This window comes from Pseudomonas sp. MF6394, from assembly GCF_002018845.1.
Classification (GTDB): domain Bacteria; phylum Pseudomonadota; class Gammaproteobacteria; order Pseudomonadales; family Pseudomonadaceae; genus Aquipseudomonas; species Aquipseudomonas lactis.
Map to the genome: position 1 here is coordinate 1 of NZ_MVOJ01000011.1, position 114,451 is coordinate 114,451.

Genomic DNA, 114,451 nt, shown 5'->3' on the forward strand with positions numbered 1-114,451 from the left:
CTTGCGGGTTTGCTTGCGCTTGCCAGCGTACTCGGCGTCGGCGAAGGTCATCTGCTTCATCGGGAAACTCGGTGGGTGGGGTCGCGGTATTTTGCCAAATCAGAAAGTCTTTTTCAGAGTTTCCCTAAGCATATTTATGCTTGAGCACTTTCTGAACGACTGAATATGCATAAGTCATCTAACAAAATAGCAAAATTAAGCGACCGGTAAGATAGCTCTAGATTAGCTCAAGGTGCGTCCCTGCCATCAACAAGTAAGCTCAACACCCACTGGCCCTTGGCCTATTGCTAAAGAGCGTGGCTATAAAAGAGTGAAAATGATTCGATCCCATCATTCGGCTCTTTAATGCCTGCGTTTGAGTAATGAATCACTCGAGCACCCACGCGTTGCGTGTCGCCAATCTTCAAACCTACACCTAAACGATCTTCAAAATTGAAAGCAGATCCAAACTCTCTGTCGCCTGCACTACTGCCGGAAAAAACCGAAACCCCCACTCCCAATTCTATAAAAGGCTTAATATTGGAAGAGCCGAACTCATAAACAAAAACGGGAGCAAAAGAGAGCGAGTGTCGTGCCCCGGCTTTTTTACCTGATTCCCAGTAGGTATAACCGTAATCCCAATACCCTGTCAGTTTACCTGTCGAACTTTGCAGCCAAGACTGATCCCAATTTACTCCCACGCCTGCGCGAGCAGTTAAGCCACCCTGACTGGTCGATCCAATAGCCGAAGACAACTCAATCGCTTGAGCACCAAAAGATAGAGGTAAGAGTGCAAGCGCACCCAAGATGATTTTTTTCATATGAATACCTGCTCGTAGCCAGCATTATGAGTGAGTGCTATATCAGCCCCACCTATTAGAAAATAGGGATGACTCTATAAATCGGTCTTAGGAGAGCAATGCCGCGCCATGACACTCTCCATTATTAGAACTAACAGCCTGTTCAGGTCATTCAGCTGGCGTGCTGCGCCCCTAGTTCGATTAACAACACTCCGCCGACGATGAAGATAATCCCTAACCCCATTAATTTGGTCAGTGGATCCTTGAAAAGTAGCTTTGCAACAATTGCCGTCAGTGCGACGCCGCTTGCAGACCAGACACCGTAGGCCACCCCAATACTCACCCCCTCAGCGAGGGTTAAGCTAAGCAGCGAAAAGGCAACCAAGTAGGATGCCGCAACGGGCAAAATCCAGATTTTGCGGCGAAAACCATCCGAAGCACGCATGGATAGTGTTCCGCTGACTTCAAACAAAATCGCGCCGATCAAATAGAACCAACTCATAGTGTTTGCTCCACTTTCCCATGCGCCGCACCTGCGCCCATTTCGACCAACCACACGCCGGCAATGATGCAAGCAATCCCCAGGCCCATGATCCAACTCAGGGAATCATCGAAAATAACGTGTGCCATGACCGCTGTAAGCGCAACGCCACAAGCAGCCCAAATACCGTAGGCCACGCCAATAGCCATGCCCTTACGAAGAACCATCGAGAGCGATACGAAGGCGCCCACGTACCCGCAGACGACCACAACGAACCATTGAGGGTTATCCATAGCGGCTCGAAGTGAGAGCGTCGCCACCACTTCGAGCCCTATGGCTGCAAAAAGCCAAATCCACTTTTTCATCAGGTTACCTCTTAACTCCCTAAGTATTAGTTTGCCCCAGCCAGAGCTGCTAGAGAGGCATTGGTTTGACAACCAGCATTCGAGTCCGCCATCCAATGTGTCGCCGAACCCACGATACGACTGCCGAGTTCTTTAACTATTCGTTGGTGAGCCAGCACTAAGGCCTCTATTCCAGTACCGGCGTCCTGACGCATCACTGAGCTGCAGGTCAGGCTTCGATGAGCACCATCAGTCCCGGTGCGTCTTAGGCTCCAAGCAGCCTCAATCAATGAGTACCGACCTGGAACCGACTCAAAACGACGTACGTCAACCTGGAGAGAAACATGGGGCAAGCCAGGCTCGCGTGCAAGCCCTGCTCCGTCGACGCGGCCCATTTGTAGCCTTAACTCATGCCTCAACGCCGCTCTCACTTCATCTGCCAAGGGCGCGGCCCAGCGCTCAGTTTCAAGTATCTGCATACTGCTTTCGCCTTGACGAACAACGATCTGAGGCTGATCAACCTGAACGGGAACATTGACCGTCGTAAGTGAATATTGAAATGGCACGGCGGCGTTGGCGTTGACGGAATCTGTAGCAGGAACCAAGGTGTAATAGCGCGTGGGCGCAGAACTGCAAGCAGCCAGTGCCAGAAACGCCACGGACCAACAGAAACGTATGTTCACTTGGCAGACTCCGCCGGTTGAGCTGATGAGGCAGACGTGCTCGGACGAAAGCCATCGGGTTGACCTTCCTTTACTCGGCCGCGAATCAGCGCTTCGGGGTGTCGGCTCAAGAGATCACTGAGTACCCGCACTGATCGAGCGGAGCGCTGAACCTCATCCATAACTTGGCCAAATTGCTGGCGCTGTGGAGAGTCTTCAGCAAAACTTTCATTGACTACCGACAGTGTCTTTTGAGTCTGCCCCAAAGCATCCCGCATTTGCGGCAGGACTTGCCCGTTAACTTGCTGCAAGGTCTTACGCATCTCGACCAAGTTGGCATTGAGGTTATCCGCAATGCGTTCGACTGGAATTTTGCTCAATTTTTCCACGATACGCTGCACCTGATCCTGCAACTTGTCTAAACTCCCGGGGATCGTAGGCATTTCCATAGGTCTGGCCGCAAGGTTAAAAGGTACCGATTGAGCATGAGGGACGAAATCAAAAGAGACATAAAGCTGGCCCGTCAGCAAATTTGCCGTTTTGACCTGAGCGCGCAGCCCCTCTTTGACAAAGATCGATATCAACTGGGCTGATTTCTTACCGTCTTCATCATGACCAGCATCATAGGCCGTCAGTATTTGCTCATAGGCCTGGCCCAAGCGCTGGGGATAAATGACCGCACCGACCACGACTGCAAAGTTATTAGTCGAACGGTTGAAGTCCAAATCGGTTGACACCACCTTGCCGATATTTACCCCTAGAAACTCCACAGGCGCATTTATCGCCAAGCCGCGCATTGACTGATCAAAATGCATACGAATGAAGAACGGCTCACCATCAGGCGGTGCCAAAGCTGTTGCCTGATCTTTAAAGAGTGGAAACGCGCCGCGTTCGTCTGCTGCCTTCGCATCATTCCCATAGGGCGGTTCCATAAACGCAATGCCGCCCGACACAATCGAGGCGACTGACTGAGTATCAACCTTCAGCCCATCCGCTCCAAAGGTGACGTCCACACCGCTGGCGTTCCAGAAACGAGTGCCTGTGGTGATAAAGTCATCATTGGGAGCATTCACGAAAATCTCGATTTCTACGCCCTTACCGTCGGCAGACAACTGATATGAAACGACCTGCCCAACTTCGATGCGACGGTAATAGACAGGCGAACCAACGTCCAGTGAGCCAAGGTCATCTGCACTCAATGTGTAGCGCTTGCCTTTCTGCCCATAGGTAATTGGCGGTGGACTTTCCAAACCCTTAAAAACGATTCTGGTTTCAGGGGACTCACCAGGGTCAGCTCCGATGAAGGCGCCCGAAAAAAGCGTATCCACGCCTGAAATACCTTGCGCACCGATTCGAGGGCGAACCACCCAAAAGCGTGAATCCTGAGCTGTAAAGGCCTTGGCGGCGTGCTCTAACTGGACAGTCGCCACCGCGTGGTCGCGATCATCGCTCAAGGTAATGTCGGATACTTGCCCGATGACAACGTTTTTGTATTTGACCTGTGTTTTTCCAGCGACCAAGCCTTCAGCACTGAGAAAGGTGACTTTTATTTCAGGCCCCTTTGACAGGATGCTGTGAGCCGCCATTGATAAGCCAATTAATGCCGCCACTATGGGTAGTAACCAAACCAACGAGACCCCCTTACTTCGATCCTTTACACCCGGCGCTTCAGGCTTTCGTTGAGTTTTGACATTAAACTGATCAGACATCTTCAACCTCAGCATCCCACATAAGACGGGGATCGAAACTCATAGAGGCCAGCATGGTGAAGACCACGACAAGGCCGAAAAAAACAATCCCGATTCGTGGCTCGATATTGCTCAGCAATTCAAACTGCACCAGTGCGGCAAGCACAGCGACGACCAGCACGTCAAGCATCGACCAGTAGCCAATGCGCTCTACGACGCGATAGAGACGAGCGCGCTCCAAGGTGCGCCATTGGCTACGTCGCTGGGTGCTCATCAGTAACAGGAACATAATCAGAAACTTCATACAGGGCACTACAACACTGGCTATAAAAATGAGCGCCGCGATGTCCCATGCCCCGCCCTTCCAAAGTTCGAGCACACCACTCATGATCGTACTCTCGCGGCCATTACCGACAATATCGGTGCGCATCACCGGCAATAAATTGGCGGGGAGATAAAATAGCAAGCCCGTCAGAAGAAGCGACCAGGTTCTAACAAGGCTATTGGGTTTGCGTCTATGCAATGTCGCGCCACAGCGCGAACAAATTACTGCATCACTGGAACTTGCCTTCTTACAGGTGTGACAGAGAACCAGTTGCAACTCTGAAGCAATTGGCGGACGTTGAATCGTCATACGTCCTTTGCCTCATCCCATAGCCGCTGCATACTTTTGCTGGTGACAATGATGCTGACAACGCAGAGTAATACTAATGCAACCAGCCCCATACCTGGGCGCACATCTAACAGCCCACTTAGTTTAATGATGGCGACCAAAATACCGAGTAGACATACTTCCAGCATGCTCCAGGGCTTCAACTTCACTAAAAGCCGCATACACCCCATAAACCCCGGTGCACGCCTACCCTGGTAGGCAAATCCAAGCAACCAGCACAAGAGACCAATTTGCAGCCCTGGGGCTAGTATGATGCATACACCTGCTACGAAGGCAATTGGCGTAATATCTCCTCGTGCAAGTGCCCATACGGATGACCACAATGTTGCTTGATTCCCCGCACCCTGAAAACTTATATCGATTACGGGAAAAACATTAGCAAATACGAACAAAAGCGCGCTGGCTATCGAGATTGCAAACAACTGTTCAATCGTCAGCGCTGAACCTTGCTGGAGCACACCATCGCAACGCGTGCAAATGGATGTCTGACCTGGCTTCAGCGGCAAGGATTCGAAGACTGAATCGCAGTGCTCACAGATAATCCAGTCATCACACTGATGCATAAGAGTGTTCCTAAACGTTGTTCCGGCAGTCAATTCGACTAATACGCAAACGCAGAAAGCGGACTTAGACATGCTCACTGACTTGAATAATAAGTGCACACCAACATAAACCACGCCGGCACACCAATAAGCACTCGGAACAAGGCTACACCCTGTTTTTCAATAAACGGTTTGGAAAATATCAAGATTTGATCAAGATGTTACACAGACGTTAATCGGATCCTGATTTCGCCGCTTCGAGTACGTTTGGCGGGCCAAGGACCGAGAATCCTGCTACCCGCCTTCAACGCTGTCGGGACGCATCCGAGACGTCGCGCTTACACCCGTCAAAGCCTCAACTCACTGAGCAGGAGGGTTAAGCAGTCTCAAGCTTGCAATTGGCACACTACTGTTGCTTGATTAATCGCTGATCCGAGCAGTGAGTCAACCACATGCTCAACCTCCTGAATCAGCCATAGGGAATTGACATACGAATGGCTAGCCCACCCCCTTCACGGTTGTATGCGCTGATAGAACCGCCGTGAGCGTCGCAAATAGCGGAAGCAATTGACAAGCCCAACCCAGTCCCTCCCAAAGGACGGGCGCGAGAACTTTCCGCTCGCCAAAAACGGTCGAATATACGCGTCAACTGGTCATCCTCCACCCCAGGTCCACGATCGGCAACAATCAGGTGAAGCGCACTTTCACATTGACTGGCCTTTATTTCTACGGACTTACCCGGTGCGGCGTAGCAGATCAAATTATCGATCAAAATGGAAAGGACCTGGCCAAGCCGATCTCTGTCAGCCAGCAACATTAACTCAGGCCCAACCTCGATCTGGATGACAACATTAGCCACAGCAAGCTGAGGTGCGGCCCACTCAAGTCGCTCCGACACCAATGCGTTCACCGAAAACAGACTTTTCTCCATCGCTAACTGGCCCGCCCGGGCCAAAGATAATAGATGCAGGTCACCCACCAGCCGATTCAACTGATCAAGTTGGCCCTTGACCAGCATCAACTGTTGCGGATCACTGGGGAAGACCTCATCCAACATCCCTTGCACACGCCCAGCCGCCGCATTAAGGGGTGTTCTTAACTCATGGGCAAGTACAGCACTGGATACCCGAATCTCACGCTCATATTGCTCGAGCTTGGCAGTCATTCTATTGAAGTCTTTCGCCAGCTTTATGATTTCAGCGGGGGCGCCAGGGACGCTCAGCGCACGCACCGAAAAATCGCCCTGCGCCACCTTTCGAGCGGCACGGGCCACATCCGAAAACTGCCGAGATAGCGGGCGAGAGGCCAGTAATCCGCCCAAAATAACAACGGGAATTGAAATCATGACAAATGAGGCTAGCCACAGCCAATCACGGCTCGCGATACCGGGGAGGAAGTCACGTACATCGTAATAACGCTGGAATAGCTCCCATAAGCGAGCCTCATTATGATGCGGATCTGCGCGAAGCTCTTCGAGTTCCGGTCTCACCGACGCAGGAATTTGCTGGGTCGTGTTGTAATCCCAAATTGCAAATCGCAGCCACATACCAAAGGCAATACTGAGGATGACACCAAGCGCGAGTGCACTCATCCGCAAGCAGACCCAATACCAGAGTGTAGAGCGATGTTTACGCGAAAATGGTAATTTCACTGCGTCCCCCGGAACCGGTAGCCGACGGCGCGTACGGTAACCAAAACATTGGCGATACCATTGGCCTCCAGCTTACGACGAAGATTATGGATATGCGCGTCGATGACTCGATCTAAAGCTCCGCTCTCTGGTAAGCACGCCTCCAACAGTTCACCACGGGTAAATGCTTTGAAGGGAGCTCTCAGCAACGTCGCCAATATATTAAATTCCGTAGGCGTAAGGTCCAACACAACACTGCCCTGTTCCAGACCTTCAACATGCGCGGTAAATGTTTGAAGATCCACCAACAGCGCACCATCGCGTAGCTGATCTTTTGATATAAGACGACTGGAATCTGTTCGGCGTAGTACAGCGACCACTCTGGCGACAACTTCTTTCGGATTGTAAGGCTTGACTATGTAGTCATCCGCCCCATAGCGAAGTGCGCCTAACTTATCAGGCTCATCACCGATTGCGGTCACCATAATGACCGGCGTGTCACCCAAACGGCGAATAGCGGAAAGAACTTCTGTGCCGCTCAACTTGGGCAACATGACATCCAGCAACACCAGATCCGGTTTCCAGCGTGCGTGCATTTCAACACCCCGAAGACCGTCTTCAGCAATAGCTACTTCAAAACCGTCTCGGCGAAGGTAGGCCTCAAGCGTACTTGCACTCAAGGCGTCGTCCTCAACCACCAGTATTCTTTTACCTACCATGCGAGCCTCTTAATAAAACCTTGATAATTTCCGCAACGATTCTTGAAAGTCTGCTGCCACCATCTCACTCCAAGATAACAGCGAATGGTTGAGTTGATGGCTACTTTCTTACCAACAGAGAATCAGACCGGTTTCTTCCGACGCAGTGGGACACTGGTATTCGGGGTGCTGCTCCCTGTAGTCATCAGTCTATCTGCTTGTTCACTGGCACCAACGTACCAGCGACCTGAAGCACCGATTCCAGCACGGTTTGACAGCTCGACGGTTCCCACCTCCAAGGTTCCGGAAGGAAGATCGGAACCGCTCTCTAGCCAGGAACGCCTTTTTCTTACGGCGTTTTCGACAAGCGATGATCTTGTCCCGCTCGTCGAACGTGCTTTGGCTAACAATCGTGACTTTAAAGTCGCGACGCTCCAGGTCGAACAAGCACGCGCGCTAAATCGAATTGATCGTGCACAGCAGTTACCCAGCGTGAATGCCTCAGTCCAACGCTTCCGGCAGAAATTCAATGATCCCAGCCTCGACGCTCGCTACGGGCAGAAATTGAGCGCTGCGACCATCGGCACATCGGATTTCGAGCTGGATTTCTTCGGCCGGGTTCGCAGTCTTTCCGACGCATCCAGGCATCGGTATATGGCCAGTGCTCAAGGACAACACGCGTTTCGCGGTGCTCTGATTTCAGAAGTTCTACGTGCCTATGTTATTGATCGCGCAGCTGCGGCTCAAGCGCAACAACTGCAAAACGCATATCTCGATACGCTGACCCTGCTCAATCTCGCCGAACGCCAACGAGACGTTGGGACGTTATCTGAAGATGAAGTGAACCTGCAACGCAGCGACACCGAACACTCACACGCAAGAATGCAGCAGGCTCAAACCGACGCGGCCGCCGCACGACATGCGCTGCAGTTGCTGACTGGCTACGCTGGCGCCTCCCCCGCGGGAAAGGTCGAGGAATTGGCCAACCCAAATGAGTCGCTCGACTGGCTGAATTCGTTGCCCTCTGAGGTGCTGCTGGAACGTCCCGACATCCTTCAGGCGGAGGAGCAACTACGGGCCTCAAATGCTGACATCGGTGCGGCCAGAGCCGCGTTCTTTCCATCAGTTACGTTGAGTACCTCATTGGGTACTGCCAGCGATGGTTTGGGAAACCTATTCGATGCAGGTGGCCGCGTTTGGACCTTCATTCCTCAAATCACGCTGCCCATTTTCAATCATGGCCGTAACAGCGCCAATCTCGATCTGGCACAGCTACGTAAACAGGCGGCTGTGGCCGACTACGAAAGAACCGTGCAATCAGCGTTCCGAGAAGTATCCGATGTGCTCACAGCCCGCAACGCGCTGATTGAACGAGTGCGCAGCGAGCGTGGACTGGGGATCACAGAGGATGAACGTGTTCGGCGAGCGACTGCGCGCTTCGACGCAGGATGGGAGGACCAACCGCGGCTGTTGTCGGCACGCCTGCGGCTCCACCAAACCCGCATCGACGGTATTTTCGCGCAACGGGACTTAGCCCTCAATCGTATCGCCCTTTTCCACGCCTTCTATGGCGTAAGCATGAACGCTCCAGCAACGTTAGGAAAAAAATCATGAAAAAACTTTCTGCATACGCATTACGACGCTCTGTTGCCCAAGTGTTCTACGGTTCGGTGATGTCCTTGCCCCTGGCTCTTCAGGCGCAGGCTGAAACAGCTTCAATCACCGACAGCATCTTTGGTGGCGATACTCAAGCCAGCGTCGGTGTCGGTGTTGCTGGTGGGCCCCGCTACATGGGCTCAAAGGATTACCGGAGTGTACCGGTTCCGGTTCTCTCGCTAAGCCGCGGCATTTTTTTTGTTGATACCTATCGAGGGCTAGGCTTGCAATGGCAGTCGCCTTCAGGCTTCTACATCAGTCAGTCCTTTTTCTACGACGCTGGCAGGGATGATCGCAATAACGACTTTAGACCTGGGGCTAACCGACTCTCAGGCATGGGCGAGGTCGACAGCACAGCAACTAGTATTCTGTATCTAAGTCAGCAATTGACGCCGTGGCTCTCGGTCAATGGCGAAGCCGAATTTGCGCTGGATGGCGGAGAAAGGGGCACGCGCTATCGCGCCGGACTCGAAGCGACGGTGTTGAACCAGTCAAGAGACATCATTGTGCTTGGGCTTGACGTCCGAGCTGCCGATCATCGCTACAACCAGGCCTATTTCGGCGTAACTGGTCAGCAATCTCAGCAATCGAGGTTTACCGCATTTACTCCTGGAGGCGGCCTGAATCAGTACGCTCTGAACGCGAACTGGACTCATAAATTTGACGAAAACTGGTCAACGTATGTGCTGGTAACCGCATCGGAATTGGGCGGAAAAGTTGAGGACAGCCCTCTGATCGAACGCAAAGGCGCGCTGAGCGCCGTTACCTCCATCAGTTATACGTTCTGACCCTGCTAGACGGCGGTCGCTCAACTATCAAACATCGGGAATACATGTCGTGATCCATGCCCCTCGCGCGCCTCTTGTACCGTTAATAATGATGTTAAGTCTAATTGCAGGGTGCGGCCGTTCAACGCCGCCCCCACAAACCCCGCCCCGTTCTGTGAAGGTTGAAACCGTGCGTGATAGCGAGGGCAATCGCCTTCCTATCACGGGCCGGGTCCGGATTGAACAACGCGCTGATCTGAGCTTTGAAGGTTCAGGCCGTATAGCTTCCATCGCCGTGGATGTCGGCGATACGGTTCGGCGAGGCCAAACACTCGCACGGCTGGATCCAGAGCCTGCACAACTCAAACTACAACAGGCCCGTGCGGATGTGAGCGCCGCCAAAGCGCAAAAAGCCGAACGAGATCTGAATTTTCGCCAGCAGCAAGCATTGTTTGATGATCGCGTGATCTCACCCGCGACCCTCGCCGCTGCTCGTGCAGCCTACCTGAGTGCCAACGAGCAGTTGGACAGCGCAAAGGCAACAGAAGCGCTGGCCAGTCGAGCCGTGCGCACCAGCGCCATTGTGTCGCCATTTAATGGACGCATCGTCGCTCGTTCAGTTCAACCCTTCGTAGATGTGACAGCAGGACAAAGCGTGCTTCAGATTGAGGGCGCCGAGAAGGCTGAAGTCGTCGGCATGCTTCCTGCCGCGTTGGTTACTAAACTTAAGCCAGGGGATGTCGCATCGGCCTATACAAACGCAAACCCTGCGCAAGACGTCTCCATCCGATTGGAAAGCCTGTCCAGTCGCCTGGAAAATGGCGCGCTGGTACAAGCCATCTTCCGTCCAGTCGAACCAAGCAGCGAACTTCGCAGTGGCGAGACGGTGCTAATTACGTTACCAATAGCGCAAGCGCATGCGCCTTCTGTGCCGGTTACGGCACTTATCCCACAAACACAGAGCAAACAAGCAAGTGTCTTTGTGTACGATGCAGCCACCGCCAAAGTCAGCCGTCGCGAGATCACCCCCGAAACGGTGGAAAACGGTCGAGTACTCGTACGTGACGGCCTTGCCGTCGGCGAAACCGTCGTGGTTGCAGGCGCCGCATTCCTGGTTGATGGGCAGGCGGTACGTCTGTATCAACCCGCCACACACATCGGCCGGGACAAAGCCTTATGAACCTGACTCGAAGCGCACTCGGCGCGAGCCGGCTGACCTTATTTACCGCACTCCTGATTTTGATAGGCGGGGTATTAACGTTTCTGCGGTTTCCCTCCCAAGAGGAGCCAACGATCACCATTCGTGACGCGCTCGTTGCAATTTACTTTCCGGGTATGCCGGCAGAACGCATAGAAAATTTGCTAGCCAGACCGACCGAAGAAAAGTTACGCGAACTGGCGGGCATAAAAAAGATCATCACAACCGTGCGCCCCGGAAGCGCGATGATTCAGATCACGGCATACGACCAGGTCAAAGACCTTAGTGCGCTATGGCAGCGTGTACGCGCTAAGGCGAGCGAGGCAGCGGCAGGATACCCGCAGGGCAGCCTGGGACCGTTTGTCGATGATGATTTCGGCCGCGTGGCCGTGGCATCCGTCGCAGTTACCGCGCCCGGCTTCAGCATGAGCGAAATACGCGAGCAACTTAAAAATACTCGTGAGCAGCTCTACGCGTTGCCAGGCGTTGAACGTGTCTCTATATACGGCTTGCAAGAAGAACGCATCTACCTCGAATTTGACCGCCAGCGCTTGGCTGGCCTCGGGCTGAGTCCCAACGCCGTACTGGAACAACTGCGTACTCAAAACGTTGTGACACCTGGAGGACTGCCCTCTGTTTCCGGATCGGCTTTCACCGTGATGACAACCGGTGAGATGCGAACTCTGGACGACCTGCGTCGCTTTCTAATCTCCGCACCGAGGGGCAATGACACAACAGTTGTGGCGTTGGGTGAATTGGCAGACGTTCGTTTGATGCCAGCCGATCCGCCGGAAACGGCGGCAATTTATGAGGGGCAACCGGCCGTCGTACTTGCCGTTTCGATGGCATCCGGGCAGAACATCGCAGCTTTCGGCCTCCAATTACGGCAACGATTGAACGAAATCGCCAAACAACTACCGGCCGGTTTTTCCCAACACGTCGTGACCTTCCAGGCCGACGTGGTTGAGCGTGAAATGGGCAAGATGAATAGCGTGATGGCCGAGACGGTCATTATCGTGATGGCTGTAGTGATGTTGTTTCTGGGCTGGCGCACCGGGCTTGTGGTGGGGGCAATCGTGCCGCTAACTATTCTCGGGTCATTAATTGTCATGAGCGCGCTGAAGGTCGAACTGCAAACGGTGTCCATCGCAGCGATCATCATCGCCCTGGGACTTCTGGTGGATAATGGCATTGTGATTGCCGAAGACATCGAACGACGTCTTCAGGCCGGAGAGGAACGTCGCTCTGCTTGCATAGAGGCAGGGCGGACGCTAGCGATTCCACTGTTGACTTCATCGTTGGTTATTGTGTTGGCGTTTTCACCTTTTTTCCTAGGTCAGACCAGCACAAATGAGTACTTGAGATCACTTCCGATAGTGCTCGCTGTAACGCTGCTGGGGTCGTGGGTATTGAGCCTGACGGTGACACCCTTGTTATGCCTTTACTTTGCCAAGGCGCACGCCCCAGCAGACAATAATCAGGCAGCCTACGATTCAAAACTGTATCGGGGCTATCGGCGCGTTATCCAAGCGCTCATGCTCCATAAACTGATGTTCATTGCCGTGATGCTGGTTATGCTGACTGGAGCCGTTGCGGTACTCGCGTCCCTCCCCTACAGTTTTTTGCCTGAATCAGATCGGCTGCAATTTCAGATGCCATTGACGCTAGAACCCGGTACCGATTCTCGTCAGACACTGCAGACCGTCAAGGACATCAGCAACTGGCTAGCGAATGACCAGGAAAATCCAGAAATTGTCGACAGCATCGGCTACGTCTCAGACGGTGGCCCACGCATCGTACTGGGATTAAATCCACCGCTGCCTGCGACGAACGCAGGCTACTTCACCATCAGTGTGCGCCAAGGCAGTGACATGGATGCGGTGATCGCTCGTGTGCGCAACCATATGCTTGCGGCGTACCCGCAAGTGCGTGCTGAGCCAAAGCGATTTTCCTTGGGCACCACCGAATCTGGAAAGGCGGTCTATCGCGTCAGCGGACCGGACGAGACCGTATTACGTGCAGCGGCCAATCATATAGCTAAGGCTTTGCATGGTCTGCCAGGCACGGTCAACGTGCAGGACGATTGGGATGCTCGAATCTCAGGTTACGAAGTGGTGGTTGACCAGGTACGCGCCCGACGCGCGGGCGTGACCAGCGCCGATGTCGCTCAAGCGCTGCAGACTCGATACTCAGGCGCACAGGTGTCTCAGATCCATGACGATGACACGACCGTGCCAATCATGCTGCGTGGGTCGATGACTGAGCGTGACCAAGCTGAAGACGTGGGTAGTACATTGATCTATCCGCAAGCGAACGGCTCGCCGGTTCCGCTGGCGGCTATAGCGCAGGTGACGCTCAGTTCAGAGCCCTCTGCGATTCAGCGTCGCAATTTAAACCGGACCATTACCATCTCAGGCCGCAATCCTGAGCTGACGGCGGCGACCCTAGTCGCGCAGATTGCACCTAAGGTGGCAGAGTTTAAACTTCCACCTGGATATCATATTGAAATTGGCGGGGAGATGGAGGAATCCGCAGAGGCCAATGAGTCGTTAGTGCAATATATGCCAGTTGCCGTATTGTCGATGTTGTTACTGTTCGTCTGGCAATTCAACTCGTTCCGAAAACTGCTGATCATCGTTGCCAGCATCCCTTTTGTACTGATTGGCGCCGCGCTGGCCTTGGTAGTGACCGGCTATCCATTTGGATTTATGGCCACATTTGGATTGCTGTCCTTGGCAGGGATCATTGTGAATAACGCGGTCCTGCTGCTTGAGCGAATCGAGGTGGGTGTCGCCGAAGGCCAATCCCGTCACGATGCTGTCCTGACGGCAGCAGTAGAACGGCTAAGGCCTATCTTGATGACCAAACTGACCTGCATTGTCGGACTGATCCCGTTGATGATGTTTGCCGGCCCTTTGTGGACAGGCATGGCGATCACGCTAATTGGTGGTTTGGCACTCGGCACCTTAGTTACATTAGGGTTGATCCCAGTGTTGTATGACCTGCTTTTCGCGGGCGCCATCGGGGAGCGGATCACCAACAACGAGAAAGAACAGCACGTTTAGACATGGAAGCGTCCGACTGAGGACGCCTTCCCGGCGTTGGGCGATACCGGGCGTCGGTCGCAACCATTTTTCGATGTGACCGATGTCTCGCCGACGGGCCCAGCCTTGAGCGAGAGTACGGATGATTACCATTGGAAGTAATGCTCCGACGAAACGCCGGCGCTATTGCAACCGATCGGACGCTCTTCACGCCACTTCAGCGCAGATTGAACTGCATGAGCGGCGCTAGACGAGCTTTCCCCTCTGTCGTAGCGTTGCGTTCCATTGGGCAAAGACTGTGAAGGGAGAAATCACATGAGCACCACAAGAAAATTCGTGATGGTTTTGTCTGCCGTGGGCATTTAGGGCGGATGCGCCGTAACAACTCTGACACTCTCGCTCGCAAACCCATGAGCACGCTTGAGCAGGATCGGCAATTGGTCACCATGGGGATTTTTCGGCCATCTGTTTTGGAAACTGATGCCGAATTGGAGAAGATTTCGCCTAACAGTCCTAGAGCCCTACAACCGCTGAGACAAAAGCTTGCGGCCACTCAGCAACAGCAGAACAGACTTCAAGCAGAGGAAGCCTTACACCCGCCAGCTACAGCCACTTCGCAACCGGAAGACCAACAACAGCGCATGTGTTCTTTGAATAATAGGGCCGCCGTATATTTAGTGCCTTGCTAAAGCATTCTGCGCACAGTTCCTGCGAACGCGGGTTAGAGTGACTCACGCTGGTACGCCCTGCTAAGGCCCGAAGCTTGACCAAGTAAGCGTAGAGCTTAAACAGCTACAGTGTGTCCTACCACTCCCCACATCGCTCCAGGGCTGGATCAGGCCGATGCCGATCAATTCGCGGAGTCGAGATACTGAGTGTGGATTACCCGCTGCATTCGGATCCGATGCACGTTGACTTGTCTATCTCCAACCTGATGGCGGGCCTCTGCGACAAAAAGGCCTATCCAGCGAGACCTAGGATGTTCACCTTGCCCAGAACGATGAGCTCAAAACCGGGCGCTAATCACAGATTAATCAATATCCATTGCCTTTAGGCGATCTATTACGTTGATCAACTGCTCCACCTCGACCATAAGCTTCACGGCATCATGGGGATGGCCTGAGCGTTTAAGATTGAACGCTAGCTCAGCAAGCCGCTCGGCATACAATTCAAGCTTGCTGAGGATAAGCGAGCGCTCGAACGTGGACGTTTGGGCCATCACAGCACCTTTTTTATTATCATGGCCTCTCAAATTAGGCCGAGCCCATTAATAAACGGTCGAGTTATTGTGAATTTTTCGTTAAGACGTCAATTTTTATAAAAAAATACTGTTCTCGCCAAAAAAAAACTCCAACCAATTGATTCATAATGAAATATCAAAAATAGACCGAATCAGCCGTACTACTAACTGTTGCGGCGGCATGGCGAATGGCTGCGCTGGAGCAACAGCTCTCAGGCTCAGAGAGCTGTGGATAGCCTCTACGCTATTCGAATATAGATTTCGCCTAATGAGACCGGGGTACATGCTTAAGGTCCCAGTCCGCGTCAAGCAACTAAGTGCAGACATAACGGCCAGCGATCAGTAGTCCAAGTCTTATCTGCCAAAGGGTCGCATTTGAATATCACTACAGATTGATCGACCACTCATCATCTAAGTCTCTGAATATCCGGCCATTGATAAGAAATTGATAGACTCTTCATACAATCTTGATAAATAGATGACAAGCTAGAGGCACAAGTAGTAAAAAATCCGTTTTAGCGGCCACTTGCCTAATAAATAGGAGTAATCCTATTTAAAGTCTGGTGGCCCTCCGCCATAGACATTTTCTCCTTTGGGGCTATGGCGTTTTTCTCCTGCAGCTGTCGCCTTAGGCCTGGGCTGCCAAGACCTGTCGGCAACTTTAGTGCTGGATCGTAGATTTCATGACCTAGCTAGCACCTATCAGAAGAAGGATCTTCACCTAACCCGCATTGAACGCCAGTACCGTCTACGTGCCACTCACTAGCCATGCTAGGCAGTACATCAAGCGAGCGGGTTCGTTTAAGTCAGTTGTTAGCAGGAAGCTCGTATCTTCTAAAACGAATGTGAGACCTAACGATGCATCCCCGTCTACCATCCAAAAAAAGGCCTTGGGCACGGAGATAAAGCGATGTCAGAAACGCATAGTGGTGATAGTGATACGCAGCTGCAGAACACGGCTGCGCTCTAAGCTACATAGATGGCGAGGACCGCATTATCGTCAGTTTTCCGTTCCAGGCATGTAGCAACGGGAAGGAGGTCGATTCATGTATGAGTCCCTACAAGGCATCGCCGCCATCGCGGCCGCCAACCAGTTTTTTGATGACTTGTGCCAGTTGGTGGACGATAGAGAAGAGCTGCCCCTTTTACGACCTCAGGTCGAAGCATATCGCTGGAAGGCCCTCAATCATGCGGGAGCGGGGAACACATATCATCAAATGCGAGGGTTCCTGTGTGGTCTGATGGTCTCCGAAATATTGGACGTTGAACAAGGCCGGCACCTGCATCAGCGCCTCGAAAATAGTTATGACGGTGGATGGAGTTGATTAGGGCTCCAGCCGGCAGGAGAGACAGCTGAGAGGTAAAAATAGTTGCGATATCGTGTCCATCCTTAGTTTTGTTTTGCGATGTCCTAACCGTCCTGTGAGGGGAACGGCTCGGCATTCTTAGAATAGCCACCCCTCACATACCGCCTGAAAAAACGCATCAGGACGACAGAAATTGTGACTTATCAGGGAATATAGGACAGCAACCGCATGGAAGCCTAGATCAAATGTTGGATCTTTAGACGTTACCTAGCGGGTCTGCCCTTTGATAACAGGGCTACCTCTATGTACGATCTCAATAGCTTCCGCTCAATTGAAAAGCTGTTCTATAGTCCCATCGAAGCAGCAATACGCTGGTGCGATCTTATTGCTCATGAGGCTCAGATTCTGGAGTTAACATGGGACACCCCAGGGCGAATTATCCACGGCTTTCCACAATGGCCATGCTTGCACATCAACACAGAAAAAATTCTGGATGCCATTCGAAACCACGAACTACCTTACGGAGCTCTGGGAACTACGGTTGCACCAGGTACTCCCGTCGATATTAAATTACTGACTGTCAGGCATTCGGATTTAAAGCGGTGGATGTTTCACTACCATCCAGATCAGCGCCCCACCTTCCTTTTCAGCCCAATTGCCGCCGATCAGGTTGCGATCCATTACAGCACCTACTTGATATTACAAGCAGATCGGGACGCCTTACAGGTGCAGTTAAAGGCAACCGAGAAACACCTCCAAACGCTGATCGATGAGCTCAAAGCAGCTGGGCTGGAGCGCGAGAATCTGCGCGTGCTTGCCGAAAACAAAGAGCAGGTCAGTAACCAAAGCAAAGCGAGCTACCTGAATGTCATTGGAGCGCTGGTAAATACCATACTGGGATCGTCCTCAACAGGAAGAAAGCACTCTATATTCGATAGCCAGGCTTCCATCGTCGACTCCATAACCGCGTATTACGACGGAGTACCAGGGCTGAGCAAGCGATCGTTGGATGAGAAATTTGCGGCCGCAAAACGTAGTCTCGCCCAAGCCAAAAGATGAGGGTTGCACCGCAATCACCGACGTTGCATTGCAATGACCGGCAGTGTTTTTTGGTATTGAATCCAGGTCACTTCCCACCCAACGCCATCTGGCTCTAGGAGTGACCACCATGTCCCATCAATCCTCCCCCACCGTTGCTGCGACGCCAAAACAAATCGAACGTCATATCATGCGGCGCGACGAGGTAGAGCGTAAAACCGGTTTCAAGCGTGCCCACATCTACAACTTGATGAAGGAAGGTAAATTTCCTCAGGCTAGACGCATTGGCATGCGTGCGGTCGGCTGGGACTCGCTGGAGATTGAGCAGTGGGTCGTTGAACGCTTAGATAAACTGGCCTGATGCCATGCGTGTGATTTCGGTGGTATCCACCAAAGGTGGGGTGGGCAAAACCACAATAGCCGCCAACCTTGGCGGTCTATTGGCAGATGCGGGTCTGCGCGTTCTGCTACTCGATCTGGATAGCCAACCCACCCTCTCCAGCTATTACGCCTTGAGTCAGAAGGCTGATGTGGGTGCGTACGAGTTCATCGCATTCAACTTAACAACCCCTGCGCAGTTCATTTCCAAGACAGTGATTACAGGACTTGACCTGATCCTATCCAACGATGACCAAGGCCGACTTGGCTCACTGTTAATACACGCCCCGGATGGACGGCTGCGGCTGCGCAATCTGTTAAGTATATTGCGCCCCCATTATGACCTGCTGTTGATCGACACGCAGGGTGCACGCAGCGTCCTGCTGGAGGTGGCCCTATTAGCCTCCGATCTCGCCCTTTCCCCTATCACTCCGGAAATGCTCGCGGCCCGCGAACTGCGCCGCGGTACCTTGAAGCTGCTCAGTGAGCTCGAACCGTTTAGTCACCTGGGCATTTCGCCGCCACCCTTGCGGCTATTGCTTAACCAAGTGAACGCCAATCGGGTAGACAGCCGGATGATCATCAATGGCCTGCGTGAAAGCTTCGCTAAGGTGACCAACATCTCAGTTCTAGACACCGTAGTTCCAGACCGAGTGGCTTATCTCAATGCCGCCTCCCTTGGTCTACCAGCCCACCGTATCGAGACTCGCCAGTCACGTGAACGACGCTCGTCCTCATCATTGGAAACCATGCAAGCGCTGGCTATTGAGTTGTTTCCGGAATGGCGCGAAGCGATTTCTAGGTTGAGTAGATACGCAGAGGTTCGATAAGGCGAATTCCGAAGACGGTATTTTGTTTGTTCAACCTTGAGGCCAACAGCGTTTGGCGAGGAGTCTTTGGATGTTGGATCAGTTTCCCATCATCGTTCAGCCATCCATTCGGCAAGATCATCCACCTAGTGAAGAGTACTGCACTGTGGTCTTTCGCCTGCAGCGTGGGCGCTCGGCCATGGGTAGGTTTCTCGCGAAACTGTCTCGGTATTTCGAAGGTTCGGGAACAGCCGAGATCGTTAAGTTTGAGGTCGGTGACCATTTGCGTAACCGGCGTTAACTGAGGCTGTTCAAATGAAGAAGCTCAGTCAGGAGGAGATCACCGACAAACTGCACCAGGACCATTTTCCTCGGGGTCCAGAACTGGAGCGACTATCCGATCCAGTCATCGACACCCCTATGCTGGTCACGCTGGAGCAGTTGCGGCCCTACGAGCACAACCCACGCTTCATCCGCAATCCGCTGTATGACGATATCAAAGCCTCGATCCGTGAACGTGGGCTGGATCAACCACCGCCGATTACCCGCCGCCCGGGAGAAACTTATTTCATCATCCGTAACGGCGGTAATACTCGCTTGGCGATTCTCGGCGAACTGTGGCAGGAAACCCGTGACGAACGCTTCTTTCGCATTCACTGCCTATTCCGGCCTTGGAGCAATGAAATCAGCGCCCTGCTCGGCCATCTGGCCGAAAGCGATCTGCATGGCCAGCTCACATTCATTGAGCGTGCGCTGGCCGTGGCCAAACTCAAAACCATGCTCGAACCAGATGGAGCTGTGCTCTCGCAACGTGAGCTGGCACGACGTCTCGCCGCTGGGGGTTATCCAATTTCGCAGTCGCACATCAGCCGGATGCTGGACACCCTTGAACACCTACTGCCCGCCATCCCGCAAACCCTGTACGCCGGATTGGGTAAGTCCCAGATCGAACGCCTGATCGCTCTGCGTAGCCAGGCCGAACGAACCTGGAACCGTTATCCAACCGCCACCGTTGAGTTCGCCGAGTTTTGGTTCGGTACCCTCGTCGACTTCGATGCCGACCCCGAATCCTTCGATCTTGAGCAAATCCAGGATGAACTGCTCGAACGCATGGGCCGCTTACTCGGACAGTCCTACCGCATGTTAGCCCTGGAACTGAGCGATACTCAAAGGGTCATCTCGACGCCTAGCGTTGTCGTCACCACGCCCTCAGAGAACAGCCATCTGCCGAGCGTTGATGAAGCCGCGGTAGGAACTCCCTCCTCCGAGTCCCGCCCCAAATCAACTGAGACCAGGACTCAGACCGAAACAGCGCGAGAGGAACTGCTTACACCGCCTGAAACCAATGTCGTTTCAGCGGTCAGCCCTACGTCCCGAGTTCATCAGATTCGCAAACAGATCGAGCGCGAAACTGCCACCGAAGCAGCACCGACGGACGACGGCTGCACGATCGACGACATCTGGATCATCGCACCAACACTGGATAACCCCGAACAACTACGTTTAGCTATCGCCGGACTGGCTCGGGAAATGGCGACCTACGCCGGACATCCCGAGAGCATCATCGATCAGAAGCATGGCATGGGCTTCGCCCTCAACATCGAGCGAGTTGATCTTGCAGCACCTCGCGCGACCGGCGTTCATTTAATGCTACTGGCCCTGCTGCGTGCTCAAGACGAAGTGAACTGGGAGGATCGCAAGCAACTGCCTTCAGCGCTGTTCGGGCAGCTGTTGTTGGGGGTCTATCAACTCCCGCTCACAGATCGTCCCGCCATGGATGTGGGACTGGAGCGGCTGCCCGACAGGCTGTTAATCAAACTGTATCGCCTGATCCGTTTGGCCCGTCGTCTCATCGACCTAACGCTTGCCCCTGAAGACGACTCACCGGAGAAATTGCCATGAGCCTGTCCTTCAATGTGCTCAACCAGGCCATGCTGACCCAGGTACTGCATGAGCTGCGTCTAGGTAATCTGCAACGCTGCAAGGCACTCGGGCTGAGTGAGGACGACATCTACTTATTGCAATCCTTACCGCCCACCACGCTGTCGCGCCTGGCCCATGCCACCGTGTCTTGGGTCGAGGTTAAGATCGACTCACCAGTGTTACACCGGTTGATCGAGCAGGCTGATCGCGACGAGCAGAACGAGCGCTTGATCAACCGAGCGCTCAAACTCGGCGCCAGCAGCACCATCATGTATCGGTGCTTCGGCTTGGCGCATTCGGAAACCGCCCTGCGTCGACGTCTGCTCAAGATAGAAACCCGTAAGGGCCGTCCTCAGAATTTGAGCGAAGCGCAGGAACATGCGCTCTGGCAGCGATGGTGCCAGCTACGCGCTCAGGACGGCTCCGAGGATCAGCTCGACGCCATGATGATGCTGGCGGAGGAGCAACGGATCAGCTTGACCATCGTCTGGCAGCAGATCGACCAGTACAGCAATGGAACATGAACACTACTCCTTCCAACCGCTGGCAGCGTGTCCTGCAGCAATGCACCCAGCAACTGAGTGAATGCTGGCCAGCACGCCCTACCACTGAGCAACCCTCCAACCAGGTTCTGCAGGCTAGCTTTCTGTTCAGTGGTCAATCACACGAGGTCGTACCGCGTCGGCTGCTGCTGGACAGTCGGCTGACACCGTTGGAACGTAATGCCTGGCAGGTGTTTCGGCTCATTCTGCAAGGCCGTGGCGTGGTCACGCCACGCTATGAGGATTTGCAGCCGTACTTGTCAAGCGTGCCCTACGGTGCGGCAGCCTCCCGTGAAACCATTGCTCGGGTGTTGACGATGCTCAGGTTGACGCGCTGGCTCAGTTTGGTGAGTCGCGGACGCGATCAGCTCAGCGGACGTCTTCAAGGTTCGTTGTACGTTCTGCACGATGAGCCGTTAACCCCCGCCGAAGCCATAGAACTGGATCAGGATTACCTGGAGCTAGTCGGATATGCCCTCGGTCATGCAACGAAGGCTGTGCGTATTGTCGCCCAGCACATTGTGGAGGAAATCCGCCAAGACACGAACATCGATCGGGATCGGTTACCGACGCGACTCGACAGCTGGGGCGAACTTTGGGCGCAGCAAGGATTGGATCCGGCAACCGATGCCACTCTGCACGATTCCGAACGGGGGGAAGATGCCCTCGTTCGAAATCGTGCAGGCCCTCGTTCGGAATCCGAAACAGGCGTGAACGCCAGTATTTCTGGCACCGTTCGGAATCCGAATGGCGCCTGTACTGTATTAAAAGAAAGTATAAGTACTGTACGGTGCGCGACCCCAGCGGTGGATAACCTTCACTGGCCCGAGCCGATGCACCTGAGTCCGAGCGAGCGTCAGGCCGTCACCGTGGCGCTGAATAAGCTCAAACCCTCGGATCGTCAAGCAGTACTCAACGAAGCCGGTGCACGCTGTGCGGCCGGTGGTATCCGCAAGCCAGCGGCCTATCTGATGGGACTGATACAGCGAGCACTGAAAGGCGAATTTCGTCCTTGGGTAGGTCAGGCAGAGTCGTCCCCCGTTGCAGTACCGGCCACACCGGCCCCCTCGCGCCCCTCTCGACAACCGGGCGAACCTGCATCAGCCCTCGCTCAAGCGTGCCTGAATGAGCTACGCCAACTGCGCGGCAAACGCTCTGAAGGTCAGTAGATTTGATGCCAGTGGCATCAAATCCATGAAGTTCCACTCTACGAACACATCGGACCAAACCATCAAACTTTTAAAGAAAAGCCGGGACATCTCCTCCCGTGAATGTAGACGTCAGTGGATTTGATGCCAGTGGCATCAAATCCACTGACGTCTACATAGTTAACCCTCTTAAACCAAACCGAACAGACCGCATTCAGCTTTTTGGCTGTCCTTGCCCCTCATCTGTCGCAACGTTCCTGTCCAAGCGAATGCGAGGACAACACCGTGGCCGATCACTATCAACTCAATCTGGGTTCATTGCGCAGCAGCATCACCCTGACCCTGCACACCCACCACGCCGCCCGTATCTGGCAAGGTAGGGTCGCACGTGAAGGCGTCCACTCGATCATGGGCATGGCCGGCTACATCAGTGTCACCAACCTGATCAAACAAACCGCGGCCCAGGACGATCCCTACGCCGACTGGGCCATCGTGCAACTCGAAGAAAAACTGATGCAGGCCAAGGCTGGGATGCTGGAACTGACCCAACAGCTGGACCGAATCAGACAGGACCTGCCGACACAGATCGACATGGGCGACAACCTCAACATCCACCCCGTCACCTTGCCATTGTACATCGGCAGCCAGCTGGGTTTTCTGGCGGTCTACCTGCTGACCGAATACGACACTCTGGTGCGCCGGACCCTATTGGCCCATCACACCGCCCTGATCGGCCGCATCGACATGGAAGCCTGGATCGACGACGGCGCCCATTTGCTGCGCAGCCTGTTTGGTCAGGCACAGCGCTACCGGCACGCCGGCGTCACGCGTGATGACATGGCGGCGAACAACGCCCGTGCCATTGCGGCCATCGAGAAGATGGGTTTACCCCCGATGGACATCCTGGAGGGTCATCGCCGCTCCCAGTTCGCGCCGCCAATCACTCGCCGTGGTGCGGTGGCAGTGGATGACGCCGACGCGTTGGCAGAGGACGTGGGAGCGTCGTCTGCGACAGTGAATGAGCCGGAGGACGAAGCATGAATCCGATGATCCCGGCTCATCCAATGCCCTTCGAAACATTGACACCGGATGCCTATCGACAACTCGAACACGCTGCCTACCTAAAAGGCCTTTTAAAACCTTTTAAGGGTAAGGGGGAGTTGGAGCATCTGGCGCAGGTGGCGAGGGAAATCGAGGCGCAGTTGTGCCGCCTGATGGAGGCGGTGTTGCAGCAGGCTGGACAGCCCCCTTACTCACTGTTGGATATTCGATTGGTGCTGCAGAACACCAGCGCTGGCAGCACCTTTTTGCGTTGGCGCACCCGTGATTTTGCCCGTATGGGAGTCTCGGTCTGGGAACGCCAGGTCTGCAACAAAGCCTTGCCGCAGGTCGTACGCGAGGGATTACACCGTTTCGAATGCAATCGCATCGCGCTGAACCTACAGATGAGTGTGGTGCATTCGCTCTACCGCCAGGCCACGACCTGCGCGATCAAAATGGACAGTGCCGAACGGCTGCTGCGCCAGTTCACAACCGCAGTGGAGGTATCAGGATGAGTACTTTTTTTGTCGGCGAAGGCAACATTGGCAGTACGCCAGAGTTCCAGGAGTTTTCATCAGGCAATGACGAGCCACGGCGTTTACTACGGCTGAATGTGTACTTCGACAACCCCGTGCCACGCGAGGGCAGCTATGAAGATCGGGGCGGCTATTGGGCGCCAGTTGAGCTCTGGCACCGCGAGGCAGAACACTGGAGCACGCTGTACCAGAAAGGCATGCGTGTGCTGGTCGAAGGCCGTACCGTACGCGATGAGTGGGAGGACAGCGAAGACAATGCGCGGGTGACCTTCAAGATCGAGGCCCGTCGAGTCGGCATCCTACCCCATCGGGTACACAGTGTGGTCATGCGGGAACGATCCAGTGAACCGGCCGCATCTGCGGCAGATGTTAAGCAAACTACAGACCATGCCAGGTCGTCTGCGTCAAAGTCCAAAAAGCGCAGAGAGCCGTCGTCTCCAGGTTGACGGGCATTAGGCATAAAAAATGCGCCTACGCGAAGTTTCTTGCCATTATTACTCGCTGCTCGTGAAGATCCGCCCTGCTGCCCCACGCCACACCTAGGCCCGATCTATCCATGGCTGCCTTCATCGACAAATATGAGGAACCTGTCATTCGGGTTTCTCATAGCTCGCCACTGCTGTTTCCAACAACGCTGCTCCGAACTCAACCCGGAGCAGTTCTATGCGTCTCTTTCTCTGCGAGAAACCCTCCCAAGGTCGTGACATCGCCAAGGTTCTCGGAGCCAGCCGACGTGGCGATGGTTGCTTGATCGGGCCCGAGACAACCGTCACCTGGTGTATCGGTCACCTGCTGGAACCGGCCCCACCTGAAGCCTATGGCGATCAGTACAAATCCTGGTCGTTGGATCATCTACCGATCGTTCCCGAACATTGGCAGGTCGAGGTCAAACCCAAGACTGCAGCACAGTTCAAAGTCATCAAGCGCCTGCTCAGCGAAGCTAGCACCGTCGTCATCGCGACCGATGCCGATCGCGAAGGCGAGATGATTGCCCGCGAGTTACTGGAACGCTGCAACTACCGAGGCCATGTTGAGCGCCTCTGGTTGTCCGCACTCAACGAGGCGTCAATTCACAAGGCACTGTCCTCACTGAAGTCTAGTCAGGAGACCTTCCCGCTCTATCACTCAGCCCTCGCACGCAGCCGCGCTGACTGGCTGATAGGCATGAACCTGAGTCGGTTGTTCACCCTCCTCGGACGGCGGGCAGGTTACGACGGTGTATTGTCAGTTGGGCGCGTCCAGACACCCACGTTACGTCTGGTGGTCGATCGGGATCGGGCAATTGCCAGCTTCGTCTCGGTGCCCTACTGGGACGTGGACGTGCACCTGTCCTCAATGGGGCAACCATTCATCGCGTCGTGGTTACCACCCAGTTCAGGGGCTGACGCGGCCGGCCGTTGCCTGCGGCGGGCGCTAGCCAGTAGCACCGTCCAAGCGATCTCTAGCAATGAAAGCGCCACAGTACTTTTGCTGCAGACTGAGCATTTCCGCGAAGCGCCCCCCCTGCCCTTCGACCTGAGCACACTGCAAGAAGTCTGTTCACGCAAGCTGGGACTCGGCGCTCAGGAAACCCTTAACATCGCCCAAGCCCTATATGAAACGCACAAAGCCACCAGCTATCCGCGCAGCGATTGCCGCTATTTGCCAGAGAGCATGTTCAACGAGGTAGCCGCGGTATTCGATGCCCTGCTCAGAATGGATCCTGCGTTAAGCCCAGCGCTCGCAAGCGTCGATCAATCATTGCGCTCACGAGCATGGAACGATGCCAAGATCACCGCGCACCACGCCATCATACCCACCACCGAGCCAGCGAACCTTGGGCGGATGTCCGAACAAGAACGCCAAGTCTACCAACTGATTCGTAGCCACTACCTCGCGCAATTCCTGCCGCATCACGAGTTTGATCGAACCGAGGTCGAACTGGAGTGCGGCGCCGAACGTTTGACTGCTGTTGGCAAACAGATCCTCGTCCAAGGCTGGAAAAGCTTGCTATCCGACAGAGCCGAAGGCGATGAACCCGGTCAAAAATCCCAGGTATTGCCCGTCCTACAGCAGGGTACGCGGTGCGCAGTGGACAACGTCGAACTCAAATCCATGCGCACCGCTGCTCCCAAACAGCTCACCGAGGGCGATCTTATTAAGGCAATGAAAAATGTGGCCAAGCTGGTCAACGATCCGCGCCTGAAACAGAAACTTCGGGACACCACCGGTATCGGCACCGAAGCCACGCGAGCTGGCATTATCAAAGGGTTGATTGATCGCGGTTATTTGTTGAAGAAAAAACGAGCGTTGATGGCCTCCGCAGCGGCCCATACCCTGATCGAGGCAGTGCCCGCTGCAGTCGCGGATCCGGGTATGACAGCGATCTGGGAGCAGGCTCTGGATGAAATCGAAGCGGGACGTCTGACCTTGGATGCATTCGTTGCCAAGCAGGCGCACTGGATTACACAGCTGATCGCAAACTGCGGAGCGCTCACTTTGTCGGTACCGGTCGAAGCCGGGCCGGCTTGCCCCAATTGCAATGCCTCAATGCTCAGGCGTAAGGGAAAATCAGGGCCGTTCTGGTCATGCTCCCAGTACCCGGACTGCAAAGGCACTGTGCCGATCAGCAAAGGTACGCGTCTTCAATGAGTCGCCATTGGTGTTCACATGAACCTCGGGGGGGTGTTGTCAGTGCATCATCAACGGCGCCTGACCCTTCTCCAAGTCGTCTAGCGGTCGTCCTATTTCACGGGCCAAGGCGATGCCTGTCGCGATCCATATCTGCCCCAGCTCGTTGAACGCTTTCAGGTGAGCAGGATCTTCGTTAAGCCAATGAACAAGGCTGTCGCGGTGTTCAGGGTTATCAGGGCAGTCATGGATCTTGATAAACAGCTCCAGTGTTCGAGCCCAGATCAGGTCCATGTCTTGCTCTCGCTGCTCATCCATGCTCAACCTTGCCTCCATTTGGTCCTATCAGACCGCTCAGTCTCACTGGTCACTACGCGCTCTAATTCCTGGGGGAACACATGTCACGTCGCGACAACCAGATATTTCAGTCAATATAACAACCCTATAAGTCGATACTCAACCTACAAGGATGTTCATGTCAATGGGTCTTTGCTCAACCATTCGGGTTGAATTGGAGAACTCATCACTTGGCACATAAACATCCAACCCAAGCCCAAATCGGGCGCATGATCGCGAAGCACCGAACCCAGCGTAATCTGACCCAGGAAGAGGTGGCTGAACGCCTGGGGATTGGCAGTGAAGCCATCTCGCGCCTGGAGCGGGGTGTGGTGGAGCTCTCCGTGGTCAAGCTGATGCAGTTAGCAGATATTTTTGAATGCAGGATGGATGAGCTGCTCACGGAGTCGAGCAGTCGTCCCAACGACCAAGGCCAGATGATTGCGGGTATGCTGAACGGTCTGAAAGAGAGTGACCGTGCCTTTATCCTGGCCACCGTCGAGCAATTGGCTGCTCATCTCGCCAAGAAATAGGCTCCTTCACTCGTAGTCGATCTCGAGGCGTTGAGGGTTGCCCTCAGCCTTGACGTCATCCTTCCCACTCTGCTGTAGTGCCTTCGGATCATCGCCTACGGCGACCCAAGACCGATGCGCTCCGGGTAGCTCGGTCGGACTTCTAGAGTTCGGGGCCTTCTCTTCAGTGGGATTTCATTCCTGTTTGTGCTCGACCTGATCAATGTGGCGGATGACCGCTGTTGCTTGTACCAGGCAATAGCGGTCATCCGCTTCGGCGATTGTATTCAGCCCCGGAGCCCGCCGGGGAAACACTGGGCACCCTTTGTGCGCGGATGCGTGCCAGCATGTTCCGATCCAGGCCACGACACGGGTCGGTTGGCGAATCATGGCGCAGTTAAATCAAGTTTTGCGAGGAGCTTATCGACTGCGTATGACCGTCAAAGGTGGCTTTTCTCTTCTTCGCCTGGCACCCCGCCAGGCGCACTCTTCACTTTCTTCAGTCCAGTGACTACCACTATATTCCGGCCATAAAAAATCGGGTGGCAGCGTCTTGACGCTCCCCTATGACAGGCTTATACAAAGGGCGTGGTTCGCTGTCGTTGACAGCCCAGCCCAGGTAGCCAGAACCTTCAAGGCTACGCCACGTTCGTGGTGGTTTACCCAAGTGCGATCAGCGTTCGGAAGCTCGCGCGGTTACCGCTTCAGCGGTGATGAATGCCCACTACCCTATGCTTGCGGATCACCAACGCAGATGCTCCTCTGCTGCACCGCTATTTCCCCAGACGCATCGTTCTGATCGTCATCGGCTTGCCGGTGCCGAGTCGCTCATCGCTCGCCTTCACCTTACCCACTCTGACGGGGGCTCACTTCCCCGTCAGGGACTGTGCGTCGCCGTTTTCCCTTGAAACAGGAGAACTACCATGGCCCACGCCAACCAATCCCAAGAAGTGACCACCTACTTCAACCTGCACACCGTCGGTATCGGTTACCTCAACCGTGTTCGTGAAGTCCAAGTCCGCCGCGGCCAGCCGTTCATGGCCTGCGATATCGCCGCCCTGCACGGTGCCTCCGATGCGGTCGAGTACACCCGTTTCGACTGCAAAGTCGCGGGGGGCGAAGCTGAACGCTTGATTCGACTCTATATGGACGCCGTCAACGCCGAGAAAAAGGTCTTGCTGTCGTTCCGTATCGGCGACCTGTGGATCGATCCATTTCTCTACGAGAAAGGCGAGAAACAAGGCCAACCGGGCGCCAGCCTGAAAGGTCGTTTGCTGTTCATCGACTGGATCAAGGTCAACGGCACGTTCGAATACAAAGCGCCCGCCAGGCAGCAAGTAACAGCACCTGCTGAGCCAGTGCCAAACAGTGAGCCATCCTCAGCGTCGGCAGATGCCGAAGCTGAGGAGTCCGCAAACCCAACAGAGGCTCGGGTCGAACCTGAATCTCCACCCACTCCCCGCACGGCCCGCCGTGATGCCACCCGTACCGTTCAGTCCGCCTGAACAGTCCACGATGTTCCTCATCAAGGCGCTCCGTCGAGCGCCTTTTCTTCAATCCGCACAGGAGAACCAACATGGAATCCTTCTGGCTTTGCGACGACTGCCTGTTCGCTACGGCTTACGAGGACTACAGCACGTTGTCGCTCTACTACACGACGAATGAAATCGAGAAACGCATCGCTGACATCCCTCGTGGACTGGTTCGCTTAATGCCCATCAGTGCCGACTTCGATCCCGAAACTGGCTGGGGAATAAAAGCCTTTTCCCCATTGCCCTGCGACGGTTGTGGTTCACACCTACACGGTCAACGCCACCGATTCACGCGGCTGTAAACAGCGCGCCACCTGCTAACGCCCGCGACTCCACACCCACCTCGGGGACACCACTCCCCTCGGGCGTGTACCCCTGATTTTTCCCTTCGGAGGTACCCCCATGAACACCCCACTCACCCTGATTGAGACCTCGGATTTCGAGGCTGATTGTATCGTCCAAGAAAACCAGGTGATCGACGAAGCACTGCATATTCTGGATCGTCGGCTGTTCAACCGCGGCCCTAACCTGACGTCGCCTGACGCCGTGGCCTCATACCTAAAACTGCATCTTGTGCAACAAGAGCATGAAGTCTTCGGTGTGATATTTCTCGATGCCAAGCACCGGGTGTTGGCGTTCGAAGTCCTCTTTCACGGCAGCATTGATGGCGCCAGCGTTTACCCCCGCCAGGTCGTCAAGCGTTCCCTAGCGCATAACGCCGCGGCCGCCATTTTTGTTCATAACCACCCCTCAGGTTGTACAGAACCCAGCCAGGCGGATCACGTCTTGACTGCACGGTTGAAAGAGACCTTGGCCTTGATCGAAGTGCGCGTACTGGATCACTTCATCGTGGGTGAAGGTCGTCCTCTCTCTCTTGCCGAACATGGCTGGCTTTAACCCTCACAGGCGTCTTCGGGCGCCTTGTTCATTTTCATTCTGGAGAACCTTCATGAACCCCACACACCAAGCTGCAGCCCTGCTGACGGCCTCCAACCCATTTGCTCGCGGTTACGACAACCTTCATATCGAACGGCTGCTACTGATCACCTACGAAGACGACTGCCCTCCCTGCTTTCGACCCGTGCACGACACACAGGCCCATCTGCCCGACGACGAGCTGCAACTGTTCCCCTGCCTGTTCAATGACGATTTCGCCATTATCAGCAAAGGCCATTCCATTTCGGATGATTTGGACGAACGCTGTCAGTCCAGTGGGCTAGTGCGCCAAGTGATCTACGCTGTAATGGGCGAAATGCTCAACGAGCGGCATCACCTCGGTGATCTGTACTCCCTGGAAGAGGCCCAAGCCATGGTCCATCGCTTGAGCTTCGAAACGGGACACTACAGTCGAGCCTGGGAAATCAGTACCGCGCACCTTCCCGAAGCAGCGATGCTTTATCTGGAGGAGTGGGTCAGTAACTTCGCTCTGCGGCAAACCGGCCTCTTGTTCGAGCTTTTTACGCTGCCAGATTGCTGCGGTATCGGTTGCAAACTGATCGGCACGCCATGGACGGACGAGAACTTGCTGAACATTGAGGGCAATCGTTATTCGAGCTTGAGACAAGAACAACTCGACGCAGGCACACCGGAAGCCTTGGTCAACGTACTGTATTTGGCGGCATTGGCGGATGTGCGATTGTTGATCTTCGACCCCGACGCTGCCGTCTTGGATGGGCTCGCCATTTTCGATGAATAGCAACGTGTTCAGCGTTAACACGACCCACCTTGAATCAACTTTCTCACTGAATCGCTCCTTCACCTCATGTCAGGTTCTGCACTGAATCTGACATGAGGTTTTTTCCATGGAGCGTTTTTTCACGCCTGTCTGCCTGCTGGGTTTGTTGAGCGCCTGCACCGCGCAAATCCCCAACCCTTTGCCGACCGATCCAGAGATTGACAGTGGCTCCAATCGGGCCCAGCACTCGAAGGGCATAGCCGAAGAAAGCCATCCGGCAGAGCTTCGTTATGGCCGCTACACGCTGGTCAGCACCGAGCCCACCACGGAACAACGCGATCTTCTTGCCCAAATCATTGACGTGAGCATCCCGTCCAGCCTGAACCCTTCGGTGCAGGATGCATTGCAGTACGTATTGCAGCGCTCGGGCTATGCGCTCTGCCCCGTTACCGCGTCGGTGAGGGTGCTGTTTACTCGGCCCCTCCCCGCTGCCCATTACCGGCTTGGTCCAATCCCTTTACGCCGCGCGCTGCAAGTGCTCGCTGGCCCCGCCTGGCAACTCACGACCGACGAAGTCAGCCGTTCAGTCTGCTTCGAACAGCAGAAAACGGAGACCGGCGTCGCGCTGATCACACCCGTCTCGCCCTATCTGTTGGAGGCACGCCCATGAGAGCCTCGACGTTTCAAACCCTCATCATTGGGCTGCTTTGCTTGGCGATCGCCGGCCTGAGCGGTGGTTTGTATAACCAGTATCAACGCGTGGCCGAACTGCAGAGCACGAACACGCAATACCGACAAACCCTGGACTCCCTACAACATGATTCAAGCGCCCTCAAGGACGCCCAGGAGAAGCTGCATTACGCACTGAAAGACCTGAAGCAGATGGTCGATACCGGTGAGCAACAGGCCAATACCCTCGATCCGATGCTGGATCAGTGGGCACAAGAACTACAGGAGCTGCGCGATGGTCTGGCAGCCCGCGCCACCGAGGCAGACCTAACAGCGCTGCGCGCACGCCTTGAACAGGTCGAGCAGCAGCTCCTGGACCTCAGGACAAAGCCATTCCCTCCACCGCCGACGCCTTCTGCGACCAAACCGAAAAAGACCGCTCGCCCCAAGCCCGTCCCGCTCTCGCCACCGTTCTCGGTGTTGGGGGTCGAATCCCGTGGTGGTCAGCGTTTTTTGGCAGTCGCACCTCATGACAGTCGCTCGCTCACGGATGTCCGGCTGCTGCATAGCGGCGAGCAGCTCGGAGCCTGGCACCTGAAAGTGCTGGAGTCGAACTCAGCCATCTTCGCGGTGGCCACTCAGCCAGACCAGACCGTGCACCTCCCTTGAGAAGCGAACATGAACAGAGCGCTACTGCCCACCGTCGTCTGTCTCGCTTCGCTATTGGCCATGGGCGCTGCGATGGGCAACCCCGTCACGACACAGTCACGGACCCAGGACACGCAGTCTGCTCCGCTGGGGCGCTCTGACTCTGAACAGGCGGCGAGCTGGGGTCTGACGGAGCAGGAGTGGACGCGCTTCGAACAGATCCAAGCCGGCCCACGCGGTTTCTGGAGCCCGCACCTCGATCCGTTAACCGCACTCGGGGTCGAGGCCCAGACCGACCAAGAGCGCCAGCGCTATGCCCAATTGCAGGTAGCGCTGGAAGCCAAACGCGCTGAGCGCGAGTTGGCCTACCAAAACGCTTACACCGCGGCCTGGGCCAAGCTGTTTCCCGGGCTGCTGCCGATCCAGGGCATGGCATCCCCGTCCCCTGCCAGCTCAGCGGTCATGCCGCGTCAAGCCTTGTTTGTGGAGGACCACTGCCCAGCGTGCACCGCCGAAGCGCAGCGTCTGCAAAACAGTGACACGGCGTTCGATATCTACCTGGTGGGCAGCCAAGGCGAGGATGAACGCGTCCGTAGCTGGGCTCGGCAAGCAGCCGTTGATCCGACCAAGGTTCAACGCCGGCAGATCACCCTGAACCATGACCGTGGTCGCTGGTTCAGCCTGGGAGCCCCGGGGCCATTGCCTGCCACATTTCAAGAGGTGAATGGACAATGGCAACGCATCGACTGAGTGGTATTGCGCTCATGCTGACAATGCTCGCCGTCCAGGCTGACGAACTTCCGCCTCCGGCCTACCAATTGGCGGCGCATGACGCCGACATTCCTTCTACGGTGCTATTCGCTATCGCCCTGCAGGAGAGTGGTATCCACGTCCGTGGTCGACTGCTGCCCTGGCCCTGGACACTGAACATCGCTGGAACACCTTACCGCTTCGCCACTCGCCAGGCCGCCTGTCACGCTTTGCTTCAGGCCCTCGCCCGACATGACGCCAAGCGGGTCGATGCCGGACTCGGCCAAATCAACCTGGGTTACCACGGACAACGTTATTCCACCCCCTGCGAAGCCCTTGATCCCTACCGAAATCTCGCCGTGACCGCCGCGCTGCTGCAGGAGCATCACGCCGTCACCGGTGACTGGGTGTCAGCTGCCGGACGCTATCACCGCCCGGCAGGAGGAACGTCGGCGGCGCGTTACCGCGCCGGATTTACCCGGCAACTCGAACGACTGCAGGTTTCCTTTAAACAGGGCACACCACCATGAAGCGAATTCACAGTGCGTATTACTTCGCCGTGCTCTTGGCTGCGCTCGCCCATCCAGGACTGTCGTTTGCAGAAGCTCAGCCTGGCGGTTTCACCCGTCCCCAGTTTGACGCTTCCAGGCCGCCAATAAACAACAAGACCCTGCCTGCTCGGGCCATACATGCAGACCTACCTGCATTTGCCGATGAAACCTGGATACTGCCCGTGCGCAGCTCTCACTTGAGCCCAGGCCAAATCACAACTCGCGCCCTGGACATGCCGGGCTTGCGGCCATTTTTCCTTGTCGGGCAGGATCCCCAATCGTTGGCTTGGCTGCATCAGCGTGCGACTGAACTGCAAGAAATGGGGGCGGCCGGCCTCGCCGTCGAAGTGACCGATACTGAAGCCCTGGCCCGAATTCGAGCGGCCGCGCCGGGCATCACCATCCTGCCGGTCAACGGCAACGACATCGCCACCCGCCTGCAGATTGAGCACTATCCCGTCTTGATCACTTCCACCTCACTGGAACAGTGAGTCCAGGTCATGGCCGAGCATGCGATGGAGTCCAAGCTCCGGCCAGCGGTGGAGCTGTACACCGTAGCAATCTGTATCGCTGCCGCGGTGTTGTGCGTGTACTCGCCCTGGGCTGTGGCCCTGTCATCCGAGATCGGGCTGGTGGCGGCGCTGGCCTATGCCCTGTTCGGCCTTATCCGGCTGCGACAAGCTTGGGAGGTGCTGCGTTATCGGCGCAATATCCGGCGGCTGCCCCGCTACGAGCTGACCAGTCGGCAGATTCCGGTAAGCCGCAAGCGTCTGTTCATGGGTCGCGGCTTTCGCTGGACCCGCCTGCATACCCAGCGCTTGGTCGAGGCCCAGGATCCGGCGGTCGCCCACTATGTCGACCAACCGACCAGCTACCGCCTGGCCCGTGGACTCGAACGGCGCCTGGAGCATGCACCGTTTCCACTCTCGATACTGGCCCGTGTCACGGCCTGGGACAGTGCCTTCAATCCGTTGCGGCCTTTGCCCCCGGTAGGTGGCTCGCCACTGTTGCATGGGGTCGAGCCCGATGAAACGGAAGTCAGTCTGCCGCTGGGCGAACGGGTCGGACACACCCTGGTGCTCGGCACTACCCGTGTCGGCAAGACCCGGCTCGCCGAGGTGTATATCACCCAGGACATTCACCGCGTCGAACATGAGGTGGTCATCGTCTTCGATCCTAAGGGCGATGCCGACCTGCTCAAACGGATGTACGTCGAAGCCAAACGCGCTGGTCGGGAAAAGGAGTTTTATGTGTTCCATCTAGGCTGGCCGGAGATCTCCGCCCGCTACAACGCCGTGGGGCGTTTCGGACGTATTTCGGAAGTGGCGTCGCGCATCGCCGGGCAGCTCAGTGGTGAAGGCAACTCCGCAGCCTTTCGCGAGTTCGCCTGGCGTTTCGTCAACATCATTGCCCGCGCTCTGATCGAGCTGGGCCGACGTCCGGACTACCTGCAGATCCAGCGACATGTGGTCAACATCGACGCACTGTTTATCGAATACGCCCAGCAGTTTTTCGCCAAGACCGACCCAAAGGCGTGGGAAGTGATCGTCCAGCTTGAAGGCAAGCTCTCCGAGAAGAACATCCCCCGGCATATGATCGGGCGCGAAAAGCGTGTGGTGGCCATCGAGCAGTACTTGGCGCTGAAGCGGGTATTTGATCCGGTAATGGACGGACTGCGTTCGGCGGTACGATATGACCGTACTTACTTCGACAAAATCGTTGCCTCGCTCCTGCCGCTGCTGGAGAAACTCACCACCGGCAAGACCGCCCAGTTACTGGCTCCAAACTACACCGATTTAGATGACCCGCGGCCAATCTTCGACTGGATGCAGATCATCCGAAAACGCGGCATCGTCTACGTCGGTCTGGATGCACTGACCGACGCCGAGGTGGCCGCCGCGGTGGGCAACTCCATGTTCGCCGACTTGGTCTCGGTCGCCGGACACATCTACAAACACGGCATCGACCATGGCCTGCCCCAATCGGGTAACAACAGTGACAAGTTGCCGATCAACCTCCACGCCGATGAATTCAACGAGTTGATGGGTGATGAATTCATCCCGCTGATTAACAAGGGCGGCGGTGCCGGTATCCAGGTAACCGCCTACACCCAGACCCTCAGCGATATCGAAGCGCGAATCGGTAACCGCGCGAAGGCCGGTCAGGTGATCGGCAATTTCAACACCCTACAGATGCTCCGCGTGCGCGAAACCGCCACTGCGGAACTGCTCACCCAGCAGTTGCCCAAGGTTAACGTGCTGACCAAGACCCTGGTGTCGGGTGCCACCGACACCTCCGATCCTGAAGCCAATACAGACTTCACCTCCTCCTCGCAGGACCGTGTCAGCAGCACCAGTGTGCCGCTGATCGAGCCGGCTCACATCGTCAGTTTGCCCAAGGGGCAAATGTTCTCCTTCCAGGCCGGTGGGCAGCTCTGGAAAGTCCGCATGCCATTGCCAAAACCCTCCAACGACGATGCCATGCCCAAGGACCTGCAGGAGCTCACCCAGCGAATGCGGGCGACCTACAACGCGCAAGCGGGGCAGTGGTGGAGCGCAAGCAGTGGCGGCCCAACTACCAACTTCGATTTAGATCAGGTGGGGTAGCCCTACCCCTCCTGGTTTCGATTCAGCAAAACACATACAGAAGGCGCGTTAACGCCATCAGCCATGTGGCACCAATGGAGTGAATGATGGTGACTTCCGTACAGAACACGCCGCCACAACCGATCCAGCATCCGGGAATGATCGTCTCGGCCATCAGCCTGGTCCAGCGCATCATCGGCTTGCTGGTTGCCTCACTGCTGTTCTCGATTCTGATTGAATTCGCCGGTTTGCTGCTATTCTGGAGTGATCAGGGCTGGCGACACAGCCAAGCCATGTTGAGTAGCGAATTGGGTTGGGTCAGCGAGCACTTCAAATCTTCACTCATCATTCAACAACCCGGACAGACGATTGTCCAGTGGCTGGATTTTCTCAATCAATGGTTGTTGGTCAAGACCGGCTTTGCAGATTTTGCCCAGCAGGCGCGGGTGTCGAGCCAGGGCAAAAACTTCTGGAGTTGGATCAATCAGCTGTACGTAAGCATTGAGGATTTCGTGCTGGCGGCGGTGTATGTGACCTTTACCTTCGTGGTGCGCCTGGCCATTCTGGTCCTGTCCACACCACTATTTTTGTTGGCCACGTTTACTGGTTTTGTCGATGGTTTGATGCGCCGCGACCTACGCAAATTTGGCGCTGGCCGAGAGAGTAGTTTTGTTTATCACCGTGCTAAACGTGCGGTAATACCACTACTGGTCGTGCCTTGGATTATCTACCTATCCCTGCCCTTTACGATTAATCCAATGGTGATATTTCTACCTTGCTCCGTGATGCTTGGGGTGACTACGGCAATCACAGCCGCGACGTTCAAAAAATATCTCTAAGCGCTAAGTTAAGCTTTTTTCTAAAATCATTACGGGGGTGGTCATCCTTCGCGAGTGGTGTTTCGGCTGCTTACGCGCTGAGGTACGCCTTCGCTAAGAAATGGATTTGCGCGCAGCAATCCCCCAATCTACTTTGGTAGTGCACAGGCCCAATGTCCGCTATATAGGCCAAATGACGGTAGGCGCACGGCGAACACGCCTTGCGTAGTTAAACGGATGCCCACTTGTGCGGCAGCAACTCCATGATCTCAATCGCCCGTCGCGTCGGCAGACAAGTCAAACTTGCTTCAGATAAGCATATGGATCATGCCCATTCATGCGCGCATGACTGGATCAAACTCATGATCGCAGCAGCCCGTTTTCCGCTGCTTAGCGATCCGGCAAGGAACCAATTCGAGCGCCCAAAATAGGCGTTGGTGGCGCAGATACCCCGCCATCAGGTCGGGGGTAGACTAGTCCACGTACATCGCATTCCCAATACAGCCCATAACCCATCCCCAGAACCTCAACCTCCGCGAGTTGATTGGGCTCGGCGTGTCCCAGCCCCGGCTCCATGTGGAGCGGAGCTGGAAAGCGAAATTGCCGCCATTGGTCAGGCCCGATCACGCGGTCAAGCTGGCGATAGTAGCAGGCCGTCGTCATGCACGGCTCGCCCTCCTCCTCGCGCTCGCCGAAATTTTGCACTGAAATGCTTTTAGCAAGGCACTAAATATATGGCGGACCCATTATTCACAGAGCACATGCGTTGCTCTTGCTCTTCCGGTTGAGAGGGGGCTATAGCTGGCGGGCTTAAGGCTTCCTCTGCTCGAAGTCTGTTCTGCTGTTGCTGAGTGACCGCAAGCTTCTGTTTCAGCAGTTGGAGGGCTCTAGGACTGTTAGGCGGAACCTTTTCCAATTCGGCGTCAATTTCCAAAACAGACGGCGGAAGAATCCCCATAGCGACCAATTGCTGATCCTGCTCAAGCGTACTCATGGGTTTGCGAGCGAGCGTGTCAGAATTGTTTACGGCGCATCCGCCCAAAATGCCCACCGCAGACAAAACCATTGCGAATTTCCTTGTGGTGCTCATGTGATTTCTCCATTCCCAGCCTTCGCCCAACGAAAAGCAACCCTACGACAGAGGAGTGAGCTCGTCTAGTTACTCATGCAGTTCAAAAAACTTGCTCCGTGCATGTGCCATCCTGGATCCGAGGTAACGCCTAACCCTTCGACCGTGCCAACTGTTAGCTGGCATGGGGTGGCGCGCTGGATCGTACTATCTTGATTCAGCGCGCATCTCGGGGCCACCCATGCCTTAATTAGAACCACTTATTACAGCTTCCGGGAGAGTTTTTAATGGTCTTATAGTCAGTGACTATATTTTGCGCGTTAAATGCAATTTCTAGAGTACATTTTTTATCATAGTATTTTGTGCTGGATGTAGGTGTCAGCATCACGCCACCGCTAGGGCCTGCGCTGACGGTATTCGCAGTGTCCGTTAAGGAATATTGACTTTCATAAAACCATCTCGCAACAGACCCGCCGTCAGCATTCTTAACCAGTTGGGCGGGCTTTCCATATTGAGCATATGCTACCTGTATATTAGCCCCCTCAAACTTATTCTGATTTATAACGTCCGGAATGGTGGGCACAGTATTTGCCAGCACTTCACAGCCGGATGCTAACACTGACAAAAGAATTAATATCAAATACTTCAATTTGCATTCAGGCATACTGAACCTTTTCTGCCGTAAAAATTGATGAGCGTGAATGCTGCTTGAGTACGCAGTCTTATCCTCCAAACGGTGCGCTCTTTATCGGCTGACCTTTTGGTGCGCAGGCTGGCGGGTTGGACATGCCGAATGTCAAGATGTTACCTCCGTTGATAATGCAGTTAAACTGCTTGTTATCATTGGTTTTTAGCAGTACGTAGGTATTGGTACCTTGCGTTCGCCGGTTGATAACTGTCAGGTCGGCTGGAGCATAGCCCAACGCACCAGCGCTTTGAGATTTTACGTCATCGTCACTCAACATATTCGTCTTACTGGCAAGAGCATTGCAGCCACTCAAAAGCGCAAGTGTGGTTAACATTACATACAACTTAAGCAGCGACATATCACACATCCTTTTGTTGACTGAAAAACTGAGTAGATGATCGAATTGAGACATCCGTAACCTACCTCACCTGGATTGAGTAGAGTAATAGCTGTACAAATTTCATCAATCCGGCGGATCGAAGGGATATCAACTATAAAACGTAATAAAAAAAAACGAGAAAAAATTCTTTGCCCCTGCGTCCCAATTCCTTGCCTGTCCGTCTCAACCCGAAGTCATTTGATCAAGCACGGTCCGAAGCGAAAAACCAGTGTGCACAGAGGTCTGGCCTGCTGAGCCGAAGTGTTCAGATGCAATGAGGCAGTCCCGCGCCTCTTTTGGCGAATAGCCGACAGCCTTCTTGAACGAGCGACTGAAGTGTGACTCGCTTTTGAACCCAAATTGAAAGGCCAGCCCGGAGGTTCGATGCTGAACGTTGCTATCTCCTTGGAGAATAGCCCTTATCTTGTCTAACCGGCGTCGTTGTATGTAAGCCGCAACACCGGACTCTTGCTCGAATAAACGATAGAGTCCAGCCCTTGAAATCCCCATGTGCCGGCATATGAACGCTGGCGCCAGATCGGGGTTCAGCAGATGCTGTTCGATCAGGTTCCGGGCGCGGTTGAACAGTGAGCGATCAATTTCGGTTTCAGCGCTTTTGAGGTTTGGAATGGAGGGTGTTATCGCGGCCGCGACCATGGCCAGAGTCGCTTGTTGTATATAGAGTGTCTCATCACTTTTAAAACTGGCTGACCGCGCTCGTAGTGCACGCATGTGATCGGCAAGCAGGTCGCTCAAACCGCCCCTCAATACCAGCCCATGAATGTCCTTATTGCCTAATTGCGCTGCCAGCAAGTCCCGAGGAACCGTCAGGATAATCGTATCGCCTGCCGTGATAACGCAATCCAGTTGCTGAGCAAGGTCCAACACATAAATCTGCGAGTGACATGCCACCAACGGTGCCTGACCGGCCAAGCCGTTGATCGAATGAGACAGGCCTAGGCAGATATAGTAATGGTCGAGGCCGTCGCGGCGGATCATCTGAGCTGACCGTTTGACATCATAATGCACTGGTTTTTGTGTGCCCTCCCATACGCCGCACCCCATCAACAGCGCGCCCAGGTAACAGGTGGTCAGCCGATAGTTGAACGCTATTGATTCAGACTCGCCAATCCTCACGTCAAAGAGTGCATTCACCTCTTCACGCCAGACTTCAAAACGCTGTCTAGGTGGGTAGGGTTGAGTGCTGAAGCTATAAGAGGCGTTCTCCACATGTACTCCTGCTAAAACAGATAGAGCGACCTAAACTGCTGAAGTTCAATGGCCATCATCTGTGCGATGATACGGAGATGATGGCGACTTCCCTGAAATTCTTCCTGTTGTATTTTCTTGGCGCAATCAATGTCAAATGAAAGATTTATTGTTCATGTGCTTCGGCCGTTAAAGCCTTTGATCAGGGCAATACAAAATCGCAATGAGAGACTCCTACGAACCGTCTTGATCCTCTGACCACCTAAAGGGTGCGATGACTTCGAGAACATAGGTGAATTGAAAAGAGGCGAACTGGAGAAATATCTGCAGCAGTACCTACTGCGTCGATATCTGGGAATGGTGAAACGAAGGGGTTTCCAATCGGAGGCGGCCGGAAACTCCAGGCCCCGATGTCACGAATCTTGCGTGGCTGGCTATTTGGACACGCCAACCTGCGCCGAGCCCCCTGAAAAGCGATACATCTCACTTCGCGTTTGTGACTGAATAATTCGACCTCTAACGTAATTCTGGCTCAATCTCCAAATGGGCCAACGTCATGTCGACTACCGTCTTTCGCTATTTTTTACTCTTTTCACTGATTATCGTCCATGGGAGCAGCTATGCCGCAACTGCTCATGAGCAGGAACAGCTCAGTCTAATTCTGCAGCAACTCGACATTATCGAACGTCTTGCAACTCAAGCGACGGCAACCAGCGCGTCTGAACCTGGCAATCGCTATCGCTTCGACTATCCCTCTCTGATGCAGGACATCCAACGTATTCGCCAAGGCGTGCAAGGCTATCTCTCTCCTTCTCGCGCTCAACCCCGCGATCCCACTGAATTGGTCGGCGATTATCGCCTCGACACCCCGTCCGTAGAGCCGTCGCCATGAGCATGACTGACGCGCAGACAGCTGCCTTCCAAAACGCCTCCGGCTTTTCGGCGCAGAGCAGTTCGTCGCTCTGGCTATGCCTGGTTTTGGTCCTTGGTTTGCTGTGGTGTGCCTGGGTGATGTGGACGGCTTACCGGGGATGGGCCACCGGCAGTGTGCGCTTCGGAGCCTTCGGCGGCAGCGCAGCGCGCGTGCTGCTCACCTTGCTGGTCCTGATGTTCTTCACCCTGTCCTAACACCGGAGATCACCGTCATGCTCAAGTTCCTTATCCCCCTGAAAAACAACCTGCATGATCGTGCCAGTCAGCGCGTGATCGGTCTGCTGCTGGTGCTCGGCCCAAGCCTAGCCTTTGCGGAACTACCCACTATGGAAGCCCCTTCACGCGGTGAAGGTTCCGGGTTGATCGAGACGATCAAAAACTACGCCTACGACGGCGGCATCCTCCTCGGCCTGCTGATCGCCCTGCTCGCTTTCTTGGGTGTGGCCTGGCATTCCCTGACTGTATATGCCGACGTGCAGAACCAGCGCAAGACTTGGAAAGACCTCGGCGCCGTCGTCGGCATCGGAGCCTTGCTGGTGGTAATCATCATCTGGTTCCTGACCAAGGCTGCCGCGATTCTGTGAGGTTGGCATGAACGACGCTATCGAACGCCTTGCCGACGGCACCTTGGTTTTTCTACCGGAGCGGCTCAACCGTGATCCCGCCGTCTTGCGCGGTTTAACCAATGATGAGATGTGGTTAGCGCTCGGCACCGGCGCCGTCATTGGCCTGCTGCTGGGCGTTCCTCTGGCGATCGCCACCGCCTCCATTGCCATGGCGCCGACCAGCATGATCGCAAGCATGGCGTTAGTGTTGTTTGCTGGCGGCACGCTACTGCGTCGCGCCAAACGGGCCCGGCCAGAGACCTGGTTGTACCGCAAGCTCGAATGGATAGCGGCCAGCCGCTGGCGTCTGGGGCGCAGCAGTCTGATCCTGCACTCCGGCGCCTGGACGGTTCGCCGTTCGCGTCGACTGCGCCCTGCCCTGTCCCGGTGGCTGCCATGAGCCGATTCCGAAACAAGGTCGATGCCCAACAGGCCCATATCTTCAGCCTGCGTCTGGCGGTAGTAATTCTCGCCCTGCTCTGTGCCGGACTCTGGTATGGCTGGCGCACGGCACCTACCGACCTGACCGTACATGTCCCCCCGGATCTGCGTTCGGGTAGCACGCGCAAATGGTGGGATATCCCCTCAGAGAATGTCTATGCTTTTGCCCTCTACATCTTTGGTCAGCTCAATCGTTGGCCCTCAGATGGCGAGCAGGATTATCGCCGCGCCATCTATGGCTTGCAGTCCTACCTGACACCTGCTTGCAAGGCCTTCCTTGACGGAGACTACGAATACCGCAAGGCCGCCGGCGAACTTCGCCAGCGGGTGCGTGGCGTCTACGAAATTCTGGGCCGAGGTTATAGCGAAGATCCGGAACTCAGGGTCAAGCAACTCGATCGCGACAGCTGGCTGGTCACCCTAGACCTCAACGCGGATGAGTATTACGCCGCCGAACCGGTGAAACGGGTGGCGGTACGTTATCCATTACGCGTGGTGCGTTTTGATCTGGACCCCGAACGCAATAAGTGGGGGCTGGCACTGGACTGTTATCAGGGCACGCCGCAAAAAATCGCTCTGCCTGGAGGTGAGCTATGACGCGGATTTCTATCCTGGGGCTCACCATCGCACTAATGCTATGGGGAGTTGCAGCGCAGGCCGTCGAACTGATGCACTGGGAACGCCTCCCCCTCGCGGTTCCGCTGGTGATCAATCAGGAACGAGTGGTCTTTGTCGATGAGGATATTCGAGTCGGCGTGCCCTCAACCCTGGCGGGTAAGCTGCGCGTGCAATCAACCGGCGGCACGCTGTACCTGCGCGCGTCGGAAGCCATTGCACCGACCCGACTGCAACTGCAATCGGTCGCGACGGGCGAGATCACCCTGCTGGATATCGCGGCCACGCCTGGCGATCAACCGCTGGAGCCCGTGCGTATTCTCAAGAATGCCAAGGTGCAAGCTACCGAGGCTGAATCTAGCACTTTCCTTGCTCCAGAACGCACGCCGATCCCGGTCGCTTTGACGCGCTATGCCGCGCAAAGCCTGTACGCGCCGCTGCGCACCGTGGAGTCTCTACCCAATGTACGCCGCGTCCCGCTCAAGCTACGCACCGAACTGCCGACTCTGCTGCCGAGCGAAAACGTGTCCAGCACACCCATCGCCGCCTGGCGGCTCGATGACTATTGGGTGACGGCGGTGAAATTGCGCAATCGTAGTTCAGAGATGGTGCAACTCGATCCACGTCGGCTTCAGGCCAAGCTGTTCGCCGCGACCTTCCAGCATGCTTTCCTCGGGCCGGTCGGCAGTGCAGAAGACACAACGATCGTCTACCTCGTCACTCGCGGTGCCGGCCTCGAACACGCCGTGCTGCTCCCGTCCGTTGCGCGAGGTGCTGACGATGAAGGCTAACGCCTTGCTCAAATGGTTGGTACCGGCTGCGCTACTGGCCGTGGTGTTTATCATCCTGAAAACCTGGATCGCCGGTAATACTCCCTCTCCAGAGCACCCAGTTGATCAGGGCAACATCCGGTTATCCGCCGAGCAAGCCAAGTCGCTCGGCATTGCTGGCGATACCCCACGCGACACGGTCGCCACCTTGGTCGGCCAGGTGAAGGCCATGCGCAGCGACATGCTCGGCCTGAAAAAACACAACGATTCGCTGCAGACGGAGAACAACCGCCTGCGCGAGCGAGAAAACAGCGTCGATTCGCGTATCCAGACGGCTCTTGGCAGCGTGACCCAGCAGGTCGACGAGGGCCGTCGCCAAGCCAACGAGGCCCGACTCAAAGCGGAACAAGACAGTCGCCAGGCTCGCGGTCTGCTGACGCATTTGCAGGAGCAGTTGTCGGGGTTGACCGGTAAAGGCAAGGACATGCCGATCGGATTGGGGCTTGAGCCGGGCGACGGGGCGCAGTTCGACGGGCAGCATTTTGCCAATGATGCGTTGCAGTGGATTGAGCCCTCGGATGCTCCACCCACCGACGCCCGAGGCAAAACCAAGACCTCCCCCGCACTGAGTCTGCCTACCGCCTTCAACTCACTGGAAGGCTTGAAAGACAACGCTATTGATCGCAGCCAGAAACAGCTGCGTGCAGTTACCCAGGGTGAGCGTGATCCGACGCGATCCGCTGATCGTACCGAAGGCGCGAAGCCGGTCTACACCATTCCCGAAAACGCGACATTGATGGGCTCGGTCGCCATGACCGCGCTGATCGGCCGAGTCCCGGTGGACGGCACGGTGAATGATCCCTATCCCTTCAAGGTGCTGGTCGGCCCCGAGAACCTGACTGCCAACGGCATCGACCTGCCGGACGTCGCGGGGGCCGTGATGAGCGGTACGGCGTCCGGTGACTGGACTCTGTCTTGTGTACGCGGACAGGTCGAGTCAATCACCTTTGTGTTTACCGATGGCACCATCCGCACGGTACCTCAGCCGAAGGCGGTCGCCAGCCGCAATGCCTCCACCGCCCAGAGCTCGAACACCGACAAGATCCGCGGCGGACTCGGCTACCTGTCCGATCCGTATGGCATTCCTTGCATTGCCGGCGAGCGCCGCTCGAACGCCCAACAGTACCTCGGCAGCCAGAGCCTGATCACCGCGGCTGGCGCCGGTGTCGCTGCCTTGCTCGGGGATGAGCAGCACAACAGCAGCGTGATCAGTTCGGGCGGCAGTACGCTCGGGGTCACCAGCAGCAATGGCAATAGCACGCTGAATTCAATTCTCAGCGGTGGGGTCGGCGACATCCGCGAGTGGGTCAACAAACTGTATGGCGAAGCCTTTGCTGCCGTGTACGTGCCACCTGCCGCACAGGTCGCACTGCACCTCGACCATGAGATCACCATCGACTACGAGCCCAAGGGCCGGAGCGTTCGCCATGAAAAAGACCATGCTTCTCTGCCTGACCTGGATTAGCTTGCTCTGCTGGGTCCTGACGGGGTGTTCCACCGACAAGGACACGCTTTTGCCCCATGGCGAGCAAACCATGCTGGACATCTGGAACGGTGCCGGTTCGCAAGGCACTCAGCAGCAACTGCTGGATGCTCGGCAGCAGTTACGCCGTCCGCTGGCCCAGGCAGATTTCTCCGCCTCTCTCCAAGAACCGTACACGCGCACCGCGACGAACGAGATCCACAATTTGTTCCCGCGCCTGCCCAATCCCGATCTGGTGCTGTACGTGTATCCGCATCTGAGTGGTACCGAGCAGGCACCGATCCCGGGTTACTCGACCGTCTTTCCGTTCTACCAACGGGTGCAGTACGCATTGCCTGGTGAACGTCAGGAAGACTTGTAGTGCGTACCGGCGATGCGGGCAACCGCACTGCCGCGTGGAAAGCCTGGCGCCACCCATTGCGCCCTCGCGCCACCTTGGCCGATGACGCCACACTCTATGCGCACAACCCTAGCTTCACCGATCACCTGCCGTGGGTCGAGTATCTCGACACCGAACAGTGTTTTCTGCTGGATGACAATCGCTCGGTGGGTGCGGTATTCGAGTTGCTGCCCATCGGCACTGAAGGGCGCGAACCCGATTGGTTGATGGCGGCCCGAGATGCCCTTGAGGATGCCCTGCAGGATAGTTTTGACGAGCTGGATCAAGCGCCTTGGGTGGCGCAGTTTTTCTGCCAGGACGACAACGATTTCACCCCCTACCTGAACCGGCTCACTGGCTATGTTCAGTATAGCGCCCGAGGCACGGTCTTCACGGAGGCGTATTTGGAACTCAGCCGCCGTCATCTGAAGGCCATCGCCAAGCCCGGCGGTCTGTTTGAAGATAAGGTGGTGACGCGCCTGCCCTGGCGTGGCAATAACCGCCGGGTGCGCCTGGTGGTCTATCGCTGGCTTGAGTCTGACGCTGAGGAGACAGGACTCACCCCGGTGCAATCCCTGCATCAGGCTTGCGAACGTATCGCGTCTTCGTTGCAGACGTGTGGGGTGCAATCGACGCGAGTAGATGGCCGCGGTCTGTATGCCTGGCTGGTGCCCTGGTTCAATCCGGCACCCAATCTAACCGATGAAGCGCCCGAGGAGTTCTACCACCGCGTGGCCTATCCGGAGTTGGGCGATGGTGAGTCGCTGGAACTGCCCTTCGATCATGACTTTGCCGAACGGCTATTCTTCAACGAACCGCGTTCGGATGTGCAACGAGGACTCTGGTACTTCGATGAGCAACCCCATCGGGTCATGGTGGTGGACAAACTGCGACGGGCACCGTCGATTGGTCAACTCACCGGAGAAACCCGTAAGGGTGATGCAACCAATGCCCTATTCGACCAGTTACCCGAAGGCACGGTGATGAGTCTGACCTTGGTGGTCAAGCCGCAGGATGTGCTCGAAGACCAGTTAAACCGATTGGCGCGCAAAGCCATCGGTGAAAACCTGGCCTCGACCCAGACCCGTCAGGATGTCGAAGAGGCTCGTGCGATCATCGGTCGCCAGCACAAGCTGTACCGCGGCACCCTGGCGTTCTATGTGCACGGTCACGATGAACAGCAACTGCACCAGCGCTCGGTCAGCCTGGCCAACGCGCTGTTGGGCGCGGGGCTGCAACCGGTACGTGAAGGCGATGAGGTCGCCGCCTGCAACAGCTACCTGCGTTGGTTGCCGATGGCTTACAACCCGGCCCGCGACACACGCAACTGGTACACCCGCCTGATGTTCGCCCAGCACCTGGCGAACCTGGTTCCGGTTTGGGGCCGCAGCACCGGCACCGGTCACCCGGGTATCACCCTGTTCAACCGCGGCGGCTCGCTATTGAGCTTCGACCCATTATCATGCCTGGACCGGGCCATGAACGGGCATCTGCTTTTGTTCGGTCCGACCGGCGCCGGCAAGTCAGCCACCCTGGTCACCCTGCTGATGCAAGTCATGGCGGTGTACCGTCCTCGCCTGTTTATCGTCGAAGCCGGCAACTCATTTGGCTTACAAGGCGACTACTTCGCGACGCAGGGTTTGTCGGTCAACAAGGTCCAATTGAAACCTGGCGCCTTGGTCAGCCTCGCGCCTTTCGCTGATGCTTACCGTCTAGTCGAGCAGCCAGATAAGGTGGCGAGTCTGTCGATTGATGAGTGGGACGATGAGGCGGTAACCAATCGTGAAGACCAACGTGATGTGCTCGGCGAATTGGAGATCACCGCCCGGCTGATGATCACTGGCGGCGAGGCCAAGGAAGAAGCTCGTCTGAGCCGGGCTGATCGCAGCCTGATCCGCGAGTGCATTTTCGAAGCGGCGCAGGCGTGTGTCGCGGCGGGTCGCCAAGTACTGACCCGCGATGTACGTGACGCCTTGCTGCGCACCGCCGCCGACTTGCACTTACCAGAGAAGCGTCGTGAACGTGCCCAGGAAATGGGCGAATCCATCGACCTGTTTTGCCAGGGATTCGAGGGCGAACTGTTCGATCGCGAGGGTACGCCTTGGCCCGAAAGCGATGTTACCGTTGTCGATCTGGCCACGTACGCTCGCGAAGGCTACGAAGCCCAGATGTCCATCAGCTACATCAGCCTGATGAACACCGTGAACAACCTTGCCGAGCGCGACCAGTACTTGGGCCGACCAATCATCATGGTCACCGACGAAGGCCACATCATCACCAAGAACCCGCTACTGGCGCCATTTGTGGTCAAGGGGACGAAGATGTGGCGCAAGCTTGGGGCCTGGTTCTGGCTGGCGACGCAAAACCTTGCCGACTTCCCTACTGCCGCGCAGACCATGCTCAACATGATCGAATGGTGGATTTGTTTGAACATGCCCCCTGCGGAGATAGAGGAAATCGCCCGCTTCAAGAAGCTCACGCCGGAACAGAAAGCTTTGTTGCTCTCCGCCAGTAAGGAGCCTGGGAAATACACTGAGGGGGTCGTGCTGTCGAAAAAACTCGAAACGCTGTTTCGAACCGTACCACCCAGCCTCTATCTCGCCTTGGCCATGACGGAGCCCGAGGAAAAAGCTGAGCGCTGGAGGTTGATGCAGGAGAACGGTTGCTCGGAGTTGGAGGCCGCTTACCGGGTAGCTGAACGGATCGATAAAGCGCGGTTCAGTCGCCGATAACCGAAAGATGATTGCACACAACCTCGTCAATAATTGTGCGAAATATCTTGAGGATCAGTACTGGGTTAAGGCCGTGCTGTGTAGCGAGAGCCAAGTAGCGCTGTTCCTGTTGTGACTCGCGCACAGAATCCTGGGCCTGCCATTGTTGCCGTGCCTTGAGCCGCCCTACCTGCTCGGTAACCTGAAACCGTCGAGAAAGTAGGATGATTAGCTGTTCGTCCAGCTCATCGATGGTTTCCCGCAAGCGTGCCAGTTCAACGTTATTCATTGCCTACACCACACGCCCCAACAATCTGTTGGCCAATACCGATGAGTGGCTGATCTTGCCATGCAACTCCACCGGGCGTTCCTGCAAGATCGCACACCATTGGTTCAGTACCTCGATGAAATGCTCGGTCTGAGACAGCAACGCGGCAGTGTTGTCTTCAAAGATACTGGTCCACACCGTCACATCCGAGGAGGCCAGACGAATCTGCTCGAAAAAGCTGCGCCCGATGAATGAACCGGTTTGCGGGTTGATGGCCAATTGATCGCCAAAGGTCTCCATCAGCGAGAAGGCAATCAAATGGGGCAGGTGCGACGTCAAGGCGGCGATGTGATCGTGCTGGCGCGCGTCGACCCGACACGTGACGGCACCGAGGGCCCGCCAGAATCCCTCGACACGTTCGATGGCACTCGTCGGCGTGGTGGCAAGGGGTATCAACAGGCAACTCTTGCCAGCAAACAGATCCTCACGCCCGGCCCCCGGCCCGCTTTGCTCGCCGCCAGCCATGGGGTGGCCCGGCACAAATGAAACATGCGCCGGCAAGCGATCGCCCACCTCATTGATCACCATTTGCTTGGCCGAGCCGACATCGGTCAACACCGCGCCGCGTTTCATGCCCTCGGCCAACGCTATGACCACCGTTGCCACCGCCCCCGTTGGCACACAGACCACGACCAGGTCACACTCATGTAACTCCGCCAGGCTGCCCGCACACCGCGGCGCGAGGCCAAGCGCTTCAACCTCATGGCAGACCTGGCGACTGCCATCGAAGAGGTGCAGGTGAATATGGGGATAGTTTGATTTCACCGCCCGCAGGATTGAGCTGCCCAGCAATCCCAAGCCAACGATACCCAAATGCCGTATGTGCTCCATGCTTCCCACCCTCCAGGCCTGAGTCGTTTCACCGATGCGCGCTATGAAATTAATACGCAAGTGATCAATAAGCAAGAACGCGAAAATCCTGAAGATGCAATCAATCGACGAGCTGCCACATGAATTCCGTCAGCTAAAAAAGCTTAATCTCCCGAAAACACGGGTCCGCATGCAAGCCTCCGGCGCACCCGCCGGATCGGCATCGCCGGCAATACTCTGCTAGAATTGGGTGTGAATACATCCTGACTGTTCGTGTGTATTCACTTTAAAGCAGGCTACAGCCGTGAGGCATTGCAGCTAACCCGCAGTCCCGTCGTTAACCGGCAGGCAGATCGCTTCAGCCACTACCACCGGAGAAGCGGCAGTTAAATACAACAATAGGTGTACCGATGTATTCAAGCTTACGTTCCTTAGCAGACGATACGTTTTGTCTGCGCCTGCAGCGAGCGGCCAGGGTGTGGCGCAAGGTTTCCGACGAAGAGTTGAGCAATCTTAACCTGTCCGAGGCCACGACCACGCCCTTATGGCTCATCAATAAACTAGGCGAAGGCCTGCGCCAGCGTACCCTTGCTGAACATATGGGACTTGAAGGACAGTCCCTCGTGCGCCTGCTTGATCAACTGGAAAGCGCCGGCCTGGTGGTACGCAGGGACGATCCTTCCGACCGTAGAGCCAAGGCCCTCTACCTCACAGACGCCGGGCGCAAGCTGGCGGAACAAGCCGAACTGGTTGTCAGGAAGATTCGTGCCAGGCTGCTGGACGGGGTCCCCGCCGAACACTTGGCCATTGTCGACGGGGTATTCGACAAGATCATCACGGCCGCCATCGACTGACACCTTTCGCGCCGGATCAGCCCCCGACCCGGCGCGCGCTCCGTTTCAAGCACTCATCCCCCGCTAAAAAACATTCGCTTACAATACTTGCGATTAGATCGCATGAGATATAGTCTCCTTCATGCAGCATCCGTCTGTCGTGTTTCAACCATCGACCGCATCTCTGCAGCTCAGCCAAGGGACGGCGTTCGGCACACTCTTTAGCCAGTGGAGCTCAGTCATGTCAGATTCGCCAGAAGTCAGGGACGCTACGCGTGAACGGATAGCTCCCGCCCCGGCCTTACACCGGCAACAAATCATCGACCTGCTCGACCCGCAAAGCTTCCACGAACTGGACGCCCACGCCGAGCATGATTGCGTGCATTTCGGGGCTGCCGCCCGCAAGACCCGGGGCGACGGTATTGCCACCGGCCATGGCACCATCGAGGGTCGCCCAGTTATCGTCTACGGTCACGACGGCAGCTTCATGGGCGGCAGCTCAAGCCGCATTCATGCCCTTAAAATCTGCAAAGTGCTGGACATCGCCCTGCGCACCGGCGTGCCGATCATTGCACTGAACCACTCATCAGGGCTGCGGATTCATGAGGGGGTGGACGCCGACTCGCAGTTCAGCCACGTGTTCTACAAGACCGTCAGGGCTTCAGGGGTCGTGCCGCAGATTTCCATCGTTCTCGGCGACTGCATCGGCGGCGCGGCCTACACACCGGCGCTCACGGATTTCATCATCATGGTGGACAATCAATCGGCCCTGTTCCTGACCGGGCCCGCCGTGATCCGCCGCGCCACCGGCGAAGACGTGACCAAGGAAGAAATCGGTGGCGGCTTCATGCACGCCAGCGAAACCGGGCTTGCCCACTTCCTCGTGGACAGCGTCGAAGAGGCATTGAGCCTGACCCGCGACTTGCTGTCCTACCTGCCGCAAAACAACACCGCCCGACCAAAACTGACGGAAGGTCCCGCCACCTGGCGCTACCTGACCCCTGCCGTCGCCGAGCAGGTCCCCAGCGAGAAAAACCTGCCTTTCGATGTGCGCCAACTGATCGAGGCGGTTGCCGACGAGCAATCGTTCCTTGAAGTGCAGCCGCTCTATGCACGCAATATCGTGATTGGGTTTGCCAGGCTGGGCGGCCAAAGCATCGGCATCATTGCCAACCAGCCGTCGTGGCTGGCGGGTTGCCTGGACATCAATGCGTCCACCAAGGCGGCGCGCTTTGTGCGGCTGTGCGATTCATTCGGCATTCCGCTGCTGACGCTGATCGACGTTCCAGGCTATCTGCCGGGGCGGCAACAGGAACGTTCGAACGTGATTGGTGCAGGCGCCAAATTGATGCATGCCTACTGCGAAGCCAGTGTGCCGAAAATCGCCGTGGTGTTGCGCAAAGCCTATGGCGGCGCCTACCCCACCCTGGCCAACCGCTCGGCCACCGACCTGATCTATGCCCTGCCCGGCGCCGAGATTTCGGTGATGGGCCCAGAAGGCGCCGTCGATGTGATTTTCCGCAAGGATATTGCTGCCGCCGCCGACCCTCAGGTACGCCGGGAAACCCTTATAGATGACTACCGTCAGGCCCACGCCAGCGCCGAGTATTCGGCCAGCCGCACCTACATCGAAGGGCTGGTGGAACCCGAACACTTGCGCAATACGCTGATCGCCAATTTCGCACTTTTGCAGGACAAGATCCCGGGGCTGCCGGCGAGAAGACATTCGAACATTCAACTGTGAGGGAGCATGGTCATGGCTATTCCAAGGGACCCAAGTAACGATTACCACAAAGAGCAAATAGCCCGGCGCCTGGCCTGGGTCGCGGAACAGACGGACACCCCGTTTCCTTACATTGGCGGTGCGCCGATCAGTGGCGAACAAGTCAAAGGTACCTGTGAGAATTTCATTGGTTTTGTCGGCACCCCCTTGGGTGTCGCGGGCCCGCTGCTAATCAATGGAACGCGGGCCCAAGGTGCATTCATCGTGCCGCTGGCCACCAGCGAAGGGGCGCTGGTCGCCTCCTTTTCCCGGGGCATGAACCTGATCACTGACAGCGGCGGCTGCACCATTACCAACCTGGACAACGCTCAGCCTTCACCTGGGCAGCCGGCCTACCGGTTCCTCGGCGATGCGCTGACGAAGATTTCCGCGATCGTTTTGCACAACGCCAGCGACGCCCCGCAGTTCGACGCCTGGCTCAGGGCGCACATGGTCGACATTGTTGCGACGGCCAACGCCACCAGCAACCATGCGCGTCTGCTGGAGTTGACGCCGCTGCTCCAGGGCGACCTGGTAGGGCTGGCGTTCACCTACGAAACCGGCCACGCCATGGGCCTGAACATGGCCACCAAAGCCAACGAAGCCGTGTGCCGCTACCTCAAGAGCCAATGCCCGCAGTGGGTGGACTACTACTTCAATACCCTGGGAGGCGACAAACGTTTCGTCGCGGACCAGGCCAAAGGGCGTTACGTGTCGGCCAGCGTAAGAATCCCCAAGGCCTTGGTGGAACAGCGTCTGCGCACCACGCCCCTGCGCATGCAGCGCTTCCTGCATGCCTGCAACAGCTTGCTGGCCCAGCGCGGAGCCACCGCGCCAAACATTCACGTGGCCAATGCGCTGACAGCATTGTTCATCGCGTGCGGCCAGGACCCTGCCTTCGTCACGGTATCGTTCAAGAACGCCTGCACCACCTTCGATGTGCTGGACAACGGAGACCTGCTCGCCAGCGTGACCCTGCCCAACCTGATTGTTGGCACCGTCGGCGGCGGCACACGCCTGCCCGCCCAGCAAGAATGCCTGCGCATGCTTGGCTGCGCCGACGATGCGCGCAAATTGGCGGAAATCGCGGCGGCCGTGGCGCTGGCCGGGGAAGTCTCGGTGGCAGGAGCCGTCAGCGCCGGTGAATTTACCCGCGCCCATACCACCCTGGGTCGCGGCCAAAGCGCCGAGGCAACCCCCATACAACTGGCAGGGGCATGACGATGGTGAGTCGAATACTGATTTGTTGTCGCGGGGAAATCGCACACCGTTTTATCCGCACGAGCCAACTGCTGGGCATCGAGACCGTGGTGATTTACAGCGCCGACGATGACGAAGCGCCCTTTGTCCTTGCCGCCGACGCCACTATCCGTGTCGAAGCCTGGGACCCGGCCACGCTGATCGAAACCGTGATCGGTGCGGCGGTGGACTGCGGCGCCGACGCCGTCGCGCCTGGCTACGGGCCCTTGGCGGAAAATGCCTTCTTCGCCGAAGTATGCGGGTACGCAGGCCTGGTGTTTATCGGCCCCAACGTGGCCGCCTTGCGCCATACCGGCGACAAGATTGCCGCCCGCACGGCAGCCCAGCGCGCCGAGGTGCCCGTAGTGCCAGGCCTGACCATCGACGCCGACGTCGAGACTGGCGCCCGCGCGGCCGATGCCCTCGGCTACCCGGTGTTGCTCAAGGCCGCCCTCGGCGGTGGCGGGCGCGGCATCCGCGTGGTGACGCAGCCGGCTGAGTTTGCCGGGGCCTTTGCCGAAGTGCGCCATGAAGCGATGCGCGCCTTTGGCAGCGATCAACTCTACCTGGAGAAATTTCTCGGGGAAGCCGTGCGCCACATCGAAGTCCAGGTGATCGCCGACAAGCATGGCCATTATCTGCACCTGGGCACGCGAGAGTGCAGCGTGCAGCGCCGTCGACAGAAAATCGTCGAAGAGGCGCCGGCCCACAACCTCAGCGACGACGTTCGGCAACGCCTGCATGACGCCGCGCTGGCCGTGGCCCGAGAGGTTGGCTACGACAGTGTCGGCACTGTGGAATTTCTGGTGGACGCCAGTGAGCAGTTCTACTTCATCGAAATGAATGCGCGAATCCAGGTCGAGCATCCGGTGACGGAGCAAATCACCGGCATCGATATTGTCGAGCAACTGATTCGTTCGGCTCAGGGCCAGCCGCTGAGCATCACCCAGGCGCAGGTGCAGTTTCACGGGCACGCTCTGGAGTTCCGTCTGTGCGCTGAAAGTGCCCATGGCGACTTCCTGCCTACGGGCGGCCACGTCAGCGACTACCGCGTCCCAGAGGGGCCGGGGATTCGTGTGGATTCCGGGATCCAGATCGGCTCACTGATGTCGCCGATGTTCGACAGCCTGTGCCTGAAACTGATCGTCTGCGCCAACCACCGAGCCTTCGCCGTGCAACGCGCCCGCGCCGCCCTGGACGAGTGTCTGGTGGCGGGCTTCAGCACCAACCTGCCGGTGCACGCGTGGCTGCTGTCTTACCCGCCCTTCATCGATGGCAGGTATGACCTGTCGATCTGCAACCACTTCCCCTCAGCCCATGCGCTGCCCGCCGAGGATGCACGACTCATGCACGCCGTGGCGGCACTGGCGCGGCATTTACAGCCGCCCTCTGCGCCTGCGCCACGACCGGCCAGCCACCAAGCGTCAGCCTGGACGCAGCGCAACAGCCACTGGCTGTTGTCCTGATAGCCCTCAAGGAGCAAGCCTGCATGAGCAGATCAGCGAACACAGCGTCGCTCACGACATTGGCCGGCAGCGTCGAAGGCGATGCCGGCACGGCACAGGTTCATATCGAAGACCTCGGCAACCAGCGCTATCAGGCGGTGTTTGCAGATGGCCACACCCTCGTGCTGGATATCCTGCGCCAAGACGAACTGCCTCACGGCACCACCCGCTTGGCGCTGAAGGTCGATGGCCAACGCAAGACCGTGCACGTCACCCCCAATGGCGCCCAAGAATCGACCCTGGACCATGCCGGCAGCCGACGCAGCATCAGTTGGCACAGCGCCAGGCGCCGCGACGGCGACGGGGCCACTGCGCGCCAGGACTTCAGTGCAACCCTGCTCGCGCCCATGCCTGCACGCGTGCTGGAGATTCTGATCAGCGAAGACAGCCTCGTCGAAGAGAACCAGCCGTTGCTGCGCATCGAAGCCATGAAAATGGTCATGACCTTGTCGGCGCCCGGGCGCAGGCGGATCCAGACCCTACACATCCAGCAGGACGACGGCATCCTCGCCGGCCAGTTACTGATCACCTTTGCCAAAGTGGATTGAACGTGTTGCACCTCTGACGTCGCCGCAACAGGGCGGCAATCGGTCACGTTTCTCATATTCAATGGAGTTGAAATGACACTGGAAGCCCGCATCACCCAATACTGTGACGACCTGACCTTTAGCGCCATCGACCCCGCAGCCCTGGAAATCGCCAGCCGCTCCTTGCTCGATGCCCTCGGCGTATCCCTGGCCGGCGCCCGTGACGAGGGGGTCAAGGTGCTGGCCGGCATCGTCGAGCAATGGGGCGGCCAACCCCAAAGCCGTGTACTCGGCCGCCAGCAGGCATTGCCCGCACCGGCGGCGGCGATGCTCAACGGTGCCGCCGCGCGGGTGCTCGACTTCGATGATGTAGCCGACCCTTTGGGCACCCACCCCAGCGTGGCCATCCTTCCGCCCTTGTTGGCGATCGCCGACCTTGTAGATAAGCCCATCGACCGGCAGGCCTTCATCACCGCCTTTGTCATCGGCCAGGATCTGTCCATTCGCCTGTCGCGGGCACGGAAGGAAACGCTGTTGGAGAGTGGCCGCTACGACCTGTGCAAGGTGATCGCCGCCACGGCCGCTGCCGGCAAACTCTATGGGCTGCGCGGCACACAACTGCAGCATGCACTTGGCATCGCCTACACCAGCGCCTTGGGCGAAACCCAATGTATGATCGACGGCGCTTCGACGGTGTTCTATCAGCAGGGTCTGGTGGCAGCCAATGCGGTGCGCGCCGTGGTACTTGCCGCCAATGGCTTTACCGGGGCGAGCCAATTTCTGACCGGCCGCTGGGGCTACTACAACGCCTTCGAACCCGGCTCCCAAGTGGAGACCATCGACGCCGACCTGGGCAGCCTCTTCAGCAACACCGACGGTATTGCCTTCAAGCCCTACCCCACCTGCCGCCCGAATACTTCAGCGGTCGCCTTGGCCCTGGAACTGGTGCAGGGGCGCCGTCTGAGCGCTGCCGAGGTGGTGCGCATCGACGTCCAGACCAACCAGCAGATCCACGACCTGGTGAGTGCCCCGGTCGAACGCAAGCAGGCCCCCACCACGGTGGTCGAGGCGCGCTTCAGCCTGGCATACAACATCGCCACGGCACTCACCAACGGCGATCTGTTCATTGATGACTTCAACGAGCAGGCGATCCTGCGACCCTCGATCATCGCGTTGAGTCGCAAGATTTTCCCCCGCCAGGACCCGGCCTGCGAAATTGCCGAACTGGGCACCCACGGCAAGATCAAGATCCGCATCGAGCTGACCGACGGAACGCTCCTGCAAGGCGAGGTCAGCTACGCCAAGGGCAACCCACGAAACCCCATGAGTCAGGAAGAACTGCAGGCGAAATTCAACAAGTGCCTGGCCTATTCGGACGCGGCCCATGCCAAAGCGCAATCGGCAACCATCGTCGACTGGATCTTCGACCGCGACGCCATAAACCCCGCCTATCAGGTACTGGCCAAGGCCCTGCACGCGCCGCTTTAAATCGCCCCAAACGACAACAGGCACATCAAGGATGTGCCTGTTGTCGTTTGGGCCTTGAAGCGCTGGTCTTCAGGAGACTTTTTCTACCTCCACGACCGCGATGCGCTTGACCGCACTGCGCTCCACCTGCCTGCCATCGATCTGCGCCAGCAACTCGACCTGCCGTTGCTCCGCAATGCCGATCGAGCGGGCCTTGACGTGCCCGTACCCGCGAATGGCTTCAGGCAAACGTGCCCAGCTCACCAGCATCGGCAACGTGTCGGCAGTCAACTTCGGCAGCAATGCGATCAACGTACTCTGGTACTCCTCCAGCAGGCGTTGTTCTTCACGACGCTCCTTGAGCAGGCCGAACGGGTCCAGAACCGTATGTCGCAAAAAGCGCAGCCCGGCCAGCGCGCGGAAGACCGGAATGATCCAGCCGGACACCTTGATTTTGCGTGGTTCGCCCGTACGCTTGACCAAGCCATCCAAAAACGGCGGGGCGAGATGAAAGGTCACCTTGGGCCGCCCGACGAAGGATTCGCCCAGGCTGCTCAGAAACGCCGGCGAACTGTGCAGCCGTGCCACTTCGTACTCATCCTTGAAAGCCATCAGCTTGAACAGGTTGTGGGCCACCGCATGGGCCAGCGTAACGTCCCCGAGCCCCTCGGTGGCTTTGACCACCTGCTCGACCAAGGCGCGGTAGCGTGCGGCGTAACGTTGGTCCTGGTAGTCCACCAGCAACGCACTGCGCTGTTGCACAACCTGCTCCAGGGTGAGCGCCTGCGGCGGCTGGGCAGCCGAGGCTGGCTTGAGCTGGCTTTCGACGAAGGCGGGATCCGCCGCCAGCAGACGCCCCCAGGCAAACGCCAGCCGATTGGACTGGACGTCGCCGCCGTAGATTTCCAGCGACCGGTCAAGGGCGCTGAGGGTCAGGGGCACCACGCCCTGCTGCCAGGCGACCCCCAGCAGCAGGATATTCGCCTGCATCGGCCCAACCACTGCCGCCGCCACTTTGCGCGCATCCACGGACTGGTAACGCTCGGCGCCCACAATGTCGATCAGGCGCTGTTCGATAGCCGCAGTTTCCAGACGCAAGGCCGGGTCCAGCAACATGGCACCCGCCTGGACTTCACTGGTGCTGGCAACCACCCGGGATCGGCCGCGCAGCAGCACGTTCAAGGCTTCATCTTCGGACGCGACAGCCAGATCGGAAGCGATCAACACGTCGGCGCAGGCTCGGTCGATCCGATGCTGATGCAACTGCTGGGGGTCATGGGCGAAGCGGATATGGCTGAATACCGAACCGCCTTTCTGAGCGAATCCGGTAAAGTCCAGGACCGACACTTCAAGCCCTTGCAGGTGCGCGGCCATGGCAATCGTTCCGGCCATGGTCACCACGCCCGTGCCGCCAACCCCCGTGATCAGCAGTTCAAAAGTCCGCTCAAAACCTGCAGGTTCGGGCGTTGCCAAGGCCCCGGCCAGGGCCAGGACCTCTTCGGCCGGCAACAGTTTGCGGCGCGCCTTGGCCGGGGTGCCGGTAACCGTGACAAAGCTGGGGCAAAAACCCTTTACGCAGGATTGATCGAGGTTGCAGCTGTCCGTATCAATGCTGCGTTTGCGGCCGAATTCGGTCTCCACCGGCACCACGGACAAACAGTTGGACTTGGTCTGGCAATCGCCACAGCCCTCACACACCTGCTGGTTGATTACCACACGCGACTGCACCTTGGCCGGCGGTAAGCGCTTGCGTCGGCGACGGGCCTCGGTGGCACACACCTGATCGAACACCAATACGCTCACGCCAGGCAATTCCCGCAGGCGCCGCTGGACGCTATCCAAGGTATCGCGATGGTAGACCTTCACCCCGTCCGGCAAGCTGTCGCGGGCCTTGTAGCGACTCGGGTCATCCGCCACCACGACGACTTCGCGCACCCCTTCGCTCAGCACCAGTTCGACCACCTGGCGCACGCTCAGTTTACCGTCCACCGGCTGGCCGCCTGTCATCGCCACCGCATCGTTGTACAGCACCTTGTAGGTGATATTCGCGTTGGCAGCGATGGCTTGCCGAATCGCCAGGTAGCCGGAATGGAAAAAAGTACCGTCGCCCATGTTCTGGAAAATATGCGGAGTCGCCACAAAGGCCATCTGCCCCAGCCAGTCCACGCCCTCGCCGCCCATCTGCACGCTGCCACTGGTGGCGCGGTCGGGCATGCGGGCGGCCAGGGCGTGGCAGCCGATGCCTAACCTGGCCTCACTGCCTTCCGGCAGTTGGGTCGAGGTGTTGTGGGGGCAGCCCGAACACAGGTAAGGCGTGCGCTTGAGCCAATGGAACTCACGGGACACCGGGCCCTCGATCCAGTAACGCGGTACGTCGATGGCCAGGCCGAACGGCGCCAGGCGCGTCGACAGGACCCGCATGATCCTCGACGGGCGCAATTCTTCGGCGACCGACAACAGCGGCTGCCCGCGCTCATCGAGTTTGCCGATGATCAAGGGCCGGTTCTCCGGCTTGGCGTTGAACAGGCCACGCTTGAGTTGGTCCTCCACGACGCCTTGTTTTTCTTCGATAATCAGCACCCGCTCACAGCGCCGGGCCCAGGCCTCCAGCACCGGCGACAAGGGGTAGACAACGCGGATGCTGAGCAGAGCGACGCCAGCCTTTTCCAGCGCGCCCAGCGACACTCCGCCTCGCTCCAGGGCTTCGCGCACGTCGCCATAGGCCTTGCCGACCGCCGCGATCAACAACCGAGGAAAGGCCGGCGCCACTTCCACTCGGTCCAGAGGGTTAGCCCGAATAAACCGCCGCGCCGCCTCGATCTTGTGAGAAAACCGCCGCTCGATCTGCATGCCTGGCAGGTCCGGCCAGCGCCAGTGCAACCCATCGGGGCCCGGGTCGACGGCCGGCGCCACGAAGCGTGGCGCTGCCACCGCATCGACTGATCTGGAGGCTTCAACGGTTTCGGTCACAGCCTTGAACCCGACCCACAACCCGCAACACCGCGACAGCGCCCAGCCCCACAAGCCGCAGTATTCATAGTCGGCAAGCCCAACCGGATGGATCACCGGCAACCCCCAGGCCATCAACGCCTGATCCGACTGGTGGGACATCGACGACGAGACGCAGCCATGGTCGTCACCGGTGACCACCAGCACCCCGCCATGGGGCGACGAGCCATACGCGTTGCCATGCTTCAAGGCATCCCCGGAGCGGTCAACACCCGGTCCTTTGCCATACCACAGGCCGAAGATGCCGTCGTGCAACCGGGCCGCATCGCTTTCCACCCGCTGTGTGCCGATCAGCGTGGTCGCCGCTAGGTCTTCGTTGATCGCCGGCTGAAAGCGGATATTGGCTTTTTCCAGCAGCGGCCTGACCCGCCACAGCTCCTGGTCCAGCCCGCCCAGGGGCGACCCTCGATAACCGCTGACAAATCCTGCCGAGTTGATACCCGCCGCCCTATCCGCAGCAGCCTGGGCCAGCAGCAGGCGCACCAGCGCCTGCTGGCCGCTGAGGAAGACTTTCCCGGCAGGCTCCTCAATGCCGCGCAAGTAACGAGAGTCGAGCCGATATTCCAGATCCAGAGTCATGTCCGAGCCTCTTGAGTGTGCACGTGATTTGGATGGGAGGCAGTGACAGAAAGGGTTTTCAGTCCTTGGCGGGCGATCAGAATCGCCTCTCGCAGTACGGTTTCATCGCCAATATGGTTCATCAGCAGCAGCACCAGTTGGGCATGAAGCAAGTGCCCGGCCGACGCATCCAAATCCTGGCAGGCGTCCGTCAGCAGTTGGAAATAACTGTCCGGGCTGCTCAAGCGGCATTCCGTGGCCAAGCCAGTGCTCGAAGGGATGGCTGACGGGCTCATGACACTTGCTCCTGTGCATAGGCCAGCACTTCGGTGGCTGAAGCGATGGCAATGGCACGCTCGATGGCCAGCGGATCGAGAAAGCTCAGGGTCGTCAGCACATGCTGGTCCGGACGGATCACCACCACTTCCCCCGGCTGTAACCCGTAGCGCGAAACCGCCAGGCCGGCGTGGTCCCACAGCAGGTCAAGCGTCGCTGCGGGCTCCCGCGAGCTCAGCACGATGACGTCGACCGGGTAGGCCGAGGCAATCGTCTTGGGCACGGCGCCTGAACCGGGCTCATACACCAGCACGGTAAACCCCCGGCGCCCCAGGTGGTTGAGCAGCCAGTCGGGCTGGCCGCGCACGCTGATCGGCGCATCGGGAGCCGCTGTACCGGGTGAAATCCGCCCCCCGTCAGGGTCGGCGAAATGCTCGAACTGACCCACCCCTTCCAGCCGTGCGGGTTTTGACAGGCGCCCGGAGTTAATCAGCGCCCGCCCCCAGGACGTGTTGCGAGCCAGCGCCAATGACGCTTCGCGCAGCACGTGTACGGCAGGACTGGGAGGGGTGATGAAATCCGCGCTGCGGGTGGAATTGAGGATGTTTTCGTCGGCGGCGAACACCCGCTCCTCGTCATATGATTGAATCAGCGAGGTTGACGCACCGTGCAGGAGAATACCCGCCAGGCGCCAGCCCAGGTTGTCCGCATCCTGAATCCCGCCATTGCCTCCGCGCCCGCCAAATGGGCTGACCTGATGCGCGCTGTCACCTGCAAAGACGACCCGCCCCTGCACAAAGGTCTCCAGCCGCCGGCAGCGGAAGGTGTAGACGCTGATCCAGTCGATACGCAACGGCGTCTGCTCACCGAACATCGCGTGCAGCCGTCGGGCGACTCGCTCGGGCTCGCGCTCTACGGCAGGGTCGGCGTCGGGGCCCAGCTGGAAATCGACTCTCCACAGATCATCCGGTTGCTTGTGCAGCAGCACCGAATGGTTGGGATGAAAGGGTGGGTCAAACCAGAAACGCCGTTCTGCAGGAAAGTCCGGCTTCATTTCCACATCGACGATCAGGAAGTGGTCATCGAACACTTTGCCGATAAAGGGCAAGTCCAAGGCATTGCGCACCGCCGACCGAGCACCGTCGCACGCGACAAGCCAGTCACATTGCAGCTGGTAGGCGCCGTCAGGGCATTCAACGCTGACGGTCGCCCCCTCGGGCCGGTGCTCGACCCCCACCACCCGGCTCAGGCACTGCAGGTCCACCAGGCCCGTGGCCAGACACGCCTCCACCAGCCATTGCTCGATGTAGGTCTGCTGGATATTGAGGAAGGCGGGGCAGCGAAAGCCAGGCTCCAATTGGAAGTCGAAACTGAACACTTCATGATCTTTGTGAAAGACCCGGCCGAGTTTCCAGTCGACTCCCTTTTCCCGCAACTCATCCGGCAACCCGAGGCGGCCGAGAATTTCCAGGCTGCGCTGGGCAAACACAATGGCTCTGGAACCTTCCGTCAATGTCTGCCGGGCCTCCAGCACCACGCTCGCCACGCCTCGACGGGCGAGATCAAGGGCCAGGGTCAACCCCACCAGACCGGCACCGACAATCACGAGGGGCACCGTGCGGGCCGTGCTGAGCTGAACATCCAAAGGGGTGGAATAGGTCAAGCTGGACGGCTGATGCATGAGTCGTCGCCTCCGATGGCAAAGTGTCGCGTTCACGAACGCAAGCAGGTCCTGGCAAGGAACTTAGCTCCCTTACGCGTAGTACGCAAGTACGCCATAAGTGAAGATTTATAGTGTTAAAAACTATGTTTATAGCGTTTTTGACTACCCATCAGACGCTGTTCCTCTACGCCGCCTTGCCCTCCCGGCAATCAATCCCTTGATAATAAAAACAATTAAACCCAGAAAAACCAGAGCTTCCAGCTCTCTTACACCGCCACGCCGATCCCGTTCGAGAAAAACCCGAAAAACTATATTGCAAGCGATCTATTCGTGAGCTACTTTATTTTTCGAGATGAGCCCATGTTGAACAGAAGCCCAGGCGTACCGGGACGTCGAGTCCATGGAAGGGCAATGACTTATTTCAGGAGAAGCCATGATCGACATCATCCAGGAAGGCGCCGCACTCACGTCCGATTCCGCCGCTGAGAGTCAACCGCTGACGGTGCTTTGCACACTGTTGTCGCGCGCCGACAACACGCCGTTGAGTCAGCGGCGCAAAGGCCCGCTGCAAATGCTCGACCTCTATGGCGAAGTGCTAGGCGACCCGGCCAACACCGCGAACGCCTTTGAAGTGCAACCCAATCTCAACTTCGAAAAATGGACCGAGTACTGGCGCAAGACTCACGGCCCGCGTTTCACCCATGCCCTGCCGACCCAGGCGGACGGACACCATCCCTTGCTGCGCTACGACCAGATCCACCGCCTCAGCGCCGGCCCTTCCAACCTGCGGCCGCTGCCGTATCTGCCACCCCTCGATGAAGACGGCCGGCTGTTCGACACGGTGATTGGCCATGTGCCGCCCTATCAGCGCTCGGAATGGGACGGCATCGCCTACCTCGGCTTCGCCAATACCGACGCCTTGCAAGTCACCTTCGGCCACGAGGAAATCACCCGGGCGATCCTCCCCGAGGACCAGGTGATCTTCCGCGAACTGTGCCCGATTCTGTGCCGCCAGCACATCGTGATACCCAGCGCCACCTCCAGGGAATCAATCCTGTTGATCAGCCTGGTGCGCCGTGACCCGGCGTTGAGCCGCGACCAATTCCAGCAGCGCTGGCTGGAGGAATATGCCCCTCGCCTGCTGGCGCAACCGGCGGCCCACCGCCTGGTCAGGAGATATGTGCAATTGCATAACATCGGCCCGATCGTCGCGGGCCAACCGCTTTACCACGAAGTGGGCAAGGACATCGACGGTGTAGCCATCACCGCATTCGGCTCTATCACAGACCTGGAGGAATTCCTGGTTGACCCAGCGATAGCCGCGCTCACCCAGAGCCAGTTGCAACTGATCGACCCGCAACACCATGAGTATTGGACCGCCCTCGCCTTCCAGGTAGTCAACCAACTGACCGGTGAAACCCGCACCACCAGCCACGCGCCAGTTCAACAGGACGTCACCGAACCCGCCGAAGCAGCGACCTGATCAACACGATCAATCCCCTTATGGAACAAGCGGAGATGCATCTATGCCCAATGAATGGTCACCCTCATCCTGGCGTGAAAAAAATGCCCTGCAATTGCCCGAGTACGCCGACCCCGAGCGCCTCGCCGCCGTCGAAGCGCAGCTGCGCAACAGCGTGCCGCTGGTGCTGGCCTCCGAGGTTCGCTCACTGAAGGCGCGCCTCGCCCAAGTCGCGCGGGGTAAAGCGTTTTTGTTACAGGGCGGTGATTGCGCCGAATCCTTTGCCGAGTTTCACCCTGGCGGGATCCGGGATCTGTTCCGAGTCTTTCTGCAAATGTCAACAGTGCTGGCCTTCAGCACAGGCGTACCGGTGGTCAAGGTGGGGCGTATCGCCGGGCAATTTGCCAAGCCACGCAGTACGCCTCACGAAACCATCGACGGCGTCACACTGCCGAGTTATCGCGGCGACATCATCAATTCCATTGAGTTTAACGAGCAGGCACGCCGACCCGATCCCGAGCGGATTCTTCTGGCCTACCACCAATCCAGCGCGACGATGAACCTCTTACGCGCCCTGGGCCGCAGTGGCTTTTCCGACATGCGTCATGTGCAGCAGTGGAACACGCGCTTTATTGCCAGCGCACCGGAGGGGCGACGATATCAGTTGATCGGCCGGCGGATCGAGGAAGCCCTCAAGTTCATGAATGCCTGCGGCGTCTCACCGGAATCGGTGCAGGCACTGCGTGAGACCGAGCTGTTCACCAGCCACGATGCCCTGCTGCTCAACTACGAAGAGGCCTTCACCCGACTCGACTATGCCAGTGACGAGTGGTACGACTGCTCAGCGCACATGCTGTGGATCGGCGAGCGCACGCGCGGCGTTGACGATGCCCACGTAGAGTTCCTCAAGGGCGTGAAGAACCCTATCGGCCTCAAGTGCGGGCCCACCCTGCAGGAAAACGACCTGCTGCAGTTGATCGACGCGCTCAACCCGGAGAACGAGGCCGGGCGCCTCACCGTGATCGTACGGATGGGCGCCGACGTGCTTGCAGAACGCCTGCCGCAACTGGTGCGCGCGGTGAAAACTGAAGGCCGCGATGTGGTGTGGTCCGTCGACCCGATGCATGCCAACACCATCAAATCCAGCACCGGGTACAAGACGCGTCGTTTCGCATCGGTCATTACTGAAGTCGAGCGTTTCTTCGATGTCCACCAGGCAGAAGGCACCCATGCCGGCGGTGTGCATTTGGAAATGACCGGCGCCGACGTCACCGAATGCACCGGGGGTGGCCAGCGCATCTGCGACGCGGACTTGAGTAATCGCTACCATACCCATTGCGACCCGCGCCTGAACGCGTCCCAGGCACTGGAACTGGCCTTTCTAATTGCCGAAAAACTGAAGATCGAAAACCCCGAACCGGCGAACCTTGAGCTTGCCCTTTAAGCCCTTACCGCACACCATAAAAAGCCCATCCGATCAGGCTCGGATGGGCTTTTTATCGGATATCAAACGTCCGTCATCATCGCTTCGCGATCAAAACGCTTGATATCCAGCAAGCGGTTTTCGAACACTTTGTTGGGCCATTGAGGATCCGCCAGCAGCATCCGCCCCAACGCCACCAGGTCCACCGCCCCCGACTGCAACTGTTCCAGCACCGGGGCCAGGTCTGCCTGCCCGGCATCCGGACTTTCGCTGCCGCGCAGCTGGGCAATGGAGTAAGCCTTGTCCAGCCCCACGCTGCCGACCATCATGACCGGCTTGCCACTCAAGCGCCGGGTCCAGGCGGCCAGGCTGTCGGCGCTACCCTCGAAGGCCGGCTCCCAGAAACGTCGCGTGCTGACGTCGAAAATATCGACACCGGCCTCCACCAGAATGTCGAGAAAGACTTTCAGCTCGTCGGCATTGTCGACAATCCGCGCCTCGTAATCACTGATTTTCCATTGGGAAAACCGGAACATGATCGGGAAGTCCGGCGCAGTAGCCTCACGCACAGCACGCACGACCCGCGCCGCAAGCCGGGTGCGGTTGGCCAGCGAGCCCCCGTAGTCGTCCTCGCGCTGGTTGCTCCTGCTCCAGATAAAGCTGTCGATCAGGTACTGATGGGCACCGTGGATTTCCACCCCGTCAAACCCGGCGGCCTGTGCATCCCTGGCCGCCTGGGCATAGGCCGCAATGACCTGCTCGATATCGTCAAGGGTCATCGCCTTGACCACGACGTCGTCGCCCTCTTTGATTTCCGTGGGGCCGTAACCCGGCACCTGAGGGTCCGGGCCCATGCCCGGGCGTCGGATCGGGCCGACGTGCCACAACTGAGGTACGATGCGCGCGCCCGCCTGATGCACCGCCCCTACAACCCGCTTCCAGCCCTCCAGTGCCTGAGGGCCGAAGATATCGGGTACATTGGTATAGCCATTGGCAGCTGGGTGGCCGATAAAAGTGCCCTCGGTGACGATCAACCCCACCCCGCCTTCGGCCCGACGCTGGTAATACGCGGCAGATTGCTCGCCAGGTACACCTCCCGGCGAACGCTGACGGGTCATGGGTGACATGACAATACGGTTTTTCAAGCTATGCCGCCCAAAGGGGATTGGCCTGAACAGCACTTGGTGCTGGGGTTCACGCGCTTGACTCATGATGTGCTCCTGGACTGATTCGCGAAGACGAAACGGCACACGCAGTGACCGCTCACGCGGTACTGGCCAGGAATCCGCCATCGATGCGCAAGTTTGATCCATTGATATAGGCCGCCCTCGGACTGGACACAAAAGTCACCAGGTCGGCCACTTCATGGGGCCGCCCCAAACGTCCGACCAGGGTCGGTGAAATCTCCGCGGCGATCTTGCTTTCAATGGCCGGCCAGTCGCCTTTCCAGGCATTTTTCTGCGCCACCGAATGCCAGTGGTTCTCTGCAGCGGGTGTCAGCACATCCCCTGGGCTGATGCAGTTAGAGGTGATGCCCGTACCACCAAACTCCTTGGCGAAGGTTACCGCCAGGCTCACACAGGCCGCCTTGGTCGCCGCGTAGGCGCCAAAATTGGCGAAAGGCCGCGTGGCGGCGATACTGCCCAAGGTGATGATCCTCCCCCAACCGCAGTCGATCATGCCGGGCGCCAGCAACCGCACCAGGCGGATCACCGAGCCGACATGCTGGTCGTACAGATTCAGCCAGTCGGCAGTCTCGCTTTCCAGTACCGGCGTGGGTGGAAACGCGCCCGCATTGGCCACCAGAATATCAATGCCGCCGAAGGCTGCCAGCGCATAATTAACCACCTCGCGCGCCTGATCGTCACTGACCAGGTCGCCACAAGCCACTGCGGCCCGCCCTCCCGCCGCGTGAATGGCGGCCACCACCGCCTCACTTTCAGGCCGTCGCCGGCCATGAACAACCACTTCGACACCTTCGGCGGCCAACGCCAGGGCAATCGCCTTGCCGATGCCGCTGTTGCTGCCGGTGACCAATGCTCGTTTACCCGTCAGTTGTAAATCCATTTATCCACCTCAACGATTGGTATACCCAAGTGTTCAGTTTTTTTCCGGCGCTCCGCCGACATTGTCAACTTTCACCGTCAGCGCACACAGCACCGCACACACTGCCGTCAGCACCGCAATCAACACCAGCACCGCGCTGAACGAATGCTGATAAACCGTGGCCAGCAGTTGCCCCAGGGCGTCCTTGTCGGCGCTGGCGGCCTGCCCCAGCACCGAATTCAGTTGGCCGCTGGCAACGCGGCCCGCCCAGTCACCGACCCGCGCAGGATCCAACAATGGATTTTCACCCGACAACCGCTGCAAGCCCGAAGCTGTATACCCCACCAGCAACGCACCGATGATCGCAATGGCAACCGCTTCGCCGGCGACCCGCATGGTGGTGAAAATACCGGCCGCCATCCCGGCGCGCTCCTTGGGCACCACGCTCATGGACAGGCCGTCCATCAGCCCCCAGGGCAAGCCGCTGCCAATGCCGATGACCAGCATCGGCAGGACGATGGTCCAGATACTTGCGCCCGGTTCCAGGGCAAACGCCAGCCAGCATTCACCCAGCGCGGCCAGCAGCAGGCCGGCGCCGCACAGGTAACCAGGGGCAATATGGCGCGACAGTGAGCCGGCCAGGAACGGCACGATCAGCATGGGTGCGGTCAGCGGCAGGATGGCCAGACCCACTTCGGTCTCGTCGTAGCCTTGAACGCCGATAAACCAGATCGGCAGGTAGACCAGCAACGCGACAAAACAGAACCCGGTGGAGATGGGTAACAGCTGCACCCCGACAAACCGCGGAAACCGGAACAGACTCAGGTCGAGCATGGGCTCGCGGGACTTGAGTTCTACGATGACAAACAGCAGCAGCAACACGCCGCTGCCCACCAGCAACGCAACGACATTGGGATAGCCCCAACCCTTTTCCGGTCCAGACACGATCCCCAGGATCAGCGCACCCAAGGCCAGCGTAAACAAGGCGATGCCCCACCAGTCGATACGCTTGGCATTGGGATCACTGGACTCATTGACCTTCTGGAAACTGAACACGAATACCAGCAGTGACGCCAGGGCAATTCCGAAAAACAGCGCGCGCCACCCCAAGTGAGCAATCAGCACCCCCACCAGCATGGGCCCGAATGCCAGACCGACACCGAATGAGGTTCCGAGGAAACTAAAGGCCCTCAGCCGCAGATGATCATCGAACTCCTGGGCGATAAGCGCAGAGGCGGAAGTCAGCGTCAGCGCCCCGGCGATGCCTTCAATGCCACGGAATACGTTGAGGAACGTGATATTCGGCGCAAAGCCGATCAACAACGACGTGAGAAAAAACAATAACAGCCCCGAAATAAAGCATCGCTTACGACCGAATCTATCTGCCAACGCCCCTCCCGCCATCACGCAACTGCCAAAGGCGACATTGTACGCGTTGACCACACCGCCCAATTCCAGCAGCGAACCGCCTAGGTCCCGGGCAATCATCGGCGTGGCAATCGCAGGGCCGGTGAAAACGATGGGAATAATGATTCCCGCTGCGCAAAGCGGTATCAACACTGAGTAGCGGTTCTTCGAGACCGGTTGAACGCGTTCTTCCAGGAGTTCTTGAGAAATGCCCATTTAGTCATGCCCTCGACTCGAAAAAATCCTTAAACCTCTGCCAGGCTATAGCGGCCAACCACTCTTACAGCTGAGGAAATTTAAGTTTTATGCTCTCACGCTGATAGATCGCATGCAACTCAATTTTAGTCTCTGAATGACTACTTACGACTAGTCCAGATAAGAAAAACATGCCACCCGTGGAGAATGAGGAAATCGCCCGCTTCAAGAAGCTCACGCCGGCACAGAAAGCTTTGTTGCTCTCCGCCAGTAAGGAGCCTGGGAAATACACTGAGGGGGTCGTGCTGTCGAAAAAACTCGAAACGCTGTTTCGAGCCGTGCCACCCAGCCTTTACCTCGCTCTTGCCATGACGGAGCCCGAGAAAAAAGCCGAACGCTGGAGGTTGATGCAGGAGAACGGTTGCTCGGAGTTGGAAGCGGCTCTCCAGGTAGCTGAGCGTATTGACCAGGCCCGTGGAATCGGGACATAAGGACAGATTTGGAGCCCATATGGCGTTACGTCTGCGCAGGGCTGGAGTGCCGTTTTTTGGTGGATGTGCCCGAACTATCTGCGTAGATTACTCATCGACACTCAGCCAAGCGGAAGGAGTCACACATGAATAAAAACGATCTAATCGAGGCCATAGCGGGCTCAGCCGACCTCCCGAAGTCCACCGCGGGACGCGCACTGGATGCCCTCACAACCATCATATCCACTGCGTTGAAAGGCGGTGAAAACGTCACCTTGGTTGGTTTTGGCACCTTTGCGGTCAAAGCGCGTGCAGCGCGCGACGGACGTAACCCTCAAACGGGCGCCACCATCAAGATTGCAGCCTCGAAGACGCCTAGCTTCAAAGCCGGTAAATCGCTGAAAGACGCGGTTAACTAGACGCTGGTGGCGATTACCTAATACCAACTCTGCGAGAGCGCTGGTATTGGGCTTCGGCAGCCGAAACGCTGGCTGAACTCTGGGAGCCTTCGAACTATGTGTTTGAACGCGTCTTGAGCGGCGTTTCTTTCAGCTTTGATTTGAGCTGGGTGGCACACTGCTTAGCCGCTGCTGAATCCTCAACAAAAAACCAGCTTCAAAAGCATCCTGGCAATCACCGACAGGAAAGGTTTTGCGCGTTTGCGCCAATTCCCACCACAGTGGAATCTCGCCGGACGTATCAAGCCAAGCCTGGGCGCATTGCACGCCACGTTCGATCATTGGGGCAAATTCGTTGCCCCAAGGTGTCAAAAGACTCGAGCAACCATCCGCCGCAGGAATTGAAACGTAGTTTTCGTCCATACACACCCAAGATTTCTGATTTATTGTTAGACGCGCAGGCCAGCCCCGAAATCTTAACGACACCAAATGAACGCTCGATAACAGGCAAGGGCATCAAATAGCCTAGATCAACGCCAATGTAGACTATATCCCGTGGATTGAGAGTCCCTCAAGGCGCAATTTGCGCGCATGACTCAAGACTACGAACAGCTTCGTCTGCAGCTGGCGGAAAACATCCGCTTGATGCGACGCGTGAAAAACCTTACCCAAGAGCAGCTCGCGCTCATGGCCGAGGTGGATCGCACGTACGTCAGTCAAATCGAGCGATGCACAGGCAATCCGTCGCTGTTGGTCCTGTGCAAGCTCGCCAATATTCTCGAAATCACCACAGATCAGCTACTTGTAGAACCCGATATCCTGCGCAGCGCCCTTCACGTCAAATAATAGTCTCACGTCTCACAAATCCGATAGATCTGCCTTCATAATTTCCACTGACAGTCTTCCGCCCGAAACCGAACCTGACCTGGCCATTCACCTTATTGAGCCTGGATCATGCCTGTTGCCTGCTCGTCCATCCCGCCCACAAAGCTACGGCCTTTGGCGCTGAGCGTCCTGCTGGCGTGCGGCCCAAGCATGGCGCTGGACACCGGCAGCATTACGTCCTCTGCACTTTCGCCAAGCTGTCTCGAATACAGGGTCGTCGGTATTTGTTTCTGGCTCCTGTGCACACCCTTCGGCTGCACAGTCAAAACCTCGACCAAGGTGCGTCATTTCATTCCTGAGCTGGTGGTTTCGAGCTACGCCACTACCGGCAATAATCCATGGACCGAGATGGCCACCCTCTCCGTTCCCATCAATGGTGCGGAAGGTGGCGGCAACCTGATCACGCCAAACACCCACCGCGACAACCTGCCCCGCTTCAAGAACGTCGATGGCATCGGCCACCCCGGTGGCTGGATCGCCACGCAACTGGCTTCGCAATCCGGCTACGCCTGCGCCAGCGGTGCAACTGCACTCATGCCTTACTACCTGAGTACCCTGGATTCACTGGCCTGGCGCCATGGCATCCCAGAAAGTTTGTACCCCGAGTCGCTCGTACCGGGGATCCATGAAATTGGTCGTCAGGCTTCGGGAAACATGTGGGGCAACGTTTATCCCCGCCAGGGCTTTCTGGTACAGCCCGACGATTTCAAGGCGGCCGCAGTCATGGCGCAACGGGCCGGCGACGTGGTTACCCGCAACTGGCAGCCGCATGTGTATGTAGCGCTCACGCCCGCCAAACGCGACGGCTACTGGCCACCTGGCCCGATCGTTGAAAACGACGCTTCGACCCACACATGGCAATTGCTCTACCCTCAGGTTCAGCCCACGTGCGCCATCTTCCCAAGCGATCCGGTACAGAGTTCGGACGGGGGCTACGCCTGGTCGTTGTGGCGGCCCTATAGCTGTTGCAAACGTGAGGGACAGACATTCCTGTTCAGCATCGACTTCGAAGGCGGTGCTTCATGAGCCGGCTTCACGCGCGACCCTGGTTGGGCACAATGAGTCTGGTGCTCTATGGACTACTCGCCATGGCCACGCATGCCCACGCCGCCGAAGGCGATTACCGCCTGGGTACTCAGGGCGAAGTACTCGACGACCGAGTGATGTACACCATTGGTGGCGGCTCGGCAGCGGGCTCACCAAGTTCGCTCTATCGCCCCAACGGGCTCGGCGTCGGCGCGTCCTGGCGAGCAAACATGATGTGCGGAAACATGAGCCTGACCAATACTCTGCAAAACCAGTTGAACGGCTTCACCGAAGGCTTCCAGCAGATCATGGGCAGCGTTGTGCAGAACGCGACCCAAGCGGTGATGTCGCTGCCAGCGTTGATCATCCAGCGCGCTAACCCCGGTCTCTATGAGTTGCTGAGTAACGGGGTGATGCAAGGTCGTATCGACTTCGACCGCTCCAAGCTGACCTGCCAGGCCATGGCCGAAAAGATGGCGGACAAAATCGGTCAAGCCGGCTGGGGCGCATTGGCCAAGAACCAGGAGATGCAGGGCAACCTCGAACAAACCGGCGGTGATGCGGTGGCCGCGGTGAAAAACACCGAAACCCATAACGGCAACAAGGGGGTGTCCTGGGTCGGCGGCTCAAAGGCTGGAGGTAATGGGCAAACACCTATTCGGGTGACTTCCGACGTAGTACGCGCGGGCTATAACCTGCTCCATAACCGTACGGTGGATGATAGTGCCTCGATCAGCAGCAGTGATTGCCTGGGTGGCGCTATTTGCCAGACCTGGGCTTCGCCCCAGGAGGAATCCGAATGGGCCGTTCGCGTATTGGGCGAGAGCGAAATCGCGACCTGCGACAGCTGCGAAACCCTGCGTGCTACCGCTGGCAGTGGATTGACGCCCCTGATCCAAGAAACCTACAACGAGCACCTGAAGGCCCTGCAAGGGATGCTGTCTGGCTCCCTGCAGCCTACCCCTGACAACCTGGCCAAAGCCTCCAGCTCAATGCTGCCGGTGACCCGTGGTGTGATTGAAGCCTTGCGTGACGATCCTGATCAGGAACTGCTGGCGCGACGCCTGGCCAGCGAGACAGCCTTGTCCAGTGTGCTCGATAAAGCGCTTCTGCTGCTGCGCACACTGCTGGCAGGCAGCCACGAACCAAACATTGCTTCTGCCGAGCCGGCCCAAACGGCCTTGGCAAAAAACATCGACACGCTGGAGCGTGAAATACGCCTGCTGCAGGCCGAACTACAGGTTCGGCAGATGCTGGCCACCAACACCGCCAGCCTGGTGCTCGATCGGCATGCCGGAGGCGCCGATGCTTCGCGTACCGTCGAGCAAGGCGACCCTGAGCCGGGCCGACTCAATGATGCTGACGCCAGGCGTAAGTGAGCCATGAAACGCTCACCGCTATTCACTCTGCGTTCAGGTCTGGGGATTGCCGTGCTGATGATCCTGACCGCCGCACTGGTGGCCTGGATCGGCCGTACTGCGCTGGGCAGTTTCGAGGCACGGCAGCAGGCAATCGAATCCGTACGACCTTATCTGCGGTGGTGGCGCGCCCTGCTCTACGGCGCCCTCTTTGCGCTCTGGTGGGATCTGCTTCGGCGCTACCGACATCGACCCCAGGATCGACTGCGCGTGAAACGCATCGGGACATTAGGGCTCTTGCTCTTTACCTGCGTCGAGCTCACTCGATTGTGAGGTCACCACCATGCTCATGAGCACCAACAGCTACCTGGAGTTTTACCTCTCCCTGCTGGCCTGGATCATCAACAACGGTATCTGGAACGTCATGTCCGATACTGGACTATTCGCTGCGCCCTTCGGCGCGATCATCTTGCAAGAGTGGTTGTCGGCCCGTCAGCAAGGCGCGGATGAAGGCAACAAAGGATTGCTCTCGGTACCTCGAATCGAGAACCGGCTTTGGCTGGCCTACATTGTCGTATTGTTCGGCTGCGCGCCGGTCTTTCCGCTAAACCTCGCTTCAATGGCGTTTGATGATGCAGCGAGCCAACGCTGCGGTGTCAGCGTGGCCAAGCCAGCAGAAACTGCCTGGGGCACCACGTTCAACACCATCGGCGAACGCTCTGCAAACGTGCCAATCTGGTGGTTTCTGGTGCACGCCCTGAGCAAAGGAGTGACCGCAGCGGCCACCGCGGCCATCCCCTGCGCACCGGATATCCGACAGATGCGCATGGAGATCGACAGTTCTCGCATCGATAACCAGGTATTGCTACAGGAAGTCGCCGACTTCACTCGCGACTGCTACGGCTATTCCCGCTCTCGACTTTTCACCAACCGTCCTCAGTTGGACAAGGCACAAAGTCACGATGCGTCCTGGATCGGCTCACGCTATTTTCTCGACACGCCGGGCTACTACGACACCGATCGCTCACGGACACCGCGAGTCAGTTGGCCCTATGATGAAACCCGAGATACTTCCTTGCCACGGTTGGAGAATGGCGCGGGCTACCCCACTTGCAGACAGTGGTGGAGTGAAAACGGTGTCGGGTTGCGCGAGCGCTTGATCGAGCAGGTCGATCCTTCGCTGCTGACTCAACTGAAAGGTTGGTTGACGGGCCGTTCAAGCAACGAGATCGAAGATGCCACCCTGCGTGAGCTGGTCAGCCCGCGCCAGCAATCGCTGTCCATGTCGCCCGGACAGGTGTACCAAGACTACGGCTCCAGCGCTCGTGGCGGTTCGATCAATCAGGGGCTCAATAACCTGGCCACCAATACCGGGTTGGCCCTCGGCTCCTTCAGCAACTTCCCGGCAATGAATGCACTACGCGCAGCCTTGCCGATGGTGCAGGCGTTCCTGATCATGGGCATCATCATCAGCTTGCCGCTGATCCTGCTGGTCAGTACCTATCAGTTGAAGACCGTCATGACCGTGACGTTCGCGCTGTTCACCTTACACATGCTGACCTTCTGGTGGGAACTGGCGCGTTGGGTCGACTCCAGCATGCTCGATACCCTGTACAACCAGGTTTCGGCTTCCAATCAGGTGCTGTTGTCGCTGCCCACATCCGGGTTTATGGATGGGACTGTCACCGCGCAGGTGATCGAGTACGTGATGGGGGCGATGTTCATCGTGCTGCCGATGGTTTTTCTAGCCACCATGAGTTGGGCCGGATATAGCGTAGGTTCAGGCGTAGAAGGAATGTTCAGCAGGGGAACCCACGCAGCACAGACAGCGAGCTCTAACGGAACCTCTCAGTTGATGAGCGGTGCAAGAATTGTTTCGGGTAAATCGAGCTCAAAATAACCAAGAGGCTACTTCAGAGAACCCCATTTATCGTACCGCTCAGGCCAAGACGTTCTATGCATTGGATCATCGAGATCGTCAATACCTGGAGTGTCTGAATCTTGAATTGGGATAGCTGCTAATACGACGATTGTGCACATCAGCACAAATAACCAGAAGCTGACAAAAAGAAATACTCCGAGCAGAGCCAACTTGGCAGTCAGAAAACTCGCGCGAACAAGAAATTTACCTGCGGGCATACCTACCGTCTCCGCACGCTCAACCACGCGGGATTCAAACGTTTTCAACCTACGGTAACCACGCTTCACCGACATACCACAGACGTGCGCCCAGCGGTGGGCACGTGAACGCTGAACAGGTTGCTGAATCGGCATGGTCTCGCCCTCTTCTGAGCGTTTTCATGGTTGAGACAAGAGCAATAGCGTACTACTGAAATCGGCCGGCGTCTGACCGTTTATCAGTTTGCCCCAGCCGAAAAATCTTCACTGGAAGACAGAAGACAAGCTCCGTGAAACAGCGTCTCTACAGTCATTGACCCATACAAATCGTCCAGTTAAATACAAGGTACGGATCGCTGTTATCGACAGCACTTTCCCAGGTAGTCAGAACCTTCAAGGCTACGTCACTTCGATGATGGTTCTTCCCCAAGTGCGATTAGCGTTCGGTAGCTCGCACGGTCACCGTTTCTACGGTGATGAACGCCTACTGCTCTTCTGAGCGTCTTCCGAGCCCCGCTCGTCAGGAAAACCCTCTTGATTTTCTTCAACCCACTGCGGGGAAATCTTTTCCCGCACGGGACAGGTTTCTTCGCGTTTTCAACGGAGACATACCATGCCCGACTCACTTACACCGGAAACACTGAACACCCTTCGGTTGCCCATCGTGTTCACACCTGGCGCATGGCAACGCGCAGTACAGCTCGAGCGTTCAGATCACGCGGGGAAGCTGCAGATCGATCGGTTGAGCCACGTATTGCGCGCAGCCTTCGAAGCCCACCTGGCCTATCCACAAAAGCCCTATGTGCTGTTCGAGGTAGTCCACATTGAACCAACCGATCACTTCGACCACGACCCGTTGCTGCAATTGAGTCTCAGCCTACTCCAAGAACCGGGTCAGTCTGGTGCCTTACTGATAGCGCTTGCAGGAGAACACCAGCGCTAAGCGCAATGGGCGGCGCCCACCTCCACACTCGGACGCCATGCAAGACCTGCATCAATCCAGCCCATCACCCAACCGGGGAACCCTCCCCGACGGGCACGGAGTTCCTCCGTTTTCTCTCGAGGAAATTGCCATGCGCGATATCTACCAAGACGTAACTGACAAGATCGTTACCGCGTTAGACCAAGGCGTTGCTCCCTGGATCAAACCCTGGTCCTCAAGTGGCTCAGCTTACATCGGTCATCAACCCTACCCCATCAACGCCATCACGCGACGTCCGTATTCGGGCATCAATTTACCGCTGCTCTGGGCCGAGGCCAGTTTGCAGGGGTTTACTCAGGATCGTTGGCTAACCTTCAACCAAGCCAAAAAAGCCGGTGGGCACATCCGTAAGGGTGAGCACAGCACTCTGGCTGTGCTCTACAAGCCTATGGAGCGCGAGGAACAGACTGAGTCAGGCCAACCCGTACTCGATGAAAACGGTCAGCCCAAGGTCGCTCACTTTGGCATTCTCAGGACGCATTTTTTGTTCAACATCGAGCAAACGGAAGGGCTCGAAACGTTCAACGAAACCTTGCTCGAAGCGTGCCCGACCGCCCCCTTCCTAGCCAACAGTGCTGCAGAAAATCTGCTTTTAAGTACTGGCGCACACATCGTTCATCGGCCTGCCGACGAAGCCTTTTACCACCCGATCAGGGATCTCATCCAACTGCCGACAAAAGCGCAATTTCACGATGAAGGTGGGTACTACGCCACCGCACTGCACGAGCTGACGCACTGGACCGGACATCTTTCTCGGCTGCAGCGCGAGGGTGTGACCTCATCCTGTCCGTTCGGCTCGCCAGGCTACGCGTTTGAGGAGTTGATCGCCGAGATGGGCGCTGCTTTTTTATGCGCTTACGCTGGCATTCAGGGAGAGCTGCGGCATGAGGGTTACATCGACTCCTGGCTCAGCCTGCTCAAAGCAGACAAGCGTGCGATCTTTCGCGCCAGTGGCCAAGCCCGAAGCGCCTCGGAATATGTACTCAACCTGGATCAGCAACTGAAGCAAGCGGTCTTGGATGACTCACTGTGCATGAACGACGTCGCTTAATTGTTACCCCACCACTGCAAACGCTTCACAGGGCCCAACGCGAGTTGAGCCCTTTTTTCTGTTTCCAGAAAACAGACAGCATCATACGGCGGGCCCATCACGCAAAGAATAAGAGAGGGGCGCACACCCGCAGCCTGTCATTCCGCATCCAGATTCTGCGCCAGAAAATCCACCAGCTCGAGCGGACTCCGGCTGTCGATCACCTTGTAGATCAGATCGCGTTTACTGCGCGGCAACTTCTTGACCACGCTCTTCGCTGAAGCCCTGACGGCTTCGTCGGTCCCATGGATACGTGCCGCGAGCAGCAGCACGAGCGTGGCGTCAGTAAGGTTCATGGCAAGACCCAAAAAATAGGCACCGCAGTGTACCGACTCTTTTCTTTTTCGTACCAGCCCCCCAACAAAACGAAGCCTAGCAGTATCGGTATTCCGATTGCCGCACAAAGGGACACGAGCCAAAAAGGACGGGTAAGGGTTGGAAGGGAATGGGGACTCAAGGGTAAGAGCGCTATCCGAAAAGGCGAAAAGGCCACTGACCCACCCACCTTCTGGAGGTCACAATGCTCAGTCTGTTTCGCCGCAAAAGGCAGAAGCCCCCTCCGCTACTGATCGTGAGCGTCGCCGAAGGCTTCCTGCCCATCGAGTCGGCCCACAGCTTGTTAGCAGCAGAGCACCGCCGTCAGTTGCTCGATCGCATCTGGCAATACACTGCCCTCTCCCACGTCCAATTCACCCAACTCTATTTAAATCCAATTCATCGCTACGCCGAACAAGTCCAGCAACTCCCGGCCAGCGAGACGCACCACCATGCTTATCTCGGCGGCATGCTCGACCATGGCCTGGAGCTGGTCGCTTGCAGTTTGAAACTGCGTCAGTCGTATCTGCTTCCCACCGGTGCTGCGCCCGAAGACCAAGCCGCCCAGACTGACGCCTGGTCCGCGGGCATCGCCTATGGCGCCCTGCTGCATGATATAGGCAAGATTGCCGTGGACCTGCTGGTCGAACGCCAGGATGGCCGTGTTTGGCATCCTTGGCAGGGCTCCCTGGATCAGCCCTACCGTTTTCGTTACATCAAGGGTCGTGACTACCACCTGCACGGCGCCGCCGCAGGCTTGCTCTACACCCACATTCTCGACCGCCCAATCCTCGATTGGCTCAGTGGATTTCCGCCACTGTGGGCCAGTCTGCTGTATGTCCTGGCGGGCCAGTACGAACGTGCCGGCGTTCTCGGTGAGTTGGTGATGCAGGCCGACCGTGTTTCCACCGCGCAGAACATCGGTGGCAACCCGAAGAAGGCACTCCTGGCCCCGACGCATTCGCTGCAACATCACTTGATCACCGGACTACGTCATCTGGTTCAGCACGAGCTGAAACTCAACCAGCCGGGTGCCGCGGGATGGCTGACCCAGGACGCCCTCTGGCTGGTCAGCAAGACGGTCACGGACAAGCTACGAGCCTATCTGCTGTCGCAATCGATTGAAGGCATTCCTTCGTCCAACCTAGCGGTGTTCGACGAGCTGCAGTCGCATGGGCTGGTCGAGTCCACCCCGGAAGGTAAAGCCATCTGGACCGCGCTTGTGGCACAGGGAAATTGGCAGCAGAGTTTCACCTTTCTGCGCCTTCAACCAGCACTGATTTGGGGAAACGAAGACCGGCCCGAGGCTTTCAGCGGAACGGTTAGCATTGCAGCCCATGACCACTCAACTGACACCCAGATACCAACACCAGCGCCCGAGACAGTCAGTGCACGATCAGGTCAAAGCCAACCGCAGCCGGATCCCACGGCGCTAGAGGATGCCGATTACCTCGGCACGCTGCTGGACATGTTCGAGTTGGAAGAGCCTGAGGCCAGTGACGCACCGTCAGAAAGCGCTCTCGAAACTTCAACCCTCCCTTCGGATAACCCAGGCCAAGCTTTCTTGGATTGGGTCAAGGAGGGTATTCAGAGTCACAAGCTGATCATCAATGACAGCAAGGCCAAGGTTCACACGGTGGGCGGTACCGCGTTCCTGGTCACCCCCGGAATTTTCCAGCGCTATGTCCAGGAATTTCCAGGTATCGCCCACGGTGCGAACGACGGCGTCGACGAGTGGCGCTGGGTACAGAAACAGTTTGAGAAACTGAAGGTCCATCGAAAGCGTGACAACGGTCTGAATATCTGGGCTTGCCAAGTACGAGGACCCAGGAAGAAAACCATCCTGAAGGGGTATCTGATTGAGGATCCAACGCGCTTTTTTGAATTGATACCGCCTGATAATTCTTTTCTCAATATCGAAACAAATTAAATTTCCAGAGTGCCCATTTATCGGAGGTTAAAAGCCAATCGGCCATTTGGCAGCGGATATGTTCGAAGCGCTGAACACCCGCTGCACGGACATTGTCCATTCTTATCCAATTACAAACCCAGCATGTGAGTAGATCCTTCATCGCCGATTGGACTCGAAGAAACGGTATTTCGAGGTTACCAACGAGTTGCTCGAAGAGTTCATCGCCAAGCTTCATGAGGTAAGTGTCAAGCTTTACGAAGTCCTCGCCATCATGAAGCTAGAACTGGGCGACTGAGCGCCTATCATCTGCCCTCACTAACGTACCCGAACGTCAAGCGGGATCAAAGTTTTGGCGACCACGGCGGCGTGCCCGCTCCATTACTGTTGGGATATTCTGCCTGGAGACCTTCGCGCAAGATGTGATTGCTCCCGTGACCAGCCCACATGCCAAGCGAGCTTCATCCCGAAGCAACGCCCATCCCTGCCAAGGAGTGCACTATGCCAGCCAATTACCCTCCGGAGTGGTTTCAGATGGGGGACTTCCGGCGGCGTCGACTATTAGCCTGATGCGACTCACTAAATCATAGCCTGCCCCTTCCTGTGGCCGCGAGCTTGGTTATTGCGGACTATGTCGATCCCCCTACCCTGGCCAGGCGACTCCCTGACTGAAATCCGCAAAGCATGCAGCCGGGCCGAAGTATTCTCGGCGTCCGCCGACCATACACGACCCGACCTCCTAGCTCGTCACTCAGACCAGGATAAAAACTCAGATATGCAGAGTTCGTTCGTATGCTGCCAGCACGGCTTCATGCATGGCTTCAGACATCGTCGGGTGCGGCAGGATACTTTCGATCAGTTCGGCTTCGGTAGTCTCCAGGCCCCGAGCGATGGCATAGCCCTGAATCATCTCGGTGACCTCCTCGCCAACCATGTGGGCGCCCAGCAATTCGCCGCTGTCAGCGTCGAACACAACCTTGACGAAGCCCTCCGTGGCCCCCATCGCAATCGCCTTGCCATTGGCCGCGAATGGAAACTTGCCGACCTTGAGCGTCTTGCCAGCAGTGCGAGCCTGGGCCTCGGTGTAACCGACGCTGGCGATTTGCGGGTAGCTGTAAGTACAGGCTGGCACGCTGCGGGGATCCAAGGGATGGGGGTTCTGGCCGGCGATCTTCTCGACACAGATCACTGCTTCGTGGCTGGCCTTATGCGCAAGCCATGGAGCTCCCGCCAGATCGCCGATCGCGTAAACACCCGGCTCGCCCGTGCGGCAGAACTCATCCACCAGCACATGGGTGTGCTGTACTTTGATCTTGGTCCCTTCCAACCCCAGGTCGTCGACATTGCCAACAATACCTGCAGCCACTAGCACCACGTCTGCCTGCAGGGTCTCATTGCTCTTGCCTTCAAGGTGCAGATGCACCGTGCCCTGCTCCACTTTGCTGCTTTTGAGAGCACAGCCGGTGTGTAGGTGGATACCGTCCCGAATCAGGGCCTTTGCCACATGGGCACTGACCTCTTGGTCCTCCACCGGGAGAATCCGATCGGCCATTTCCACCACGCTCACCTGCGCGCCAAGAGCGTGATAGAAACTGGCGAATTCGATACCGATCGCGCCAGCGCCAACGATCACCAGCCGTTTGGGTACGCTTTCCGGCACCAGTGCCTGACGATAGGTCCAGAAGTGCTTGCCGTCCGGCTCCATGCCTGGCAGCCCGCGCGCCCGCGCTCCGGTTGCCAGAATGATGTGCGGTGCGCTCAAGCTGAGATCACCCTGCTCCCCGGACACTTTCACTTGCTGGGGCCCATCTAGCCGTGCATGTCCATTGAATACCTGGACGCGGTGCTTTTTCATCAGCCCACTGACGCCCCGGTTCAACTGGGTCGCGACATCGCGGGACCGCTTCACGATAGCCTTCAAGTCAGGTTTGGCGGAACCGACCTCGATACCAAAGCTGGCCGCACTGCCGATCAGACGCAGCACGTCGGCACTGCGCAACAGGGCCTTGGTAGGAATGCAGCCCCAGTTCAGACAGACCCCACCCAACTGCGCTTTTTCCACTACCGCCGTGCGCAGACCCAACTGGCTGGCACGGATGGCCGCCACGTAACCACCAGGCCCCCCACCGACGACGATTACATCGAATTTCACTTCACTCATGGAACATCCCTCAAATCAGCATACCCAGCGGGTTTTCCATCAGGCCCTTGAACGCTGCCAGCCATTGGGCCGCCAGCGCTCCGTCCACTGCTCGATGATCTACTGAAAGGGTGCAACACAACACCGAACCAACGCGCAGTTCACCATTTTCAACCACTGGCTTTTTCTGGGTCGCGCCCACCGCCAGAATGGCTGCGTGGGGTGGATTGATGATGGCGCTAAACTGCTCGACGCCGAACATCCCCAGGTTACTGATGGTGAAACTGCCGCCCTGGTATTCCTCGGGGCGCAGACGTCCATCGCGGGCCCGTCCGGCCAACTCCACCACATCCGCGCTAATTTGCGAAAGCGCCTTACTGTCGGCATTACGCACTACCGGTGTGATCAGGCCGTTATCGGTGGACACCGCTACGCAGACATCCGCGTGGTGGTAGCGCCGCAACGCCGTTTCGGTCCAGGTCACATTCATCTCCGGAACCTGTCGGAGGGCGACTGCAACCGCCTTGACGATGAAGTCGTTGATTGAAATCTTTCTCGGCGCTTTCTGGTTGACCTGCTCGCGCAGGGTAAGCAACGCCTCCATCCGGCATTCCACCTCGAGATAGAAATGCGGCACTGTGGACTTGCTCTCGACCAAGCGGCGAGCGATAGTCTTACGCATGCTGCTGTGCGGGACTTCCTCAAAGTCGACGGCCGATATCGAAGGTTCAACGGCTGCGGACGCAAGGCTAGCGACGGCGACCGCTACGGCCTCGACGTCGCGCTTGACGATTCGCCCATTCGGACCGCTGCCCTTGAGAGTCGTCAGTTCAAGCCCCATGGCCGCTGCCAGACGGCGCGCCAGAGGACTTGCGAAGATTCGCCCGTTGTTGCGCGCGTCAACTACCGGCGTCTTATCAGCCCGGGACTGAAGTTCAGGTGCGTCCTCTATTACCGACTCATTGGCCGCCGACAGCGCACCGGCCTTTGCAAGCAGTTCGTCGATATCTACATCGGTTTCGCCTCTGGCAAACAGCACCCCAATCGGCGCGCCCACTTCCACTTCGCGTCCCGGTTCGACCAGGATCTTGCCAAGCACCGCTTCTTCTTCAGCAGTCAACTCGACCAGCGCCTTTTCGGTTTCGATCTCGGCGATGCAGTCTCCGGTGTTGAACGCGTCGCCTTCCTTGAGGGTCCAGTTCTGGATCGCGGCGTGGGTCGTATTGGCCGACACCTCGGGCATATGTAAGAGCTTGGCCATCAGGCACTCCGGTCGTTAAACAAGTCTGGACGGTAGGCGGCGATATCAGCGTACTCGACCAATTCCAGCACGTTGCCTTCCGGGTCCCGGCAGAACAGCGCCTTCACATCAGGACGCAGCTGGATCGGCACGTCGCCGGCGAAGAAGCTCGCGCCGGCATTTTTCAGCTCGTTTACTAGGCTTGAAATGTCTTCCACGATGAATGTCAGGTAGCTCGCATTTTGGCGGTCCAGGATCAACCCCTGCTCGTGGTGGGTCGGGGTGCGCTCTGGCGCCAGCAGCTTGATGCGTTCGCCGTAGGGCGTCTGCAGACGCATTACGCTGTAGCCGCCTTCACTCAAGCCCACCTGTTGCGCGGCGGAGGCCGGCATTTGCACCTGGGCGACAAAGGTAAAACCCAGCACGTCCTGATAGAAACGACTGAGGGCAGGAAGATCGACGCAGCAAATTCCTACCTCCATTGGTACCAGCATCTTTACGCTCATTGGTGTGCCCCTTTTTCGCGGATGACCAGTTGCAGGCCTTCGATGACTTCCTCGGTACGCGCGCAAGCGGCACGTTCCAGGACTTTAGAAATACTCGGCGAGCCTTCGCCTCCGGTCACGCGCTGGATCGGCTGGTCAAGCCAGTCAAAGCAACGGCGCTGCAGTTCGTCCGCAAGCCAACCACCATAGGACGTACCCCGAGCCCCCTGCTCGACAATCAGCACGTTGTTGGTCTTGCGGATACTCGCCTCAACCGTGGTCCAGTCAAAGCTGGCGCGGTCGAGAAAACGCAGGTCAATGACTTCGGCATCTATGCCAGTCTGTTCTACCGCTTCCATAGAGTGTCCTACCATGCTCAAGTACGTGAGGATGGTCAGTTCACGACCTTCACGGCGCACGGCTGCTGTGCCGAACGGGATCTGATAGTCCAGGTCATCCACCGGCACTTCACCGCTCTGGCTGTACAGGTCGACGTGCTCGATCACTAACACCGGGTCTTTGCAGGCCAGCGCGGCATTCATCAAGCCGATGTAGTCGAACGGCGTGGAAGCCGCAACAATGCGCCATCCAGGATTGGTCACGTAGATACCGGCCGGGTCCATGGAGTGCTGCGAACCATAACCTGTGCCCATGGCGATCTTGGTGCGCAGCACCAAGGGGACGTCGCTTTGCCCGCCGAACATATGCCGAGCCTTGCCGATCTGGTTGAACACCTGGTCGGCGGCGACCCACATGAAGTCGGGGTACATGAACTCCACTACTGGTTTAAATCGTCCATCCAAGGCCATGCCACCACCCAATCCGCAGAAGGCGTTCTCGCTGATGGGGGTGCCGAGGATGCGCTCTGGAAAAAGCTCTTTCAGACCGCGGGTAGCGCCGTTGGTGCCACCTTTGAGACGGTGAACGTCTTCCCCCATGACGACGATACTGTCATCAGCTTCCATGCGCCGGTTCATAACGTCGGCGATAGCATCGATAAACTTGCGCTGCTCCAGGCTGCCACGATAGCTCGCCTGCTCACAGGTGTGGGCATCGGCCAACTCGCTTAAGTCGCCACGAATACCCACATCACGAAAATCAGGCGAAGGCCACAACTGAGGTCTAATCCTCCGCTTGCCTGGTTTGCCTGCGGGGTCAGCTTCCAGCAGTGCGGCAGCCGATTGGGCCATTGCCAACTTGACGGCTTCACGCAGGTCGGCCAAGCCGGCATCGTCGATCAACTTGCGCTCTTTCATTTCCCGGGCCAACCGCTCCAGGGGATCACGGGCGCGCCAGCCCTGCTCTTCTTCCTTGCTGCGGTAGCCGAATGCGCTGCCGGGGAATGGACCGTTCTGATGGAAAAACCGGTACACATCGGCCTCGATGATGGTCGGACCGTTACCGGCGCGCATATGCGTCAGCGCTTGCTGCATGGCCAAATAAACTGCCAGCGGATCCATGCCGTCGACTTTCCAGCTCGGGATATTGAAGCCCTGCCCACGTGCCGACAGTCGCGGCTCGGCGGTGGCTTCCTCAACCGTGGTGGAGACCGCGTATAGGTTGTTCTCGATGAAAAAGCAGAGCGGCAATTTCCAGGCCGCCGCCAGGTTCATGGTCTCCAGCACCGAACCGATGTTCACTGCGCCGTCACCGAAGTAGGTGATGGCTACGGTATCGGTGCCGGCATGCCGATGTGCCCAGGCGGCACCCGCCGCAAGTGGCACGCCACCACCGACGATGGCGTTGGTCCCCAGCGCACCGGCCTCAGCCCACTGCAGGTGCATGGAGCCGCCACGGCCTTTGCAGAATCCCTGGGACAAGCCCAGAATTTCCGCCAGGGTACGTTGCAGCAGATCCTGGATGGGGGCTGTTACAGGTACTTTCGGATCAATTCCATCAGGCATCAGGTATACCAGTGCCTTGGCCAGGAATTGGTGATGACCACGGTGCGAACCATTGACTTCATCCGCAGCGCCCAGGGCGACAATCGAACCCACCGCGCCTCCTTCCTGACCGATACTCGAATGCGCAGGACCATGCACCAAGCCTTCACCGGCTAATTCAAGGACGGTCTCCTCGAAGGCACGGATCAAGTGCAACTGGCTGAGCATGGTACCCAGCAACGCAGGGGAGGCCTGCTTCCAGTCGGCGTCAGTGGAACTGAGCTCGACCCACGGCGAGGCCGACGATAAGGCAACACTTTTCGGCATTTCACTTCTCCACAATGGTTCAAATCGACAGGCTACGGCGGACCGGCAAAACGAAGGGCAAGTTAGAAACCATTGGCGGTCCAACCGCCGTCCGACACGTAAATCTGCCCGGTGATGAAGGTTGCGCTGCTGGATGCGAGGAAAAGCGCCAGTTCTGCCATCTCGCCAGGTTCGCCGAGGCGTTGCAGCGGTGTACGCTTGCGCAGAGCCTCGACGTCCAGGCGTCCGGCCCGCTGCAGTTCATCCACCAGCGGCGTGCGGGTATAACCAGGGCCGATGGCGTTCATGCGGATACCGTGCCGGGCCCATTCCACCGCCAGACACTTAGTCATGGAGACCACGGCGGCCTTGGTCGCACAGTACGCTGTGCGGTCAGCGGAGTGAGAAACCCCCCACATCGACGAGGTGTTGATGATTACGCCAGCCTGCTGGTCGATCATGTACCGAGCCGCCGCCTGGGCGCAGAAAAACACACTGTTGAAGTTGATCTCGATAGCCCGTCGCCATTCGGCGGGTGTGATATCCAGGGATGGCTTGTTGATCGACACCCCCGCGTTGTTGAGCAAGACATCAATGCGCCCGAAACACGCCTTAGCGTGAGCGAAGGCGGCCTCTACAGCCGCTTCATCGGTGACTGACGCCTGAAAACATTCGACACGGGTCGTCGGGAAACGATGCTGCAACGTGATCTTGGCGTCTGTCATGGACTGGTCATTGATGTCAATCAGCAGCAGGTGCGCGCCATTACGGGCAAAACCTTCGGCCAGGGCCAGGCCAATACCGCTGCCGCCACCGGTAACCACGACCACCTTGTCTCGGATTCCGGAGTAAGCGCTGTGCTGGAAAACGGCTGAATGGTGCTCGGACTGTTCGGGCGTAGCGGGAGTGTGATCTGTATGGGACATGATGTTCTCACTTGTTATTATTTATGGTCATACATCTTTAGTTACTTGTCAGACCAGTTATCAAAAATAACTCTCAGCCTGGGGTATGTCAAAGTGTTTTGCTGAAAAAATATCGCCCCACCAGCCAGATCGGCTCCAGGCGCATCGATGTGTAGCTGCAGGACAGAATGGCCTGCGGCCCTTGACACCGAAAAGCGAAGCCTCCTACTATCCTGTCAGACAACAATAAAATATGTCAGACAGGTTAGTATTATGAGTCCTATTAGAGCGCTGTTGCGCACACTGGCTTCAATGTTCCACCCCGCCTGCGCCAACCCTGGCCACGGTTCGCCTCCCTCCCAACTCCCGATCGATTTTTTTCGGATCTGCACCCTGTGCCCAGGTATGCGTCTCGCCCATCCATGCGCGCTCACACTCCCATCTTTGAGGTTTCCATGCACATCAGTGGCCAGACACAACTGATCGGCATCGTTGCCGATCCGATCGCCCACGTAAAAACCCCGCAGGTGATCAACCATAGCGCCGCCAATCAGAGCCTGGACTTGGTCTGCGTGCCTCTGCACGTACGCGGCGCGAACCTGCGCAAGGTACTGCTCGGGATATCCGGCATTGCCAACCTGCATGGCCTGGTGGTGACCATTCCATACAAGGAAAGTATCGTTGAATTCTGCGACGAACTGACCGACACCGCACAGCAAGTCGGCTCGGTCAACGCGGTAAGGATCGACCCCGAGAACGGTCGGCTGATCGGTGGCAACTTCGACGGCGAAGGTATGCTCGCCGGGTTGCACCAGCAGGGGCACCGGCTGGAAGGCAAGCGCGTACTGCTGGTGGGAGCCGGCGGTGCTGGCAAGTCGATTGCCTGGTCGATTGCCAAGCAAAGCCCCGCTCGACTAGCGATCTACAATCGCTCCCCGGCTCGTGCTGAGGCCCTATTGGAACGCCTGAAAACGCAGTTCTCCGACATTGATTTGAGCGTGAGCGACGGCAATGCGCAGAGCTTCGACGTGATCATCAACGCCACGTCGCTTGGGCTCAAGGACGACGATGCCCTGCCTCTGGATCCGGGTACGCTGCGGGCCGGTGCTCTGGTCTGTGAAGCAGTCATGCGTTCAGGCGACACCGCGCTGCTGACAGCGGCACGGGAGCGCGGCTGCCGCGTTCACCATGGGCAACACATGATCTACGGCCAGATCGTGCAGATTTGCCGCTTCCTTGGCGTCGACCTGCAGCACGAAAATGTGGCGCGCATTCTCGGACCATGACCCCCGGTATCCCTTTGGAGAAACGACCATGTACGATTTCAACAATCGCGTCCTTCTGCTCACAGGTGCCAACGGTGGAATTGGCCGTGAAGTAGCGAAACTGTTTTATCAATGCGGCGCATTTCTGGTACTTACAGACCTGGATGGCGACGGCTTGGCGGATTTTTCCCTGGAACTCGACCCCAGCGGAGAGCGCGTCGTTACCCTGCGGATGAATGCGGCCAACCCTGAAGATTCGGCCAAGGCGGTGCAATTGGCCATAGATCGCTTCGGTGGCATTGACTTCCTGGTGCCTTCGGCCGGTTTGTACCAGTCGCAACCGATTCGGCAGATGACCGATGAACAATGGCGTCAGACCCTGGGCATCAACCTCGACGGCGTGTTTTATCTGTGTCGTCGGGCGATTCCTGCATTGCGCGCCAACAGCGCGATCGTCAACCTGACTTCGATAGCTGCCCACCGCGGTGCGTTTTCCAACGCCCATTATGGTACCTCCAAGGGCGGCCTGCTAAGCCTGACTCGCGCCCTAGCCCGTGAACTGGGTCCGAAAACCCGCGTCAACGCCGTATCCCCCGGCATCATCGAAACCCCGATGACTCAAGCTTTGATCGCCACCCGTGGCAGCGACTCAGTGGAACAAACCCCTCTCAAACGTCTTGGCCAACCCAGCGAGATTGCCTCGGTGATAGCTTTCCTGTGCAGCAGCGGCTCGAGCTTCATTACCGGTGAAGTGCTGCATGTGAACGGCGGGTTATACATCGCCGGATGAGCGCCGTCCCCTCCCTGTCCTTTCAATGAGGACGGGGAGGTACTGCTCAACAATGCGCCGCCCCCCCGTATTTTCGATGACCGTCACACCCTACTTCAGCAGCACATATACTGTCCTTGCATACGGACCGCTCCTAGGAATTATGCAAGCCCGCGTCCTTCACCACGAAACGCACTGGGACTCAACCCGGCCCAGCGCTTGAATGCTCGCCGAAAACTGCGAACATCGCTGTAGCCCACCTCTTCCGTGATTCGTTCGAGAGTCAGGCTTGGGTTACTCAACAAACTCATAGTTCGTGCTCGGCGCACCTGCTCGCGCAAGCTTTCAAAGGTCAGCCCATGCTCGATCAGCCGTCGACGCAAGGTGCGCCCACTCATATTTAAGTCACTGGCCACCTTTGCCAGCTGGCTACGCTGCAAATCCCGGAAAATTGCGCGCTCTACCGCTTGAATCAAGTCCATTTTCTCATGCAATTGAGTGCTTTCCTGCTCCAGTAAATCTAAGGCTTGGCGCAGCGCCAGCGCGTGATGATTGGGAAGGCGCACGTCCATCCAGTGACGAGCCAGGACCATACGATTATGCAGACCACCGAACCGCACATCTGCGCCAAATATATGGAGATATTCATCTATGTAAAGCGGCGCGGTATGCCTGAATTCTACCCGCAAAGGCGCGAAATCTTGCCCCAGCAGAGCTCTGCCATACACCATGAGGCTGGCCAGGAACTCCTCGCTCACAAACACCTGCACCTCTGCGTCGGGCAGCAAGCATTCGACGTCGACGAAGACTTCCTGTCCGCATTCATAGGTATGTGAAGAGGCGATCGCACCAGAGGTATGCTGATGGCGTTCGCCAATTGCAAAGGCATCGCGCAAGGTCTTGCACAGCGAAACGACATGGCCGAGCAGGCCCAACGTACCGAGTACATTCTGATACCCGACCCATAGCCCCAACCCCTGATCGGGCAGTACCTTGAGTGCGCGCTGAATCATCGCGACCGCCTGGCGATAGGAGACTCTCTGGGCCGGATCGTCCAGATCAGCCAGGCTAAAACCCAAACCGCGACAAAGATGTTCCGCGCTTACCCCTTTTTGCGCGACCACTTGCCCGAGGGCTTGCAGCAGAAAGGTTGACACAAGGGCCATGTCATGATGTGGATCAGCCGGTTTCCTTTGCATGGCGCTTCGATTCCCGACCGAATTTTTCAGTTCTTGTTTTGGACAACATGATAACAATCATAGGCCCTTGCAAGAGGTGCTGCATTCTTGGCAAAAATTGTCCGCTAAAGTCCCCCATATGGCCGCCATTACCCTACCCTTCCGCGCGATGAGGGCTTATTACAGTCAGCTCTTTAGAGGCCAAATGGACATGAGCAAGAACTTGACTCTGGTTACAGCTCAGGAGCCCCCTCCCCTGTAAACCGAATCTGAAGTGGTGGAAAATTTTCCCCAAAGCTCTATAGCAGATCTTCAGATGTAAACGGGCCAAGTGTCGACGATCTTCCCGCCCCGTACTGCCAGCAACTCCCCAAACTGCAACAGCACAAACTCGCTCTGGGTCGGGCGCAGAAACACCTGGTCTTCCACGTTCAGCCCCACCTTAGGCGAACCATTGACCATCTCCTGATTGGAACTGCGCCCGTATAGGTTATTACTCTGCAACCCTTTGGGCGATTCAAACTCAGCCATCCAGTTCCCCCCATAAATAAAGAACGTGGCGCGCTGATTGGCATCCCACCACGAGAACAACCGCGACTTGCCGTCCAGCGCCGGAATATCCACTGGCCCGGTGCTCTTCAACACAGGCGTGGCGATATAGGTCGCCGGCGCATGCTCACTCAACGACGGTAAGTCATAGTGCGTCGGCTTGAGCAACGCGGTGCCCACCGACACCTCGCTGCTGAGTTTTTCCTGCTCGTGAATGCGATAACTCGGGCTGCCCGCCGTGTTCAACGTCAGCCCGTCACGCCACAGCGGCGCAAAGTGCTGACGGGTGTAATCCACATAGCCGCTGTAGCGTTGCATGACTTTCTCGAACAAATCCTGAGGCGAACCCAGAATCCCCGGCACGCCCATCCCCACAAACGGGTCGTAGCCCATGAACCCGCTGAATTCCAACTGCTGCGGGTGCGCGCTGATCAGCGTCAGCATCTGCCCCAGCACCGCGTTGTCGCTGATGCCGCCGCGATGCAGGCCCACATCCAGTTCAATATTGACCCGCAGTTTCGTGCCCAACCCCTGGGCAAGCGTCAGGTATTGCTGCAGGCGCTCAGGCGTGTCCAGCAGCCATTGCAACTGCCGGGACGGATCGAACGGGCCTTTGTGAGTTTGGTAAAACAGCTCGGCCGATTGCACCGGCAACGGCTTGCCCATGAGCATGTCGGCCTCGGGAAACGCCAGCGCATCGTGATTGAGAAACGGCTGGTGAAACGACATCAACCGCTGCGTCCCGGCGCGCTTGGTGATGTAGGCCAGTAGCCCCGGCGACGGCAGGGACTTTTCTACCAGCCGTAAGTGTTTACTGCCTCGTTTGACCGACTGCATGACCACATCGATGTTGTGGTCCAGGCGATCTAAGTCGATCAGCATCACCGGGCGCATCGGCCCGTGGGCCTTGAGTTCGGCGTTTAAAGTGCGGAAGTAATCGTTGTAGGGGCTGCCCCGGTCACTTGGGCGCAGCAACCAGGCACCGGCGGCCAGCAAAGCGCCAGTGCCTAGTACAAAATGTCGGCGGTTCATCAGGCCACTCCCAAAATAGACGACAGGTGCGCGTTGAGGAATTTACCGCTGGGATCAAGTTCGCGGCGCACTCGGGTGAACTCCTCCCAGCGCGGATACAACGGTTCCAAGGTGCGGGCATTGAGGGTGTGCAACTTGCCCCAGTGCGGGCGGCCGGCATATTTCCAGAAGATCGGTTCCACGGCGGCGAAGAAGTTGTGGTGGTCCATGGTGTAGTGCTGGTGCACGGAGATTGAACAGCTGTCGCGCCCCTCGAACATGCTCAGCGGAATGTCGTCGGCCTTGACGTAGCGGTACTCGATGGGAAACCAGGTGCGCAGGTCCTTATCGCTGATCAGCTTGAGGATTTCCCGCAGGCAGGCCGGACCGTGTTCGGCGGGCACCGAATATTCCATCTCGTTGAAGCGCACGTCGCGCACGTTGCTGTACACCTGGAACGACTCGGCCACCCGGTCATCGAAGTTGGCAAAAAAACGCAGGCTGTTGAGCAACGTGCCCCGGACGTCGGAGAAATCGCTGACGTATTTGTCAAGTTTTTCGATGATCGACACGAACTCGTTACCGCCCGCCTCGGCCGGGTCCATGGGCGGGGTTTCGGGGTCGGTGGTTTCGTTCAGGGCGATGGACAAGGCGTAGTCGGAATGGGTCACCACGAGCATTTCCCAGTGCTGGTTTTCCCGGGCGTTTTTCGCCACGTCTTCCAGCAGATCTTCGGTCTTGGCGATCCACTGGTGCTGTCGCAGACGGTAGGGTGCGCGGTTTTGCAGGCGGACCTGGGTGGCCACGCCAAGGGCTCCGAGGGACACCCGGGCGGCGCTGAACACGTCGGGGTGGCGGTTGGCGTCGCAGTCCAGTACCTGGCCCTGGGCGGTCACCAGCTGCAGGCCGGTGACACAACCAGAATACGAGGTAAAACCCACGCCCGTGCCGTGGGTCGAGGTGGAAATCGCCCCGGCCAGGGTCTGGTAGTCGATATCCGCCATGTTGGGCAGCGCCTGGCCGACGTCCTTCAATGCCTGGCCCATGCGCGACATCGGCGTGCCGGCGGCGAAGGTGGCCTGCAAGGTGTGCGGATCGTGATCCAACAGACCGTTGAAATAACTCAGGGAAAGCAGCGTGCCGTCTGTGGGCACCAGGGCACTGAACGAATGGCCCGAGCCCACCGGCCGCACCTTGCCCGGTGCCTGGCCGATGACCTGCACCAGTTCATCGAGGTTTTTCGGCGCCTGCCGGGCCAGGGGCAAACAGGTTTGCGCCCCCGACCAGTTGCGCCAGGGAATCAACCGCGGTGCCCGGGCCAGCTGGGCCAGCACCGGGTTACTGGTCAATGCCGTGAACGCGCCAGCTACCGCGCCGCGCTGCAATAATTCTCGCCGTGAAAGCCCCATCGCCTACCCCGTTATTCTTATTGGATGTGTTGACCCGACATAAAGCTGATCAGCCCCAGGAATTGGTCTTCGGAGCACTGCACGCACAGGCCCATCGGCGGCATGCCGTTGTAGCCATTGATGGTGTGGTCCAGCAGAGTGTCCGGGCCCTGGGCGATGCGCGGGCTCCAGGCCGGGCCGTCACCGGTCAGCGGTGCCCTGGAGGCCGGATTGGCGTGGCATAGCTTGCAACTGGTGTCGTAGACCTGGGCCAGGGCTGAGTCGCCGGGCATGGCGTTGGCCGCCGTGGCGCGTTCGGATGAATGTTTCGGTTTGTCGCCACAGGCTGTCAGCAGGCAGGTCACGGCCATCAGCAGACTTATGCGACGGGGGTTGATTGCCCGCATAGCCACCCTCTCTATCTTATTGTGTGAAAGCGTGATCAACACTAATACAACCACGGCACGGCGTTGAGGTCATTCGGGGACAGAAAGGGGACCAGAGCGGACAGCCCTGCGTAATCTGCACGGCCGATACTCTCAACGTCGAATACGCCGTGACTCATGGATAAAGGGCTGACCCTCTCACTAGCATCGGGGGTTCAGTTCAAGCGTCTTGTAAAAATCAGCCCGAAAATTGTGCCGAACCGTACAAAGGCAGCGCTTTGCATGCTGGCTGTTGTGGCCTGTAACGCCGCTCTTTGTGTACCAGCGAAACCTGGCCCACAGGCTTGTCAAAATGGAACACGTGGGCCATGAGCGAGTACTTGATTTTCCTCTATTTCATCCAGATGACGCACAATCCGCACACCAAGTCGACACCTACTGAACGATATCAATGCACCATTTCACAAGCTGGAGGGTCCTTTGCGCTTGGCAGCTCAAGCATTTTGCCGAGGTATAAATACGGCCGGACACTCGTTAAAACTCTCTTCGTCGAGAGCGCTAACACGCGCAAGTAGCCAACCGCTCACCGCCTATCTAGCGGCGAGCTCACCACGGGAGTACCGTACCTAAGGTTATACGTAACAGTTCTTATCCCGCTGGTTATACCCTCATCTATGCTCACAACATCGACCGGGAACTGACGACGTGCTGCAAGACGCAGTGGTCGACTTAGGACGTTCGCTCATTCGAGAAGTTGAGGAAGAAACGGGCCTGACAGCTGAAGACTTCACGCTGGTAGACGAATGGATCCGAGTTGAAAGTGACATGCATTTCGCCTTTTTCAAGGATGCGCAGTTGAAGTGGTCGCGCCTGGAAGTCTCCGATCCAATCGAAAAATTTCTGGCGGAGCAGATAGATCCAGAACCGTCCGACGTCGTGTTGGAAAAAAAGCATCAGGTCTGGCTGGACTCACCCTACCGATGTTCCCGCGAGAGTATTTTGAAAAGAGTCTGCCTAATCGTTGAACGCTTGGCGTCGTTATTCTAGGTCGGTCACAAATGGAAAAACCGAATATCGAATATGGCAACCAGCTACGCTGGTTTGCCCTCACCAGGATAAACATTCTCTCAGCACTTTCGCAGATCGTGCAGATTGGTACAGTCACCCCGCTGCTATCGCTTTCGCTTGAGCAGCAAGGGGTGGAGCCAGCAAAAATCGGGGTGGTTGTCAGTGCCTCGTGGTTGGCTATTTTGCTGCTCTACAAATGGGTTCCACGCTTACTGGCCCGTATGGGGCTCGTCAGAACTAACATCCTCAGTGCAGCGCTGACTATTGCTGCGCTGATCGGTATGCCCCTGACAACCCATCTGGCATTGATTTTTTCACTGAACTTCTTGCTCGGCATCGGCTTGATCCTGCGCTGGATCGCGTGCGATACGTGGATCGTTGCAGTCGCCTCGAAAGACGAGCGCGGCCGGGCGATCGGCGTCCATGAGGCCTTGATGGGCCTGGGTATTGCTATTGGCCCGCTCCTGCTGATTGTATTTGGCGTGGGAAGCGCCGCGCCCTACTACGCCTGTGCCTTTATCGTGTTGATGTCCGGCGCGCTGGCCTTAACCCTCAAGACCTACGATACGCAACCGAAAACACCGGCAGAAAATCACCATGGAAAATTGTTTAGCGTCATTCCAACAGCTCTTTGCGGCGCATTTATTGCTGGCTTTTCTGAAACCTCAGCCGTGTCGTTCCTTGCAGGCTACAGCCTCTCGGCTGGCTACCTGTTGACCGCCGCGACACTCCTAATATCAGTATTCGGAATTGGTGGCACCGTCCTTCAACTGCCAATTGGCTGGATGGCTGACCGCAGCTCTTACAAGATCGGCCAGTTAGTCTGCAGCTTGATACTGTTGCTGGGTTCGTTGGCCATTCCGCTCAGCCAGCCGCATCCTTGGTTGGCGACGATGATCGTGTTCCTCTGGGGAGGCGCTATTGGCGGCATGAACACCTTGGCTGTAATCGAGGTAGGAGACCGAGCTGGCGAACATCAAGTGTCCACCGCCATGACGGCGATTGCGATGTTCTACACCTTGGGCAGCGTATTGGGTCCCATTGTTACCGGGGCCACAATGTCTTATGTCAGCGAGCAAGGATTGATGATCTCAGTGGGAGCAGTTGGTGCGCTGTTCATTGCAATTGTGCTGTTGCGTAGCATTTCGCCAGCAAAGTGATTCGCACCAACTGGTTGGCTGAAACTGTGCCCTGCTGTTATCCAGCACTCAGTAAGTCACGTTCTCGCCTGCTATAGCGGGAAAGAGTCTCAGACCGCAGTTAATGACTAGCATTAATGGCCAGACAATCATCGCAAATTTTTTTATCGCCCTAGGCTTGCGGCTTACAGCACATCGGCTCCCGGCCAACCAAACTGCTGGGCAATTCACATCCTATGGGTCATCAATCCAGAGCCGCGCCTACCCTTGTACCCGTGTCAAAGAATTTTCGACCGGCCGTTATCGCAAGCCATACTATGCAGCTATGGAAACATGATGCTGAAACCGTCGCTGCCTTCGCTGTCGAACCATTGCCGCATCTCATCGGCGACGGTCTGCTCAACGCCGACCAAGGGCAACCCTGCGCATCCCCCGAGACGGAGGACCAGTTGCCGGACGGTCAGCTACTCGGGGGCGGCCAGCACAGCGATCCGTTCCTGAGAGCTCTGGCTGGCATTAGTAGGCGGAATCATTGGGAGAAAACATCTAGATCGAATGTGCTGGCATCCGCCCCCCAGAGCGACGGACAGCGAGGCAATAGCGCTCTGCTCCTGCGCCAGGATGTCGGTAACCTGTAGGCAAACGTCGCTAGAGCCCCTACAACGGGGGCCGGTGCCAAGAGTATTCACCGACATGGTGATGCTCTCGTTGATCAAAGCCTGGAGCCCGAATACATTTCGGAGGCCCGCGCCAGTCCTTGCGCATCGATATACGCCCGGATGTTGGTCAGTTTTCCATTTCGCACAGTAATGGCGAAGAGCCAATCGTCCTCCCATGTCCTAGTTCGCAACCTCAATCCTCCCACTAGCGAGACCAATGACCAGCACCCGGTCTCCCTACGCCGCAACCTCGCCGGTTTCCATGAGAAAAGTTTCCATCGTGTCGAATTGCGTCCGAAACAGATCCACCAATCCTGAGTGCCAGCGGCGCGTGCCGGCCAGCGGTCAGTCCTCGCCCGGAATGATTCAATCGATATCTTCGGCAGCCCACGTTAGCAGACCTTGCATATCGGCGCGGCCGGTGGCTGCAAACGCATCCTTCACGATCTGAACATACTCTTGCGCGTTCATCGAAATCTCGCCATCTCTTTTCAGATCGCGACGCAATGGACCTGACGGGTGTCGGCGACTCAGCCGATCTCGACGTTCAAGGCGATATCCCAAGTACCGGCACCATTTTTTGCAAGGCCGATCATCATCAGGCCGAGCGCCTCGAGCGTCTGCGCCATGTGCAGGCCGCCGACATCCAGCGGGCGCAGCCCAAGACTCTCGATGAAAGTCGAGACGCGTGCCTTGACTTCTGGATCGTCGGCGGCGATGAACGTGTCGAGGCGCCCTCCTTTGGCAAGGACATGGCCGAAAAGCGTGTTGAACGCCTTTACGACATGCGCGCTGGCGGGGGCGATCTTGGCGATCTCCTGCGCACCAGAACTGCCGGCGGGAGAGACAAGGCCCGAGAGGTCCGGGGAGGCCGTATTGGTGATGTCGATGATCACCTTGCCGTCGAGCGCGTCCCCGTAGTCGGCCACCACCGACGCCGCACCAGTGTAAGGCACGGCGAGAATGACGATTTCGCCGGCTGGAGGGGCCTCGTACTTCCCTGTGGTCGCTCCTGCTGCGAGCTGGTCGGCCAATGCTTGCGCCTTGGCCGGGTCGCGGCTGACCACCTCAACGGTGTATCCCGCTTTGGCGGTACGACCGGCGATCGCCGCGGCCATGCCTCCTGAACCGATGATGCTGATAGTGCTCATGTGTAATCTCCAAATGAGTTGGGGTATTGCCCGCTGTCTCTGAATGGGCTTCCCCCGATTAGTATCCCGTGCGTGCCGGGCAGCATCCGCCGCCCTTCTGCCATGCTCGGGGCGAACGGATCGCGACGTCGCTGTTCGCCGGACGATTTGCGACTCGGCGAATAGCCTGATGATCACTCAGGCGGCAGGGAAGTAGTGGCCATTGTCCATATCGGCAAACAGGCCGGGCTGCACTGGTGCCCAGCCGAGAGTCTGGCGCGTGATATCGTTCGACGCCGGGGTATCCAGCGTTACCAAGTTCGCGAGGAAGCCGAAGAAACCTGGCCCCATCATTACGTCAACGGGAATGGGCACGGCGGGAAGGTTCAGACGGCTGCCAATGGCCTCCGCGATCTCGCGGTACGGGATAGACCCTTCGGCAACCGCGTGCCAGCATCTGCCAGCGGGACCCTTCTCCAGCGCCAGGCGGAACAGGGTAGCGAGGTCGCGGGCATGCACTGCCGCCCACCGGTTGGAGCCGTCGCCGGGAAAGCCAACGACGCCCTTTTCCTTTGCTTGCCCGATCAGGACCTGAAGGAAACCGGCCTTGTCGGTTGAGCTGTGCATGATTTCAGAAATGCGCACGACCGAAGACCGCACGCCCCGCTCTGCGAGACCGATGACGGTAAGCTCCACGATGTTACGAACCCGCAGGGAGCCCTTATATTGATCGCCAGCCGGAGAAAGAGCCGGATCCTCCTCGGTCGCCGGTCGGCTCTGCAGCGGCCCAGGAACCGGCCACCCCACGTTAGTTGGCGAACCGATGCTTCCCGACACGACCAGCGGTTTTCCCGTTCCAGCCAGTGCATCACCGTAGGCGAGCATGATCTGGACTTCCGCTGCGGCAACAGCGTCGAGCCCGCCGACCGGAAGCAAGTCTTGTCTGTGCGCTACATGGATCACGCCGTCGGCGGCTGCAGCCGCCTCCTTGAGCCCGTCGAGATCATCGAGATCACCGCGACGCACCTTTGCGCCAAGCGCAGTGAGCGCCTGCGCCGCACTGTCCGACCGGGCCAACGCAGTGACCTCGTGGCCGGCGGCGATGAGGTCGGAGATGATGTATGGACCGGAATGACCGGTCCCGCCAGTGACGAATACGTGCATGTTGGTGTTCCTTGTAAGTGATGTGATGCGAAAAGTTATGCGAGTGCACTCAGCCGAGAAAGCTGACGCCGATTGAGAACCTGGTGTGCTTGACGGAGTGGGTCATGAGACCCAGCGACAGCAGGCAGACGTGCTCCAGCGTCCGCGCCATGGGCAGTAGCCCAACGTCAAACGGCCGCAGCCCGAGACCTTCGACGAACGCCGAGACACGTCCCTTCGCCTGCGCGTCGTCTCCAGCGATGAACACGCCCAGCGAGTGGCCTTCGACAGGACCGGCAGCCAGGACGTGGGAGAAATGGGTGTTGAACGCCTTGATGACTTCGGCGCCGGCTGGCGCAGCTTTGGCGATTTCCTGCGCGCCGAAACTGTCCTCAGGGGTCACAAAGCTTTTGAAGTCAGGGGCGACGGGGTTGGTAATGTCGACAAGAAGCTTGCCTGCCAATTCTTCGCCGTACTGCGTCACCACCTCGAGAACCGCTGAATAGGGAACCGCCAGGATCACAATATCCCCGGCCGGGGCGGTGCCGAACGTTCCTGTCGTCGCGCCAGCTCCGATCTGCTCGGCCAGCGCCCGCGCCTTGGTGGCGTCACGACTCATCACCTCGACGGTGTGTCCGGCTTTGGCGGCAAGGCCGCCGATCGCTGCGGCCATGCCACCTGAGCCGATGATGCTGATAGTGCTCATGTGCAGTTTCCTTACAGATATGGGTTGACCATTCAAGGACTGCCGGCGTGATCCGGTGACTGCGTTCAACCTGCGAACCATGCTGATCGCCTCACTTGCAAAAAGCAAGTGAATTGCAGAAATTTACTTTCGTTATGCAAGCAATGTTAAGAATCACCTATGAAATCAATATCTAAAGAAGACATTCGGTTCCATCGGCGCAGTGAACTATGGCGTGGAGATCTTCGGCGACCGGTGGTCGCTCTTGATCATGAGGGTGGTGGCTCGACTACATCGAAGCCCCTGGCAGGTCGACAAAGAGGTGAAGGCGCTGGTCCGCAATCGCGGATGTATCTTTCCCGAGATCAGAAACCTCGCGACCAGAATGGCCTTGTCCAAGCCACCTGGTCGACTGCTACTACCGACCCCTTCCCATGAAGACGGCGTCGTGACCTGTCAGGGCTTCACGAACCGATAGACGAAGCGATCTGTCTCGCCCTTGATGGCGGGATCGAACGCCTTGATCGAGTGTGGATCGTCCTTGTTCGCGAGCAAAGTGCTTTGCGCGTCCAGTACAAAACCGGCCGCTTCCACCTCCTTGTGAACGGATGCGGGCTCAATCCGATGCAGTGACTGGGCATTGCTCGCGCCCGTCCCGATGGCGGCGGCGTGGTCGATGATGACGTAGGCCCCACCAGGCTTCAGCCGCTCAAAGACGGCTCGATTGAAGTCGGCGGCCGTGGCGCCCCTCGCCTTCATCAGATCAGTGTGGAGATCGTGGTAGAACAGGTGCAGCCACAGGACATCCGCCGGTTGCGTGACCTCCGGCATCGCGGTCAGGTCGGCGGAGACGGCTTCGACATTCTCCCGGCCCGCCTCCTTCGCGAGCGCCTGCATGCTGCCGAGCGGATCGTTCTTGAAGTGGGCGACTTCGGCTGGCACAAAGCTGTAGACCCGCCCTTTTGGCCCCACGGTGTCGGAGAACAGACGGGTCCATTCGCCGTCGCCTGGGTAAACGTCGATGACGGTGGAGCCTGCATCCACGCGTGCGAACCGGAGCAACTCGGATAACTTGGTTGTGTCGTACACGGGGATCTCCTTTACGGCTGAGTATTCGCGTTCAATGTCCTAACCATGCTGGTCGCTTCACTTGCAAAGCGCAAGCGAATAACAGGAGTTTACTTGCACCATGCAAGTGATGTTAAGATCCCCCCATGAAAACCACATCTAAAGAAGACATTCGGTCCCATTGCGCAGTGAACTATGGCGTGGAGATCTTCGGCGACCGATGGTCGCTCTTGATCATTCGCGACATCGTTTTTGCGGGTAAGAAGACCTATGGCCAGTTCCTGAAGTCGGAAGAAGGTATCGCGTCCAATGTCCTTGCGTCCCGCCTCGCCTTCCTTGAAGGACAAGGAGTTCTCTCGAAGGCCCCCAACCCCGACGACAGGCGCAAGGATTTCTATACGCTGACAGAGAAAGGCCTGGACCTCATCCCCATCGTGCTCAACATCGTTCTTTGGAGCGCGAAGCACGATTCGAAGTCGTACGCACGGGACCTTGAGGAGTTCGTGACCCGTTTAACTCAAGACCCCACGCAGGTGAGCGAAGAGTTGAAGGCTCTGGTCCGCAGGGGCGGATGCATGTTTCCTGAGAGCAAGGGATGAGCTAGAGGCAACCGCGCCCTCTCACATTGCATGGATTATGGGCACACACCCGGCTACAAGTTGCAGCCGATGTCCGAAACGGTTCTGGAAGGCACCATTGAAGTTTCACCAACCCCGGTGGCTGTTGAGGGTCGATTTCAGTCGGTTGCCACTGGCCAATCTGTTGCATCGACCGGTCGAATCCACAGTCGTTAGCCACCCTGCTCCGCCTCAGAAATCGCCAATCGCGATCGCCCGCGCACTACGCGCAACTGGGGGCAAAACTGGGGGCATATTTGGAATTTTTCTGCCTGAAAGTATTGCTCTAGAGCCCAGTCAAAATGTTTTTCGGGGATCCTGAGAGTCTCTAGTGGCCGTCTGGCAGCTGTTTATCTGATCATTTCTGCCTTTTCATAGACCATGAAGCCCCATCCATCTCCAGTGGATTGCTCCATTGGGGCACACCTGAGGGCATGCCTTGGATGGTTTGAAAAGGAGAGCCCATGTCATCTGATGGAAAAAGCCTTAGCCGAGGTCGCCACCGCCCACCGGCAAGGTCACGCCGGTGATGTAGGAGGCCTCGTCGCAGGCCAGGAACAGAATTGCGCCAGCTTGTTCGTCGATGCTGCCGTAGCGTTTCATCGAGCTGCTCTCGAGGGTCTGGTCGACGATCTGCTGGTACCACACACGCTCCTGCTCGCTCTGCGGGTGGCTGTTACGCGGGATGCGCCGTGGCGGTGCCTCGGTGCCGCCGGGCGCGGTGGCGTTGACGCGAATCCCGCTGCCTGCAGTCTCCAGGGCCAGGCAGGCCGTCAAGGCATTCACGCCGCCCTTGGCTGCGCCATAGGGCACGCGATTGACACCACGCGTAGCCACGGAAGACACGTTGACGATCGCGCCCGCGCCCTGCTCCAGCATATAGGGCAGCACGCAATGGCAGCACCACAGCGTGGGGAACAGCGAGCGGCGCACTTCGGCCTCGATTTCAGCTTCGGCGTAATGCTCAAAAGGCTTGGCCCAGATGGTCCCGCCGACGTTATTGACCAGCACGTCGATGCGCCCGAAACGCGCCGTGGCGGCGGCCATCACCCGCGCGCACTCGCTGTATTGTTCCAGGTCGGCGGTCAGCAGTAGCGCTCGCTCATGCTGCAATTCATGCACGAACTCGGAGCGATCCACCGCAACCAGCCAGGCACCCTCCTCCAGCAAGCGTTCGGCGACACGCCGGCCGATGCCTTGCGCAGCGCCGGTGACCAGCGCGACCTTGTTGTTAAACCGTTGAGTCATGCGGCAGTCCTCAGGCGGCATCGCACGTGGCGACGGCGTTAGGGGTGAATTTCTCGTAATGGAAGCTGGCCGGGGTCACGCCCTGCTGCTTGAAGTGCTCGCGCACCGCATCGACCATCGGCGGCGGGCCGCACAGGTACACGTCGACATCGCCGCCATTGAGGGCTTCGTCGGCCATGTGCTGGGTCACATAGCCCTGGCGCGGGTGAGTGGTGTGCGGATCAGCCACGCAGGTCACCAGGTTGAAGTCGGGCAAACGCGCGGTAAAAGCCTGCAACGCCTCGATCATCACCAGGTCCTGATCCCGCGTTACGCCGTAGATCAACCGGATCGGGCGGGTTTCCTGGCGCTGCACGAGCACTTCAAGCATCGACAGGAACGGCGCCAGGCCGGTACCACCGGCCAGTAACAGCAGCGGCCGCGCCACCTCACGCAGGTAGAAACTCCCCAGTGGGCCGGTGATCGCCACGCTGTCGCCCGGCTGGGCGCGCTCGAGCCAACTGCTCAACAACCCGCCGGGCACGTGCTTGATCAGGAAGCTGGCGCGCGGGTCGCCCGGGCGACTGCTGAAGGAGTAAGCACGTGTTTGCCCACTGTCGGGCACGCTGATATTCACGTACTGGCCGGGCAGGAATACCGGCGCTTGGTCCAGTTCGAAACTCACCTCCAGCGCGGCATCGGCATGTCGGGTGATGCCGGCCAGCGTCGCGGCAAAGTGCGTGGTGCCGGTCTTGCAGGCGCTCGACGGCACCGGCACGGCGATCACGCAGTCGGACTGCGGCACCATTTGGCAGGTCAGTACCTGGCGCGCCTGCGCTTCGTCGGCGCTCAGGGCGTCGTCGATAAAGTCGTCGCCCAAGTCATAGGCGCCGGTTTCACAGCGGCATTTGCACGTACCGCACACGCCGTCCGAGCAGTCCATGGGCAGGTTGATGCGTTGGCGGAAGGCGGCATCGAGCACCTTTTCCCCCGCCTTGCAGTCGATGAAGCGGGTCACTCCATCCTCGAAGTTCAGGGCGATGGCATACGTCATGGCGGTGTCCTCAGATGTGGTAGATGTCGATGACCTGGTGGATGTAATCGTTTTTAAGCACCACTTTCTTGCGCGTTATCAGCGGCTGCTCGGCACGGATGTCGAGGCGATAGAAGGAGGTACCGAAATAACTGTCGGTGGTTTTGTAGCGGTGGCTGAGGGTGTGCCAGTTGAAACGCAGGTCCACCTGCGCGCCGTCGTCGGCCAGCACTTCGAGGTTGCACAGCATGTGCACGGTGCGCGGCTCGGGCGTGCTGGCGCTGGAGCGCTCAGTCTTGATGCGAAAGATGCGGTCTTCCAGGCCGTCACGGTTGGGGTAGTAGATCAGCGAGATTTCGCGCTGCGGGTCTTCGGTGAGGGTGTCGTGATCGTCCCAGGCGGGCATCCAGAACTCGGCCTTGGGCGAATAGCAGGCCAGCCAGTCATCCCATTGGCGGTCGTCGAGCAGGCGCGCCTCACGGTAAAGAAAATCCAGCAGGTGGTCACGGGCAAGGCTCATGGCTGCACCTCACGGTCGCTGGCAATCAGCCCTTGCTGTTCGCGCTCGATCGCACGCTGCAGGCTTTGGGCCCAGTGCGCATGCTGGCGCACAAACAAGCCCTCGTCCTCGGTCTTGACCCCGCTGAGCTGCGGTTTCATACCCATGGCCAAGGCATTTTCGTCCGCGCCCTCGACCCACTGCTTGGCGCCACGGCTCAAGTCATTCCACAGGGTGCTCGCGCCCTGGTAACCGGTCTGGCAGGCACGGAACTCTTCGAGGTCGTCCGGGGTGCCCATGCCGCTGACATTGAAGAAGTCTTCGTACTGGCGAATCCGCGTGGCGCGCTCCTCGGCGCTTTCGCCGATGGGAGCCATGCAATAGATTGTCACTTCGGTTTTGTCCACGGCGAGGGGCCGCACCACGCGGATCTGGGTCGAGAACTGGTCCATCAGGTACACATTGGGGTAGAGGCAGAGGTTGCGGGTCTGATCAACGATAAAGTCGGCGCGCGCTTGGCCCAGGCGTTCGGCCAAGGCCTCGCGGTGAGCGTGCACCGGGCGCACTTCGGGGTTGAGCAGGCGCGTCCACAGCAGGATATGCCCGTGGTCGAAGGCGTAGACGCCGCCCAGGCTTTTCGACCAGCCATTGGCGTCGACGGTGCGCGTGCCTTCGGCGTCGTAGTTGCGCCGGCCCATGGTCGCCGAGTAGTTCCAGTGCACGGAGCTGACGTGGTAACCGTCGGCGCCGTTTTCGATTTGCAGCTTCCAGTTGCCGTCATAGACATAGGATGAGCTGCCGCGCAGCACCTCCAGGCCCAAAGGGGCCTGGTCGACCATCTGGTCGATGATGACGCGGGTTTCGCCCAAGTAATCGCTGAGTTCCGGCACCGCATCGCTGAGGCTGGCAAACAGGAAACCGCGGTAGTTTTCAAAGCGCGCCAAGCGCTTGAGGTCATGGGAGCCGTCGCAGTCGAAGCTGTCCGGGTAGGCGCCGGTCTTTGCGTCCTTTACCTTGAGCAGCTTGCCGGCGTTGCTGAACGTCCAACCATGGAAGGGGCAAGTGAATGAGCCCTTGTTGCCTTGTTTGCGCCGGCACAACATGGCGCCGCGATGCGCGCAGGCGTTGACCAGACCATGCAGCGCGCCATGCTTGTCACGGGTGATGACCACCGGCTGGCGGCCGATCCAGGTGGTGAAGTAATCGTTGATCTGCGGCACCTGGCTTTCATGGGCCAGGTAGATCCAGCCGCCTTCGAAGATGTGTTTCATCTCCAGGGCAAACAGGTCGGGGTCGGTGAAGATGTCGCGGCGGCAGCGGAATACCCCAGTGGCGGGGTCTTCCTGTACGGACTCGCGCACTTGGCAGGCGAGTCGGTCGAGTGTACTGATCATGGGGCGGGCCCTCCGTTGTTCTTGTATCAGGCGCCCTCACCGTACGTGTTCGCCCTGCCCGTCAATATCCGCTGCCTGCACATCGCTATCCGCCAGGCGCACGTCGCTTAACGATGGCGTTTCCAGGTCTGCGACGGCAGTTCGCCGAAGCGTTTGCGATAGGCCTCGGAAAACCGTCCCAAGTGCATGAACCCATGGTCCAAAGCCACCTCGGTCACGCTGCGCGTGCTGCTTAGCTGCAAGCGTGCATGTACGCGTTCGAGTTTGCAGCGGCGTACGTAATCGCGCGGCGACAGCCCCACCTGGCGCTCAAATAGGCTGTACAGCGAACGTTCACTGACGTTGGCCACGGCCATCAACTGCTCGACGCTGATGTCATCGCCCAAGTGCTGCTGGATAAATTCGTGCACCGCTTCAAACCCACCGCCGTGGGCAGCCCGGGGGGTCACCCGCAACACATTGCTGCCTAGCAATGCCAGCAGCTTGTTGGCCACGATGCGTTCGTACAGGCCTTGCATGTTGGGCTCGGCAGCGTTTTCCGCCTCATGGCAGCTCAACCCGAGCAACGGCAGGAAGCCGCCCATTTCACTGAGCGCGTGACGGGCCGTCGTGAAGCGGACCCCCGCCCGCGGCAGGCTCCAGTGCTGCTCCAGGCAGGCGTTTTCCAGCAGGCGCACCGGCAGTTTGATGATGAATTTTTCGCAGTCGGCGGAATAGGTCAGGTCTACCGGGTCGTCCGGGTTGATCAGCAGGATTTCCCCCGGCCCGAACACATCCTCCTCGCCACGGGAGTTGGAGCGGCAATGCCCGCTCAAGAGGATCTGCAGGTGGTAGATGGTCTCCAGCGCCACCGACATGACCCGCACCGGTGCACCGTAGCTGATGCGGCACAGGTCCAGGCTGGCGAAGGTGCGATGGCTGATACTTGCCCGCGGCCGGCCCCTGGGAGGCAGGCGAATGCAGTGGCTGCCCACATGCTGGTTGACGTAGTCCGACACCGCGTAGGCATCGGCACCCTGGAAAATCTGGCTGCGCTCACTCAATAGCACGGTCATGGTCGCGACTCTTTTATCGTTATTGGGCTCAGGCTGACGCTTGGGTAGGGGGGCGTCCAATATGGATAAAGTCTGGAGGGATACCCTGGAGGTATCGTCGGGCGTGGCGCTCGCGACCTAGCGATACCCCCGCGCCTGAACATCGAACAACTCGGCATAGCGCCTACCCGCCGCCATCAGTTGATGATGACTGCCCTCCTCCAGGATTCGCCCGCCGTCCAGCACGATGATGTGGTCGGCATTGCGCACGCTGGAGAATCGATGGGAAATCAACAATGTCATGCGGCCCTTGGCGTGTTCGCGAAAGTGCTCGAACACCGCCGCCTCGGCGCCGGCGTCCAGCGCCGCCGTCGGCTCGTCAAGAATCAGCAGATCCGCCTCCTGGCGCATATATGCGCTTGACAAGGCAACCTTCTGCCATTGCCCACCCGACAACTCCTGGCCGCCAAGCCAGCGCCCTAACTGTGTGCCGTAGGTCTTGCTCAGGCGTTCGATGAACTCGGCGGCCACCCCCTGGGTTGCAGCCGTGCGCCAGCGCGGCTCGTCGTTCAACGCATCGACGTCACCCACGCCAAGGTTCTCGCCGACGGTCATCTGGTAGCGGATGTAATCCTGAAAAATCACCCCAATGCGCTGGCGCAGTGTCTGTTCATCCCAGTCTTGCAAGTCGCTGCCATCCAGCAGAATACGCCCCTCGTGCGGGGTATACAGGCGCGTGAGCAGTTTGATCAGGCTGGTTTTGCCCGAGCCATTCTCGCCCACCAGGGCCAGGCTTTGCCCCGGCGCCAAGTGCAGGTTGATGTCAGCCAATGCCGGCCGCTCAGCGCCGGGGTAACTGAACCCCACGTGCTCGCAACGCAGACCGTCGCCGGGAAGCGCGCCCTGGGTAAGCCGGCCACTCGGCACGACCACTGGGGTTAGCAGGTACTCATAAAGGTCTGAGAGAAACAGACTGTCGTCATACAGGCCGGCAATCGCGCTGAGGCTGGCGGTGATCGCGCTTTGCCCCTGCTTGAACAGCACGATGTACATGGTCATCTGCCCCAGGCTGGTCTGACCGCGCACGGTGTCCAGCACCACCCAGGCGTAAGCCACATAAAACGCCGCGGTGCCCAGCAGGCCCAGGGCAAAGCCCCAGGCATCCCGGCGCACCGTCAACTGGCGGTCTTCGGCGTACAAGCGCCGGGCGTTGTCGCGGTAGCGCTTGAGGAACAGCGGCGCCAGGCCGAACAGCTTGACCTCTTTGGCGTGGGTCTCATGGGACAGCAGCGATTCCAGGTAATTCTGCTGACGGGTCTCCGGCGCACGCCGGTGGAACAGGCGAAACGCATTGCCCGAGAAATGCGTCTCGGCGAAGAAAACCGGTAAGGCGCCGACCACCAGAATCACCAGCGCCCACGGCGAAAAGTGCACTAACAACACGGCAAAGCTGACCAGCGAGATCAGGTTCTGCACCAGCCCCAGGCCCTTGGTGACCAGGCTCAGCGGCCGTGTCGACGCGCCCTGGCGCACGCGCACCAGCTTGTCGTGGAACTCGGCGTCTTCAAATTGCGTGAGCGAGAGGGTCTGGGCCTTCTCCAGAATCATCAGGTTGACCTTCACCCCCAACTGCACCCGCAGCAACGATTGCTGCATTGACAACGCACGCTGAGCGGCGGCCAGCAGCCCCAACACGCCCGCCTCGGCCAGCACGTATTGCATCACGGGCCACACGGGTGCCTGGCTGCCGGCTGCATGAATCTGCATCGCATGCACCACGCCATCGACAATACGCTGGCCGATCCAGGCAGCCAGCGCAGGCAACAGACCTGCAACGATGGTGGCCAGCAGCAGGCCTATGAATAAGGGGCGCGACGTCCCCCAGACCAGCTTCAGTGCCCTGCGCGCCTGGATGGAAAACGCGCTCAATCGATTGAACAGCACCATCAATGGCATGGCCTCCGTGTGGGGGTTAGGGGTGAGATGGGTAAATTATGACAGGCGATGACGTCGCGCACATCCAACGGCGAGCCGACACGCCTCACCAGCCGGGTAATAAAAATAGGTGATCTTATAAAACCACAAGATAACAATATCTAATAATTAGCTTATTCTAAAAAAGACTTTCCCCGCAGTTTTTTATAGAGATATCTTCACTTCACAGACCGACCCCATGCCTGGCGGAGGACGTACCCCCGACATGGATCTCTATCGATATGCCCGATATTTCTCACCCCGCCCCGCTGAAAAAATTCCACCTGTCGCTGTTGACCAGTTCGCTGCTGGCGGCGGTACCCGCCCACCGGCCGCGCGGCGGTGCCGGAGGTGTTTTCTGACGGCTACTACCCGCTGAACAACATTAAGGACCGCGACTACACCAAGCTGGCCTACGGCTTCTGATTCACATCGCCAAACGAGGGCACCCCATTGAACACCTCCAACTTGATGAGCCGTCTGCTGGCCCCCTGCGCCCTGGCGATCAGCCTGGCCGCCTGCTCACCTTCGGATGACCAGGCGCAAGCGAACAAAACCCTGAACATTGCATTTTTTGGCGACAACACCACCCTGGTCAGCGTTGACCCCTTCCAGGTGTACTGGCTGGAACACCGCGTGCTGCTGCGCAATGTCGCCGAGTCGCTCACCGACCAGGACCCGGCCACCGGCAAGATCGTCCCCTGGCTGGCCAAGAGCTGGGAGATCAGTGACGACGCGCTGACCTACACCTTTCACTTGCGCGACAACGTGACGTTCAGCAACGGCGAGCGCTTCGACGCAAAAGCGGTAAAAACCGCGTTCGACAACGACAAGGCGCTGGCCACCCAGCTGCCGGCGACCTTCGGCGCCACCTACCTGGCAGGTTATGACCACGCCGAAGTGGTCGACGACTTCACCGTCAAGCTGGTACTGGCCAAACCCAACGCGGGCTTTTTACAAGCCACTTCTACCACCAACTTGGCAATCCTTGCGCCCGCGTCCTATGCACTCACGGTCAAGGAACGCTCTCTGGGCAAGATCATCGGTACCGGGCCGTTTGTGCTGGCCAGCTATACCCCGGAAGTCGGCGCGCGCCTGACAAAACGCAAGGGTTACGCGTGGCCTTCGGCGAATATGAAGAACCCGGGTGAGGCACACCTGGACGCCGTCGACATCAGCTACATCCCCGAAGAGAGCGTGCGCAACGGCCTGTTCCTGCAGGGCAAGGCCGACATCCTGTGGCCACGCAACCCGTTTTCGGAGGTCGACCTCAAGCTGTTCCAGTCCAAGGGCGCGACCATCCAGAGCCGCTCGCTGCCGGGCCCGGCGCTGAACCTGTACCCCAACACCCGTGGCGAGCGCATCCTCGCCGATCAACAAGTGCGCCTGGCCGTGCAGAAGTCCATCGACCGCAAGAGCTACGCCAGCACCGTATATAACGCCGAGTTCCCAGTGGTGGATGGCATCTTTGACGTGACCACGCCTTACTTCAAAAGCCAGGGCAGCAAGCTCGGCTACGACCCGGCAGCTGCCGAAAAACTGTTGGATCAAGCCGGCTGGGCCAAGGGCGCGGACGGTTACCGCAGCAAAAACGGCAAGCGTCTGAGCCTGAGCTACAACATCAGCCCGGCCGAAACCGCGGGTGACGTGCTGATCCAGGACCAACTGCGCAAGGTCGGCATCGAGCTGAAGCTCAGCGTGGTGACCCGCGCCGAATGGGTGGCCAACAACTCCGCCGGCAACTACGACCTGACCATCAACTATATGACTCGCGCTGACCCGATCATCCTGCAAACTATCCTCGACCCGCGCAGCGCCAACAGTTCCACCGTGGCCACTAACACCTACGAACCGGCCACCCTGGAAAAAGCCAAGGGCTTGTTCGATGCCGGCATTACGGCCACCCAAGGCGCACAGCGTGCCGCCGCCTATGGCGACCTGCAGGACCTTCTGATCGACGAGAGCTCGGCGTTCCCGGTGTACGAGCGCGTGTGGCAGGCGGCAACGTCGCCGAAGGTGAAGAACTTTCGTTGGACTGCCGAAGGCTTCGCGCTGCTGGGTGATATCGAGATCGGCACACCATGAGCCGCTACCTGATCGGACGCGTCGGCCAGGCTCTGCTGGTGCTGTGGGGGGCCTATAGCATCACCTACTTGATCCTCTATCTGCTGCCGGGCGACACGCTGTCGATCATGCTCAGTGCTTCGGGCATGGAGGCCGATTCACTGTCGGTGGCCGACCTGGCCAAGGCGCGGGCCTATTACGGCCTGGACAAGGGCCAGTTCGAGCAATATGTCGACCTGCTGCTGGGCGCCTTGCACGGCGACTTCGGCCAGTCCCTATCGCTGAACCGCCCGGTATCCGAGTTACTCGCCGAGCGCCTGCCGCAAACCCTGTCCCTGGCCGGCATGGCGATTGTGTTGTCGCTGGTCGGCGGCATCGGCCTGGCCTACCTGACCGCCTACATTCGCTGGCAACCGCTGAAAAAAGCCTTGGCGCGCCTGCCTTCCCTGGGGTTTTCGGTGCCGGTGTTCTGGATGGGCCTGTTGCTGATCCAGGTGTTTGCCTTCGGCCTCGGCTGGTTCCCCGCCACCGGCAGCCGAGGCTTTGAAAGCCTGGTACTGCCGGCGATCACCCTGGCGATTCCAAGTGCGGCGGTGTATGCCCAAGTGCTCCAGCGCAGCTTCCAGGGAGTGTGGCAGGAGTCGTATATCGTCACCGCCTACGCCAAGGGCCTGAGCCGTGGCCAGGTCCAGGCGCGCCATGGGTTTCGCAACGCGGCGCTGCCGATTCTTACCCTGATCGGCCTGCAGGTGGGCAACACGGTGTCCGGCGCGGTGCTGGTGGAAACCATCTTCGCCCGCTCCGGCATCGGCCGCCTGGCCCAGGAGGCCGTGCTGCGCCAGGACATCCCGGTGGTGCTGGCGATTGTCGCGGTGTCGGCGGCAGCCTTTGTGCTGGTCAACCTGCTGGTGGATTTGCTGTACCCGTGGCTCGACCCGCGCATTTCCCACACGCCAAAGGTGTCCTAGACCATGACGTTCCTTGAGCAAAACCTCGGCCTTACGCCCCCACTCTGGCAACGCCGCACCCGCCGACAACGTGCCACGGCGGCGGTCATGCCCTTGCTGCGGCGACCGGGCTTCAGCCTGGCAGTGTTGATTGTGTTGTTTTCATTGCTGGCCGCCGTGGCACCGCAGTGGTTGACCAGCTTCGACCCTTATGCCACCGCACCTGCGGTCAAGCTCACGGCGCCGAACCTGACCCACTGGTTCGGCACCGACGAGCTGGGCCGCGACCTGTACACCCGGATGGTCTACGGCTCCAGCCTGTCGGTGCTGGCGGCCTTTCTGGCGGTGGGAATCGCGTTGTTGGGCGGGCTCGGGCTGGGCATTCTGTCCGGCTTTGCCGGTGGGCGTATCGACGCGGTAATCATGCGGATTGTCGACGTGTTGCTCGCCTTGCCCGGCTTGCTGCTGGCTCTGGCGATTGTCACCGCCATCGGCTTCGGCACGGTGCCGGTGGCTATCGCCGTGGGCGTCGGGATTATCCCCGGATTCGCCCGCACCACCCGCGCCGAAGTGCTGCGCGTCAAGACCCTGCCGTACGTGGAAGCCGCACGCCTGGGCGGCGCCAGCTGGGGCCGCACCTTGCTGCGGCACATCCTGCCCAACGCATGGGGCCCCGTGGCGGTACTGGCGACCCTGGATTTCGGCGCAGCCATCCTCGCCACCGCCGGCCTGAGTTTTCTCGGTTTTGGCGCCGCGCCTCCGGCCGCCGAATGGGGCACGTTGATCGCCAACGGTCGGCACTTTCTGATCACCGCCCCCTGGGTGTCGTTGCTGCCCGGCCTGTTCCTGGTCGCGGTGGTGTTCAGCCTCAACCACATTGCCCGCACGTTCGAGGAGGTTCAGCGATGAATGCTTTAGTTGATGTTCGCCAACTGAGTGTCAGCTACCGGCACGGCAACCTGGCGGTAAACCAGCTGTCACTGACCATCGCCCAAGGCGAGACGCTGGCGATTGTCGGCGAGTCCGGCTCGGGTAAATCCACCCTGGCCAACGCGATTCTCGGCCTGTTGCCGGGCAGCGCAACCATCAGCGCCGGCGAGCTGTGGGTGGACGGCAACAACCTCACCCACGCCAGCGAACGCCAGAGACGCGGCCTGCGCGGGCGCACCATCGGCCTGGTGCCCCAGGACCCGATGGTCAGCCTCAACCCGACCCTGCGCATTGGCCAGCAGATTGCCGAGGCGCTGATCCTGGCCAAGGGCAAGCGCTACCCCGGCGTCGATGCGGATATCGTCGAGCTACTGCAGCAGGTCGGTATCGCCAAGCCGGTACTGCGCGCGCGCCAGTACCCGCATGAACTCTCCGGGGGCATGCGCCAGCGCGTGCTGATCGCCATCGCCCTGGCCGGCAACCCACGCTTGATCATCGCCGACGAACCGACCAGTGCCCTCGACGTCACCGTGCAGCGCAAGATCCTCAACCACCTGCAACGGCTGGTCAGTGAGCGCGCAATTTCGTTGCTGATCATCACCCATGACCTTGGCGTGGCGCTGGATCGCGCCGACCGCGTTCTGGTGATGCAACAGGGACAAGTGGTGGAGCAAGGGGCACCACGGCAGATTCTCGGCGCGCCGCAGCACGACTACACCCGCGCCTTGATCGCCGCCGCGCCAGCGTTCGCCACGCGCCGCCAGCCGCTGGCCCGGCCGGCCCCGACGCAGCCGCCGATCCTGCAGCTGCAAAACGTTGGCAAGACGTTCGCGCTGCCCAAGGTCAAGGGCGAAGACGCGACCTTTGTCGCGCTGGAGGACCTCAGCCTGCAGGTCTACCCCGGGCAGACCCTGGCGATTGTCGGCGAGTCCGGCTCAGGCAAAAGCACCGCGCTGCGCATCGCCCTCGGCCTGGAAAAACCCAGCCGCGGGCGGGTGTGGTTCGAGCAACAGGACGTCACCGACCTCAGCTGGCGCGACTTCCGCCCGCTGCGCCAGCGCCTGCAACTGGTGCAACAAAACCCGTTTGCGGCGCTGGACCCACGCTTCACAGTGTTCGACAGCATCGTCGAACCGCTGGTGTCGTTCGGCTTGCTCAAGGGCCCTGCCCTGGAACAGGCCGCGCGCGAGCTGATCAGTCGCGTGCATTTGCCGGTGAGTTTCCTCGATCGCCTGCCGCGCGAGCTTTCCGGCGGCCAGTGCCAACGGGTCGCCATCGCCCGCGCCCTGGCGCTGAAACCGGATCTATTGCTACTGGATGAACCGGTCAGCGCCCTCGACGTGTCCGTGCAGGCGCACATCCTTGAACTGCTGCAAGAGCTGCAACGGGACATGGGCATCGCCTACGTACTGGTGTCCCACGACTTGTCGGTGGTCGCCAACTTCGCCCATGAGGTGCTGGTGTTGCGCAATGGCCGGGTGGTCGAACAGGGTTCGGTGGAGCGCATCTTCAGCCGCCCGACCAGCGATTACACCCGTGAGCTGATTGGCGCCATCCCTGGCCAACACGCTATCGCGAGCGCCGCCTGAGCGGCGCTTTACTCGGCAGTGCAGTCACGCGCCGTGATGCCCTTCTCCTGGGCATACGCGGTCTGACGTGAAGCAATAGGACAGCCGCACGTTCTTCGTTTCGCCCGTGGCATTGACCGCGTAGAACACTTCCCGGACAGCCAGTCGCCGAGTTTGCAGCTTGAGAAAACCCGTCAGCCAGATTTGCCGATAACGTTTCATTTGGTCTTCAGTCAGCGGTGAACGCTGGCTCCGCGCTTATCGCTTATATCGTTCCGACTGATAACGTGAGTGGCGAGGATTCTTCGCAGCACAGAACCGATACGAACGCCTGTGACACTGCGCGCTCAAGCCTGCGTGTTACACCTCCTGCCGGACCTGATCCGCTTCAGAATCCAGCGCAACCACTGTCGCACCATGGTTGGTAATGCCGAAAGGAATGTGCACAGATGGCGCAACTGCGCTAGTCGATTGTAGGTGCCCAGATTGATCATCAAAGAAGATGTGCGGTTTCAATACACCTAAAATCCTGCCTTTCTCGATGCCACCTAGAAAGAATGCGTCGTTAGCCATGACACCCCAACTTTTGAGTGTATTCATTGCACGCTCATGAGACGGCGCATTGCGGGCTGTGACGATTGAGACACGTATGCGGTTTTCGTAGTCAGGATTGAGCTTTTTATGTTGCTCCTCGACCGACTGGATTTTGGATATCCGCACCATGAACTCCTTCAGCGGCCCCGGGTTATGGGGCTGCATAACGTTCTTCACTTCATGCGCATGGAACTCAGACAATCCAGAGGCCTGCATGATTGTTTCGGACTCATCACCGGCAAGGACGCCGTCAAAGTCGAACGCGATGCGTAGGGTTTTATCCGTTTCGTCGTCTTCGAATTTTGAATCGAGCACCTGGCCAGCCGGGTACCCGGCCCTGATAGCCGCTTCCACGTCTTTTTTGTCACCCGACAAAAATAAAGCGATATTCAGAGCAGGTATGTATTCATAAGGGGATTTTCCCTGCATGAAAATCGCCCGTGTCATCCCAAGGCCGTAGTGCTCGATAGTCTTCAGCACGCGCAGTCCAGTATCAGGATCGTTGCGCGAAAGCAGTATGACCTCAACGAGCGGATCCGTAGGATCGACGCTCAGGTCATTCACTGACAGCAAGCGCTTGATGAAGGGGAACGCTATCCCCTTAGGAAGCGGGACGTGAAGATTTTTTTGCTGAAACTTGCGGTATTCCTCCTCCCCCTGTCTCTGAAACACTGCGTCCGATGCCAGCAAATCAAACACAGCGCTGGAAGCGACGCCGATCACCAGGCGATTTTCTAACTCGTAGGGCATTGAAACCTCTCTGGATGCCTCTAAACGCAAATATGGATAGGCATTGAACATGCCGATCGATTTCAAGCACACATCGCGCCTTCTCCCACGCACAGTCAGGTATATCAATCTTCAAATCAATCTGCAGGTTGCTTTATTACGGGTGGATGCAGAAGGTTTACGTTTAGTGGAGCAGCGCGTCGCCGAAGACACCGCCAAAATTGAGGCACT

110 protein-coding genes and 3 pseudogenes (1 of these 113 cut by a window edge) are annotated in these 114,451 nt (G+C 58.1%); 65 read left to right on the plus strand and 48 right to left on the minus strand.

The features are described from left to right. Positions 1-287 precede the first annotated feature (287 nt). From MF6394_RS13195 to MF6394_RS13235, 9 genes are all read right to left on the minus strand, one after another. On the minus strand, positions 288-800 hold the full coding sequence (locus MF6394_RS13195) for an acyloxyacyl hydrolase (protein ID WP_078466820.1): 513 nt from the start codon (positions 798-800) through the stop codon (positions 288-290). 151 nt (positions 801-951) lie between these two features. Then, positions 952-1,281 (minus strand): DMT family transporter, encoded by a 330-nt coding sequence (locus MF6394_RS13200; protein ID WP_054895806.1) that lies wholly within the window; start codon positions 1,279-1,281, stop codon positions 952-954. Further along, complete coding sequence (locus MF6394_RS13205; RefSeq protein ID WP_070413552.1) at positions 1,278-1,625, minus strand: DMT family transporter; 348 nt, start codon at positions 1,623-1,625, stop codon at positions 1,278-1,280. The genes MF6394_RS13200 and MF6394_RS13205 overlap by 4 nt, the downstream gene beginning before the upstream one ends. Positions 1,626-1,651: 26 nt before the next feature. Further along, entirely contained in the window at positions 1,652-2,287 is a 636-nt protein-coding gene (locus MF6394_RS13210; RefSeq protein ID WP_070413551.1) for a PqiC family protein, read from the minus strand. Further along, positions 2,284-3,975, minus strand: coding sequence for a PqiB family protein (locus MF6394_RS13215; RefSeq protein ID WP_070413650.1), 1,692 nt, complete (start codon positions 3,973-3,975; stop codon positions 2,284-2,286). Before MF6394_RS13215 ends, MF6394_RS13210 begins: the two co-directional genes overlap by 4 nt. Next, positions 3,968-4,588, minus strand: a complete 621-nt coding sequence (locus MF6394_RS13220; RefSeq protein WP_054895808.1) for a paraquat-inducible protein A — start codon at positions 4,586-4,588, stop codon at positions 3,968-3,970. Before MF6394_RS13220 ends, MF6394_RS13215 begins: the two co-directional genes overlap by 8 nt. Continuing rightward, on the minus strand, positions 4,585-5,190 hold the full coding sequence (locus MF6394_RS13225; RefSeq protein WP_070413550.1) for a paraquat-inducible protein A: 606 nt from the start codon (positions 5,188-5,190) through the stop codon (positions 4,585-4,587). The genes MF6394_RS13220 and MF6394_RS13225 overlap by 4 nt, the downstream gene beginning before the upstream one ends. A gap of 448 nt (positions 5,191-5,638) precedes the next feature. Further along, positions 5,639-6,760 (minus strand): sensor histidine kinase, encoded by a 1,122-nt coding sequence (locus MF6394_RS13230; protein WP_078466821.1) that lies wholly within the window; start codon positions 6,758-6,760, stop codon positions 5,639-5,641. Positions 6,761-6,816: 56 nt separating this feature from the next. After that, positions 6,817-7,518 carry a response regulator gene (locus tag MF6394_RS13235; protein ID WP_054895811.1) on the minus strand — a complete coding sequence of 234 codons (702 nt, stop codon included), beginning with the start codon at positions 7,516-7,518 and terminating at the stop codon, positions 6,817-6,819. 84 nt (positions 7,519-7,602) lie between these two features. Here MF6394_RS13235 and MF6394_RS13240 point away from each other — a divergent pair, with 84 nt between their 5' ends. From MF6394_RS13240 to MF6394_RS13255, 4 genes are all read left to right on the plus strand, one after another. Continuing rightward, positions 7,603-9,111, plus strand: a complete 1,509-nt coding sequence (locus tag MF6394_RS13240; RefSeq protein WP_197432295.1) for an efflux transporter outer membrane subunit — start codon at positions 7,603-7,605, stop codon at positions 9,109-9,111. Continuing rightward, complete coding sequence (locus MF6394_RS13245) at positions 9,108-9,941, plus strand: MipA/OmpV family protein (protein WP_070413656.1); 834 nt, start codon at positions 9,108-9,110, stop codon at positions 9,939-9,941. Before MF6394_RS13240 ends, MF6394_RS13245 begins: the two co-directional genes overlap by 4 nt. Before the next feature lie 91 nt (positions 9,942-10,032). Beyond that, positions 10,033-11,100, plus strand: a complete 1,068-nt coding sequence (locus tag MF6394_RS13250) for an efflux RND transporter periplasmic adaptor subunit (protein ID WP_256670895.1) — start codon at positions 10,033-10,035, stop codon at positions 11,098-11,100. Continuing rightward, positions 11,097-14,183: an efflux RND transporter permease subunit gene (locus MF6394_RS13255; RefSeq protein ID WP_070413658.1), complete on the plus strand. Its 3,087-nt coding sequence runs from the start codon at positions 11,097-11,099 to the stop codon at positions 14,181-14,183. Before MF6394_RS13250 ends, MF6394_RS13255 begins: the two co-directional genes overlap by 4 nt. 1,009 nt (positions 14,184-15,192) lie before the next feature. Here MF6394_RS13255 and MF6394_RS13260 read toward each other — a convergent pair. Next, positions 15,193-15,381, minus strand: a complete 189-nt coding sequence (locus MF6394_RS13260) for a hypothetical protein (protein ID WP_070411906.1) — start codon at positions 15,379-15,381, stop codon at positions 15,193-15,195. Between the two features lie 1,067 nt (positions 15,382-16,448). Between MF6394_RS13260 and MF6394_RS13265 the strand changes: the two genes are divergently transcribed. The 12 genes from MF6394_RS13265 to MF6394_RS13320 all read left to right on the plus strand — a co-directional run bounded on the left by MF6394_RS13265 (position 16,449) and on the right by MF6394_RS13320 (position 26,755). Continuing rightward, positions 16,449-16,727: a hypothetical protein gene (locus MF6394_RS13265; RefSeq protein ID WP_070411907.1), complete on the plus strand. Its 279-nt coding sequence runs from the start codon at positions 16,449-16,451 to the stop codon at positions 16,725-16,727. Positions 16,728-17,012: 285 nt separating this feature from the next. Next, positions 17,013-17,768, plus strand: coding sequence for a hypothetical protein (locus tag MF6394_RS34290; protein ID WP_070411908.1), 756 nt, complete (start codon positions 17,013-17,015; stop codon positions 17,766-17,768). Positions 17,769-17,877: 109 nt separating this feature from the next. Then, a complete protein-coding gene (locus MF6394_RS13275) occupies positions 17,878-18,108 on the plus strand; it encodes an AlpA family transcriptional regulator (RefSeq protein ID WP_070411909.1) in 231 nt (76 codons plus the stop codon). A 4-nt stretch (positions 18,109-18,112) separates the two neighbouring features. Beyond that, the gene (locus tag MF6394_RS13280) at positions 18,113-18,955 is read left to right on the plus strand and encodes a ParA family protein (protein ID WP_070411910.1); all 843 of its coding nucleotides are present in this window, start codon (positions 18,113-18,115) and stop codon (positions 18,953-18,955) included. Between the two features lie 70 nt (positions 18,956-19,025). After that, the gene (locus MF6394_RS35015) at positions 19,026-19,235 is read left to right on the plus strand and encodes a hypothetical protein (RefSeq protein ID WP_070411911.1); all 210 of its coding nucleotides are present in this window, start codon (positions 19,026-19,028) and stop codon (positions 19,233-19,235) included. A gap of 14 nt (positions 19,236-19,249) precedes the next feature. Continuing rightward, positions 19,250-20,836: a ParB family protein gene (locus MF6394_RS13290; protein ID WP_070411912.1), complete on the plus strand. Its 1,587-nt coding sequence runs from the start codon at positions 19,250-19,252 to the stop codon at positions 20,834-20,836. Further along, positions 20,833-21,381, plus strand: coding sequence for a DUF2857 domain-containing protein (locus MF6394_RS13295; RefSeq protein WP_070411913.1), 549 nt, complete (start codon positions 20,833-20,835; stop codon positions 21,379-21,381). Before MF6394_RS13290 ends, MF6394_RS13295 begins: the two co-directional genes overlap by 4 nt. Continuing rightward, entirely contained in the window at positions 21,378-22,568 is a 1,191-nt protein-coding gene (locus MF6394_RS13300) for an STY4528 family pathogenicity island replication protein (protein WP_078466822.1), read from the plus strand. The genes MF6394_RS13295 and MF6394_RS13300 overlap by 4 nt, the downstream gene beginning before the upstream one ends. Positions 22,569-22,832: 264 nt before the next feature. Beyond that, a complete protein-coding gene (locus MF6394_RS13305; protein ID WP_070411915.1) occupies positions 22,833-23,588 on the plus strand; it encodes a PFL_4669 family integrating conjugative element protein in 756 nt (251 codons plus the stop codon). Next, complete coding sequence (locus MF6394_RS13310; RefSeq protein ID WP_070411916.1) at positions 23,585-24,103, plus strand: DUF3158 family protein; 519 nt, start codon at positions 23,585-23,587, stop codon at positions 24,101-24,103. Before MF6394_RS13305 ends, MF6394_RS13310 begins: the two co-directional genes overlap by 4 nt. Continuing rightward, complete coding sequence (locus MF6394_RS13315) at positions 24,100-24,570, plus strand: single-stranded DNA-binding protein (protein WP_070411917.1); 471 nt, start codon at positions 24,100-24,102, stop codon at positions 24,568-24,570. The genes MF6394_RS13310 and MF6394_RS13315 overlap by 4 nt, the downstream gene beginning before the upstream one ends. Positions 24,571-24,787: 217 nt before the next feature. After that, on the plus strand, positions 24,788-26,755 hold the full coding sequence (locus tag MF6394_RS13320; protein WP_070411918.1) for a DNA topoisomerase III: 1,968 nt from the start codon (positions 24,788-24,790) through the stop codon (positions 26,753-26,755). Positions 26,756-26,794: 39 nt separating this feature from the next. Here the strand turns inward: MF6394_RS13320 and MF6394_RS13325 are convergent, their stop codons facing one another. Further along, the gene (locus MF6394_RS13325; protein WP_070411919.1) at positions 26,795-27,052 is read right to left on the minus strand and encodes a hypothetical protein; all 258 of its coding nucleotides are present in this window, start codon (positions 27,050-27,052) and stop codon (positions 26,795-26,797) included. A 209-nt stretch (positions 27,053-27,261) separates the two neighbouring features. On the opposite strand from MF6394_RS13325, the gene MF6394_RS13330 reads away from it, so the two are divergent. The 12 genes from MF6394_RS13330 to MF6394_RS13385 all read left to right on the plus strand — a co-directional run bounded on the left by MF6394_RS13330 (position 27,262) and on the right by MF6394_RS13385 (position 36,831). After that, the gene (locus tag MF6394_RS13330; RefSeq protein ID WP_070411920.1) at positions 27,262-27,603 is read left to right on the plus strand and encodes a helix-turn-helix domain-containing protein; all 342 of its coding nucleotides are present in this window, start codon (positions 27,262-27,264) and stop codon (positions 27,601-27,603) included. A gap of 902 nt (positions 27,604-28,505) precedes the next feature. Further along, complete coding sequence (locus tag MF6394_RS13335; RefSeq protein ID WP_070411921.1) at positions 28,506-29,087, plus strand: STY4534 family ICE replication protein; 582 nt, start codon at positions 28,506-28,508, stop codon at positions 29,085-29,087. A gap of 71 nt (positions 29,088-29,158) precedes the next feature. Continuing rightward, complete coding sequence (locus tag MF6394_RS13340) at positions 29,159-29,416, plus strand: hypothetical protein (protein ID WP_058426001.1); 258 nt, start codon at positions 29,159-29,161, stop codon at positions 29,414-29,416. A 100-nt stretch (positions 29,417-29,516) separates the two neighbouring features. After that, on the plus strand, positions 29,517-30,011 hold the full coding sequence (gene radC, locus MF6394_RS13345) for a RadC family protein (protein WP_058426002.1): 495 nt from the start codon (positions 29,517-29,519) through the stop codon (positions 30,009-30,011). Between the two features lie 52 nt (positions 30,012-30,063). Continuing rightward, positions 30,064-30,810: a DUF5983 family protein gene (locus MF6394_RS13350; RefSeq protein WP_078466823.1), complete on the plus strand. Its 747-nt coding sequence runs from the start codon at positions 30,064-30,066 to the stop codon at positions 30,808-30,810. Positions 30,811-30,916: 106 nt separating this feature from the next. Then, positions 30,917-31,459: a PFGI-1 class ICE element type IV pilus protein PilL2 gene (gene pilL2 / locus MF6394_RS13355; RefSeq protein WP_058426004.1), complete on the plus strand. Its 543-nt coding sequence runs from the start codon at positions 30,917-30,919 to the stop codon at positions 31,457-31,459. Beyond that, entirely contained in the window at positions 31,456-32,127 is a 672-nt protein-coding gene (locus tag MF6394_RS13360; RefSeq protein WP_078466824.1) for a chemotaxis protein, read from the plus strand. The genes pilL2 and MF6394_RS13360 overlap by 4 nt, the downstream gene beginning before the upstream one ends. A 9-nt stretch (positions 32,128-32,136) precedes the next feature. After that, a complete protein-coding gene (locus MF6394_RS13365; RefSeq protein WP_070411925.1) occupies positions 32,137-32,856 on the plus strand; it encodes a TIGR03759 family integrating conjugative element protein in 720 nt (239 codons plus the stop codon). Beyond that, a complete protein-coding gene (locus MF6394_RS13370; protein WP_070411926.1) occupies positions 32,838-33,386 on the plus strand; it encodes a lytic transglycosylase in 549 nt (182 codons plus the stop codon). Before MF6394_RS13365 ends, MF6394_RS13370 begins: the two co-directional genes overlap by 19 nt. Next, complete coding sequence (locus MF6394_RS13375) at positions 33,383-33,898, plus strand: integrating conjugative element protein (protein ID WP_078466825.1); 516 nt, start codon at positions 33,383-33,385, stop codon at positions 33,896-33,898. The genes MF6394_RS13370 and MF6394_RS13375 overlap by 4 nt, the downstream gene beginning before the upstream one ends. A gap of 9 nt (positions 33,899-33,907) precedes the next feature. Further along, positions 33,908-36,013, plus strand: coding sequence for a type IV conjugative transfer system coupling protein TraD (gene traD, locus MF6394_RS13380; RefSeq protein WP_070411928.1), 2,106 nt, complete (start codon positions 33,908-33,910; stop codon positions 36,011-36,013). An 86-nt stretch (positions 36,014-36,099) separates the two neighbouring features. Beyond that, positions 36,100-36,831 (plus strand): TIGR03747 family integrating conjugative element membrane protein, encoded by a 732-nt coding sequence (locus MF6394_RS13385; protein WP_070411929.1) that lies wholly within the window; start codon positions 36,100-36,102, stop codon positions 36,829-36,831. Between the two features lie 208 nt (positions 36,832-37,039). On the opposite strand, the pseudogene MF6394_RS13390 reads toward MF6394_RS13385, so the two are convergent. From MF6394_RS13390 to MF6394_RS13405, 5 genes and pseudogenes are all read right to left on the minus strand, one after another. Continuing rightward, positions 37,040-37,234 (minus strand): annotated as a pseudogene (locus tag MF6394_RS13390) (transposase domain-containing protein); the annotation flags it as partial. Positions 37,235-37,525: 291 nt separating this feature from the next. Next, complete coding sequence (locus tag MF6394_RS13395; protein WP_070411930.1) at positions 37,526-37,900, minus strand: hypothetical protein; 375 nt, start codon at positions 37,898-37,900, stop codon at positions 37,526-37,528. Positions 37,901-38,129: 229 nt separating this feature from the next. Further along, a complete protein-coding gene (locus MF6394_RS33810; protein ID WP_120265759.1) occupies positions 38,130-38,612 on the minus strand; it encodes a hypothetical protein in 483 nt (160 codons plus the stop codon). Next, complete coding sequence (locus MF6394_RS13400) at positions 38,602-38,925, minus strand: hypothetical protein (RefSeq protein ID WP_070413470.1); 324 nt, start codon at positions 38,923-38,925, stop codon at positions 38,602-38,604. The genes MF6394_RS33810 and MF6394_RS13400 overlap by 11 nt, the downstream gene beginning before the upstream one ends. Positions 38,926-39,129: 204 nt before the next feature. After that, complete coding sequence (locus tag MF6394_RS13405; RefSeq protein ID WP_078466826.1) at positions 39,130-40,176, minus strand: helix-turn-helix domain-containing protein; 1,047 nt, start codon at positions 40,174-40,176, stop codon at positions 39,130-39,132. A gap of 535 nt (positions 40,177-40,711) precedes the next feature. Here MF6394_RS13405 and MF6394_RS13410 point away from each other — a divergent pair. From MF6394_RS13410 to MF6394_RS13450, 9 genes are read left to right on the plus strand one after another with little or no spacing between them, the layout of a single operon-like run. After that, positions 40,712-41,047: an integrative conjugative element protein, RAQPRD family gene (locus tag MF6394_RS13410; RefSeq protein WP_070413469.1), complete on the plus strand. Its 336-nt coding sequence runs from the start codon at positions 40,712-40,714 to the stop codon at positions 41,045-41,047. Next, positions 41,044-41,283: a TIGR03758 family integrating conjugative element protein gene (locus MF6394_RS13415; protein ID WP_070413468.1), complete on the plus strand. Its 240-nt coding sequence runs from the start codon at positions 41,044-41,046 to the stop codon at positions 41,281-41,283. Before MF6394_RS13410 ends, MF6394_RS13415 begins: the two co-directional genes overlap by 4 nt. A gap of 17 nt (positions 41,284-41,300) precedes the next feature. Further along, positions 41,301-41,672 carry a TIGR03745 family integrating conjugative element membrane protein gene (locus MF6394_RS13420; protein WP_070413467.1) on the plus strand — a complete coding sequence of 124 codons (372 nt, stop codon included), beginning with the start codon at positions 41,301-41,303 and terminating at the stop codon, positions 41,670-41,672. A gap of 7 nt (positions 41,673-41,679) precedes the next feature. Further along, positions 41,680-42,093 (plus strand): TIGR03750 family conjugal transfer protein, encoded by a 414-nt coding sequence (locus MF6394_RS13425; protein WP_070413466.1) that lies wholly within the window; start codon positions 41,680-41,682, stop codon positions 42,091-42,093. Next, the gene (locus MF6394_RS13430; protein WP_070413465.1) at positions 42,090-42,731 is read left to right on the plus strand and encodes a PFL_4703 family integrating conjugative element protein; all 642 of its coding nucleotides are present in this window, start codon (positions 42,090-42,092) and stop codon (positions 42,729-42,731) included. The genes MF6394_RS13425 and MF6394_RS13430 overlap by 4 nt, the downstream gene beginning before the upstream one ends. Further along, positions 42,728-43,540, plus strand: coding sequence for a TIGR03749 family integrating conjugative element protein (locus MF6394_RS13435; RefSeq protein WP_070413464.1), 813 nt, complete (start codon positions 42,728-42,730; stop codon positions 43,538-43,540). Before MF6394_RS13430 ends, MF6394_RS13435 begins: the two co-directional genes overlap by 4 nt. Next, positions 43,530-45,044, plus strand: coding sequence for a TIGR03752 family integrating conjugative element protein (locus MF6394_RS13440; protein ID WP_070413463.1), 1,515 nt, complete (start codon positions 43,530-43,532; stop codon positions 45,042-45,044). The genes MF6394_RS13435 and MF6394_RS13440 overlap by 11 nt, the downstream gene beginning before the upstream one ends. After that, positions 45,007-45,423 carry a TIGR03751 family conjugal transfer lipoprotein gene (locus tag MF6394_RS13445; protein WP_058426018.1) on the plus strand — a complete coding sequence of 139 codons (417 nt, stop codon included), beginning with the start codon at positions 45,007-45,009 and terminating at the stop codon, positions 45,421-45,423. The genes MF6394_RS13440 and MF6394_RS13445 overlap by 38 nt, the downstream gene beginning before the upstream one ends. Then, positions 45,423-48,173, plus strand: a complete 2,751-nt coding sequence (locus MF6394_RS13450) for a conjugative transfer ATPase (RefSeq protein ID WP_078466827.1) — start codon at positions 45,423-45,425, stop codon at positions 48,171-48,173. The genes MF6394_RS13445 and MF6394_RS13450 overlap by 1 nt, the downstream gene beginning before the upstream one ends. On the opposite strand, the gene MF6394_RS13455 is transcribed toward MF6394_RS13450, so the two are convergent. Further along, complete coding sequence (locus tag MF6394_RS13455; RefSeq protein WP_070413164.1) at positions 48,160-48,441, minus strand: chorismate mutase; 282 nt, start codon at positions 48,439-48,441, stop codon at positions 48,160-48,162. The genes MF6394_RS13450 and MF6394_RS13455 overlap by 14 nt on opposite strands. A gap of 3 nt (positions 48,442-48,444) precedes the next feature. After that, positions 48,445-49,311: a prephenate dehydrogenase gene (locus tag MF6394_RS13460; RefSeq protein ID WP_070413165.1), complete on the minus strand. Its 867-nt coding sequence runs from the start codon at positions 49,309-49,311 to the stop codon at positions 48,445-48,447. Between the two features lie 389 nt (positions 49,312-49,700). Between MF6394_RS13460 and MF6394_RS13465 the strand changes: the two genes are divergently transcribed. The 6 genes from MF6394_RS13465 (at position 49,701) to MF6394_RS13490 (ending at position 56,644) form a co-directional block, all read left to right on the plus strand. Next, on the plus strand, positions 49,701-50,144 hold the full coding sequence (locus MF6394_RS13465; RefSeq protein WP_078466828.1) for a MarR family winged helix-turn-helix transcriptional regulator: 444 nt from the start codon (positions 49,701-49,703) through the stop codon (positions 50,142-50,144). Between the two features lie 220 nt (positions 50,145-50,364). After that, complete coding sequence (locus tag MF6394_RS13470; protein ID WP_070413166.1) at positions 50,365-51,867, plus strand: acyl-CoA carboxylase subunit beta; 1,503 nt, start codon at positions 50,365-50,367, stop codon at positions 51,865-51,867. Positions 51,868-51,879: 12 nt separating this feature from the next. After that, positions 51,880-53,106: a hydroxymethylglutaryl-CoA reductase gene (locus MF6394_RS13475; protein ID WP_078466829.1), complete on the plus strand. Its 1,227-nt coding sequence runs from the start codon at positions 51,880-51,882 to the stop codon at positions 53,104-53,106. Between the two features lie 2 nt (positions 53,107-53,108). Next, positions 53,109-54,590 carry an acetyl-CoA carboxylase biotin carboxylase subunit gene (locus MF6394_RS13480; protein ID WP_078466830.1) on the plus strand — a complete coding sequence of 494 codons (1,482 nt, stop codon included), beginning with the start codon at positions 53,109-53,111 and terminating at the stop codon, positions 54,588-54,590. A gap of 23 nt (positions 54,591-54,613) precedes the next feature. Next, on the plus strand, positions 54,614-55,177 hold the full coding sequence (locus MF6394_RS13485) for an acetyl-CoA carboxylase biotin carboxyl carrier protein subunit (protein ID WP_078466831.1): 564 nt from the start codon (positions 54,614-54,616) through the stop codon (positions 55,175-55,177). Between the two features lie 72 nt (positions 55,178-55,249). Further along, positions 55,250-56,644 (plus strand): MmgE/PrpD family protein, encoded by a 1,395-nt coding sequence (locus MF6394_RS13490; RefSeq protein WP_070413169.1) that lies wholly within the window; start codon positions 55,250-55,252, stop codon positions 56,642-56,644. 69 nt (positions 56,645-56,713) lie between these two features. Here the strand turns inward: MF6394_RS13490 and MF6394_RS13495 are convergent, their stop codons facing one another. Genes MF6394_RS13495 through MF6394_RS13505 form a run of 3 tightly spaced genes read right to left on the minus strand, consistent with a single transcriptional unit; the run spans position 56,714 to position 62,147 of the window. Continuing rightward, a complete protein-coding gene (locus tag MF6394_RS13495) occupies positions 56,714-60,211 on the minus strand; it encodes an indolepyruvate ferredoxin oxidoreductase family protein (RefSeq protein WP_070413170.1) in 3,498 nt (1,165 codons plus the stop codon). Beyond that, entirely contained in the window at positions 60,208-60,486 is a 279-nt protein-coding gene (locus MF6394_RS13500; RefSeq protein ID WP_070413171.1) for a DUF2783 domain-containing protein, read from the minus strand. Before MF6394_RS13500 ends, MF6394_RS13495 begins: the two co-directional genes overlap by 4 nt. Beyond that, a complete protein-coding gene (locus tag MF6394_RS13505; RefSeq protein WP_070413172.1) occupies positions 60,483-62,147 on the minus strand; it encodes an FAD-dependent monooxygenase in 1,665 nt (554 codons plus the stop codon). Before MF6394_RS13505 ends, MF6394_RS13500 begins: the two co-directional genes overlap by 4 nt. A 415-nt stretch (positions 62,148-62,562) precedes the next feature. Here MF6394_RS13505 and MF6394_RS13510 point away from each other — a divergent pair, with 415 nt between their 5' ends. Together MF6394_RS13510 and MF6394_RS13515 are read left to right on the plus strand one after the other, a co-directional pair. Beyond that, the gene (locus tag MF6394_RS13510) at positions 62,563-63,612 is read left to right on the plus strand and encodes an EthD domain-containing protein (protein ID WP_070413173.1); all 1,050 of its coding nucleotides are present in this window, start codon (positions 62,563-62,565) and stop codon (positions 63,610-63,612) included. 43 nt (positions 63,613-63,655) lie between these two features. Further along, complete coding sequence (locus tag MF6394_RS13515) at positions 63,656-65,035, plus strand: class II 3-deoxy-7-phosphoheptulonate synthase (RefSeq protein WP_070413174.1); 1,380 nt, start codon at positions 63,656-63,658, stop codon at positions 65,033-65,035. Between the two features lie 62 nt (positions 65,036-65,097). Here the strand turns inward: MF6394_RS13515 and MF6394_RS13520 are convergent, their stop codons facing one another. From MF6394_RS13520 to MF6394_RS13530, 3 genes are read right to left on the minus strand one after another with little or no spacing between them, the layout of a single operon-like run. Further along, positions 65,098-66,225 carry an NADH:flavin oxidoreductase gene (locus MF6394_RS13520; RefSeq protein ID WP_070413175.1) on the minus strand — a complete coding sequence of 376 codons (1,128 nt, stop codon included), beginning with the start codon at positions 66,223-66,225 and terminating at the stop codon, positions 65,098-65,100. A gap of 52 nt (positions 66,226-66,277) precedes the next feature. After that, positions 66,278-67,081 carry an SDR family NAD(P)-dependent oxidoreductase gene (locus MF6394_RS13525; protein ID WP_078466832.1) on the minus strand — a complete coding sequence of 268 codons (804 nt, stop codon included), beginning with the start codon at positions 67,079-67,081 and terminating at the stop codon, positions 66,278-66,280. Positions 67,082-67,114: 33 nt separating this feature from the next. Then, complete coding sequence (locus MF6394_RS13530; RefSeq protein WP_070413177.1) at positions 67,115-68,683, minus strand: MFS transporter; 1,569 nt, start codon at positions 68,681-68,683, stop codon at positions 67,115-67,117. A 167-nt stretch (positions 68,684-68,850) separates the two neighbouring features. Between MF6394_RS13530 and MF6394_RS13535 the strand changes: the two are divergent. Both MF6394_RS13535 and MF6394_RS13540 read left to right on the plus strand, forming a co-directional pair. Then, positions 68,851-69,153, plus strand: a pseudogene (locus MF6394_RS13535) (conjugative transfer ATPase); the annotation flags it as partial. 86 nt (positions 69,154-69,239) lie between these two features. Further along, entirely contained in the window at positions 69,240-69,551 is a 312-nt protein-coding gene (locus MF6394_RS13540; protein WP_331712685.1) for an HU family DNA-binding protein, read from the plus strand. Between the two features lie 129 nt (positions 69,552-69,680). Here MF6394_RS13540 and MF6394_RS13545 read toward each other — a convergent pair whose 3' ends face one another. After that, positions 69,681-69,953: a LasR-specific antiactivator QslA gene (locus MF6394_RS13545; protein WP_070413180.1), complete on the minus strand. Its 273-nt coding sequence runs from the start codon at positions 69,951-69,953 to the stop codon at positions 69,681-69,683. A gap of 168 nt (positions 69,954-70,121) precedes the next feature. Here MF6394_RS13545 and MF6394_RS13550 point away from each other — a divergent pair, with 168 nt between their 5' ends. The 5 genes from MF6394_RS13550 (at position 70,122) to MF6394_RS13570 (ending at position 74,699) form a co-directional block, all read left to right on the plus strand. Further along, complete coding sequence (locus tag MF6394_RS13550) at positions 70,122-70,376, plus strand: helix-turn-helix domain-containing protein (protein ID WP_078466833.1); 255 nt, start codon at positions 70,122-70,124, stop codon at positions 70,374-70,376. Between the two features lie 108 nt (positions 70,377-70,484). Continuing rightward, positions 70,485-71,441 (plus strand): TIGR03756 family integrating conjugative element protein, encoded by a 957-nt coding sequence (locus tag MF6394_RS13555; RefSeq protein WP_070413157.1) that lies wholly within the window; start codon positions 70,485-70,487, stop codon positions 71,439-71,441. Next, positions 71,438-72,820 (plus strand): integrating conjugative element protein, encoded by a 1,383-nt coding sequence (locus tag MF6394_RS13560; protein ID WP_078466834.1) that lies wholly within the window; start codon positions 71,438-71,440, stop codon positions 72,818-72,820. Before MF6394_RS13555 ends, MF6394_RS13560 begins: the two co-directional genes overlap by 4 nt. Before the next feature lie 3 nt (positions 72,821-72,823). After that, positions 72,824-73,132, plus strand: coding sequence for a hypothetical protein (locus MF6394_RS13565; RefSeq protein WP_070413459.1), 309 nt, complete (start codon positions 72,824-72,826; stop codon positions 73,130-73,132). Positions 73,133-73,142: 10 nt separating this feature from the next. Beyond that, positions 73,143-74,699: a conjugal transfer protein TraG N-terminal domain-containing protein gene (locus tag MF6394_RS13570; protein ID WP_070413458.1), complete on the plus strand. Its 1,557-nt coding sequence runs from the start codon at positions 73,143-73,145 to the stop codon at positions 74,697-74,699. A gap of 8 nt (positions 74,700-74,707) precedes the next feature. Here MF6394_RS13570 and MF6394_RS13575 read toward each other — a convergent pair whose 3' ends face one another. Beyond that, positions 74,708-75,073: a DUF3742 family protein gene (locus tag MF6394_RS13575; RefSeq protein WP_078466835.1), complete on the minus strand. Its 366-nt coding sequence runs from the start codon at positions 75,071-75,073 to the stop codon at positions 74,708-74,710. 457 nt (positions 75,074-75,530) lie between these two features. On the opposite strand from MF6394_RS13575, the gene MF6394_RS13580 reads away from it, so the two are divergent. Beyond that, entirely contained in the window at positions 75,531-75,860 is a 330-nt protein-coding gene (locus MF6394_RS13580; RefSeq protein WP_070413457.1) for a hypothetical protein, read from the plus strand. A gap of 130 nt (positions 75,861-75,990) precedes the next feature. After that, positions 75,991-76,950, plus strand: coding sequence for an ArdC family protein (locus MF6394_RS13585; RefSeq protein WP_070413456.1), 960 nt, complete (start codon positions 75,991-75,993; stop codon positions 76,948-76,950). Positions 76,951-77,087: 137 nt separating this feature from the next. Here MF6394_RS13585 and MF6394_RS13590 read toward each other — a convergent pair whose 3' ends face one another. After that, entirely contained in the window at positions 77,088-77,285 is a 198-nt protein-coding gene (locus MF6394_RS13590; RefSeq protein WP_007901093.1) for a DUF7740 domain-containing protein, read from the minus strand. Positions 77,286-77,509: 224 nt separating this feature from the next. Here MF6394_RS13590 and mobH point away from each other — a divergent pair, with 224 nt between their 5' ends. After that, on the plus strand, positions 77,510-79,234 hold the full coding sequence (gene mobH, locus MF6394_RS13595) for a MobH family relaxase (RefSeq protein WP_070413455.1): 1,725 nt from the start codon (positions 77,510-77,512) through the stop codon (positions 79,232-79,234). A 748-nt stretch (positions 79,235-79,982) separates the two neighbouring features. Here mobH and lpdA read toward each other — a convergent pair. From lpdA to MF6394_RS13620, 5 genes are all read right to left on the minus strand, one after another. Then, on the minus strand, positions 79,983-81,374 hold the full coding sequence (gene lpdA / locus MF6394_RS13600) for a dihydrolipoyl dehydrogenase (protein ID WP_078466836.1): 1,392 nt from the start codon (positions 81,372-81,374) through the stop codon (positions 79,983-79,985). Positions 81,375-81,384: 10 nt separating this feature from the next. After that, positions 81,385-82,614 (minus strand): pyruvate dehydrogenase complex dihydrolipoamide acetyltransferase, encoded by a 1,230-nt coding sequence (locus MF6394_RS13605; RefSeq protein ID WP_070413453.1) that lies wholly within the window; start codon positions 82,612-82,614, stop codon positions 81,385-81,387. Further along, positions 82,614-83,099, minus strand: coding sequence for a VOC family protein (locus MF6394_RS13610; RefSeq protein WP_054895865.1), 486 nt, complete (start codon positions 83,097-83,099; stop codon positions 82,614-82,616). The genes MF6394_RS13605 and MF6394_RS13610 overlap by 1 nt, the downstream gene beginning before the upstream one ends. Next, entirely contained in the window at positions 83,096-85,288 is a 2,193-nt protein-coding gene (locus MF6394_RS13615; RefSeq protein ID WP_070413452.1) for an alpha-ketoacid dehydrogenase subunit alpha/beta, read from the minus strand. The genes MF6394_RS13610 and MF6394_RS13615 overlap by 4 nt, the downstream gene beginning before the upstream one ends. Positions 85,289-85,350: 62 nt before the next feature. Next, positions 85,351-86,193, minus strand: a complete 843-nt coding sequence (locus MF6394_RS13620) for an SDR family NAD(P)-dependent oxidoreductase (protein WP_078466837.1) — start codon at positions 86,191-86,193, stop codon at positions 85,351-85,353. A gap of 434 nt (positions 86,194-86,627) precedes the next feature. Here MF6394_RS13620 and MF6394_RS13625 point away from each other — a divergent pair, with 434 nt between their 5' ends. Both MF6394_RS13625 and MF6394_RS13630 read left to right on the plus strand, forming a co-directional pair. Further along, positions 86,628-87,458 carry a shikimate dehydrogenase family protein gene (locus MF6394_RS13625; protein WP_070413451.1) on the plus strand — a complete coding sequence of 277 codons (831 nt, stop codon included), beginning with the start codon at positions 86,628-86,630 and terminating at the stop codon, positions 87,456-87,458. Between the two features lie 28 nt (positions 87,459-87,486). Next, complete coding sequence (locus MF6394_RS13630) at positions 87,487-88,227, plus strand: SDR family NAD(P)-dependent oxidoreductase (protein ID WP_070413450.1); 741 nt, start codon at positions 87,487-87,489, stop codon at positions 88,225-88,227. 140 nt (positions 88,228-88,367) lie between these two features. Here MF6394_RS13630 and MF6394_RS13635 read toward each other — a convergent pair whose 3' ends face one another. The 4 genes from MF6394_RS13635 to MF6394_RS13655 form a co-directional block, all read right to left on the minus strand. Next, positions 88,368-89,405, minus strand: a complete 1,038-nt coding sequence (locus tag MF6394_RS13635; RefSeq protein ID WP_070413449.1) for an AraC family transcriptional regulator — start codon at positions 89,403-89,405, stop codon at positions 88,368-88,370. 291 nt (positions 89,406-89,696) lie between these two features. Then, complete coding sequence (locus tag MF6394_RS13645; RefSeq protein ID WP_161952160.1) at positions 89,697-90,905, minus strand: DSD1 family PLP-dependent enzyme; 1,209 nt, start codon at positions 90,903-90,905, stop codon at positions 89,697-89,699. A 59-nt stretch (positions 90,906-90,964) separates the two neighbouring features. Then, on the minus strand, positions 90,965-92,293 hold the full coding sequence (locus MF6394_RS13650) for a D-arabinono-1,4-lactone oxidase (RefSeq protein ID WP_161952161.1): 1,329 nt from the start codon (positions 92,291-92,293) through the stop codon (positions 90,965-90,967). 77 nt (positions 92,294-92,370) lie between these two features. After that, on the minus strand, positions 92,371-92,739 hold the full coding sequence (locus MF6394_RS13655) for a c-type cytochrome (protein WP_070413445.1): 369 nt from the start codon (positions 92,737-92,739) through the stop codon (positions 92,371-92,373). Positions 92,740-93,423: 684 nt separating this feature from the next. Here MF6394_RS13655 and MF6394_RS13665 point away from each other — a divergent pair. Then, positions 93,424-93,765 carry a hypothetical protein gene (locus MF6394_RS13665; RefSeq protein ID WP_070413443.1) on the plus strand — a complete coding sequence of 114 codons (342 nt, stop codon included), beginning with the start codon at positions 93,424-93,426 and terminating at the stop codon, positions 93,763-93,765. Positions 93,766-93,776: 11 nt separating this feature from the next. Next, positions 93,777-94,946 carry an MFS transporter gene (locus tag MF6394_RS13670; RefSeq protein ID WP_070413442.1) on the plus strand — a complete coding sequence of 390 codons (1,170 nt, stop codon included), beginning with the start codon at positions 93,777-93,779 and terminating at the stop codon, positions 94,944-94,946. Positions 94,947-96,114: 1,168 nt separating this feature from the next. Here the strand turns inward: MF6394_RS13670 and MF6394_RS13685 are convergent. The 4 genes from MF6394_RS13685 to MF6394_RS13700 form a co-directional block, all read right to left on the minus strand. Continuing rightward, positions 96,115-96,735, minus strand: a complete 621-nt coding sequence (locus MF6394_RS13685; protein ID WP_070413440.1) for an NADPH-dependent F420 reductase — start codon at positions 96,733-96,735, stop codon at positions 96,115-96,117. Positions 96,736-96,912: 177 nt separating this feature from the next. Continuing rightward, positions 96,913-97,878: an SDR family oxidoreductase gene (locus tag MF6394_RS13690; RefSeq protein ID WP_070413439.1), complete on the minus strand. Its 966-nt coding sequence runs from the start codon at positions 97,876-97,878 to the stop codon at positions 96,913-96,915. 49 nt (positions 97,879-97,927) lie between these two features. After that, positions 97,928-98,563, minus strand: coding sequence for an NADPH-dependent F420 reductase (locus MF6394_RS13695; RefSeq protein WP_070413438.1), 636 nt, complete (start codon positions 98,561-98,563; stop codon positions 97,928-97,930). 435 nt (positions 98,564-98,998) lie between these two features. After that, positions 98,999-99,631, minus strand: coding sequence for a class I SAM-dependent methyltransferase (locus tag MF6394_RS13700; protein ID WP_070413437.1), 633 nt, complete (start codon positions 99,629-99,631; stop codon positions 98,999-99,001). A gap of 125 nt (positions 99,632-99,756) precedes the next feature. Here MF6394_RS13700 and MF6394_RS13705 point away from each other — a divergent pair, with 125 nt between their 5' ends. Beyond that, entirely contained in the window at positions 99,757-100,209 is a 453-nt protein-coding gene (locus MF6394_RS13705) for a winged helix-turn-helix transcriptional regulator (RefSeq protein WP_070413436.1), read from the plus strand. Positions 100,210-100,713: 504 nt separating this feature from the next. Here the strand turns inward: MF6394_RS13705 and MF6394_RS13710 are convergent. From MF6394_RS13710 to MF6394_RS13735, 6 genes are all read right to left on the minus strand, one after another. Continuing rightward, entirely contained in the window at positions 100,714-101,475 is a 762-nt protein-coding gene (locus tag MF6394_RS13710; RefSeq protein ID WP_047710805.1) for a 1,6-dihydroxycyclohexa-2,4-diene-1-carboxylate dehydrogenase, read from the minus strand. Between the two features lie 10 nt (positions 101,476-101,485). Beyond that, a complete protein-coding gene (benC, locus tag MF6394_RS13715) occupies positions 101,486-102,508 on the minus strand; it encodes a benzoate 1,2-dioxygenase electron transfer component BenC (protein ID WP_078466838.1) in 1,023 nt (340 codons plus the stop codon). A gap of 10 nt (positions 102,509-102,518) precedes the next feature. After that, positions 102,519-103,007 carry a benzoate 1,2-dioxygenase small subunit gene (gene benB, locus MF6394_RS13720; protein ID WP_034135573.1) on the minus strand — a complete coding sequence of 163 codons (489 nt, stop codon included), beginning with the start codon at positions 103,005-103,007 and terminating at the stop codon, positions 102,519-102,521. Further along, positions 103,004-104,380 (minus strand): Rieske 2Fe-2S domain-containing protein, encoded by a 1,377-nt coding sequence (locus MF6394_RS13725; protein ID WP_078466839.1) that lies wholly within the window; start codon positions 104,378-104,380, stop codon positions 103,004-103,006. The genes benB and MF6394_RS13725 overlap by 4 nt, the downstream gene beginning before the upstream one ends. 107 nt (positions 104,381-104,487) lie before the next feature. Further along, on the minus strand, positions 104,488-105,435 hold the full coding sequence (locus MF6394_RS13730) for an AraC family transcriptional regulator (RefSeq protein ID WP_078466840.1): 948 nt from the start codon (positions 105,433-105,435) through the stop codon (positions 104,488-104,490). A gap of 117 nt (positions 105,436-105,552) precedes the next feature. Then, positions 105,553-107,361 carry an ABC transporter ATP-binding protein gene (locus MF6394_RS13735; RefSeq protein WP_078466871.1) on the minus strand — a complete coding sequence of 603 codons (1,809 nt, stop codon included), beginning with the start codon at positions 107,359-107,361 and terminating at the stop codon, positions 105,553-105,555. 498 nt (positions 107,362-107,859) lie between these two features. Between MF6394_RS13735 and MF6394_RS13740 the strand changes: the two genes are divergently transcribed. Genes MF6394_RS13740 through MF6394_RS13755 form a run of 4 tightly spaced genes read left to right on the plus strand, consistent with a single transcriptional unit; the run spans position 107,860 to position 112,918 of the window. Next, a complete protein-coding gene (locus MF6394_RS13740; RefSeq protein WP_078466872.1) occupies positions 107,860-109,473 on the plus strand; it encodes an ABC transporter substrate-binding protein in 1,614 nt (537 codons plus the stop codon). Beyond that, complete coding sequence (locus MF6394_RS13745; RefSeq protein ID WP_078466841.1) at positions 109,470-110,420, plus strand: ABC transporter permease; 951 nt, start codon at positions 109,470-109,472, stop codon at positions 110,418-110,420. The genes MF6394_RS13740 and MF6394_RS13745 overlap by 4 nt, the downstream gene beginning before the upstream one ends. Before the next feature lie 3 nt (positions 110,421-110,423). Then, a complete protein-coding gene (locus MF6394_RS13750; protein WP_044273680.1) occupies positions 110,424-111,308 on the plus strand; it encodes an ABC transporter permease in 885 nt (294 codons plus the stop codon). Continuing rightward, positions 111,305-112,918 carry a dipeptide ABC transporter ATP-binding protein gene (locus MF6394_RS13755; protein WP_047710801.1) on the plus strand — a complete coding sequence of 538 codons (1,614 nt, stop codon included), beginning with the start codon at positions 111,305-111,307 and terminating at the stop codon, positions 112,916-112,918. Before MF6394_RS13750 ends, MF6394_RS13755 begins: the two co-directional genes overlap by 4 nt. A gap of 24 nt (positions 112,919-112,942) precedes the next feature. Here the strand turns inward: MF6394_RS13755 and MF6394_RS34140 are convergent, their stop codons facing one another. After that, positions 112,943-113,119: a hypothetical protein gene (locus MF6394_RS34140; protein WP_158497495.1), complete on the minus strand. Its 177-nt coding sequence runs from the start codon at positions 113,117-113,119 to the stop codon at positions 112,943-112,945. Between the two features lie 138 nt (positions 113,120-113,257). Beyond that, positions 113,258-114,241 carry a 5'-nucleotidase gene (locus tag MF6394_RS13760; protein ID WP_078466842.1) on the minus strand — a complete coding sequence of 328 codons (984 nt, stop codon included), beginning with the start codon at positions 114,239-114,241 and terminating at the stop codon, positions 113,258-113,260. Positions 114,242-114,392: 151 nt separating this feature from the next. Here MF6394_RS13760 and MF6394_RS33090 point away from each other — a divergent pair. Beyond that, a pseudogene (locus tag MF6394_RS33090) lies at positions 114,393-114,451 on the plus strand (type II toxin-antitoxin system ParD family antitoxin) (its annotated part continues 16 nt past the right edge of the window); the annotation flags it as partial.

Excerpts from the sequence above, each read along its gene's own strand:
- MF6394_RS13530 (WP_070413177.1), bottom strand. The coding sequence starts at position 68,683 with ATGGGCATTTCTCAAGAACTCCTGGAAGAACGCGTTCAACCGGTCTCG.
- MF6394_RS13230 (WP_078466821.1), bottom strand. The coding sequence starts at position 6,760 with ATGAGTGCACTCGCGCTTGGTGTCATCCTCAGTATTGCCTTTGGTATG.
- MF6394_RS13430 (WP_070413465.1), top strand. The coding sequence starts at position 42,090 with ATGAGCCGATTCCGAAACAAGGTCGATGCCCAACAGGCCCATATCTTC.
- MF6394_RS13550 (WP_078466833.1), top strand. The coding sequence starts at position 70,122 with ATGACTCAAGACTACGAACAGCTTCGTCTGCAGCTGGCGGAAAACATC.
- MF6394_RS13260 (WP_070411906.1), bottom strand. The coding sequence starts at position 15,381 with ATGGCCCAAACGTCCACGTTCGAGCGCTCGCTTATCCTCAGCAAGCTT.
- MF6394_RS13445 (WP_058426018.1), top strand. The coding sequence starts at position 45,007 with ATGAAAAAGACCATGCTTCTCTGCCTGACCTGGATTAGCTTGCTCTGC.
- MF6394_RS13340 (WP_058426001.1), top strand. The coding sequence starts at position 29,159 with ATGGAATCCTTCTGGCTTTGCGACGACTGCCTGTTCGCTACGGCTTAC.
- MF6394_RS13250 (WP_256670895.1), top strand. The coding sequence starts at position 10,033 with ATGTTAAGTCTAATTGCAGGGTGCGGCCGTTCAACGCCGCCCCCACAA.
- MF6394_RS13685 (WP_070413440.1), bottom strand. The coding sequence starts at position 96,735 with ATGAGCACTATCAGCATCATCGGTTCAGGAGGCATGGCCGCGGCGATC.
- benC (WP_078466838.1), bottom strand. The coding sequence starts at position 102,508 with ATGACGTATGCCATCGCCCTGAACTTCGAGGATGGAGTGACCCGCTTC.
- MF6394_RS13465 (WP_078466828.1), top strand. The coding sequence starts at position 49,701 with ATGTATTCAAGCTTACGTTCCTTAGCAGACGATACGTTTTGTCTGCGC.
- MF6394_RS13205 (WP_070413552.1), bottom strand. The coding sequence starts at position 1,625 with ATGAAAAAGTGGATTTGGCTTTTTGCAGCCATAGGGCTCGAAGTGGTG.
- MF6394_RS13670 (WP_070413442.1), top strand. The coding sequence starts at position 93,777 with ATGGAAAAACCGAATATCGAATATGGCAACCAGCTACGCTGGTTTGCC.
- MF6394_RS13225 (WP_070413550.1), bottom strand. The coding sequence starts at position 5,190 with ATGCATCAGTGTGATGACTGGATTATCTGTGAGCACTGCGATTCAGTC.
- MF6394_RS13280 (WP_070411910.1), top strand. The coding sequence starts at position 18,113 with ATGCGTGTGATTTCGGTGGTATCCACCAAAGGTGGGGTGGGCAAAACC.
- MF6394_RS13760 (WP_078466842.1), bottom strand. The coding sequence starts at position 114,241 with ATGCCCTACGAGTTAGAAAATCGCCTGGTGATCGGCGTCGCTTCCAGC.
- MF6394_RS13275 (WP_070411909.1), top strand. The coding sequence starts at position 17,878 with ATGTCCCATCAATCCTCCCCCACCGTTGCTGCGACGCCAAAACAAATC.
- MF6394_RS13255 (WP_070413658.1), top strand. The coding sequence starts at position 11,097 with ATGAACCTGACTCGAAGCGCACTCGGCGCGAGCCGGCTGACCTTATTT.
- MF6394_RS34140 (WP_158497495.1), bottom strand. The coding sequence starts at position 113,119 with ATGAAACGTTATCGGCAAATCTGGCTGACGGGTTTTCTCAAGCTGCAA.
- MF6394_RS13325 (WP_070411919.1), bottom strand. The coding sequence starts at position 27,052 with ATGGATGAGCAGCGAGAGCAAGACATGGACCTGATCTGGGCTCGAACA.
- MF6394_RS13510 (WP_070413173.1), top strand. The coding sequence starts at position 62,563 with ATGATCGACATCATCCAGGAAGGCGCCGCACTCACGTCCGATTCCGCC.
- MF6394_RS13555 (WP_070413157.1), top strand. The coding sequence starts at position 70,485 with ATGCCTGTTGCCTGCTCGTCCATCCCGCCCACAAAGCTACGGCCTTTG.
- MF6394_RS13725 (WP_078466839.1), bottom strand. The coding sequence starts at position 104,380 with ATGATCAGTACACTCGACCGACTCGCCTGCCAAGTGCGCGAGTCCGTA.
- MF6394_RS13750 (WP_044273680.1), top strand. The coding sequence starts at position 110,424 with ATGACGTTCCTTGAGCAAAACCTCGGCCTTACGCCCCCACTCTGGCAA.
- MF6394_RS13520 (WP_070413175.1), bottom strand. The coding sequence starts at position 66,225 with ATGAGTCAAGCGCGTGAACCCCAGCACCAAGTGCTGTTCAGGCCAATC.
- MF6394_RS13515 (WP_070413174.1), top strand. The coding sequence starts at position 63,656 with ATGCCCAATGAATGGTCACCCTCATCCTGGCGTGAAAAAAATGCCCTG.
- MF6394_RS13585 (WP_070413456.1), top strand. The coding sequence starts at position 75,991 with ATGCGCGATATCTACCAAGACGTAACTGACAAGATCGTTACCGCGTTA.
- MF6394_RS13425 (WP_070413466.1), top strand. The coding sequence starts at position 41,680 with ATGAACGACGCTATCGAACGCCTTGCCGACGGCACCTTGGTTTTTCTA.
- MF6394_RS13290 (WP_070411912.1), top strand. The coding sequence starts at position 19,250 with ATGAAGAAGCTCAGTCAGGAGGAGATCACCGACAAACTGCACCAGGAC.
- MF6394_RS13635 (WP_070413449.1), bottom strand. The coding sequence starts at position 89,405 with ATGCAAAGGAAACCGGCTGATCCACATCATGACATGGCCCTTGTGTCA.
- MF6394_RS13625 (WP_070413451.1), top strand. The coding sequence starts at position 86,628 with ATGCACATCAGTGGCCAGACACAACTGATCGGCATCGTTGCCGATCCG.
- MF6394_RS13560 (WP_078466834.1), top strand. The coding sequence starts at position 71,438 with ATGAGCCGGCTTCACGCGCGACCCTGGTTGGGCACAATGAGTCTGGTG.
- MF6394_RS13375 (WP_078466825.1), top strand. The coding sequence starts at position 33,383 with ATGAAGCGAATTCACAGTGCGTATTACTTCGCCGTGCTCTTGGCTGCG.
- MF6394_RS13545 (WP_070413180.1), bottom strand. The coding sequence starts at position 69,953 with ATGGACGAAAACTACGTTTCAATTCCTGCGGCGGATGGTTGCTCGAGT.
- MF6394_RS13265 (WP_070411907.1), top strand. The coding sequence starts at position 16,449 with ATGTATGAGTCCCTACAAGGCATCGCCGCCATCGCGGCCGCCAACCAG.
- MF6394_RS13420 (WP_070413467.1), top strand. The coding sequence starts at position 41,301 with ATGCTCAAGTTCCTTATCCCCCTGAAAAACAACCTGCATGATCGTGCC.
- MF6394_RS35015 (WP_070411911.1), top strand. The coding sequence starts at position 19,026 with ATGTTGGATCAGTTTCCCATCATCGTTCAGCCATCCATTCGGCAAGAT.
- MF6394_RS13455 (WP_070413164.1), bottom strand. The coding sequence starts at position 48,441 with ATGAATAACGTTGAACTGGCACGCTTGCGGGAAACCATCGATGAGCTG.
- MF6394_RS13395 (WP_070411930.1), bottom strand. The coding sequence starts at position 37,900 with ATGAGCACCACAAGGAAATTCGCAATGGTTTTGTCTGCGGTGGGCATT.
- MF6394_RS13350 (WP_078466823.1), top strand. The coding sequence starts at position 30,064 with ATGAACCCCACACACCAAGCTGCAGCCCTGCTGACGGCCTCCAACCCA.
- MF6394_RS13735 (WP_078466871.1), bottom strand. The coding sequence starts at position 107,361 with ATGGTGCTGTTCAATCGATTGAGCGCGTTTTCCATCCAGGCGCGCAGG.
- MF6394_RS13655 (WP_070413445.1), bottom strand. The coding sequence starts at position 92,739 with ATGCGGGCAATCAACCCCCGTCGCATAAGTCTGCTGATGGCCGTGACC.
- MF6394_RS13490 (WP_070413169.1), top strand. The coding sequence starts at position 55,250 with ATGACACTGGAAGCCCGCATCACCCAATACTGTGACGACCTGACCTTT.
- MF6394_RS13415 (WP_070413468.1), top strand. The coding sequence starts at position 41,044 with ATGAGCATGACTGACGCGCAGACAGCTGCCTTCCAAAACGCCTCCGGC.
- MF6394_RS13695 (WP_070413438.1), bottom strand. The coding sequence starts at position 98,563 with ATGAGCACTATCAGCATCATCGGCTCAGGTGGCATGGCCGCAGCGATC.
- MF6394_RS13480 (WP_078466830.1), top strand. The coding sequence starts at position 53,109 with ATGGTGAGTCGAATACTGATTTGTTGTCGCGGGGAAATCGCACACCGT.
- lpdA (WP_078466836.1), bottom strand. The coding sequence starts at position 81,374 with ATGAGTGAAGTGAAATTCGATGTAATCGTCGTCGGTGGGGGGCCTGGT.
- MF6394_RS13320 (WP_070411918.1), top strand. The coding sequence starts at position 24,788 with ATGCGTCTCTTTCTCTGCGAGAAACCCTCCCAAGGTCGTGACATCGCC.
- MF6394_RS13565 (WP_070413459.1), top strand. The coding sequence starts at position 72,824 with ATGAAACGCTCACCGCTATTCACTCTGCGTTCAGGTCTGGGGATTGCC.
- pilL2 (WP_058426004.1), top strand. The coding sequence starts at position 30,917 with ATGGAGCGTTTTTTCACGCCTGTCTGCCTGCTGGGTTTGTTGAGCGCC.
- traD (WP_070411928.1), top strand. The coding sequence starts at position 33,908 with ATGGCCGAGCATGCGATGGAGTCCAAGCTCCGGCCAGCGGTGGAGCTG.
- MF6394_RS34290 (WP_070411908.1), top strand. The coding sequence starts at position 17,013 with ATGTACGATCTCAATAGCTTCCGCTCAATTGAAAAGCTGTTCTATAGT.
- MF6394_RS13435 (WP_070413464.1), top strand. The coding sequence starts at position 42,728 with ATGACGCGGATTTCTATCCTGGGGCTCACCATCGCACTAATGCTATGG.
- MF6394_RS13740 (WP_078466872.1), top strand. The coding sequence starts at position 107,860 with ATGAGCCGTCTGCTGGCCCCCTGCGCCCTGGCGATCAGCCTGGCCGCC.
- benB (WP_034135573.1), bottom strand. The coding sequence starts at position 103,007 with ATGAGCCTTGCCCGTGACCACCTGCTGGATTTTCTTTACCGTGAGGCG.
- MF6394_RS13235 (WP_054895811.1), bottom strand. The coding sequence starts at position 7,518 with ATGGTAGGTAAAAGAATACTGGTGGTTGAGGACGACGCCTTGAGTGCA.
- MF6394_RS13575 (WP_078466835.1), bottom strand. The coding sequence starts at position 75,073 with ATGCCGATTCAGCAACCTGTTCAGCGTTCACGTGCCCACCGCTGGGCG.
- radC (WP_058426002.1), top strand. The coding sequence starts at position 29,517 with ATGAACACCCCACTCACCCTGATTGAGACCTCGGATTTCGAGGCTGAT.
- MF6394_RS13485 (WP_078466831.1), top strand. The coding sequence starts at position 54,614 with ATGAGCAGATCAGCGAACACAGCGTCGCTCACGACATTGGCCGGCAGC.
- MF6394_RS13200 (WP_054895806.1), bottom strand. The coding sequence starts at position 1,281 with ATGAGTTGGTTCTATTTGATCGGCGCGATTTTGTTTGAAGTCAGCGGA.
- MF6394_RS13245 (WP_070413656.1), top strand. The coding sequence starts at position 9,108 with ATGAAAAAACTTTCTGCATACGCATTACGACGCTCTGTTGCCCAAGTG.
- MF6394_RS13220 (WP_054895808.1), bottom strand. The coding sequence starts at position 4,588 with ATGACGATTCAACGTCCGCCAATTGCTTCAGAGTTGCAACTGGTTCTC.
- mobH (WP_070413455.1), top strand. The coding sequence starts at position 77,510 with ATGCTCAGTCTGTTTCGCCGCAAAAGGCAGAAGCCCCCTCCGCTACTG.
- MF6394_RS13365 (WP_070411925.1), top strand. The coding sequence starts at position 32,137 with ATGAACAGAGCGCTACTGCCCACCGTCGTCTGTCTCGCTTCGCTATTG.
- MF6394_RS13525 (WP_078466832.1), bottom strand. The coding sequence starts at position 67,081 with ATGGATTTACAACTGACGGGTAAACGAGCATTGGTCACCGGCAGCAAC.
- MF6394_RS13495 (WP_070413170.1), bottom strand. The coding sequence starts at position 60,211 with ATGACTCTGGATCTGGAATATCGGCTCGACTCTCGTTACTTGCGCGGC.
- MF6394_RS13710 (WP_047710805.1), bottom strand. The coding sequence starts at position 101,475 with ATGACTCAACGGTTTAACAACAAGGTCGCGCTGGTCACCGGCGCTGCG.
- MF6394_RS13410 (WP_070413469.1), top strand. The coding sequence starts at position 40,712 with ATGTCGACTACCGTCTTTCGCTATTTTTTACTCTTTTCACTGATTATC.
- MF6394_RS13580 (WP_070413457.1), top strand. The coding sequence starts at position 75,531 with ATGCCCGACTCACTTACACCGGAAACACTGAACACCCTTCGGTTGCCC.
- MF6394_RS13215 (WP_070413650.1), bottom strand. The coding sequence starts at position 3,975 with ATGTCTGATCAGTTTAATGTCAAAACTCAACGAAAGCCTGAAGCGCCG.
- MF6394_RS13590 (WP_007901093.1), bottom strand. The coding sequence starts at position 77,285 with ATGAACCTTACTGACGCCACGCTCGTGCTGCTGCTCGCGGCACGTATC.
- MF6394_RS13335 (WP_070411921.1), top strand. The coding sequence starts at position 28,506 with ATGGCCCACGCCAACCAATCCCAAGAAGTGACCACCTACTTCAACCTG.
- MF6394_RS13610 (WP_054895865.1), bottom strand. The coding sequence starts at position 83,099 with ATGAGCGTAAAGATGCTGGTACCAATGGAGGTAGGAATTTGCTGCGTC.
- MF6394_RS13440 (WP_070413463.1), top strand. The coding sequence starts at position 43,530 with ATGAAGGCTAACGCCTTGCTCAAATGGTTGGTACCGGCTGCGCTACTG.
- MF6394_RS13505 (WP_070413172.1), bottom strand. The coding sequence starts at position 62,147 with ATGCATCAGCCGTCCAGCTTGACCTATTCCACCCCTTTGGATGTTCAG.
- MF6394_RS13630 (WP_070413450.1), top strand. The coding sequence starts at position 87,487 with ATGTACGATTTCAACAATCGCGTCCTTCTGCTCACAGGTGCCAACGGT.
- MF6394_RS13310 (WP_070411916.1), top strand. The coding sequence starts at position 23,585 with ATGAATCCGATGATCCCGGCTCATCCAATGCCCTTCGAAACATTGACA.
- MF6394_RS13705 (WP_070413436.1), top strand. The coding sequence starts at position 99,757 with ATGAAAACCACATCTAAAGAAGACATTCGGTCCCATTGCGCAGTGAAC.
- MF6394_RS13295 (WP_070411913.1), top strand. The coding sequence starts at position 20,833 with ATGAGCCTGTCCTTCAATGTGCTCAACCAGGCCATGCTGACCCAGGTA.
- MF6394_RS13370 (WP_070411926.1), top strand. The coding sequence starts at position 32,838 with ATGGCAACGCATCGACTGAGTGGTATTGCGCTCATGCTGACAATGCTC.
- MF6394_RS13460 (WP_070413165.1), bottom strand. The coding sequence starts at position 49,311 with ATGGAGCACATACGGCATTTGGGTATCGTTGGCTTGGGATTGCTGGGC.
- MF6394_RS13605 (WP_070413453.1), bottom strand. The coding sequence starts at position 82,614 with ATGGCCAAGCTCTTACATATGCCCGAGGTGTCGGCCAATACGACCCAC.
- MF6394_RS13400 (WP_070413470.1), bottom strand. The coding sequence starts at position 38,925 with ATGTCGCTGCTTAAGTTGTATGTAATGTTAACCACACTTGCGCTTTTG.
- MF6394_RS13475 (WP_078466829.1), top strand. The coding sequence starts at position 51,880 with ATGGCTATTCCAAGGGACCCAAGTAACGATTACCACAAAGAGCAAATA.
- MF6394_RS13360 (WP_078466824.1), top strand. The coding sequence starts at position 31,456 with ATGAGAGCCTCGACGTTTCAAACCCTCATCATTGGGCTGCTTTGCTTG.
- MF6394_RS13385 (WP_070411929.1), top strand. The coding sequence starts at position 36,100 with ATGGTGACTTCCGTACAGAACACGCCGCCACAACCGATCCAGCATCCG.
- MF6394_RS13620 (WP_078466837.1), bottom strand. The coding sequence starts at position 86,193 with ATGTCCCATACAGATCACACTCCCGCTACGCCCGAACAGTCCGAGCAC.
- MF6394_RS13195 (WP_078466820.1), bottom strand. The coding sequence starts at position 800 with ATGAAAAAAATCATCTTGGGTGCGCTTGCACTCTTACCTCTATCTTTT.
- MF6394_RS13755 (WP_047710801.1), top strand. The coding sequence starts at position 111,305 with ATGAATGCTTTAGTTGATGTTCGCCAACTGAGTGTCAGCTACCGGCAC.
- MF6394_RS13690 (WP_070413439.1), bottom strand. The coding sequence starts at position 97,878 with ATGCACGTATTCGTCACTGGCGGGACCGGTCATTCCGGTCCATACATC.
- MF6394_RS13470 (WP_070413166.1), top strand. The coding sequence starts at position 50,365 with ATGTCAGATTCGCCAGAAGTCAGGGACGCTACGCGTGAACGGATAGCT.
- MF6394_RS13240 (WP_197432295.1), top strand. The coding sequence starts at position 7,603 with ATGGTTGAGTTGATGGCTACTTTCTTACCAACAGAGAATCAGACCGGT.
- MF6394_RS13315 (WP_070411917.1), top strand. The coding sequence starts at position 24,100 with ATGAGTACTTTTTTTGTCGGCGAAGGCAACATTGGCAGTACGCCAGAG.
- MF6394_RS13745 (WP_078466841.1), top strand. The coding sequence starts at position 109,470 with ATGAGCCGCTACCTGATCGGACGCGTCGGCCAGGCTCTGCTGGTGCTG.
- MF6394_RS13300 (WP_078466822.1), top strand. The coding sequence starts at position 21,378 with ATGAACACTACTCCTTCCAACCGCTGGCAGCGTGTCCTGCAGCAATGC.
- MF6394_RS13500 (WP_070413171.1), bottom strand. The coding sequence starts at position 60,486 with ATGAGCCCGTCAGCCATCCCTTCGAGCACTGGCTTGGCCACGGAATGC.
- MF6394_RS13615 (WP_070413452.1), bottom strand. The coding sequence starts at position 85,288 with ATGCCGAAAAGTGTTGCCTTATCGTCGGCCTCGCCGTGGGTCGAGCTC.
- MF6394_RS13570 (WP_070413458.1), top strand. The coding sequence starts at position 73,143 with ATGCTCATGAGCACCAACAGCTACCTGGAGTTTTACCTCTCCCTGCTG.
- MF6394_RS13730 (WP_078466840.1), bottom strand. The coding sequence starts at position 105,435 with ATGACCGTGCTATTGAGTGAGCGCAGCCAGATTTTCCAGGGTGCCGAT.